Genomic DNA, 115,343 nt, shown 5'->3' on the forward strand with positions numbered 1-115,343 from the left:
CGAGAATCTGATGACGCTTGGCAGGGTCCTCGCCGGCTGCCCAGCGCCCACCGGAGCCCGGCGCAGGCGCGTTCAATACGGCGGCATTTTGGGATTCGTGTTTCATCGGCTCTTTCACTGTCTCCTTTACGCGATACTCGATCACTTTTTCTGAATCTTAAACAGATTCGCGAAATAAATCGAACCGCTCAGTTCGATATCTCTTGATATGGCGTGAGAAAGGCTCTATGTCAATTGAACCGAACCGTTCGGTTCGATTATTTTGCCAGATTTTCGGTGGTAGGGAAATGTCGTCAAGTCATGGAAACAATGTAGCGCGCATCGTGAACGAGCCCGCTGATGCAGAAGTGGAAGCCCGGGAAACCGGTGCGCCTGCCGAGGCTCCAGCGGCCGAAACGCGCAGCAACCCTGCCCCCGCCCAGGCTGCGCCTGCTGCTCCGGCCCCTGCGGCCCCACCGCCATCGGAGAAGAAGCGGCGCAGCCTGGTTTTTCCGATCATCATCGTCGCGGCTCTCGCAGCCGGTGGCTGGTATGGCTACGACTGGTGGACGAACGGCCGCTTCATGGTCTCCACCGATGACGCCTATATCGGCGGCGACATCGCCACGATATCGCCGAAGGTAACGGGCTATGTCGCCAAGGTAAACGTCGTGGCCAACCAGCAGGTCAAGGCCGGCGACGTGCTCGCAACGCTCGACGACGGCGACTACAAGCTTGCGCTCGGCCAGGCTCAGGCCTCGCTCGACACCGAGCAGCTTTCACTCCATACCATCGATGCACAGATCGCTGCCGGCCAGGCAGCCCTTGCCCAGTCGCAGGCGCAGAAGGTTGCCCTGGAAGCCACGGTCCGCGGCGCCCAGATTACCCAGACGCGCGCTGCTGAACTGCAGTCGAAGTCGGTCGGCACCACGGCCGCTTTGGACAGCGCCAATATCGCGCTGGATCAGGCCAAGGCCAATCTGGTCGGCGGCGACGCCGCCATCGCATCCGCACAGGCCAACATCAACCTGCTGCAGGCCCAGCGCCGTCAGGCCGAAAGCACGATCAAGGGTCTCGAAGCCGCCCGTGACAAGGCTGCCCGCGACCTGTCCTTCACCGTGCTGAAGGCGCCTTATGACGGTATCGTCGGCAATCGCTCGGTGCAGGAAGGCGATCTCGTCTCCCCCGGTCAGAAGCTGATGGCGATCGTACCGACCAAGCAGCTCTATATCGATGCGAATTTCAAGGAAACGCAGATCCAGCATCTGGTTCCCGGCTCCAAGGTCAATGTTCACGTCGATGCTTTCAGCGATCATCCGATCGTCGGCACCGTAGAATCGATCTCGCCGGCCTCCGGCTCAGTCTTCTCGCTGCTGCCTCCGGAAAACGCGACAGGTAACTTCACCAAGATCATCCAGCGCGTGCCTGTCCGTATCGCATTGCCACAGGACGCGCTCAATACCGGCCGTCTGCGCGCAGGCCTCAGCGTCGTCGTCGACGTCGATACCCGCACGGCGCCGGACAAGTAAACGATCGAGCTCGGGAGAGACGCGCCATGTCGTCCGCCAGCACTACAGCCGGGTCGCCCCCACGCGCGGCCGGCCCCGCCGCGCCTGCGGCTGATCATATCGAGCCGAGAAAGCTCATCGCCTTTCTGGCGATGGTGCTCGGCATGTTCATGTCGATCCTCGACATTCAGATCGTCTCCGCCTCGCTCAGCGAAATCCAGGCCGGCCTCAGCGCCGGCTCGGATGAAATCGGCTGGGTGCAGACCGCTTATCTGATCGCCGAAGTCATCATGATCCCGCTATCGGGAACGCTGGCGCGCATCATTTCCACGCGCTATCTCTTCGCGATCTCGGCCGCCGGCTTTACAATATCGAGCGCGCTTGCCGCGACCGCCACCAATATCGATCAGATGATCATCTACCGCGCCCTGCAGGGCTTCATCGGCGGCGGCATGATCCCCTCGGTCTTTGCGGCAGCCTTCACCATCTTTCCGCCGTCCAAGCGCAACGTCGTCTCGCCGATCATCGGCCTCATCGCGACGCTTGCGCCGACCATCGGCCCGACCGTCGGCGGCTATCTGTCCAATGCCTTCTCCTGGCACTGGCTGTTCCTGGTCAATATTCCTCCCGGTATCATCGTTGCCATCGTCACCTGGAATTTCATCGACTTCGACAAGCCCGAGCTGTCGCTGATGAAGAAGTTCGACTGGTGGGGGCTGATTTCGATGGGTGTTTTCCTCGGCGCGCTGGAATATGTGCTTGAGGAAGGCAATACGAACGACTGGTTCAACGACAATTACATCGTTGCGGGTGCCATCGCGTCCGCTATCGGTGCCGTGATTTTCTTCTATCGCGCCTTCACGGTCGAATTCCCCGTGGTCGATCTCAGAGCCTTCACGAACAAGAACTTCTCCTTCGGGTCGATGTTCTCCTTCGTCATGGGCATCGGCCTCTATGGCCTGACCTACATCTACCCGCTCTATCTCGCGCGCATTCGCGGCTATGATTCGCTGCAGATCGGCGAGACGATGTTCGTCTCCGGCCTCACCATGTTCTTCACGGCGCCGCTGGCCGGCTTCCTGTCGAGCAAGGTCGACCTGCGCATCCTGATGATCATCGGCTTCACCAGCTTTTCGGCCGGTACTTACATCATGATGCACCTGACGGTGGACTGGGATTTCTGGGAGTTGCTCATCCCGCAGATCCTGCGCGGTTTCGGTCTCATGCTCTGCATGGTGCCGATCAACAATATCGCGCTCGGAACCATGCCGCCCGCCCGTATGCGCGGTGCGTCAGGCCTGTTCAATCTCACGCGTAACCTTGGCGGTGCCGTCGGTCTTGCGATCATCAACACGCTTTTGACGAACAGGCAGGACCAGCATTATTTCAACCTTCGCGACCATGTTCATTGGGGCAGCCATGCCGCCGTTACCCAATTGAACAACATGGCCGCCAGCTTCAATGCAGCGGGCTTGGACGGTGATCAGGCCGCGCTGAAGCAAATGGTCAATATGGCGACGCGGCAGGCGGTCGTGATGTCCTTCGGGGATATTTTCCTGATGCTGACCGTGCTTTTTCTCGCGATGATCCTCGGCGTTCTGATGCTCAGCAAGCCGAATGCGGCGGGCGGCGGCGGTGGTGGCGGAGGCCACTAATCCGGCTCTTGATAATGCTCCCAAGGCATGGCCCCTCCTCGCGAGGGGCCTTTTTTGTTTGGGGGGTCGTTTGGAAAAATTCACCGGCCCGAAATTTTTGATTTACGTACATCAAAAATCGCAGTAAGGGTTTCCGCAGGAGGAACCCATGAGACCGACCGTGCATGACATCGCCGCCGCTGCGGGCGTCAGCCTCGCCACGGTGGACCGAGTCCTGAACCAGCGTCCGGGCGTACGGCTGGTGACACGGGAGAAGGTGGAAGCCGCTATCCGGCAAATCGGCTATATCCGCGATGTCGCTGCTGCCAACCTGGCCAAGGGCCGTGTCTATCCTCTTGTTTTCATTGTGCCGACCGGCGATAATTCCTTCATGCATGGGCTGCGATTTGAGGTGCATCAGGCAACCCTGCGGGCCAGCATAGAGCGCACCGATATCCGCATCGTCGAAGTGCCGCCGTTCGATGTTCCTGCCCTGGTTGCGGCACTGGATGCCTTGCAGGGGCAGGATATCGCCGGCGTCGCTCTCGTGGCGACCGATGCGCCGGAAGTGCGGGCCGCCGTCGACCGTCTCGTCTCGGAGCGTATTCCCGTCATTACGCTGGTCTCTGATCTCACCGATTCCGCCCGCCATCACTATGCGGGCATCGACAATATCTCCGCCGGACGGACCGCCGCGCGGCTGCTCGGGCGCTTTCTGGGCGTTCGTGAAGGCGATCTTACCGTTCTCGCCGGCTCGATGCTGGTGCGCGACCATCGCGAGCGCCTGCAGGGCTTTTCTGCCGTGATGGCAGAAGAGTTTCCCAAGCTGCGGCTGCTGCCTGTGCTGGAAGGACGTGACGATCCCGAACAGGCCCGATCGCTCGTTTCAAAGGCGCTCTCCGCAAATAAGAGTATCATCGGCATCTACAGCCTCGGTGCCGGCAACCGTGGTCTGATTGCGGCCCTGAAAGCCGTGCGGCCCGAGCGTGAGCTGACGGTGGTCGTGCATGAGCTGACGCAGCATACCCGGGCGGCGCTGTTGGACGGCACGATCGATGCCGTCCTCAATCAGGATGCCGGCCATGAAGTCCGCAGCGCCATCCGCGTCATGAAGGCAACAGCCGACGGTCAGGCCGTCATTGCCGATCAGGAGCGCATACGGCTCGACATTTTCTTGAAGGATAATCTGCCCTGAGCATTCGAACGCGGCAGAGCATAGGGAGTAATATCTGATGTATTTGGGTCTCGATCTCGGAACCTCCGGCGTCAAAGCGATGCTGATCGACGGCAATCAGAAGATCATCGGCTCCGCCAATGGCGGGCTTGACGTGTCGCGCCCGCATCCCGGCTGGTCCGAGCAGGAGCCGGCCCATTGGATTCGCGCGACGGAAGAAGCAGTTGCGGGGCTGAAGGCTGCGCATCCGAAGGAGCTGGCGGCCGTGCGCGGCATCGGCCTTTCCGGCCAGATGCATGGCGCGACGCTGCTCGATGCCGATGACAAGGTGCTGCGGCCCTGCATCCTCTGGAACGATACCCGTAGCTACCAGGAAGCCGCCGCCCTCGACGCCGATCCACGTTTCCGCGCGCTGACCGGCAATATCGTCTTCCCCGGCTTTACAGCACCGAAGCTCGCCTGGGTCGCCAAGCATGAGCCGGAGATTTTCGCTAGAGTGCGTTGGGTGCTGTTGCCGAAGGATTATCTGCGCCTTTGGCTGACGGGCGAGCACATGTCGGAAATGTCCGACTCCGCCGGCACGTCATGGCTCGATACTGGCAAACGCAAATGGTCGTCCGAGCTGTTGGCGGCGACCAATCTCGATGAGAAGCAGATGCCGACGCTGGTCGAAGGCACTGAGGTCGCCGGCAAGCTGCGTGGCGAGCTGGCCTCGAAATGGGGCATTGCCGGCGATGTCGTCGTTGCCGGCGGGGCAGGCGACAATGCGGCCTCGGCCTGCGGCATGGGTACGGTGAGCCACGGCGCTGCTTTCGTTTCGCTCGGCACGTCTGGCGTGCTCTTTGCCGCCAACGGTTCCTATCTGCCGAAGCCGGAAAGCGCCGTGCATGCGTTCTGCCACGCACTGCCGAATACCTGGCATCAGATGGGCGTCATCCTCTCGGCAACCGATGCACTGAACTGGCATTCGCATGTGACGGGCAAATCCGCTGCCGAACTCACCACAGAGCTTGGTGAGACGCTGAAGGCGCCGACCAGCGTTACTTTCCTTCCCTATCTCTCGGGCGAGCGCACGCCGCACAACGACGCTACCATCCGCGGCGCCTTCATCGGTCTCGGCCATGAAAGCGGCCGCGCCGTGCTGACGCAAGCCGTGCTCGAAGGCGTGTCCTTCGCCATTCGCGACAATCTGGAAGCGCTGCGTTCGGCCGGCACCGACATCGCGCGCGTGACCGCAATCGGCGGCGGCTCGCGTTCGCGCTACTGGCTGGCTTCGATCGCCACTGCGCTCGGCGTACCCGTCGACCTGCCGGCGGACGGCGATTTCGGTGCCGCTTTCGGTGCCGCACGCCTCGGCCTGATTGCGGCGACCGGCGCCGACCCGGTTGCAGTCTGCACCCCGCCGCAGACGGCCGGCACGATCGATCCGGTTGCGTCCCTGACGGATGCTTATGCGGATGCCTACAAGCGCTATCGGGCGGTTTATCCGGCAATCAAGCCGCTGAGCATGGTTTGAGGTCAACCCCCTCACCCTAGCCCTCTCCCCGAGGGGAGAGGGGACGACGGAGCTTACTGCGGTCACCCATACCTTCTCCCCTCGGGGAGAAGGTGGCCCGAAGGGTCGGATGAGGGGGCATCAAAGTGACAAAACAATACCGAAACACCAAACCCAAGGAGATGAGATATGAGCACCGGATTTTTTGGTGACATCAGCAAGGTAAAATACGAAGGCCCAGACAGCACCAATCCGCTGGCCTTCCGCTATTACAACAAGGACGAAGTCGTTGCCGGCAAGCGCATGGAAGACCATCTGCGCTTCGCCGTCGCCTACTGGCACACCTTCACCTGGCCGGGCGGCGATCCCTTCGGCGGCCAGACCTTCCTGCGCCCCTGGTTCAACGAGACGATGGAAGCCGCCAAGCTGAAGGCCGATGTCGCCTTCGAATTCTTCACGCTGCTCGGCGCTCCCTACTACTGCTTCCACGATGCCGACGTACGTCCGGAAGGCAAGAATTTCGCCGAGAATACCAAGAACCTCAACGAGATCGTCGACTACTTCGCCAAGAAGCAGGCCGATACCGGCGTAAAGCTGCTCTGGGGCACGGCAAACCTCTTCTCCAACCGTCGTTTCATGTCGGGCGCTGCGACCAATCCGGATCCGGATGTCTTCGCCTTCTCGGCTGCGACCGTGAAGACCTGCATGGACGCCACGCACAAGCTCAACGGCGAAAACTATGTTCTCTGGGGCGGCCGCGAAGGTTATGAGACGCTGCTCAACACCGACCTGAAGCGCGAAATGGACCAGATGGGCCGCTTCCTCAACCTCGTCGTCGAGTACAAGCACAAGATCGGCTTCAAGGGCACGATCCTCATCGAGCCGAAGCCGCAGGAGCCGACCAAGCATCAGTATGATTATGACGTCGCCACGGTCTACGGCTTCCTCAAGAAGTACGGCCTGGAAAACGAAGTGAAGGTCAATATCGAGCAGGGTCACGCGATTCTCGCCGGCCATTCCTTCGAGCATGAGCTGGCGCTCGCCAATGCGCTCGGCATCTTCGGCTCCATCGACATGAACCGCAATGACTACCAGTCCGGCTGGGATACCGACCAGTTCCCGAACAACGTTCCGGAAATGACGCTGGCCTATTACCAGGTTCTGGCAGGCGGCGGGTTCAAGACCGGCGGCACGAACTTCGACGCCAAGCTGCGCCGTCAGTCGCTCGACCCGGAAGACCTGCTCATCGGCCACATCGGCGGCATGGATTGCTGCGCCCGCGGCCTGAAGGCTGCTGCCAAGATGATCGAAGACAAGGCGCTCTCCAAGCCGCTCGCCGACCGTTACGCCGGCTGGGATTCGGCCGAAGGCCAGAAGCTGCTGCGCGGCGAATATTCGCTCGACCAGATCGCCCAGTGGGTCGAGACCAAGGACGTCAACCCGCAGCCGAAGTCCGGCAAGCAGGAACTGCTGGAAAACATCGTCAATCGCTACGTTTGATCGGCAGTTTCGGGAGGCGGTATTTCATTGCCTCCCGATTTCAGCCTGAAGGCGCGGCTGGAAATGGCTATGGGATTCCCTGAGGGGTCCTTGGCATTGGCGAAAACATAGCCGTCGGCCTGATGCAAGGGTCCGAACTCCAGCCCCTCTTCAGCACACTTAGCGCGGAAAGCTTCGACATGCTCGACGTCGAAGACCAGCTTGACCAGCACCTGGCCCATTTTCTGCGCCTTACCCGCCGGATGGATCATCAGATTGGCACCGCCATCCTGCGCGAGCAGTTCAACAATCCGATCGCCCTCCAGGCGGAGTGGCTTGAATCCGAAATGCTTCTCGTAAAAGCTGATCGTCGCTTCGACATCGCGGACATAGAGGGTGATTCTGCCAAGCGGCATCGTTGCGACTGCCTAGCGCCGACTGCGCGGCGGAGCTCCGACCGAGTTCCGCACGATCAGATCCGGCCGCAGCAGGATCTCCGTCTCGGCCGGCTCGCCATCCGAAAGCAGTTCCAGCAGAAGCGCCATCGCATGCTTGCCGATGGCGGTGCGGGGTTGCCGGATCGTCGTCAGCGACGGCGTCATGAAGACGGCCTGCGGCACGTCGTCGAAGCCGGTTACCGAAAAATCCTCGGGGATATCGTAGCCGCGTGCCTTCAGGCCGATCATCACGCCGATCGCGGTCTGGTCGTTGACACACATGAAGGCCGTCGGGAGCGTGTCTCGCATGAAGAGCTGCTCGACGGAGAGTCGCCCGCTCTCGATGGTGCCGTCGCCGTCCAAGACGATGCGCAGGTCCTGTCCGATGCCGGCCGCATCCAGTCCGGCCTCGTAACCCATGCGCCGGCGGCTATAGGCGAGGCGGGTGCGGGAATCGCCGATGAAGGCGATCTTGCGATGGCCCTCGGCAATCAGGAGGTCCACGGCCTTGCGCGCGCCGGCAATATCGTCGACGCCGACATAAGGGATGCCGCCGTTGAAGACCGGTTCGAAGACACCGACGCTCGGCGGCAACCGCGCTGTCATCGTCTGATGTCCGAAGGGCAGGATGCCGGTGAAGAGGATCAATCCCGCCGCCTGGTTGGAGTTCAGGAACTTCAGATATTCCAGGCCGCGCTGGGCATCGTTCTGCGTGTGGCCGATCAAGATGCCATAGCCGTGCGAACGCGCCTCGTTTTCCAGACCGATCAAAATATTCGAGAAATTGGGATCGCCGATATCGGGCGCCACGACGAGAATCATGTTCGAGCGGCCGAGTCTCAGGCTGCGCGCCATGGCATTGGTAGTATAACCGGTAACGGCGATAGCCTGATTGACTTTCAGCCGCGTCGAATTGGCGACTTTCTCCGGAGTATGGATGGCCCGCGAAACCGTTGCTATCGAAACATTGGCAATTCGGGCGACGTCTTCGATAGTTGCGGGCGTGGAATTCGACACTGCGCTCTGCCTTGGGGTCTCGTCTCGGGCTGGAGACTACACAGACTTACGTGGAGGTCAAAGGTAACCGCGAAATTTTGTACGATATCCAATGATGTAAACCTTTACACGATGTATGTAAAGGTTTACATACCGTGGAAAGCGGGTGGGACCGCAGGGAGGATTCAATGAGTTCGGAAGCCGTCGACGGTGCGGTCGTGCTGTCTGCGAGAGGGATTTCCAAGTCCTTTAACGGCGTGCAGGTGCTGTTTAGCGTCAACTTCGATCTGCGGGCCGGCGAAATCCATGCGCTGATGGGCGAAAACGGCGCCGGCAAGTCGACGCTGGTAAAAGTTCTCTCCGGTTTCGAGCAGCCGACCTCGGGCGAAATCCTCCTCGATGGCAAGCCGGTGAAATTGCCGCCAAATGGCGCGGCGGAAGCGCTCGGCATCGTCATCATCCATCAGGAATTCAATCTTGCGGAACATCTGACCGTCACCGAGAGCCTGTTTCTCGGCCGCGAAGTCACGCGTTTCGGCGTGCTCGATCGCAAGCTCATGCGCGCGGAAACGCGGCGCGTGCTCGACCTTCTCGGCTCGCATGTCGACGAGAACGCCATCATCAGCACACTCTCCATCGCCGACAAGCAGATGGTGGAAATCGCCAAGGCGATCAGCCGCGATGCACGCATCGTCTTCATGGACGAGCCGACTGCTGTTCTCTCGCGCGAGGAGACCAATTTCCTGTTCAAGCAGGTGCGCAAGCTGCGCGACCAGGGAACGAGCTTCGTCTTCGTCTCCCATAAGCTCGATGAGGTCATGGAACTGACGGATCGCGTCACGGTGCTGCGCGACGGCCAATGGGTGAAGACATCACCGACCTCGCTGCTCGATGGCGAATCGATCGCCCAGCTAATGGTCGGGCGCGAGCTTTCCAGCCTTTATCCGGCCAAGAACGAGCCGGATGTCGACGAGAAGGTGGTGCTCAGCGTTGCCTCGGTCTCGACCGGCTACGTCCATGATGCGAGCTTCGAGCTGCGAAAAGGCGAGATCCTGGGTTTTTCCGGCATGATCGGCTCTGGGCGTACCGAGTTGATGGAGGCGATCGTCGGTCTGCGCTCGCGTATCTCCGGCGAGGTCGTCGCCAATGGCCAAACGGTGCCGCCGCATGATGTGCATGCAGCCATCGATGCCGGGCTTGCCTATATGACGAAGGACCGCAAGTCGAAGGGTCTGCTTCTGAATTCCGGCATGATCGTCAATCTGACCCTGCAGTCGCTCGACCGGCATGGCAAGTTCGGCTATCTGAGCGCCTCAAGCGAAGCCGATGCGCTGGCGAGAGCGCGCCGCCGTTTCGATATACGCGTACGTGACGGCAATATCGTTGCCGGCCGCATGTCCGGCGGCAACCAGCAGAAGCTGCTTCTGGCGAAGATCATGGAGACCGAGCCGCAGATCATCATCATCGACGAGCCGACGCGCGGCATCGATGTGGGTACGAAGCAGCAGATCTATCATTTCATTTCCGCGCTGGCGCGCGACGGTCATTCGATCATCGTCATCTCTTCGGAAATGCCCGAGGTCATCGGGCTTTGCACACGGGTTGCCGTGATGCGCGAGGGCCGGATCGTCGGCGTGCTCGAAGGCGAAGAGATCACCGAGCAGGAAATCATGCGTTATGCGGCGGGCCTGAAGAAAAAGACGGCTGCCTGAAGGGCGGCGGAGCAAGGCGAATTCCCAGCAATCATGGGACGGGAGGTTGGTTTTGGTTATGAGCGTGGGTGAAGACAGCAGCGGCAAGACAGGCCGGCGGGGGCGCTCCTGGCGGGATGTCGATCTTAGGGCCGTGGCGCCGTTTGCAGCCTTGGTGCTGCTTCTGATCGTGGGCGCGCTGGTCAATCCGAACTTCATCGGCATTACCAATCTCACCAATGTTGCGACGAGATGCGCCTTCATCGCCATCATCGCGGTTGGTGCCACCTTTGTCATCTCGGCCGGCGATCTCGATCTGTCTGTCGGCGCGATGGTTGCCTTCGTTGCGAGCCTGATGATCCTCCTGATGAATTCGGGCGCCATCGCCGATCCCGCCCTGATGCTGGCGGCGGCCGTGCTGTTCTCGATCGTTGCCGGTATATTGTGCGGCCTGGCCAATGGCCTGATCACGACCGTGGGCAAGATCGAGCCTTTCATTGCGACGCTCGGCACCATGGGTGTCTATCGCGGCCTGACGACCTGGCTGTCGCAGGGTGGTGCGATCACCTTGCGTCCGGCCAATCTGCAGGCGCTCTACAAGCCCGCCTATTATGGCACTGTGTTTGGTGTGCCGGTGCCGATCGTGGTCATTCTTGTCGTCACCGGCATTGCGGCCTTCATTCTCTACCGCACCCGCTATGGGCGGCATGTCATCGCCGTCGGTTCCAATCGCGACGTTGCGCGCTATTCCGGCGTGGCGGTCAATCGCGTGCGCACCGTCGCCTTCGTCATCCAGGGCTTGTGCGTGTCGATTGCCGTGCTTCTCTATGTGCCGCGGCTTGGTTCGACGTCGGCGACGACGGGCAGCTTGTGGGAGCTGCAGGCGATCACCGCGGTCGTCGTCGGCGGCACGGCGCTGAAGGGCGGAGCGGGCAGGGTATGGGGCACGATCTGTGGCGCCTTCATCCTGGAGCTCGTCGGCAACATCATGCTGCTTTCCAATTTCATCAGCGAGTATCTGCTGAACGCCATCCAGGGCGCGATCATTATCATCGCTATGCTGGTTCAGCGTTCACTCGCCCGCAAATAGTGAATAGCCGGGTCAGGGGGCGCCCGGTTCTTGGTGACAAGGCCCTGTCTCTATCTGGGAGGAAGAAACATGCGAAAGAGACTCATAGGCTTGGCTGTCGTGATGGCGGCTCTGGCCGGCACGGTCCATGCCGAGGATAAGAAGGTGACGATCGGCGTTTCCATTCCGGCCGCCGACCACGGCTGGACCTCGGGCGTGGTCTTCCATGCCGAGCGCGTCGCCAAGCTCTTGATGGCGGAGCATCCGGGGCTGAACGTCATCGTCAAGACCTCGCCTGACGCGGCGAGCCAGGCAAACGCCGTGCAGGACCTTGAGACGCAGGGTATCGATGCGCTCGTCATCCTGCCGTCGGATCCGGATCCGCTCGTCAATGCCATCAAGGAAGTCAAGGACAAGGGCAAGTTCGTGGCGCTCGTCGACCGTGCGCCGAGCAACAACGACAATTCCGTCCGTGACCTCTATGTCGCCGGCAACAATCCGGCGCTCGGCCAGGTCGCGGGCGAATACATCAAGGCCAACACGCCGGATGCCCAGGTCGTCGTCATCCGCGGCCTGCCGATCCCGATCGATCAGCAGCGCCAAGACGGCTTCGACAAGGGCATTGCCGGCTCGAACGTCAAGGTTCTCGACCGCCAGTACGGCAACTGGAACCGCGACGACGCCTTCAAGGTCATGCAGGACTACCTCACCAAGTTCCCGAAGATCGACGTCGTCTGGTGTCAGGATGACGACATGGCCGTCGGCGTTCTGCAGGCAATCGAGCAGGCCAAGCGTACCGATATCAAGTATATCATCGCCGGCGCCGGCTCGAAGGACATGATCAAGAAGGTCATGGATGGCGACAAGCTGATCCCGGTCGACGTGCTCTATCCGCCGGCAATGGTCGGCACGGCCATGGAGCTGACAGCCGCCAATTTCTACGATCAGGTTCCGGTTCGCGGCAACTACATCCTGGATGCGACGCTCGTCACCAAGGACAATGCCAAGGACTTCTACTTCCCCGATTCACCGTTCTGATCGGTTCCTCGGTTCATCTTCAAGGGCGCCCGCCGGTTTCGGCGGGCGTTTTTTAAGTGTTCCATCAGCCCTCGTTTTGTGGCGGATGGAAATTTTGCGGCACGTACCTCTTGCCGTCCGCGGCGTGCCGTGATTAGGTCGCAAGGCATTCGACTTTCAGCCCGACGACCCTATAGTTTTTGGAGGCTGCGGCACCTCAGCCGCCTCGGATATGGGTCCGAAAGGCATCGGAAACGTTTACAGAACGCGATTAGGGAGGAAATACAGATGAAGACGATCAAGGGACCAGGCCTGTTTCTCGGCCAGTTCGCCGGCGATGCCGCCCCTTTCAACTCGTGGGATTCGATCACGAAATGGGCTGCCGACGCCGGCTATATCGGCGTGCAGGTTCCGACCTGGGCAAGCCAGCTCATCGACCTGAAGAAGGCAGCCTCCTCGAAGGATTACTGCGACGAATTCGCCGGCGTCGCCCGCGCCAACGGCGTCGAGGTCACCGAACTTTCCACCCACCTCCAGGGCCAGCTCGTCGCCGTGCACCCTGCCTATGACGAAGCCTTTGATGGTTTTGCCGCTCCGGAAGTGCGGGGCAATCCGAAGGCTCGGCAGGAATGGGCGGTCGAACAGGTGAAGATGGCGCTGACGGCGTCGAAGCATCTCGGCATCAAGGCCCATGCGACCTTCTCCGGCGCGCTCGCCTGGCCCTTCATCTATCCCTGGCCGCAGCGCCCGGCTGGCCTTGTCGAGACCGCTTTCGAGGAGCTTGCCCGCCGCTGGACGCCGATCCTCAACCATGCTGACGAAAACGGCGTTGATGTCTGCTACGAAATTCATCCCGGCGAAGACCTGCATGATGGCATCACCTTCGAGATGTTCCTGGAGCGCGTGAAAAACCATCCGCGCGCCAACATGCTCTACGATCCCTCGCACTACGTCCTGCAGTGCCTCGATTATCTCGAGAACATCGACATCTACAAGGACCGCATCAAGATGTTCCACGTCAAGGATGCGGAGTTCAATCCGACCGGACGCCAGGGCGTCTATGGCGGCTATCAGGGCTGGGTCGAGCGCGCCGGCCGTTTCCGCTCGCTGGGTGACGGCCAGGTCGATTTCGGCGCCGTCTTCTCCAAGATGACCGCCAATAATTTCGACGGCTGGGCCGTGGTCGAATGGGAATGCGCGCTGAAGCATCCCGAAGACGGAGCTCGCGAAGGCTCCGAATTCGTCAAGGCGCACATCATCCGCGTCACGGAAAAGGCCTTCGATGACTTCGCCGGCAGTGGCACGGACCAGGCGGCGAACCGGCGCATGCTGGGGCTGTCGTAATTTCTCTTCTCCCCAACGGGGAGAGAATGCTGCCCAGGCCGCCTCTTCCTTCGAGGCTTCACTCCTTCGCAGAGCTCAGGAGGCTCCGCACCTCAGGATGAGGGCGGAGCGAGCTCTCGCGAAACTCCACTAGAGCCATCTTAGGCATCGCTAGTTGGAAGGATGTGATGCTGGCGCGGTAGACCAGCCTCACCCTGAGGTGGCCTGCAAGGCCCTCGAAGGGCGAGGCGGGTGGCTTGGAACGACAGGCATCCAAAATGCGAATTCTAGTTCATTCAGGAGGACAAAATGGCAATCGAAGGATCATCGGAACAGACGCGGGAGCCGCGCATCCGGCTCGGCATGGTGGGCGGCGGCGCCGGCGCTTTCATCGGCGCAGTGCATCGTATCGCCGCGCGCATTGACGACCAGTTCGACCTCGTCGCCGGCGCGCTCTCGTCTTCGCCGGAAAAGGCTCAGGCATCCGGCCGCGATCTCGGTCTCGATCCCTCGCGCACCTATTCCAGCTACCGTGACATGGCGATCCGCGAAGCGAAGCTGAAGAACGGCATCGAGGCGGTTTCGATCGTCACGCCGAACCATGTCCATTATGACGCCGCCAAGGAATTCCTGCGGCGCGGCATCCATGTCATCTGCGACAAGCCGCTGACATCCAATCTTGCCGACGCCAAGAAGCTGAAGAAGGTGGCCGATGAAAGCGGTGCGCTCTTCATCCTCACGCATAATTACACCGGCTATCCGATGATCCGCCAGGCGCGCGAGATGATCGCCAATGGCGAGCTTGGTGATATCCGCATCGTGCAGGCGGAATATCCGCAGGATTGGCTTACGGAAAATATCGAGCAGTCCGGCCAGAAGCAGGCGGCCTGGCGTACCGACCCGGCCCAGTCGGGCGTCGGCGGCTCCACCGGCGATATCGGCACGCATGCCTATAATCTTGCTTCCTTCGTGACCGGCCTCGAGCTGGACAGCCTCGCCGCCGATCTCGACAGCTTCGTTGAAGGTCGCCGTCTGGATGATAACGGCCATGTGCTGCTGCGCTTCAAGGCGAAGGGCAAGGAAAAGCCGGCAAAGGGCATGCTGTGGTGCAGCCAGGTGGCGCCCGGCCATGAGAATGGGTTGAAGCTCCGAGTTTACGGCACCAAGGGCGGCATCGAGTGGACGCAGGCCGATCCGAACTATCTTTGGTACACGCCGTTTGGCGAGCCGAAGCGGCTGATCACCCGCAACGGTGCCGGCTCCGGCGCTGCAGCCGCGCGCGTCTCGCGCATACCCTCGGGCCATCCGGAAGGCTATCTGGAAGCTTTCGCGACGATCTATACCGAGGCTGCGCGTGCAATCAATGCCCGCAAGAAGGGCGTGCCCATCGATCCTGCCGTGATCTATCCGACCGTCGATGACGGCGTGAAGGGCGTGGCTTTCGTCGAGGCTTGCGTCGCGTCCTCGAAGCGCAATGGCGCCTGGGTCAAGCTCTAGGTTTGGGGAGGTTCGAGGCGGTTTTGCCGCCTCGAACCTGCTTATTCAGACGGCGATGTCCTGCCTGCGCTTGGTCAGCGCGTCGACACTCAGCGGGCCATCGCCGGCGCTGGCGAGAAACAGGAAGATGAAGCAGAAGAGGATAGCAGATGTGCCGCCGTTCTGGGCGGGATAGAAGCTCTGCGGCGCGTGGCGCAGGAAATAGGCAAAGGCCATCAGGCCTGACAGAATGAACGCTGCAATCCGCGTCTTGAAGCCGATCAGGGCGAGGAAGCCGAGAGTGAGTTCGAGTAGGCCGGCGATCCAGGACAGCGATCCGACAGCGGGCACATTTTCGGCCGCCGGGAAATGCAGCACCTTCTGCGTTCCATAGCTGAAGAGCACGAGCGAGGCGACAATGCGCAGGAGACTCAGCAGATGAGGGTGGAGGGCGTGGATCGCAGGGAGCATTTGTGTCCTTTCACTGTCAAGTTTGGCTGCTACCCTCAATTGATCCCAAGCCGAAAGACAAGTCACGACTGTTGACATTGCTGTTATCAAGCCGTGCGAAGAGTGTTGCTGCTGCCGGTGAAGTTTTTTCGGGCGCCTTTCGCCGGCCTGGTTTGTCGGCGCCTGCAACGTTGCAGTTTTCCCGTGCCGGCACTGTACTTTGTCATGCCGCTTGGTTAAACCGCAGCCAACGAAGCCATAACAGACGGGATTTTCACCATGATCGATCCGAAGCTTCTTGCCGATCGCTTCCCCGGCGATTTCACATTCGGTGTTGCCACCGCCGCCTTCCAGATCGAGGGTGCCACCAAGGCCGACGGCCGCAAGCCATCCATCTGGGATGCTTTCGCCAACATGCCGGGCCGCGTCTATCAGCGCAATAATGGCGACATCGCCTGCGACCACTATAACCGTCTGGAGCAGGATCTCGATCTGATCAAGGACATGGGGGTCGAGGCTTATCGCTTCTCGATCGCCTGGCCGCGTATCATCCCCGAAGGCACCGGCCCGGTGAACGAAGCCGGCCTCGATTTCTATGATCGCCTGGTGGATGGCTGCAAGGCGCGCGGCATCAAGACTTTCGCGACCCTCTACCATTGGGATCTGCCGCTGGCGCTTGCCGGCGATGGCGGCTGGACGGCGCGCTCGACGGCGCATGCCTTCCAGCGCTACACCAAGACCGTCATGGCCCGCCTCGGCGACCGCCTGGATTCTGTTGCCACCTTCAACGAGCCCTGGTGCATCGTCTGGCTGAGCCACCTCTATGGCGTCCATGCGCCCGGCGAGCGCAATATGCAGGCGGCGCTCTATGCGATGCACTATATGAACCTTGCCCACGGCCTTGGCGTCGAGGCGATCCGCTCCGTCGCGCCGAAGGTGTCTGTCGGCATCGTGCTGAACGCCGCTTCGATCCTGCCGGGCTCCGACACCCCCGAGGATTTGGCCGCGGTAGAACGCGCGCATCAGTTCCACAATGGCGCTTTCTTCGATCCAATCTTCAAGGGCGAATATCCAAGGGAATTCGTCGAGGCGCTCGGTGATCGCATGCCTGTCATCGAGGATGGCGATCTCAAGACCATCAACCAGAAGCTCGATTGGTGGGGGCTGAACTATTATATGCCGATGCGCGTCTCCGGCGACGCCTCCAAGAGCGGCGATTTCCCCTGGACGAAGGAAGCGCCGCCGGTCAGCGACGTAAAGACGGATATCGGTTGGGAGGTCTATTCGCCGGGTCTGAAGCATGTCGTCGAAGACTTCAACAGGCGCTACGACCTGCCGGAGTGCTACATCACCGAAAACGGCGCTTGCTACAATATGGGCGTCGTCAACGGCGAGGTCGATGACCAGCCTCGTCTCGATTATTATATCGAGCATCTCGGTGTCGTCGCCGAACTCATCAAGGACGGCTATCCGATGCGCGGCTACTTCGCCTGGAGCCTGATGGATAATTTCGAATGGGCGGAAGGCTACCGCATGCGCTTCGGCCTCGTGCATGTCGATTACGAGACCCAGGTGCGCACCATCAAGAAGAGCGGCAAGTGGTACAGGGAGCTTGCCTCGCAGTTTCCGAAGGGCAACCACAAGGCGGACTGATGCGGCTCTACCTCTTCCTTGAGGGGCGGAGGCTGGGTGAAGCGATGGGAAGGGGTGATCTCCGGTGCCACAATGGATCACTTCACCCCTGCGGTTCGACCCTCCCTCTGAAGGGCAGGGGTATCGCATATGAGCGGAGATCGCCGCCGTCCTCCTTCTCCCCAGCGGGGAGAAGATGCCGCCAGGCGGATGAGGGGGTGCCCGCCAAGACCACCAAAATCCATGAATTCAAATCGATAACCCCCTCATCCGACCCTTCGGGCCACCTTCTCCCCAAGGGGAGAAGGTGCTTATGGTGCTCATCCGCCTCCATATGCGATAGCCCTGCCCCTCAAGGGGAGGGTGGCTATCGCTCGAATCGGCGAGGCCTGATAGACATCGCGCATGATCCAGCGGCCGATTTTTCTTTATGCGCTTTGCGGCAGCCTGCGGCAGGCTTCGGCCAGCCGCAGGCTGCTGGAGGCGCTGCGGTTTGCGTGCCCCGAAGGCATCACCATTGCGATTTGTGATCTGATCGGTGAATTGCCGATCTTCAATCCGGATAATGAGGGTGAGCGAACACCTGTTATCGTCGAGAGATTTGCGGCGGAGATCGGTAAGGCAGATGGTTTGATCGTGTCGTGCCCGGAATATGCCCATGGCATACCCGGCGGATTCAAGAATGCGCTGGACTGGCTGGTGTCGCGCGACGAGGTGCCGTTCAAGCCGCTGATGTTTGCTCACGCATCGCATCGCGGCGATCTCGTCTTGGCACAGCTCACCGATGTCTTGAAGACCATGTCGCTGCATATCGTTGAAGACGCTTTCTTGCGCCTGCCGGTTGCAGGCAAGAGCGATGAGATGCAGGTCGCGATGCTGCTGGAGGCACGAGAAAGCGGCCTTTTCTCCGCAAGTCTCGGCCGTTTCGCGCGAGCGATTGCCACTAAGGCATGAATTCTTCCGGTTTCGGCAGATATACAACTCTTTCCTGTAGGAATCTCCAATTCGCCTTAACCGTTTATTGAAGACCTGACGGCAGACTTCTCCGCCAAGGAGAAAAGGTGTTGGGAGCAATTTCCAAGTCCCTGCGGAAAAATGCACAGATCGGTCGTCATTCCATTGTGACGGCCGTTTTGATTTGCTTCGCCCTGATCGTTGCCGTCGTGACCTTGATGGTTCTTACCGCGATCGGACGCGTTGCCGATTATTCCAACAAGCTGGACGACGAGCGCTCCTGGGAAACGACCGTCGGGGCATTGAAAACCTTTCAGGGACAGCTGGAAGCGACACTGCATGACCATTCCGCCCGCAACGATGCGGCGCGAAGTGTCTATGGGACCGATAATCAAAATTGGATCGTCGGCAATTATGGCGACATTTCCTCCAACGGCGCGTTGTTCGATACTGCCATCATCGTGGACGACAACAACAAGCCGATTGTTGCTTACCACGATGGCCAGCCATTGACCGAGAATATCGAGGATGTCCTCGGTGCGGCCGTCTGGGCGCTCGTCGATCAGGCGCGAACAACGCGTGTGACTGGGGTGCCGGAAGCTGCGGGCTACATCATGACCAGAGATGGTATCGCCGCCGCCGGGGCCGCGACGATCCGCGAAAGATCCGGTCGCATTCCGGTGGCAGAAGGTCATCGGCGCTATCTGATCCTCGTCCGTTACCTTGACGCCGACCGGATCAAGATGCTCGCCAACACCTATGTCATCAGCGGTTTGACGCTGGTGCCGCCGGATACCGTCGCCCGATATGCCGTCTCCATCGTCGACCCCCTTGGCAAGTCGCTGGGACGGTTGGTGTGGAGCTCGCGCCAGCCGGGGGACATGAGCTATCAGCAGGTCCGCCCATTGGTGCTCGGCGCGCTTGGTCTGGTGGGTCTGTTCTTCGTCGTGCTGCTAATCCTGGGATCGATGGCGGGGCGCCGGCTGCGGGCGGAGGAAGTTCAGGCACGGCAGGTCTCGCTTTGCGACCGGTTGAGCGGGCTCCTCAATCGTGAGGGATTGCGGCTCGATGTGGATCGTCTGGTCGATCGGGCGCGCTCCGACGGCACCAACGTCCTGCTTCTCTATCTCGATCTCGATGGTTTCAAGGAAATCAACGACGCCTACGGGCATGGCACCGGCGATCAGCTCATCCGCGCGGTAGCCGCTGGGCTCAAGGTTCTCGTGCCACCGCAGGCGGCCTTGGCGCGCCTTGGAGGCGATGAATTCGCCATCGTCTTCCCGACGAAGGAGCTTAATGACGCCCCAGCTTTGCGGTTGGCTGAGCAAATCCTGGATTTCCTTGCCGAGCCTCTGGAGATCGGCCGCCGGGTGGTCGTGGTCGGCGCCAGCATCGGCATCGCAAGCTCGCCCGAAGGCCGCATCGACCGTGAGGAACTGGTGCGCCGCGCCGATCTTGCCATGTACAAGGCCAAAGAAGCCGGCCGCGCCCGCATGACCTGCTACGAGACGGCCATGGATGCGCATCGCGAGGAACGCAATGCGCTGGAGCTCGATCTGCGTCACGCGATCGAGATGGAGGAACTGACGCTCGCCTATCAGCCGCTGGTCGATGCATCGAGCTGCGAGATGATCGGCGTCGAGGCACTCGTGCGGTGGAATCGTCCTGGCCATGGACCTATTTCGCCGGAGGCCTTCATTCCGATTGCCGAAACCAGCGGCCTGATCGAGGCATTGGGCCTGCTGGTTCTCCGCAAGGCCTGCCAGGCGGCACGGCACTGGCCGGATCTGCGTGTTGCCGTCAACGTTTCGCCGGGCCAGTTCCGCAATCCCGCCTTCGCCGATTACGTCCGCAGCGTGCTCAACAGTACCGAGATCGAAGCCGAGCGGGTGACGCTGGAAATCACCGAAGGCTACATCATTCAAAATCCCGAGCGCACCCGCCAGTCGATCGAGCGATTGAAGACGCTCGGCGTCAAGGTGGCGCTCGACGATTTCGGCTCCGGTTTCTCCTCCATCGGCTATCTGCGTCAGTTCGGTTTCGACCGCATCAAGATCGATCGCTCGCTGACGATGAATGTGCTGGAGGACAACCGCGCCCGCGAGATGGTGAAGGCGACCGTGGCACTGGCCCGGTCACTCGACATTCCCGTCACGGCCGAAGGTATAGAAACCGAGGAGCAGGGAAGGGCGCTGGAGGGCTTCGGCTGCGACGAGCTGCAGGGCTATTTCTATGGCAAGCCGATGCCGGAAGCCGAGATCAGCAAGCGGCTTGCGGTACAGATGGCAACCGCACTGGATGAAGAACACGCCGCTGCCTGATACGCCCGGAGCATTCGCGCATTCCTGAGGGAATGCTGCAGCGCGGTTCTTCCGAAAGTGCTTTAGCCAATGTGCTCGCGACCACGCTTGCGGGCGAGCGCGATCTGCCGCTGCCTTTCGCGATAGCGCTCGCGGTCTTCTTCAGTGCGTTCGTGATAGCAGTGGCTGCAGGAAACGCCAGCCTCGTAAAAGGGTGAGGTCACTTCCTCTGATGTAATGGGATTGCGGCAGGCGTGGCAGAGCTTGTGATTGCCTTCCTTCAGGCCGTGTTCGACTGAGACACGCTCGTCGAAGACGAAGCAGGCGCCTTCCCACAGGCTCTCCTCCGGCGGCACTTCCTCGAGATATTTTAGAATGCCGCCCTTGAGATGATAGACCTCATCGAAGCCTTGCTGCTTCATGAAGGCGGTCGCCTTCTCGCAGCGGATGCCGCCGGTGCAGTACATGGCGATCTTCGGCTTGTTGTGCAGGCCGGTATTGTCGCGCACCCAGTCGGGAAATTCGCGGAAGGTCTTCGTCTTCGGGTCGACCGCGCCCTTGAAGACGCCGATGGCGGTTTCATAGTCGTTGCGGGTGTCGATGACGATGGTGTCGGGATCGGAGATTAGTGCATTCCAATCCTTCGGCGCGACATAAGTGCCGACGACCTTGGTCGGGTCGATGTCCTCGACGCCCATGGTGACGATCTCTTTCTTGAGCTTCACCTTCATGCGCACGAACGGCATTTTTGACGCGCGGCTTTCCTTGTGTTCGAGCCCGGCAAATTCCGGCTGGGCGCGCAGGAAGGCGAGCACGGCGCCGATAGCGGCATCCGTGCCGGCGATCGTGCCGTTGATCCCTTCATGGGCCAGCAGCAGCGTGCCCTTCACGCCATTTTCCTCGCAGAGCGCAAGCAGTGGCTCGCGCAGGCTTTCGAAGCGCGGAAAGGAAACAAAATGATAGAGCGCGGCAACGAGGAATGCGCCGATCGCGTCGCGCCGTGGATCTGAAAGCATGTCGGTCATGCCGGTGAAATACAATTTTGCGGGCTTTCAGGCAATCGGGATTTGCGTCGCAGCCCGCGCCTTCGCGATCCTGCCTCTGTTGGTGCGGCGAAAGATGTGGGGTGTGCTAGCCGACGAGCTGAGATGTCCAGCGCCATACGACTTGAAAGGAAGGCATTTCGAAATGCGGCTTATCGTGCAGCTGGCGCATCATCCTTGATGTCGTCGGCAAACCTGCGCATGAGCCGCACAAGGTCCTCGATATCCTGGTCATCCCATTTGGCGAAAATGGATCGGGCGATCCTCTCGCGCGCCTCATCGATGCGATCGGTCATCGCCTTGCCCTGTTCGGTGATGACGGCCTCGCGCAGGCGTCGGTCGATCGCGTTCTCGCGCCGGCTGATCAGTCCGAGCCCCTCCATCTTCGCAACCTGACGGCTGACGGTGGTGTAGTCGCGCCCGACGCGATCGGCCAGTTCGACGACGCCGATGGGGCCGAGCCGCTCCACCAAAACCAAGAGGGAAAACAGTGCGCGGTCGAGGGAGATGCCCGCCTCCTTAATCATCGCCTCATCACGCTGGGGCCGGTTCATGACGCCGACAATTTCGACTAGCGCGCTATGGAGTTCGCGTAGCTGAGCGCTGATATGTGTATTTTGCAAGCTTTTCGTTGACACCGGGCCGCCCTTCTTTTAATATGTGCATATTACACATATGGAGATGCAAATGACAGAGCAATTTACAGCCGATGTGCTGATTTGTGGTGCGGGCGCGGCCGGCCTCGCGCTGGCCATCGATTTGGCAAGGAGAGGAATTTCCTTCCGACTGATCGAAAAGATGGACGGGCCTTTCCGTGGTTCGCGCGGCAAGGGCATCCAGCCGCGAACCCAGGAAATCTTCGAGGATCTCGGCATTCTCGACCGGGTCGTTGCGGCCGGCGGCATGTATCCGCCCGTACGGCGATATCGCGACGACGGCAGTTTTACCGAGTCCGACATCGCCGAACATCAGGACCCGACACCGGCAGAACCGTACCATCTGCCGCTGATGATACCGCAATTCCTGACCGAAAAGGTGATGCGCGAGAGGTTGCTTGAGCGTGGCCATAAGCCGCAATTCGGCTGCGAGCTGGTTGGCTTCGAGCAAGACCCGAGCGGTGTGACGGCGCGCCTCGCGGGCAAGGCTGGAGAGGAAATTCTTCGGGTGCGCTGGCTCGTAGGCGCCGATGGCGGCCGCAGTTTCGTTCGCCACGCCCTTGGTATCGACTTTCCCGGCAAGACCCTCGGCGTTCGCGCCATCGTGGCCGATGTCATTTTGACCGGTCTCACGCGCGATGCCTGGCATCGCTTCAACGACGGCGACATGTCGCGGCAGATCATGTTCTGCCCGCTTGCCGGGACCGAGATGTTCCAGATACAGGGGCCGATCCCTCTCGACGATATCGACCTCTCTGCCAAAGGGCTGGAAGCCATGGTGGCGGAGCGGACCAGGCGCGACGATATCCATATCCAATCCGTGTCGTGGTCGTCGGCCTACACCATGAATGCGCGACTTGCCGATCGATACCGTGTTGGCCGCGTGTTTCTCATCGGTGATGCCGCCCACATTCATCCGCCGACTGGCGGTCAGGGCCTCAATACCAGCGTGCAGGATGCCTATAATCTCGGATGGAAGCTGGCAGCGGCCGCCAATGGAGCCGACGACAAGCTGCTCGACAGCTATGAAGAGGAGCGTCAGCCCATCGCGGCTGCGATGCTCGGTCTGGCAACAAGGCTTCTCGATGCTCAGAAACAGGGCGACATGCGGCGCGGTCGCGAGGTGCGCCAACTCGATATAGGTTATCCTTCGTCTTCGCTTGCGCTCGAAACGCTTGGACGCAGCGCCCGCCTGTCTGCTGGCGATAGAGCCCCGGATGCGCCGATCCTTGGCGCAGCCGGCCAGCCGAAACGGCTGTTCGATCTGTTCCGAGGTGCACACTGGACATTGCTCGGCTACGAGGTGCAGCCGGGATCGGTGCCGCCGCGCGCAGGGCTGCATATTCATACTTTCGGCCAGTCAGGCGACATGGTCGACGCCGGGGGGCATCTGTGCGACATCTATGCCCTATCCCCTGGAGAATGGGTGCTCGTGCGGCCGGACGGATATATTGGCGCGATCGCTGCCGCCGACGACATTGCGATGCTGGAAGGCTATTTCGCGCAAGTGGGGCTTGGTTCGGCGGATGCGTAGAGCGCCTAAAGCAACGGCCAGGTTATGCCGATTGAACTGCCTGAGGCGGGCGCGTGACCCCGTCAGTCGGCCGCCTCCAGCCAAAGGTGCTTGATAGTCCGTGCTTCGTTCTCCGGTTTGTCGGCGAAGACCCAGCGGCCTCGCTCCAGCGCTTCCTCGCGCGCGGTCTGCTGCCGGGCAATGATCGCTTCCAGCAGGCGGGCGTGATCGTCGCTCCTGTCGAAGAGATGCGGCTCGCGGTCTGCGACATCGGCCAATATCGACATGTCGAGATAGCGGCCGAGTACGTCGACCAATGCCTTGGCCTCCAGCTGCTTGGCATGCATGGCGGCCGGCCAGACATCGCGCAATAGCATGTGATGCATCCAGTAATCCTGGCTGCGTTTGCGCAGATCATGAAAGCTCTCGATGTGGGCCGCTTCCGCATGGCATTCGGACAGCGCCTGCATCGCCTTGCGGACATTCTTGCGCCAGCTTTTCTGAAAGAGACGGGCGGTGCCGCGTCGGCCGCAGTCGAAGGACATCTCCTTCAACACCTCGCGCGCCTCGGCACATATCGCGACTGCTGCCTGTGCCTTGTCTTCGAGATCGGTTTGCGCCGCCGCCAGGCGGTCGCGCCGGGTGGTCAGCAGATCGCTGACGCGGGTCAGCGCGTGCAGTTCTTCTGCGGATCTGGCGGTTGCCTGCAGGTAATGACCGATCTCGATCAGTGCGGTCGCATCGCGCACGCCGGAAAGCGTGCGTGCCATATTCCGAAGGCGGTCGTTTTCTCGCTGCTGAAATTCGCGCGCGACCGGAGCGATCAGCCGGTAGAGCGCGCGCACGCGCTTGATGTTCTTGCGGGCGTCGTGAACCGCTTCGTGCAGGCCCTGCGGTCTGTCCGTCAGTACGGCCATTGCCTTGCCGAGTTGATGCGCGGCTGCTTTGTGCACCTCGTCATCAAGGGCTCGGTCAGGCCGTATGCGATAGCTCATCGTACTCCTGCTCGAACTGCGTCGCGAGGGCCTGATTGGAATAGCGGTATTCGCCGGTTACCTCACGTCCGATCCAGTCCGGCAGTTCCGGATTGTCGCTTTCGTCGTCCATTTCCACTTCAGCGATCACGAGGCCGCGATGGGCGCCGCGGAAGACATCGACTTCCCAGGTAAAGCCCTTGAACTGCACTTTGTGGCGGGTCTTCTCGATGATGAGGCCGATCGCCGTTTCCAGCAATTCCTCCGCCTCGTTGACGGGGATCTCATATTCGAATTCGTCCCTCGTCATCGACTTGCCGATCTTGATCGTCAAGGTTGCCTTGGTGTCGTTCGTCAGCCGTATGCGCACGGAACGGTCTGCCATGGAGGCAATATATCCTTGTCGCAGGATCAGCCGCTCCGAAACGGAATCACGCCAGTGATCGCCGCGCACCAGAAACTTTCGCTCGATCTCTTTTGCCATGCGTTTGACATGCTCCACCGGCACAGATTGGAACAGACTATAGCAAGTTGCCGCAATTTCCTACCCGTCGTATTTAAAGCGAGCTTTTGTCTCGACAAGCACCTTCGGGAAGGCTATTCGAAAGCCGGATTTCAATCGTTTTAAAGGGAGTGCACCGACCATGGGCGAGAAAACCGAGAAGCTTCTTTCCATCCTGAAATTGCAGCCCGTCGTTCCTGTGCTGATCGTCGACGATGCGAAATCGGCCGTGCCGCTCGCCCGTGCGCTCGTTGCGGGCGGTCTCAAGGCCATCGAGATCACGCTTCGCACCGCCGGTGCGCTGGATGCGATCCGTGCTGTCGCCGAAGAAGTCGAGGGTGCCGAAGTCGGCGCCGGCACGATCCTCAATGTCAAACAATGGGACGCGGCCGTCGAAGCCGGTTCGAAGTTCATCGTCAGCCCCGGCACGACGCAGGAACTGCTTGATGCTGCGCGCGGCTCGCATGTGCCGCTGCTGCCGGGCGCCGCAACGGCCAGCGAAGTGATGGCGCTGCGGGAAGAGGGCTATACGGTACTGAAGTTCTTCCCGGCCGAGCAGGCCGGCGGTGCTTCCTATCTGAAGGCCCTGTCATCGCCGCTCGCCGGCACGGTCTTTTGCCCGACTGGCGGCATCTCGCTGAAGAACGCGCATGACTATCTGTCGCTGCCGAACGTCATCTGTGTCGGCGGCTCCTGGGTTGCGCCGAAGGAGCTCGTTGCGTCAGGCGATTGGGCCGGGATCACCAAGCTTGCCGCCGAGGCCGCCGCGCTCAAGGGCTGAGCGGCTGCCTCCCGTCGGTTTCGAAGGCGCGCAGGCTTCTGCGCGCCTTTTTGCATTCTGCGGATTGGTATTTGCGGTTGCGCTTCCTATCTCCCTCTCACCATCAAAGGACGGAGGACCATCCATATGATCGACGCCCGCAAGCTTCTTGACCAGTTCCTGGGATCGCAGGTTCCGGGAGTGCAGGGGACCGTGAGAGACAGGGCAACCCAGGCCATCAATCTTGCCAGGGACAATCCGATGGCGACGAGCGCCATCGCTGGCGTGCTGCTGGGGACGAAGACCGGACGCCAGGTCGCCGGAAATGCGCTGGCGCTCGGCGGTCTCGCAGCCATCGCAGGCCTCGGCTATCAGGCCTACAAGAACTACCGCGACGGCAATCAGCCGCAGCCAGCCCCGCAGGCCGAACCGCAGTTCCTGCCGCCGCCGTCGGATTCCGGCTTCAGCACGGCGCCGGCCGTCGCCAGCAATGATTTTACGCTTTCCCTGGTGCGGGCCATGATTGCGGCCGCCCGCGCCGATGGCCATATCGACGATGCGGAGCGGCAGCGCATTCTCGGCAAGGTACAGGAGGCTGGTGTCGGATCGGAGGCGGAAGCCTTTTTCCAGCGAGAGCTTGCCAATCCCGTCGATCTCGATGCCATCGTCGCTTCTGCAAAGACCGAGGAACAGCGGGTGCAGGTCTATACCGCTTCGCGGCTGGCGATCGAGCCGGATTCGCGGGCTGAGCGCGGCTATCTCGATCTGCTTGCCGGCCGCCTCGGTCTGGCCGATGCTCTGGTCGATCATATCGAAGCGACCGTTGCCGGCGCTAAAGTCTGACGCGTGCGACGATAGGGCCGTTGCCTTTCCTCGGCAGCTGGCCTAAGCCTTCGCCGGAATTCATGTCAGGGCGTCAGGGATGGCTACATTGACGGATAAGAAAAGCGAAACACGCTCGGCGGCAATCGCGGCCGGCGTTATCCTGCTGGTTGCGACAGCCGTGCTTTACCTGATGCCGAACGTCATCGTCTGGCTCGGAGGCATTTCGCCATGGCTCGGCACCGGTTTCGGCGTGCTCGTCATCCTGGCCTTCTTCTTCGTGTTCTGGATGCGGGCACGCTACCAACGGCGCAACGGGCCGTAAGCTCCAACGTAAAGCTCTCCCAAACCCTCGGAAATCGCTCAGTTCTGCAGCGAGGCGCCGAGCAGGATGATGCCCGTGCAGATGACGAGCAGCGCGCCGAGGATCTCGATGCCGTTGCCAACCCAAACCGAAAGTCTCGAGCCCTTGCCGGTGAAACGCACGGCGGTGCCTTTCGCGAAGACCGCGATGATCGCGAGCAGCGAGACGGTCAGCGCCGTGCCGATCGACATGGCGAGGACCGATAGCAGGCCGCCGAGATAGAGCCCGTTCAGCATCGAAAAGGTCATGACAAGGAGCGCGCCGGAGCAGGGACGCAGCCCGACGGCGACAATGGCAGACCAGGCCTCGCGGGCACTGAACTTTTCGTTCGACAGCATCTTCGGATCGGGAAGATGGGCGTGGCCGCATGTTTCGCAGTACGCGCCATTGCCCGTCGTATGGGCTGGATCATAGCATTGATAGCCGCCGGCGGCGGGCATAGCGGCGCTGCTGCGCGCAAAACCTCTTGCCGAATCCGTGCCCGTAGCGGCTCCCTCGAACAGCGAGAGGCTGATTGGCCCGGCCGACGTCGCAAGCTGCATTTCCTGACGCTGCGCCCGGCTTTGCATCATCGCCCGCAGCTTACGGAACAAGAGCCAGCTGCCGAACAGGATGACCATGACGAAGCTTGTGATCTCCATGGCATTAGTCGCCATCGTCATGGTGATGCCAGACCCGCGCAGGACGAAATAGGCGGCGCCGACAACAAGGACGGCGACGAGGCCCTGGATGAGCGCGGAGACGAAGGAGATGCCGATGCCGCGTTTCAGCTCGATCTCATTAGCGACCATGTAGGAGGAAATAACGGCCTTGCCGTGGCCCGGCCCGGCGGCATGGAAGATGCCATAGGCGAAGGAGAGGCCGATCAGCGTCCAGAGCTGCCAGGGGTCCTGGCGCATGGCCTCGATCGACTTGGTGAGCGCACGATAGAAGGCCTGCTGCTCGTAATTCACATAGAGAAAGATTGGCGCCAGCGGGCCGCCCATCGGCTGGAAGCTCGGCTCGGCGGTGCCGATGCCGAGCGGTGAGCCAGCGGCATGGGCAAAACCGGCTGCCGCCAAAAGGGCGATAGCTACGGCTGGCACAAGCGTCCTTAGCCTCGAAATCAGCATTGCACATCTATCCGCGTTGCAAAGAGTTTCGACATGGTCGTTCCCGTCGGATCGTTGAAGAAGGCATCCGTCAATGTCGACCTGTTTTCGGCGATGACTTCATCCGGATTGGGCCGGACGACCTTATGCGTGCAGCTTTTGAAGGCATCGCCCTCCGTCACCAATTCATTGTCGCTCGGGAAATCGATCGAGGTATAGAGTGTCGGGTCGTAGATGCCGAAGCTCAGCTTGTTGCCCTTGGCGAGCGGCATCGGCTCGGCCGGTTTGACGGCGAAGAACATCAGGAGCTGGCCATCGCGGAAGTCGACATTGATGATATCGGGCTTGTCCACCTTGATCGTTTTGCCATTGAGCGTCAGATTCGCATAATAGTCGTAATCGGCCAATGACTCGCGCACCGTCTTGCCGACTTCTTTCAGCTCGTCAGGGTCGAGCTTCAGATTGGTGTTCTTGTCGAAATCCATAAGGACGGAGGAAGAGAACACCTCGTCGAAGCGCCAGACGTTGCGCAGCTCCTGCACATTGCCATCCGCGCCGGCGAGCACTTCCAGACGGGCTTCCACGAAAATATGCGGATGCGCCGATGCTATGGCCGGCGCAAGCAACAGGCCGCCGGTCATGGCAACGGCGTGGATGATCGTGGATTTTCTCATGCGTCCGATGTGTTTCGTGAGCATTGATTCACTTCGTTTTCTGGTCAGGAAATGAGACGGAATTGGGACCGGCGGCCAACCTTGCCCGTTCAGCCGTTCTTGCGGAACCAGTTGTGCAGGTAGTCCACAAAGATGCGCACCTTGGCCGGGAGGTAGCGGCGGTGCGGGTAGACGGCATAGATGCCGCGGTCCGTCGGCAGGTAGTCATTGAACAGCGTCAGCAACTGTCCGCTTTCGATCGCCTTACGGCCGATGAAATCCGGGACGATGGCAACGCCGAGATCGGCGAGCGCTGCGCGCAGCGTCGCATGCGGGCTATTGACCTCGAGCGTGCCGTTGATGGCGACGTTGAAGGTCGTGCTGTCGGCATCAACGAACCGAATAGTGCCTTGCGATCGGGTGTTGGTGTCGATGATGAAGGGAATGCGCGCAAGGTCAGTCGGATGTTCCAGCGTCGGATAACGATCGAGGAACGCTTGCGTCGCGCAGAGATGGACGCGGAAATCGGAAATCTTGCGGGCAATCATGCCGGAGTCTTCGAGTTTGGTGATGCGCACGGCGACATCGAAGCCTTCCTCGATCAGGTCCACGAAGCGGTCGTCGGCAGCGATTTCCAGCGCAAGATCGGGATTCTCCTTGGCGAAGTCGATTAGCGATTGCCCGACATCGGCATCGACGAAGGTGCGCGGCACGGAAACCCGCAGCCGACCTTTAAGTTGCTGGTTGTTCTCACGCACGAGATCGGCGAGATTGTCGATCTCCTTCAGGATGTCGGAGGCGGTACGATAATAGGTATGGCCGGCCTCCGTCATGGAGAATTGACGCGTGGTGCGGTTCAACAGCAGCGCGCCGAGCTCGTCTTCCAATTCCCGGACATATTTCGACAAGAGCGCCTTGGAGCGGCCGGTCTTGCGCGCGGCTGCCGAAAATCCCTCGGCCTCGACCACGTCGATGAAGGCGCGAATCCGGGTCAAAGTGTCCATGGTGAAGCCTCCCGCTAACTGTTTCCGGATGTTGAACAAAATGCTTCGATTTGTTCAATTATTTTTTTCAGGCATGGGAGAAAAATTTTCTTGATTATGTCGGCGAATATCCCTATTTCGAGGTCAGCCCAAAGTCGCACGTGCCCGTGGGTGTCCGCCGATCCTCGATGTGGTGAGAAAATCGGTAAGGTACCTGGAATTAACCCCTCCAGTCGCTATTCCGGCCAACCGGAAAATGCGAGGACATCTGAAGCAACGACGGTGCGGGCCTTTTTGTTCTCTCCCGGCTTTCCATCAGCCGGGGTTACTGAAGAGGCACACCTTCATTGCCGGAAGTGCGGTTGGGATATTCCCTCCAATCCATGGCAGACAAAGCGAATTAGCGCCGCTTGCGGCACTGGTTCATCATCCGCGCTTCGCGCATTTGCACGGTACCGGGGTCTCCACCGGCTGGTTCCTGAGCGAGTGAGCGTCGCCCTTTGTCCTCTGGGTTTTCCCCGGAGCCTTTGGAATTTGAAAGGGAATTGACATGACCACGCAACGTATTCGCGATTTCCTCGCTGCCCGACGTCCGGACGGTCCTTGCCTGGTGGTCGATCTCGATGTCGTCCGGGACAATTTTCACGCCTTCCGTCATGCCATGCCGGACAGCGCCATCTATTATGCCGTCAAGGCCAATCCGGCTCCGGAAGTGCTGCGCCTGCTCGCAAGCCTCGGCTCCAACTTCGATTGCGCGTCCGTCGCCGAAATCGAAATGGCGCTCGATGCCGGCGCGACCGCTCAGCGTATCTCCTACGGCAACACCATCAAAAAGGAGCGCGATATCGCCCGTGCGCATGCACTCGGTATCAACCTCTTCGCCGTTGACAGCCATGAGGAAGTCGAGAAGATCTCGCGTGCCGCACCCGGCGCCCGCGTGTTCTGCCGTGTCCTGACGGATGGCGAAGGCGCGGAATGGCCGCTGTCGCGCAAGTTCGGCTGCGTCCCGCAGATGGCCGTCGACGTTCTTGTCTACGCACATCAGCTGGGCCTGGAATCCTATGGCGTGTCTTTCCATGTCGGCTCGCAGATGACCAAGGTCGATGCCTGGGACGACGCTCTTGCCGATGCCAAGCGTGTTTTCGTTTCGCTCGCCAAGCAGGGCATTCACCTGCAGATGGTCAACATGGGCGGCGGGTTCCCGACCAAGTATCTGCGCGACGTTCCCTCGGCCGAAGCTTATGGCAAGGCGATCTTTGCGTCTCTGCGCGCCCATTTCGGCAATCAGATTCCGCACACGATCATCGAGCCGGGCCGCGGCATGGTCGGCAATGCCGGCGTGATCAAGGCTGAAGTCGTCCTGATTTCCAAGAAGTCGGACAACGATGCCGCTCGCTGGGTTTTCCTTGACATCGGCAAGTTCGGCGGTCTCGCCGAAACCATGGACGAGGCGATCCGCTATCCGATCCGCACGACGCGCGACGGCGACGAGATGGAACCGTGCGTTATTGCCGGTCCGACCTGCGATTCGGCTGACGTGCTTTATGAGAAGAACCTCTATCCGCTGCCGGTGTCGCTCACCATCGGTGACGAGGTTCTGATCGAAGGCACCGGCGCCTATACCACGACCTACTCGGCTGTGGCGTTCAACGGCTTCGATCCGTTGAAGGCCTACATTATCTGAGGTCCGGCAGGGATCTGAAGTTCGACAAAGCTGCCCCCGTAGCCAGCCGGGGCGGCACCCTCACAATAGTTCGTCACCACCGCTGATAACGGTATTGGGCACGGGAGGCCGAGATGGCCGCTGTTCTTGATTCTGTCCGCGCATTCTTTGCGCCATCCACATTCACTCTCGACCTGGAAAACGCAGGCGATGTCGTTGCGCGCGAAAACCTGCTGGATCGCGCCATGGGTCCCGACCGCCGCAAGAAGTCGTCGGAAAGGCTGCGCCAGGGCCGTGTACCGGCCGAAGGTCTGGCACTCGTCGCGCGCGATCGCGCCGGCCATGTCATCGGCACGGTCCGCCTCTGGAACGTCGAAGCCGGCGTCGATCGCGAGACGCGCCCGGTCGATGCGCTGCTGCTCGGCCCGCTGGCAATCGATCCCGCCTATGAAGGCAAGGGCATCGGCTCGGCGCTGATGCGCGCCGCCATCCTGGAAGCCAAGAAGCGCGGCCATGGCGCGATCCTGCTCGTCGGCGATGCGCCTTACTACGAGCGTTTCGGCTTCTTTGCCGCAAAGACGCGCCATCTCGTCATGCCGGGTCCGTTCCAGCGCGAGCGCTTCCTGGCCCTCGAGCTCAAGGAAGGCTGGCTCGACAGCGCCGCCGGCATGATCGTCGCCAGCGGCCGCAAACTGGCCCAGCCGCCGATAGCAAAGGCTGCATAAAGAGAACGAGCAGTTCTGAAGCATAAAAGGCCTTCGCCTCTTCGAGCGGTAGGGGAATCGCATAGAGCTGAAAACGCAGCTGCCCCTTCTCCCCAGCGGGGAGAAGGTGCCGCCAGGCGGATGAGGGGGTGTCCGCCAAGGCTACGAAAATCCAAGAATTCAAATCGATAGCCCCTCATCCGACCCTTCGGGCCACCTTCTCCCCGCCGGGGAGAAGGAGTTTTTCGGTGCTCATCCGCCCATATGCGATACCCCTTGCTTCGATCGGAGGCCTTATTATTTCGCAGCCTTCACGCTGTCCTTCGCCGGATCGTATCCATCCGTCAGCGTTTTCAGGAAGGCGACGATATCGGCGATCTCGGTGTCGTTGAGCGCTGGGGCATCGCCGGGCTTGCGGTTCATCGGGGCGTCGATGACATCGATATTCGCCCGATACTGCGCTGGCAAATCATCATATTTCAGCACCTTGCCGCTCGCATCCTTCGGATAGATCTCATCCGGGTTGGTATCGCGCTTGACATAGAAACGGGTCACATCCTCAAGGCTCCGATAGACGCCATTGTGGAAGAAGACATGGCGGGCCGCGACATTGCGCAGCGTCGGCGTCTTGAACAGCCCGCAATTCTGCGGCTGGGCGGAATAGGTGTCGTTGCGCAGCGGGCCGCAAATGCCGGTGTCGTAGTAATGCGCATCGGCATTGGCCGGAATGGCCGGATTGCGCGGTGCGGCGAGTGCCTCGAACTCGAAATCGGTAAAGTTGGGCATCTGCCCGTCGCCGGTCATCTTATCGAGATGGCAGGAGGCGCAATTGCCCTTGTTCGCATCGTCGAAGAGCTTCAGACCCCGCGCTTCTGCATCCGTCAGCACTGCCTTGCCGCGCAGATAGTAGTCGTACTTGCTGGTATAGGGATGAAAGGAGTTTTCCTCGATCTGATAGCGGGCGAGCGCGAAGCCGATCTCGGAGATCGTCATGTCCCGATCGCTGAGGATATTGTCGCCGAACAGCGCTGAAATCTCCTTGCCGTAACCCTTCTTGAGCTTGGCATAGACGGTGGCCGCATCGGCATTCGCCATTTCGAAGGGCGAGATCATTGGCTGCAGGGCTTGTTCTTCCAGCGAATCGACACGCCCATCCCAGAACATGCCGCCCTGCGGCACGAGATTGGCGGTCGCCGCATCTGCCTTGACGACGGCCTGTGCCGTCATCGGGCCGGCGACGGCGGCCGGAGCATTGGCCAGAGCCACGCCCGACGCTTCGGTCATCGGCGATGCTTCCGCCGCTTCGTCGGCAGCGCTCTCTTCTCCGATCGAAAAGGATGGCGTCGACATCTTGTAGGCGAGGCTCGGCACTGCGCGGATACCCGGCTGATCGAGATGCGGGCCACCGAGCTGGACGGCACGGTCGTTGGCCGGCGCGTAGTGGTTGGCCGGATCGTGACAGCTGGCGCAGGACATCTGGCCGCCGCCCGAGAGTGACGGATCGAAGAACAGCTTCTTGCCGAGTTGCGCCACCGCGCTCAGCGGCGCCTGGTCATCATAGCCATCGGTTGCCGAAGCACCGGCGGCCGGTTCGTTTGCCATGCCTGCAGCCGCACCCGCAAGCGACAGGCCCGCGAGTGCGATGAGCGGCAGGAGACGGCGGTAGGTCAGGGGCATTTCCGTCTCCCTTCTGGATTTACGATGCCTGGTTGCCGGTCTTTGGATCGAGGATCAGCTTCGGCGCGTCACCTTTGGACCAGTCGAACATGGTGTTCAGCGAGCCCGAGAGCACATCGAAGGAGCCGCCGCCGAGGCGGGCGCCGCCCATCCAGTTATCCTCGATGAAGCGCATGACGGAGGTCTGGTCCGTCAGCGTATGGTCGACGAAGTTGACCTTGGCGTAAGGCGAGATGACGAGCAACGGCTGACGGGTGCCATAGCCGCAGCGTCCCTGCGCCGGCTGGCCGTTGACGCCGGGCAGCGGCGTGCCGGTGGAACAGCTGTCGCCGCTCAGCACGTCATAGCCTTTGACGGGGATTTTCGATGGATTGACAACCGCATGGGCATGGTCATACCAGCCGTCGGAATCGTCGTAGAGAATGATGATGGCGGTGTCTTTCCAATCCGGCGAATTCTGCACGGTGTTGACCACCTGTGTGACGAATTCCTGCTCGTCGAGCGGATCGGAATAGCCGGCATGGCCGTCCTGATAGGCCGGTGCCTTCAGGAAGCTGACGGCGGGCATATTGCCGTTCTTCAGGGCCGCGTAGAAATCCGTCATGTCGTACTGGTGATTTGCCGCATCGGTCGTGCCGATCGTTGCCACCGAAGACGGACGCGCATGTGTCGGGTTGGCCGTTGAGGCGTAATACTGGAACGGCTGGTGATGCGGGATGTAGTCGGTGTAGTTGACCTTGGTGATGGTCGACGTGGTCGCGCGCTTGCAGCCGGTCGTGCCGTCCAGGTTGGTCTGCGAGAGGTCGAAGCCGCCCTCGAAGAAGCCCCAGGTGATCTTGTGCTCGTTCAACATGTCGCCGATGTTCTTGCCGTACATCAGCGCCGTCTGGCCGACCGAACAGACGTCGCCCGTCGGATCGAAATCGCTGATCGCGGTCCAGCCGCCATTGCCGTCGGGCACGATGCGGCCCTTGGAATAGGTGCCGTCGCTTTCCAGCGTATAGCCGGGCGGCAGGATGGCGCCATTGGTCTGGCCGGAGATCAGGTTCAGCGCGCCGGGGGTCGAGGGGCCGAAATTGGTGGAGAAGGAATTGTCGTTCAGCGCATAATGCTGAGCATAATTCCAAAGGGCCGTGACGGTGTTACCGTCGTAATAGCCCATGACCTGACCCTTGGTGCCGAAGGCGCCGGCAGCACCCTTGGTGCCCTTGCCGGTATTGGCGGGGAAGAGGTCCATGGCGAAGTTGTTGTAGGCGGCCTGTTCGGCGGTATAGCCATGGTTCTGCGACTGGGTTGCCGCCTGCGTGCGGTCGAGCCGGAAGGGGGCTGCCGCATCGGCGCCGTTTGCCGTGTTGGTCTTGTTCGGATTGTTGTCCAGAAGGCCGGCATTGGCGAGCGTATTGATATCGGTCGGCGTGTTGTCGGCGGCCTTGAACGCCGGTTCGCCATCGACGTTCGCTGCCTTGGGGTAGGTCGCGAAATAATGGTCGAAGGAGACATTTTCCTGGAAGATCACGACGAGATGCTTGATGGGGGTCGCGGTATTCGGCGCCGGCGCCATATCGGCGGCACCGGCGGCGGAACAGAGCAATACAAGGGTAAGCGCGCTGCCGGCTGCAAGGGCGGCGCGACGTGAGAGACTGGTCATCGTCATATCCTCTTCGAGTGGGGGCATTGCTCCGGCGCATTTGCGCCACGCCGGGCATAGAGAACCCTTTCGAGCTATCAATGGAGCATGACAGTTCCATGAAGGGTAAGGGAGCGTTTCCGGTGCTACCTTATGTCACGGACTGGTGGCGGGGTGTTTCCTCACCCGCCCTCGTGCTTCGAGACAGCCCTTCGGGCCTCCTCAGCATGAGGGCTGATCTGCGTGCCTCGCCACGGAACTTGCTCCGCCTCATGGTTAGGTGCAGCGGAAGAGCACCGAAAACGACGATGCCTCGAACCACGAGGTGGCCACAGTCCCAGGCGAAATCAGATATTCTGATCCATCGTCTCGGCCGGGATCTCGTCGGCGCGATGGATACGGACAACTACAGCCGGTACGCCTGCGACCGTGCAATGCGGCGGTACGGGTTTGACGACGACGCTGCCAGCGGCAACCTTGCTGAAGGCGCCGACCTCGATATTGCCGAGGATTTTGGCGCCGGCGCCGATCATCACGCCGTGGCGGATCTTCGGATGACGGTCGCCGCTCTCCTTGCCGGTGCCGCCGAGCGTCACATTCTGAAGGATGGACACTTCATCCTCGATAACGGCGGTTTCGCCGATGACGATGCCGGAGCCGTGGTCGAGCATGATCGACGTGCCGATCTTCGCAGCCGGATGGATATCCGGGCCGAAGACGAGAGAAACGAGATTGGAGAGCCAGCTGGCGATTTCCTTGCGGCCTTCCGCCCAGAGCGCATGAGCGATGCGGTGCGTCTGCAGGGCATGGAAGCCCTTCAGATTGAGAAGCGCATGCAGATAGGTGGTGCAGGCGGGGTCGCGGGTTCGCACCGCGACAAGATCCGCTTCCGTTGCCTGCAGGATGACGGGATATCGCTTGAGTACATCGGACAGCAGCGAAAGCATGTCACCATGCTCGATCCTGACGACGCAGAGCCGGGCGGCGAGAATGTTGGCAAGGCTTTCGGCATTGGAGTTTCCGTCAAGCAACTGCGCTCGCAGCAGCGACGCAAGAGTCGGTTCGCGCGCCGCCAGTTCCGCGGCTTCGCAACGGATCACGTCCCAGACATTTTCGGCTGGGGCAGGCGCATTTCCGGCGATTGCCGTTCCTGACTGAGGCATGATCCCGTCTCTCTGTATCTCATTGTTTTCACGCAATTCCGGACGGAAAACCGCTGCGCACTTTTCCTGGAATTGCTTTAACCGGAAATGTCCACAACGCCGCAGTCGCCGGCTTCGGAGGCGAAGGCGAGCAGCTTGCCGGACTTGCTCCAGCTCATCGATGTGATCGCACCCTTGCCGGGCCGGCGCAAGAGCGCTTCCTTGGCGTCGCCGATGCGGACCGCAAGGATCATGCCGTCGATGAAGCCGATGGCGAGAATATCCTCGACGGGATGAAATTTCACGGAAGTCGCCATGATGTTCGCGCGCGTGCCGAGCTCGAGCGGCGCCTTGCCCATCGGGCCGTCCTTGCCCTGGAAGGGCCAGACGATCGCCGCGGGCGCGCCCGAAGAGGCCAGCCACTTGCCCTTGTTGGACCAGGAGAGCGACTTCACCTTGGCGGGATAGCCTGTCATGCGCATATGACGGGCCTCGGCGCCGGGCTTCGTGTCCATCTTCCAGCCGTGCAGGGCGTTTTCCTGCATTGTGGTGACGATGAACTGGCCATCCGGCGAGAAGGTGACGCTTGTATGAGCACCCTTCCATTCCAGGTTGATCGGCTGTGCGCTCATGCCGACCCAGTGCAGGGATACGCCATTATAGCGGGCAACGGCGATGCGCAGGCCCTTGGGTGCAAAGGCAATGCCTTCGACGGTGCGTTCCTCCGGAAACTCTTTCGTCGTCCCATCGGAGAGCCGTACGAAGGTACTCTTGCCATAGGAATAGGCGACGGAGCCCTGCGGGCCGGCTGCAAGCTGACTGATCCATTTGCGCGGCGCTTCTGCGAGCACCGTCGTGCTGCCGTCGGCTGCGATCCTCTGAACCTTGCCGTCCTCGCCGCCGGAAATCAGGCTTTCGCTATAGGGATCGCGGATGCAGGTCAGCATCCCCTGATGGGCTTCGGTAACCTTCTCGCCACCTTCGAGGCGGTGGATCGCGCCGGCGGCGCTGGCGAAGAAGGGGGTGTCACCTAAAAATTCGACGGCCAGAACGTGGCCGTCGATATCAAGCGGAGCAACAGTCGGCATCAGGCAGACGCCTCACACGCCTTGAAGCTGGCTTCCAGCTTTTCGCGGTCGAGCTCGCGGCCGATGAAGACGAGGCGGCTTTCATGCTTCTCGCCGTCCTTCCAGGGGCGCTGATGATCGCCTTCGATGATCATGTGCACGCCCTGAACGACGTAGCGCTCCGGATCGTCCTTGAAAGCGATGATCCCCTTGAGGCGCAGGATATTCGGGCCTTGCGTCTGCGTGACCTTCTGGATCCAGGGGAAGAAGCGCTCCGGGTTCATCTCGCCGCCACGCAGCGAAACCGACTGCACGGTGACGTCGTGGATCGGCGACAGGCCGTGGTGATGATGGTCGTGATCGTGGTGGTGATGATCATGATCGTGGTCATGGTGGTGGTGATCGTGATCATGGTCGTGATGGTGATGATCGCAATCCGGGCCGCAGACGTGATCCTCGTGGCCATGCTCGAGGAAATGCGGATCGTTTTCCAGCGCGCGTTCCAGATTGAAGGCGCCCTGGTTCAGCACCCGGGCGAGCTCCACGCCGGAGCGGGTCGTCTTGTAGACGCGGGCAGCCGGGTTGATGGCGCGGACGATGTCCTCGATCTGTGCGAGCTCTTCCGGAGAGACGAGATCGGACTTGTTGATGACGACGACGTCGGCAAAGGCGATCTGATCTTCAGCCTCGCGGCTGTCCTTCAGGCGCAGCGGCAGATGCTTGGCGTCGACGAGCGCTACGACGGCGTCGAGTTCCGTCTTAGTGCGGACGTCGTCGTCCATGAAAAAGGTCTGGGCGACCGGAACCGGATCGGCAAGGCCTGTCGTTTCGACGATGATGCCGTCGAAGCGGCCGGGGCGGCGCATCAGGCCTTCGACGACGCGGATGAGGTCGCCGCGCACTGTGCAGCAAACGCAGCCATTGTTCATTTCGTAGATTTCTTCGTCCGACTCGACGATGAGATCATTGTCGATGCCGATCTCGCCGAATTCGTTGACGATGACGGCGTATTTCTTGCCGTGGTTTTCCGAAAGGATGCGGTTGAGCAGCGTCGTCTTGCCGGCACCGAGATAGCCGGTGAGAACGGTGACGGGAACGGGCTTTTGCGTGGCTGTTTCGGTCATGGGAGCCTCGAAATATGAAAGGTTGCCCCGGGGAGCAGACATTGGTCGGGTTCCATATAAGGAGTTGGCGACGCCAGTTCAAAGGCTTTTATATGTTATAAGATCACATTGGGTTGCGGGCAGGCGGATTGACCCTGCGCTTAAGTCAGGGTCGTCGCATCGAATTTATTGATATCCTCAAGCAGTTCGACGAGACCTTTGACGGCATGCGCAATCAATCGCTCCCCTTTTTCCGCCGTGGCCACGGCCGCGTTGCCGACCACACCCTGGCTGCTCAGATCGGACATTTTCCAGCCGAAGGCGTGAGGTCCATAGGCGCGCAGATGCTTGAAGCCCTTGATGAACTCCGATTGTCGTGACGGGAAGTTTGCCGCCTTCGACATGTCAACCTTCTCCGGATGGAGAGCGAGCATCACCGATGTCTCGATATCGCCGCCGTGAATGTCGATGGCTTTGTCATCCGGCGCAATCAGCCCATCCGGCATGCCGAAACGCGTCCAGCTGGTGGCGACCGCCAGCATGTCGAAGCGCACGCGCGCTTCCGTTGCGACGATGGTCATCAGCGGCGAGTTGCCGCCATGAGCATTCAGCATGACGAATTTGCGGATGCCGAGATTGTTCATCTGCTCAGCAATGCCGAGCCAGCGCCGAACAGCTTCGTCGAAGGTCAATGTCTTTGTGCCGGCGACATCCATATGTTCGATGGAATAGCCAACCGGCTCGACGGGCAGGAAGGTGACGGGCAGATTTGCCGGCAAGGCAACCTTGAGGCGTGAGACGATTCCGTCGGCGATGAGTGCGTCGGTTTCGAATGGCAAATGCGGGCCGTGTTGCTCATAGGCGCCAAGTGGCAGCACCGCGATCCATTTTGTTCGCTCTTCGGGTGTCAATGTTTCATCATTGTCATCGAAACATGGCAAAGGATGCACCATCTGAGGGTGTGCCTCTTGTTTATGTCAGTAACCTGCGCAATGTCATAGCGTGATGACTTCGCGGCGAAAAGGTCAACGGAATCACGATGGGCAAAAAGAACAAGGTCGGGAAGAAAAGTAAGTCAGGTAAGAAGAAGGATCACCGGGACTACACGCTTGCCGATCTGTCGCCGGCATTGACGCAGGCGGCGCGGTCCATGCGCACGGTGATGACGCGCAGCCTGACGGCGAGCGGCCTCTATGCCGGACAGGACGGTGTCATTCTTGCTCTGGCGGCAAGCGATGGTCTTCCGGCCGGTACGTTGGCCCAAAAGCTCGGCGTCAAGGCGCCGACGATGACGCGCACGATCGGCCGCATGGAGGCGCAAGGCTTCGTCGAACGGCGGCCAGATGCGGACGATGCCCGTCTGACCAAGGTCTATCTGACCGAAGCAGGGCGAAACAGCGTCAGCGAAATCGAAAGTTCGGCTGCCAGCTGCGATGAGCTTGCTACCCGTGGCTTCTCGGAAAAAGATATTCGTTCACTCGTGCGCCTGCTCAAAACGATCGAGCATAATCTTCAGGCGGCCGATGGCGACGAGGATGATGACGAATTCTGAGAATCCTCAAGAATTCGTGTTGCGCGGCGTGATTAAAGCTTTTAATTAAAGATTTTAAATTCCGGAATCGTAAAACGAACGGGATATGTTACGGCTGCGTTTCACGGGGAGGGCGCGCGTGGCGCAAAAGATAAAGCTTTCTACGATTGCGGAAACGCTGGGCATTTCAACGGCAACGGTATCTCTGGCCTTACGCGACAGCCCATTGGTTGCGGTCAACACGCGCGAGAAGATCAAGGATCAGGCCCGCGCGTTGGGCTATATCTACAATCGCCGCGCGGCGAGCCTCAGGACATCGCGATCTGGCATCATCGGTGTCGTTGTTCATGACATCATGAACCCTTTCTACGGGGAAATCCTGAAGGCAATCGAAAGCGAGCTCGACCGAAGCCGTCACACCTTCATCCTTTCCAATCACTATGATTCGGTCGAAAAGCAGCGGACCTTCATCGAGACGCTGCTGCAGCTCGGCGGTGACGGTGTCATCATGTCGCCGGCGATAGGAACGCCGCCGGAGGATTTCGAGCTGGCGGAAGAAAACGGCATGCCGGCCATTCTGGTGGCACGACAGATCGAAGCGCTGGATCTGCCGACCTTTCGTGGTGACGACAGTTACGGCATCTCGCTTGCAACCAACCATCTGATCAGCCTTGGCCACCGCTCCATTGCCATGATCGGGGGCACCGATCAGACCTCGACGGGGCGCGACCGTTACCAGGGCTATGTGAATGCGCTGCGCAAGGCGGGCATCGAGGTCGACCCCAATCTGCGCATTCCCGGCGCACGCTCCAAGCAGGGCGGCTTTGAGGCGGCGGTGCACTTCCTGTCGTTGCCGCAGAAGCCGACGGCGGCCGTCTGCTGGAACGATCTGGTTGCCATCGGTCTCATGAACGGCATTTCGCGCGCCGGCCTCGTCCCGGGGCGGGACATTTCCGTCACCGGCTATGACGATCTGGAGGAGGCGGCGATCGCAACGCCGGCGCTGACCACCGTCTGGAACGGTCAGGCCGAGGTCGGAAGGCTTGCAGCGCGCGCGCTTTTGGATAGGCTGGCGGGAAGCCATGAGCCGGACGGTATTCATCTGATCAAGCCGGAAATGCGCATCCGCCAATCGACGGCGCCTTATAAAGCTCGCTAGCAGCGGTTCGGCGCCGAACTGTCTCTCAAGAGGAAAGATCCATGTCCGATAATCGCATCGCCGTCCTCGTTCCGGGGAAGATACACCCGCGTGTCCTCGAAAGGCTCGGGAAGCAGTTCGATATCGTTTCCGTCGAACGCGATGGCGGTCCGAAGATCGATGCGGAAACCGCAGCCCGCATCCGCGGCGTTGCCGTTGCAGGCAGCTTCGATGCGAGCTGGATCGATGCCTTTCCGAATGTCGAAGTCATTGCCAATTTCGGCGTCGGCTATGATGGCGTCGACGTCAAGCACGCAGCCTCCAAGGGCATCGTCGTCACCAACACGCCTGATGTCCTGAATGATGAGGTCGCCGATACTGCGATCGCCCTGCTGTTGAACACGCTGCGGCAATTTCCGAAGGCGGAGACTTGGCTGCGCGAGGGGCGCTGGGTCAAGGAAGGGGCTTTTCCGCTCTCGCCCTTTTCGATGAAGGGACGCCGCATCGGCATCAACGGTCTCGGTCGCATCGGCCTGGAAATCGCAAGAAGGCTGGAGCCGTTCAAGGTGAAGATCGGCTATCACACCCGCACGCCGCGTGATTCGCTGCCCTATGACTACTATCCGACGCTGAAGGAGATGGCGCAGTCGGTGGATACGCTGATTTCCATCGTGCCGAAGACGCCTGAGACGCACAAGGTCATCAATGCCGAGATCCTGTCGGCGCTCGGGCCGCAGGGCGTGTTCATCAATGTCGGCCGCGGCTGGTCCGTCGATGATGATGCGCTGATAACAGCCCTCGGCAACGGTACGCTGGGCGCTGCCGGCCTGGATGTCTTCTACGACGAACCGAATGTCCCGGCCGGATATCTCTCGCTGCCGAATGTTTCCCTGCTACCGCATGTGGCCTCGGCCTCGGCGCCGACGCGCGATGCCATGGCCGATCTCGTCGTCGACAATATCATCGAATGGTTCGCCAAAGGTGAGCCTATGACGCCGGTGCCGGAAACGCCGGTCAAGCCGCGCGGCTGATCATATGGCTTTTTGCGGATACGGAGCGACCGCTGGCCGCTCCTTGCCAGCCGCATAATCGCGCACGGCATCGCCGAAGGCGGTGAAGAGCTTCAGCGACGGCGAATCTGTTTCGGCCCAATATTCCGGATGCCATTGTACGCCGACGGCAAAGGCCTTGGCGCCGATGACGGAAACGGCCTCGATCGTACCATCCTCGGCCAGCGCTTCCACCTGCAGTCTCGGCGCGGTATCGGCGATCGCCTGGCGATGCAGCGAATTGACACGCACTTCACCCGGCCCGACGACGCGGGCGATGCAGGAGCCTTCCTTGACGAAGACGCTCTGGCGGATGGAATACATCGTATCGCGATCGACATTCGGCGGCTTGCGATGGTCCCAGATGCCCGGCTGGTCCTGGATTTCGCTGGCCAGCGTGCCGCCAAGCGCGACGTTCAGTTCCTGAATGCCGCGGCAGATGGCGAGCATCGGAATGGCGCGATCGATGGCGCGGCGGATGAGCGGCAGCGAAGTCGCGTCGCGCGCCGGATCGAAAGGACCGTCGCTTTCAAGCGCTTCCTTTCCATAGAGCGATGGATGCACATTGGTTGCGGAGCCGGAAACGAGCAGCCCGTCCACCCGGTCGAGAATGGCGTCCGCATCGTTGCCATCCTCAAGCGCGGGAACGATCAGCGCCATCAACCCAGCCGCTTTGACCGCTGCGCGGACATATTGCAGCTGCACCGCATGCCAGCTGGTGCCGTCGAACTCGCGGATATCGGCGGGAATGGCAATGATCGGTCTGGGCATGCAAGGCTCCGAAGGCTGCAGACATTTTTTCATTGGACCTCTGGACGATCATGATGTCGATCCGAGGGCGGATTTACGCCTTACGAACTTACGCGAATACGGCCCGGCCGGCAACGCGCAGAGGTTTTCGCAAGGCTTTGTTCAGGCTCGTTACGCCGATGTACAGGAATCGCCATAATGCGGTGCAAGAGCAAACTTGAAAGACCGGGTGCGGCATGGTTAGTTCCATCGCTTGCGCCGTGACGGGGGACGCGCCGTTCCCCAGCAATGCCGTCCGTATGGGAGAATTCGATGGATCGCCGTTCCTTCATCAGGCGGGCAGGAGCTGTTGGCGCAGGTGCTGCCGCTTCCGCGCTTGCGAGCCCGGCTCTTGCGCAGGAATATCCGAAGATCACCTGGAGGATGACCTCCTCCTTTCCCAAGAGCCTGGACACGATTTATGGCGGCGCGGAAGATATCGCCGCGCATGTTTCCGACGCGACCAACGGCAATTTCGTCATCCAGACCTATGAGGCCGGTGAGATCGTGCCCGGTGCGCAGGCGGCCGATGCAGTCAGCGCCGGCGCCGTCGATGCCGCGCACACCTGCTCCTATTATTTCTGGCAAAAGGATCCGACCTATGCCATCGGCACGGCGCTGCCGTTCGGCCTCAACGCCCGGCTGACCAATGCCTGGTTCTACCAGGGCGACGGCAACAAGCTGATGAACGAGTTCTACGCGACGCAGGGTATCTTGGGGCTTCCCGCAGGCAATACCGGCGCGCAGATGGGCGGCTGGTTTCGCAAGGAAATCAATACGCTCGACGATCTCAAGGGGCTGAAGATGCGCATCGCCGGCCTGGCCGGCAAGGTGATCGAGAAGATCGGTGTCGTCCCGCAACAGGATATTGCGGTCAACGGTGTCTATGATGCGCTGAGCAAGGGTACGGTCGATGCGGCCGAATGGGTCGGCCCCTATGACGACCTGAAACTCGGGCTGCAGAAGATCGCGAAGTATTATTATTATCCGGGCTGGTGGGAAGGTGGCGCCGTGGTGCATGCCTTCTTCAACCTGGAAAAATGGAATGCCTTGCCGAAGAACTATCAGGCAATCCTTGGCGACGCCTGCGCCTTCGCCAACACCAACATGCTGGCGAAATACGACGTCAAAAATCCCCAGGCGCTGAAGGATATCGTGCAGCAGGGGGTGACGCTCAGACCTTTCAGCCAGGAGATCATGGAGGCCTGCTTCCAGGCAGCCGGCGCGCTTTATGCCGATCTTTCCAAATCAAATGATTATTTCAAGCGCATCTATGAGGATCAAGTCGCCTACAAGAAGGATGCCTATCTTTGGATGCAGCTTTCCGAGTATACTTTTGATACCTTCATGATGATCCAGCAGCGGGCGGGCAAGCTGTAATCGTATTTCATAAGTCTTTTGAGATATATTGTTTTCTTTATTAGTGATTTAAATATTATATCCGCCCTGGGAGGAGCCGGGAATCATTGTGCCAGTGCAGTGCTGATCATGATCCAGCTTCGACTTAAGCTGCCGCTTTGACTGGAAAATCTGTCCGAATGGGCTCTGTTCGGGCAAGTAAATTTTAAAGGGTTTCCACTAGGGTGTCCGCCGCATCAGGGGAAGTCTGAATGAAGCCTCCAAGCCCGGACACCGTGCCGACGGATGTTTATCTGTCGTTCGTCAGTTCGCTTTTCGGAAATCGCAAAACGCTCTTTACGGGCGTGTTCGTTCATATCCTGACATATGTCCTCGTTTTCCTGAGCACGCATGCCGGCATCTATCTGGCCTTTTGCGTGGCGATTGCGGTTGTCTTTGGCTTACGCATCCATTTGTTCCGGCTGTTCGACGCCGCGGATAAGAATGATCTTACGCGCGTCGATATTGCCGGCTGGGAAACGCGCTATGTGATCGGCGCGGCGGCGACGGCGGCCATCCTCGGCATCGGCAGCGGCTATGCCATCCTCATCCTGCAGAATCCGCTGGCGGAATTCATCTGCGTCGCCGTCACGATGGCGTCGATGGTGTCGATCGTCGGCCGCAACTATGGTTCGCCTCGCGCGGTCGATCTTCAGATTCTGTGCTGCTGCGTGCCGATCATCGTTGCCTGCCTGCTGCTGCAGCAGCCTTACAAGGCAACCGCCTCCCTCATGCTCATTCCGTTTGGGCTGACGACACGCGCAATGGCGAATGGCATGCGCGAATTTCTCTACCGGAACATCATCGCTTCGCGCGAGATATCGCTGATGGCCGACAGGTTCGACACCGCGCTGAACAGCATGACGCACGGGCTGTTCATGCTTGATGCCCAGAACCGCATTCTGGTCGTCAATCGCAAGGCATGCGAGCTCCTTAATTTTGCCGATCCGCAGCGGCTCAAGGACTGCGAATTCGATGTCGTTCTGCGCTACGGCGCGCGCCATGCCTTCATCGACGGATCGCTGCCCGGACTTATCCAGCGGCAGCTGGCACAGCTCGTCAGCGGCACGCTGTCGCGAACGCTCATTCAATTCAACGAGGATCAGTTCCTCGAATTTTCGGCCAGCCGCCGCGCCGACGGAATCGTGATCCTGATTTTCGAAGATGTGACGGTGCGCGTTCGGGCAGAGCGCAAGATCCTGCATATGGTGCGCTACGACCCTTTGACGGGGCTGCCGAATCGCGAATATTTCATGGATCTGGTCAAAGAGAGGCTGGCTGCGCGCAAGCGGGAAAGCCGCATCGGCATTCTGGTTCTCGATATCGATGACTTCAAGCACGTCAACGATACCAAGGGGCATGTTGCCGGGGACCGCCTGCTGGTCGCCATAGCCGAGCGCCTGAAGCAGCTTGCCGGCACCGCAGCGATTGCCGCTCGTCTTGTCGGCGATCAATTCGTGCTGTTCTTTCCGAATGAAGACGATGCTCCTGATATCGATGCCCGCATCCGCACCCTGCATGCGGCAATGGCCGGCACCTACAGCGTGGCAGACAGCAGTTTCCGGATTTCCGTCAGCGGCGGATACATGACCGTGTCCAGCCGGGAGTTTCGCCCGGAGGAGTGGCAGATCAAGGTCGATCTCGCGCTTTTCGATGCCAAATCGCGGCTGAAGGGCGGCTGCAGCGCCTTCGAGGAGGAGATGGACGCACGCTATGTCGAGCGGCAGAAGCTGAAGGATGATTTGCGCGAGGCGGTGGAAACCGGCAGGCTTCAGGCCGTCTATCAGCCGATGTTCACGCCCGATGGCTCCCGCATCGAATGCTGCGAGGCGCTTGCACGCTGGATTCATCCGGAAAAGGGCTCGGTCCCGCCCGATCTTTTCGTACAGGTTGCCGAGGAAATGGGCATCGTCGCCGGCATCACTCGCTTCATGGTCAACCAGGCCTGCAACGATTGTGCTTCATGGCCTGCGCCGCTCGCGGTTTCCGTCAATCTCTCGGCGCAGGATCTGCGCAATGGCGAGATTGTCAAAATCGTTATGGCGGCACTTGATGCGTCAGGATTGGAGCCATCCCGCCTGCATCTCGAGGTTACTGAAAGCTGCCTGATGGATGAGGTGGCGACCGTTCGCTCCATCCTCGCCGATCTGCGCACCAAAGGCATCACGATTGCAATCGACGATTTCGGAACGGGATTCTCCAGCCTCAGCTATCTCGATACGCTGCCTGTGGATGTCGTGAAGATCGACCGGTCTTTCGTTCGTGACATCACGACGGATAGCCGCCGTTTCAAGCTGCTATGCGGTATCGTCGATCTTTCCCGCGCGCTCAGCCTTCATATCGTGATCGAAGGCGTCGAGACGCTGGAGCAGCTGGCATTGGTGGTCGAGCGGAACCTGGCGGATATCATCCAAGGCTATGTATTTTCGCCGCCGGTGCCGCAGGAGCAGGTCATCGAGAGAGTGGCCAGTCTCAACCGGCAGCAGCCGGGCGCCGGCAGAATCCTGCCGTCCGATGTCACGACCTAGCCGGCGTCATCGTTTCGATGCGGGCGTCTTCGAAATCCCTGGCGATTCCGTCAGCCAACGCCCGCCTGCGACCTTCTCGTGCATTGCATTTTTCCTCGCTTTGTGTAACCCCTCGGTGGAGGAAATTGGTTGCGGCATCCCGTTGCGGGGTGTCACAACTTTTGAGGACAAGCTCCAGCTGGCAGTTATATCGTCTGTCGGCGGAGAGGATTGAGGGGAGAATTCTGAATGGCCGAACATCATACTGGACCCGCCGAAGTGGGCGCTCCCATGGACTACAAGGAGCATGAGAAGACCTACAATCTTTTCATCTCGGGCGCCAAGGTCGGATCTGCGATCGTTGCCGCATTGTTGATCGCCATGGCGGCCGGTTTCTTTGGCCATGCCGGTTTCCTCGGCGGCGTCCTGATATTCATCGTTCTGACCATCGCCAGCGTCGTCCTGTTGCGCTGATATTGCAGCGCTGACCGATGCCGGGCCGATCGCCCGCGCTTTCCCATGATTCTGCAGGCTACAGCGCCGCCGCATTCGGGCGCGGCGCCGTCTGATGCGAGGTGTCGTCGTTGAGCAATCTGGTTTTCGTGGCCAAGGAAAGCGTGGCGGAGGAGACGCGTGTTGCGGCTTCCGTCGAGACGGTGAAGAAGATGAAGAACCTGGGTTTCGACGTGGTGATCGAAGCCGGTGCGGGGGCTTTATCGCGCATTCCGGATACCGAATATGAAGCCGTCGGCGCCCGGATCGGTTCCATCAAGGATGCGAAGGCGGCGGATGTCATTCTCAAGGTGAGACGCCCGACGAGCAAGGAGATCTCCGGCTACAAGAGTGGCGCGATCGTCATCGCCATCATGGACCCTTATGGCAACGAGGCCGCTCTTGCGGAGATGGCGCGCGCAGGGCTGACAAGCTTCGCCATGGAGCTGATGCCGCGCATCACCCGTGCACAGTCGATGGACGTCTTGTCGTCGCAGGCCAATCTCGCAGGGTATCAGGCCGTGATCGAGGCTGCTGCCGTCTATGACCGGGCACTGCCGATGATGATGACGGCAGCGGGCACGGTGCCGGCGGCAAAGGTCTTCGTCATGGGTGCCGGCGTCGCCGGGTTGCAGGCGATCGCCACCGCACGGCGTTTGGGCGCGCTCGTTTCGGCGACGGACGTACGGCCGGCTGCGAAGGAGCAGGTCGCTTCGCTCGGCGCGAAATTCGTCGCGGTTGAGGACGAAGAGTTCAAAGCGGCAGAGACTGCCGGCGGCTATGCCAAGGAAATGTCGAAGGAGTATCAGGCGAAACAGGCGGCGCTCGTCGCCGATCATATCGCCAAGCAGGATATCGTCATCACCACGGCGCTCATTCCGGGCCGGCCGGCGCCACGCCTTGTCGGGCGCGACATGCTGAAGGCGATGCGCCCCGGCGCCGTGGCCGTCGATCTCGCGGTCGAACGCGGCGGCAATATCGAGGGTGCCGAATACGGCAAGATCGCCGATGTCGAGGGCGTCAAGGTGGTCGGATATCCCAATATGGCCGGCCGGATCGCGGCCAGCGCCTCGGCCCTCTACGCCAAGAACCTCGTTACCTTCCTGGAGACGATGGTCGACAAGGATACGAAGAGCCTTGCCCTCAACCGCACCGATGAGCTGATCAAGGCGACGATGCTGACCGACGGCGGCGAAGTCGTGAACCCGAATTTCGTCGATCCCGACCAGCCGACGATCAAGAAGGGAGATCTCTGAGATGGCCAGCCAAGCAATGGACCAGGCACTCCAGCAACTGAATGATGCCGTTGCCGCCGTTACGGCCGCCGCAGCACAGGCGCCCGAGGTTGCCAGTGCCGCAGCCGGTGGAGCGATCGATCCTTTCGTCTTTCAACTGGCCATCTTCGTGCTGGCGATCTTCGTCGGCTATTATGTCGTCTGGTCGGTGACGCCGGCCCTGCATACGCCGCTGATGGCGGTCACGAACGCCATTTCCTCGGTCATCGTGGTCGGCGCACTGCTGGCCGTGGGCATTTCGGCGAGCGGCCTTGCCACGGGCTTCGGCTTCGTGGCGCTGGTTCTCGTCTCGGTCAATATCGTCGGCGGCTTCCTTGTCACCCAGCGCATGCTGGCGATGTACAAGAAGAAGGACAAGTGAGGGCGGCATGCTGAGCAATATCGCAGCTTTCCTCTATCTCGTCTCCGGCGTTCTGTTCATCCTGGCGCTGCGCGGCCTGTCGCATCCGGCCACCAGCCGGCGCGGCAATCTCTACGGCATGGTCGGCATGGGCATCGCCATCGCCACGACGCTGGTGCTGGCGACGCCATCCTTCGGCGGTTTCGTGCTGATCGTTCTCGGCCTTGCCATCGGCGGCGGGGCAGGTGCTTACATTGCGCGCGTCATTCCGATGACCTCGATGCCTCAGCTCGTGGCAGGTTTCCACTCGCTAGTCGGTCTTGCGGCCGTCCTCGTCGCCGCTTCTGCGCTCTATACGCCGTCGTCCTTTGGCATCGGTGAAATCGGCCACATCCACACCGAAGCCCGCATCGAGATGGCGATCGGCGCCGCGATCGGCGCGCTGACCTTCACCGGTTCGATTATCGCCTTCCTGAAGCTCGACGGACGCATGTCCGGCAAGCCGATCCTGCTGCCGAACCGCCATATCATCAATGCCGCTTTGCTCGTGCTGATCGTGGTCTCCATCATCAGCCTGGCGGCGAACGAGAGTCATCTCGCCTTCTGGGCCATCGTCGCGCTGTCGTTGCTTCTCGGCGTACTGCTGATCGTGCCGATCGGCGGTGCCGACATGCCCGTCGTCGTGTCGATGCTGAATTCCTATTCCGGCTGGGCCGCCGCCGGCATCGGCTTTACGCTCGGCAATCTCGCGCTCATCATTACCGGCGCGCTCGTTGGGTCCTCGGGTGCGATCCTGTCCTATATCATGTGCAAGGGCATGAACCGCTCCTTCATTTCGGTCATTCTCGGCGGTTTCGGCGGCGAGACGGCCTCGGGCGGGGCCGACAATTCCGACAAGACGGTGAAGCTCGGTTCGGCCGAGGATGCCGCCTATCTGATGGCGAACGCCTCCAAGGTCATCATCGTGCCCGGCTATGGCATGGCGGTGGCACAGGCCCAGCATGCGCTACGCGAAATGGCCGACAGGCTGAAGGCGCATGGTGTCGAGGTGAAATATGCCATTCATCCCGTCGCCGGCCGTATGCCGGGTCACATGAACGTGCTGCTCGCCGAGGCCAATGTGCCCTATGACGAGGTGTTCGAACTCGAGGACATCAATTCGGAATTCGCCCAGGCCGATGTCGCCTATGTCATCGGCGCCAACGACGTCACCAATCCAGCGGCGCGCGATGACAAGACATCGCCGATCTACGGCATGCCGATCCTCGACGTCGATAAGGCCAAGACCTGCCTCTTCGTCAAGCGCTCGCTCGGCTCCGGCTATGCCGGCATCGACAACACGCTGTTCTACAAGGATGGCACGATGATGCTGCTTGGCGATGCGAAGAAAGTAACCGAGGAAATCGTCAAGGCGATGAACGAGTAGGCTGCCGCTGCGCCCGCAAGAGCGATGTTTCCGCTCTCAGTTCCTTTGACGTTCCATCATGCTGCGCGGTGCGGTCAGTATCCAGACGAGCCCAGCCGGGCGGAAATCGACCTCGACATGGCCGCTGAAGGATGCCGCAGCATGGGTTTTCGTGACGGTGGTGCCGAAGCCGGTGTCGCTCGGCGGCTTGACCGGCGGACCGCCGCTTTCGGTCCAGACGAAGCGAATCTTGGTGCCGGTTTCAGCGGCTTCGTTCGTCCATTCGATGGTGATCTTGCCTTCCGGCGCGGAAAGCGCGCCATATTTGACCGAATTGGTGGCAAGCTCGTGCAGGACCAGGCCGAGATTCTGCACCGCTTCCGGCTTCAGCAGGAAGTCATTGCCGAGAACGTCGAGTTGCTGAGGTCCCTGCAGGAAAGTCGCGAGGTGGATGTCGATCACGCGGCGAAGCGACACGCCGGACCATTGTTCGCTGGTCAGCACCTCGATCGAGCGCGCCAAGCCTTCGAGCCGGTCGGCGACAGCTCGCTGGAAAGTATCGACGCTATCAGTCTGCCGCGCGAGCTGACGCGTCATTGCCTGTGCGAGCGCCAGCAGATTCTTGGTGCGGTGGACGAGCTCGTGCATGACGAAATGCAGCCGGTCCTCGGTGACGCTGCGGTCGAAGGAGGCGTTGGAAAGCGCGACAGCCACCTGGTTTGCCTCAATGACGCTGGTGTCGATCGGTGCCACGATCTCGCCGCGGCCCATACGGTCCGCCATGTCGGCAATATCCTGTATGGTGGTGCGCACCTGACGTGCCAGGGCATAGACGGCAATCAGCGCAACCAAAAGCAGCGTCACACCGCCATAGATCAGAAAGCGCCAGGTGCTCATCAGCGAAGCCTGCGCGGAAGCGATCGGACCCCAGACGACGGCCTTCCAGGACCAGCCTGAGATTTGCGCATAACCGAGCACCGCGTTCGGCAGGACCTTGTCATCCTGATAGACGCCGCTGGATGCGATCAGCTTCGGCAGGATGTTCTTATTGAATGCGTCGCCCGGGGCGAGGGTCGTCGGGCCACCGGCGGCAACGACATGTCCAGATTTGTCCAGAACGGCGGCAGACCAGCCGGGCGGCAAGGCTTCCGTCGTCACGAGCTTGGCGAGCTCGTCGGCATCCTGTGTTACCGCCAAAGCGGCGCCGGCCGGCGAATGTTCGAGGGGCAGGGTGACGTTATAGACCCAGCGGCGGGCGGTTGAGCCTATGAAAACATCGGATGCCTCGATGCGGCCGGAGTTCAGTGCCGATTGAAGCGCGGCGATGTTGCCGGTCTTGCCGAGTGGCTTGCCGAGCGGCCAGCGGGTATTCAGTCGGAGCTGGCCGTCCTTTTCCATAAGCAGCACGAAAAGCGAATCCGTGCGCAATACCGTTTCCGTGCGGGCGAAGAAAGTGGCGATGTCGTTGCGCTCAAGTTCCGGCGAGGAAGACAGAAGGCGCAGCGTCGTGGCCATGTCCTGCAATTGGCGATCGATGACGCGCGAAAGCGCCTGCGCATCCTGAACCGTGTCGCCCTTCAAAGCATCGCGTTCATTATCCTCGAGTTGGACCAGAAGCAGCGCGACGAAGGCGAGAATAGGCAAGGCGATCGCCAGGGCTATGGCGATCAGATAGGCACCAATCGACGCTTTCGGAAAATGCGGCTTCCTCATGGAGCGATCAACCGATCGTGCCTCCATGAGGGTCCGACGCGCTGGCAAACGCGAAGAGAATGATATTGGTCATCATGCCAAGCGCCCCCGTGCCCAGATCATCGAGCTACATGCTCCTGAAGCGCCATGTTAGGGCTCGGTAATTTTCCTTGCAACATCTGAAAAGTCATTATTGCGAAATCCTAAGCGATCTCGGGTATTTACGACTGTGGCAATGCATCCCTGAAGTTGCGCTGGCAGGTCTTGTGTCCGAGCTAGGTAAAGCGTGAGAGACGGAAGGATGCAAGCTCGGGAGCTTCGCCACCATCGACGATTTCCTGCGCGGCGAGCAGGCCGACGAGCGGCGCCAGCGTGACGCCGGAGTGGAGAACTGCGAGGTAGAGGCCAGGTGCCGCGCCGACACCACCCAGAACCGGAAGGCCGTCTTTCGGTGTCGGGCGATAGCCGATGGTGTAGAAATCAAACTCCAGCGCCTCGCCGCCTTTCAATGTCGTTTTGACCCTGGCGAAAAGATCGTCGGCTGCCGCTTGTGGATCGCTGCCGGGATCGGTGCCGCCGAAGTCGCCGCCGGCGATGATTCGCCCCTCTGCCGTCTGGCGCAAATGCAGTTCCGGCGCCATCACCAGACCATTCAGCATTTTCTGCACGGGGCGGGAATGGACGATAAGCCCTGGAGGCGTTTCCAGCGGCACGAGAACATCCGCCGAGGCCGCAAGTGCTGGCGTGCCCGCACCGACAGCCAGAACGACATAATCGGCCTGCATCGGCCCTTCACTCGTTTCGATGCCGACAACCTGCTCTCCCTCTCTGAGCAAGCCCGCGACCTCGACGCCGGATAATAGGCCCGCGCCTTGACGGCGAGCGTCCTCCAGCAGCAGCTTGGTGGCGGCAACAGGTTCGACTGCGCCTTCCTCGGCAACATGCAGGGCATAGTCTGGCGGATTGGCGAGGTTCGGTTCGATCATTGCGCTCGTCGCTCGGTTGACCGGCTGTATGCCATAGCCCCAGCCATGATGCTGTGCCGCATAGGCATCGAGCTCTGCTTCCGGCAGATCCCAGGAGAGGCCGCCGCACCAGGACAGGGGAAGATCCGGCAGGTTGTCTTGTAGCCGCGACCATTCGGCCATCGATCGGCGACGGACCTGGAAATAGAATTCCGGATTGCCCCAGCTCGCATTGATCCAGGCAAAGGAGTTCGGAGTTGCGACGCCGCCGGTCTTCTGAGCGACCACCGTCACGGATGCGCCCTTGCGACTCAGATGCCAGGCGATGGAGGCACCGATGATTCCGGCGCCGACGACGATGACTTTTTGTGGGGAGGGCATGTCTTTGTCTCGCTTGAACGGGTGAGCCGAGACTAAGCGTTCGACAAGGCAAAGAAAAGCCGCCGAGCGGATGGTCGCTGGCGGCTGAATGTCTTTACTGCAATATGCTCCGTATCAGGAGCCGGCGCCGACGCGAGCCAGGCCATCTCTAGCAGGCTGGTAGTTCGGATCGAGATTGACCGCGTGCTGATAGGAGCGGCGGGCTTTCGCCTTGTCGCCCTTGCGCTCATAGACGAAGGCCTGGTTTGCCCAGGATTCGGCGAGCTTGTTGTTCAGCTCGATCGCATGGTTGAAATCGGCAAAAGCGTTGTCGTCGTCGTTCTGCGCGAGATAGGAGATGCCGCGGCTGTTGTAAGGCTCCGGCGAGTTCGGCGACAGCGAGATCGCCTTGGAGAAATCGTCGATCGCCTTATCCTGCTGATTGCGCTTCTGGTAGATCACGCCGCGGCCATTATAGGCGCGGCCGTCCGTGGTGCCGAGGCTGATGGCCTTCGAATAGTCATTGAAGGCATCGTTGTCGCGGCCGGCCTGGCGATAGAGATTGCCGCGGCCGATATAGGCGACATCGTAATTGCCGTTGATCTGCAGCGCCGCGTTATAGTCCGCAACTGCTTCCGGCAGCTTGCCCATGTTGCGATAGATGAGCGCGCGGTTGGCATAGGCCTGATAGAACTTCGGATTGAGCTGGATCGCCTGATTGAAGTCGGCAAGGGCGCGGTTGAAATCACCGCCGCGGCCATAGGCCGTGCCACGCACATTGTAGCCTTCCGGATCCTGCGGATTGGCATTGATGACCGACGTCAGCGAGGCGATATTTTCCGACGAGCCTTGCGCCTTGTCGATCTGGATCACGTTATCTGTGGTGGCAGTCTGGCAGCCGGAAAGGCTGATTGCGGCAAGTATCGCCAAGGCAGGCAGAGCCGCGGCGCGCTTCGAAACGAATAAGGAGAGGTTCGAAGTGCGGAACTTTACGGAAGTCGTCATTGCCATTATCGGGTTCGCTTTCCCCATGCGTCATATCAGGCTGTTCTGATTTAATCCGATTTGCGTAGAGAATAAATCAAAAAGGCGGCGGCGAACGACTCGCCCCCGCCACACATGCATCTGAAAACGTCGAAAAAACGGCGATTACTTGGCAACAAGGCCTTCGCGCTGAGCGCGCTTGCGAGCAAGCTTGCGAACGCGACGAACAGCTTCAGCCTTCTCGCGAGCACGCTTCTGCGACGGCTTTTCATAGTAGTCGCGCATCTTCATTTCGCGGAAAATACCTTCGCGCTGCATCTTCTTCTTGAGAGCGCGGAGAGCCTGGTCGACATTGTTATCGCGGACAAGTACCTGCACGAGAATCACGTTCCTTTGGTTTGGTTGATGCCAGCGGCGACGGCAGCGCCAGGAGGCAAAAATATAACGTTCGCGCAGCCGCAGCCTTGCGATTGGTTAGGCGAGATAGCAGATCGGTTTGTCAAAGTCTAGCCAGATCGTGAGTTTGCAGAGGAAAAAGCTAGTTGTCGAGTACCGAATTCAGCCGGCCGCGTTTGTGACGCTTCATCGAAGCTGTTGATTAAGCCATCGGCCGACCCCGATCTTTGCGACATTGACATGCTTATGTGAGTATGTCGGATCACAGTCATTCGTGTGCTGCGGCGATTGCATCATCGGAAGCAACCGTTCGGAGCAAGGGGGAATCACCTTATGAAATCGCTCGGCTTTGCTGTCGTCGGAAGGCTGTTTGTGCCAACCATACTGGCGCTCATTGTTCTTGCTGGGGCGCTCGCGCCTGTCGCCGCCGGCGAAGTCCGCTTTGGCAAGAATGTGCGGGTCGGCGGCCACGACTTTTCCAATCAGACCTTTGACAACAAGCACCGGGCGAGAATTTACCTTTACAAGGGAAAGCCGCGGAATGAGGGATGTATCTGGCGCAAGGATAGCCACGGCGCGCGGGTGAAGATCTGCCATCTGCAGCGCAAATAGATCTGCCAAGCAGTCATGGGCAGGCCACTCGGCTGATTGGCAATTTTAACCGTGTCGAAAGACGGTCCTGAATGCGTCGCAAAAGAGCCGTTGTGTCGGTTTTCGATTTGCGATTTGTATGACCCACAAAAAGGGCGTCTTGCCTGAAGGAGTTGAGGGCGAATGCGTAAATACTCGGTTTTTGCCGTGGCACGGGAAGCGATGCGGGCTCACAAGGGTTGGGAGGCGCAATGGACCTCGCCAGAGCCGCGCAAGGAGTATGACGTCATCATCGTCGGCGCTGGCGGTCATGGCCTGGGTGCGGCCTACTATCTCGCCAAGGAGCACGGCATCACCAATGTCGCCGTCATCGAGAAGGGCTGGCTCGGCGGCGGCAATACCGGCCGCAACACGACCATCATCCGCTCGAACTATCTCTATGAAGAGAGCATGCACATCTACGAGCATTCGATGAAGCTCTGGGAGGGGCTGTCTCAGGATCTCAATTATAATGTCATGTATTCGCCGCGCGGCGTGATGATGCTGTCGCATAATGTGCATGACCAGCAGTCCTTCAAGCGGCATATCCACGCCAACCGTCTCTATGGCATCGACAATGAGTGGCTGACGCCGGAACAGGCCAAGGCTTATTGTCCGCCGCTCGATATTTCGAAGACGGCGCGCTATCCGATCAACGGCGCCGCCCTGCAGCGCCGCGGCGGCACGGCCCGCCACGATGCGGTGGCGTGGGGATATGCCCGCGCTGCTTCCGATCGCGGCGTGCACATCATCCAGAATTGCGAAGTGACCGGCATTCGCCGCGGGCCGGATGGCCGCGTGACGGGTGTCGATACCACCAAGGGCTTCATCGGCGCCAAGAAGATCGGCGTTTCCGCAGCCGGCCACACCACCGTCGTCATGCAGATGGCCGGCGTGCGCGTGCCGCTGCAATCGAGCCCGCTGCAGGCGCTTGTTTCCGAGCCGCTGAAGCCGATCTTCCCCTGTGTCGTCATGTCGAACACGGTGCACGCCTATATCTCGCAGTCCGACAAGGGCGAGCTCGTCATCGGTGCCGGCACGGATCAGTATAATTCCTATAGCCAGACCGGCGGCCTGCAGATCATCACCCATACGCTGGATGCGATCTGCGAGCTCTTCCCGATGTTTCGCCGCGTTAAGATGATGCGTTCCTGGGGCGGCATCGTCGACAATACGCCGGACCGTTCGGCGATCCAGTCGAAGACGCCAGTTCCCGGGCTCTATGTCAATTGCGGCTGGGGCACCGGCGGCTTCAAGGCGACGCCGGGTTCGGCCAATCTGTTTGCGCATCTCATCGCCCGCGACGAGCCGCATAAGTTCAATGCCGGCCTGACGCTGGATCGCTTCCGCACCGGCCGCCTGATCGATGAGGCGGCAGCCGCCGCCGTGGCGCACTGATGCCGGCGGCGGTCGGGATCGTTCTTGCGGCGGGGCTTTCCTTGCCGGTCGGAGCGATCGCGACCGAAGTCAGCGACCTTATTCCGGGAGCCAAGGATTTTCGCATGCAGGTGATCCACAAGGCAAAGGACGAGGCTGACTGGCCCTTCGTGGCCGAAAGCGGAATGTTGCTCTGCGCCAAGGTGCTGAGCGAGCCAACGGTCTATTTCGTGCCGGACCCGACGTCCGAGGCGGCCAGGGCGTTTGTAATCGATACCGACCTGCTGGGCATGAGCCTGGTCAATCTTGGGATGACCAATGTGCTGAGACCCTATGGATCGCTGGAGGCGCTGCTGAAGCGCATAACACCTTTCGTCATCATGGGACGGCAGCTTTGCGCGCAGCCTCCCGGCACAAGCCTTACAGGCTCCGAGCTTTAACACAGGTAGAAAACGATGCTGCTGATTTACTGCCCCTATTGCGAGGAAGAGCGTTCGGAACTCGAATTCCGCAACGCCGGCGACGCGCATATCGCGCGGCCAGCCAATATTGCCGGGATTTCGGATGAGGAGTTCGAGGAATATTTCTTCCTGCGCGACAATCCGAAGGGCCTGCTCTTCGAGCGCTGGCGGCACATTCATGGTTGCGGCCGCTTCTTCAATGCGGCGCGCGATACCGTGAGCGATCACTTCTACCGAACCTACAAGGCCGGCGAGCCGAAGCCCGACCTCGCGACGCTCAAGCCTGGCGCTTCCGAGCCGGCAGCGCAGCAACAGAACGAACAAGAACAGACGGCACAAACAGAGGGATTCGTTGAATGAGCGGCGCCAATCGTATCGCGGGCAAGGGGCGTCTGACGCCGGCCAGAACCGCTCGCTTCACTTTTGACGGCAAGACCTATACTGCGCTCGAAGGCGATACCGTCGCCTCTGCGCTGCTTGCCAATGGCGTCCATCTTGTCGGCCGGTCCTTCAAGTACCACCGTCCGCGCGGCATCCTGTCGGCCGGAGCCGAAGAGCCGAACGCGCTGCTCGATATCTCCCGCGATGCGGCGCGGCGTCAGCCGAACGTACGCGCCAGCGTTCAGGAAGTCTTCGACGGCATGAAGGCGCAGTCGCAGAACCGCTGGCCGTCGCTCGCCTTCGATATCGGCGGCGTCAACAATCTGATGTCGCCCTTCTTTGCCGCCGGCTTCTACTACAAGACCTTCATGTGGCCGAAGACGGCCTGGAAGCATGTTTACGAGCCCTTCATCCGCCGTGCCGCTGGTCTCGGCGTCGCGCCGACGGAAGAAGATCCGGATCACTATGCCAGCCGTTATGCGCATTGCGACGTTCTCGTCGTCGGTGCCGGCGTTGCCGGCCTTTCCGCGGCACTCGCCGCGGCTGAAACCGGCGCCAAAGTCATCCTCTGTGACGAGCAGCCGGAGGTTGGCGGCGCGCTCCGCTTCGACACCGGCATCAAGATCGACGGTGTGGAAGGCTACGAGTGGGCGCAGATGACCTTCGCCAAGCTCAAGGCGATGCCGAATGTTCAGGTGCTGACCCGGACGACCGCCTTCGGCTATTACAACCACAATTTCTTCGGCCTCGCTGAACGGGTGACCGACCATCTGGCGAAGCCGGGCCGTAACCTGCCGCGCGAGCGCCTGTGGCAGGTCCGCGCCAAGCGCGCCATTCTGGCAACGGGCGCCATCGAACGCCACATGGTATTCCCGAACAACGACCGTCCGGGCATCATGCTCGCTTCGGCCGCGCGCGCCTATCTCAATCACTACGGCGTCGCCGTCGGTGCGAAGATCGGCGTCTATACGGCGCATGACTCGGCCTATGAGGCCGCTTTCGATCTCAAGCGCGCCGGCGTGTCCGTCGTTGCCATCGTCGATAGCCGCGCGCGGCCGGGCGAGGCTGTGTTGGCCGAGGCAAAACGGTTGGGCATCGAGGTGATGACCGACTATGCCGTCGTCGATACCTCAGGCAAGCTGCGCGTCTCTTCCATGACCGTCTCGCGCAACGGCAGCTCGGCGACCCGCAAGATCCCGGTGGATGCCCTGCTGGTTTCGGCCGGGTGGACGCCTTCAGTTCATCTCTTTTCGCAGTCGCGCGGCAAGCTGAAATTTGATGCCGAGAAGCAGCGCTTCCTGCCGGGTACCTATGTTCAGGATTGCCTTTCAGTCGGTGCCTGCAACGGCACGGATGGGCTGCAGGCGGCGATCGAGGAATCGCTGGCCGCCGGTGAGCTGATGGCACGCGCCACGGGCAGCACCAATGGAGCCGAGAAGATCCAGCTTCACGCCGAGCAGGCTTTCGAGTGGACCGGCGGCATGATCGGTGCGGCCGAAGGCGCCGGGCCGGACACGAATGCGAAGGCTTTCGTCGATTTCCAGCACGATGTCTGCGCCAAGGATATTCGTCTCGCCGTGCGCGAAGGCATGCATTCCATCGAGCACATCAAGCGTTTCACCACCAACGGCATGGCCTCCGATCAGGGCAAGCTTTCCAACATGCACGGGCTGGCGATCGCCGCCGAAATGCTCGGCAAGGATATTCCGCAGGTCGGCCTTACCACCTTCCGCGCGCCCTATACGCCGGTGACTTACGGCACGCTCATCAGTCATTCGCGCGGGGCTCTCTTCGATCCCGCTCGCAAGACGCCGATGCATGCCTGGGAAGAGGCGCACGGCGCGATCTTCGAAGATGTCGGCAACTGGAAGCGTGCCTGGTTCTATCCGCGCGCCGGCGAGACCATGCACCAGGCCGTCAATCGCGAATGCCGCACGGCGCGCGAAGTGGCTGGCGTGTTCGATGCGTCGACGCTCGGCAAGATCGAGGTGGTCGGGCCGGACGCGGCTGAGTTCCTGAACCTGATCTACACCAATGCCTGGGATACGTTGAAGCCCGGCCGCTGCCGCTACGGCATCATGACCCGCGAGGACGGCTTCGTCTATGACGACGGCGTCGTCGGGCGTCTGGCCGAGGATCGCTTCCACGTGACCACCACAACCGGCGGTGCGCCGCGCGTGCTGCATCATATGGAAGACTATCTGCAGACCGAGTTCCCGCATCTGAAGGTGTGGCTGACCTCCACCACCGAGCAATGGGCCGTCATCGCCGTGCAAGGTCCGAAGGCACGCGAGATCATCGAGCCGCTCGTCGAAGGACAGGATCTCTCCAACGAGGCCTTCCCGCATATGAGTGTCGCCGAGTGCAAGATTTGTGGCGTGCCGGCGCGGCTGTTCCGCGTCTCCTTCACCGGCGAAATCGGCTACGAAATCAACGTGCCGGCCGATTACGGCCAGTCGGTATGGGAAGCTGTCTGGGCGCGCGCCGAACCGCTGGGCGCCTGCGCCTACGGTACGGAGACCATGCACGTGCTGCGCGCCGAGAAGGGCTACATCATCGTCGGCCAGGATACCGATGGCACCGTCACGCCCGACGATGCCGGCCTTGCCTGGGCCGTGTCCAAGAAGAAGACCGATTTCGTCGGCATTCGCGGCCTGAAGCGGCCGGATCTCGTCAAGGAAGGTCGCAAGCAGCTCGTTGGCCTCATTACGCGCGATCCGAAGGTTGTGTTGGAGGAGGGCGCACAGATCGTCGCCGATCCGAATGAGCCGAAGCCGATGACCATGCTCGGCCATGTTACTTCGGCCTATTGGTCGGAAAATCTCGGCCGCTCCATCGCCTTCGCGCTGGTTGCCGGCGGGCGTGAGCGCATGGGCAAGACGCTCTATGTGCCGATGCCCGATAAGACGATATCAGTCGAGGTGACGGATCTGGTGTTCTTTGACAAGGAAGGAGGCCGGATCAATGGCTGATCTCGCTACCCGCAAACTGCCGCTCGTTGGTCGCCACGGCGGTTCCTCGACCGTTCGGCTGACGCCTGCTGCTCCCGCAAGCCGCATTTCTCTGCGCGCTCCGGCCGATTCTGTCGGCGGTCTTTCGCAGGCGCTTGGCCTGCAACTGCCGACCCGGCCGAAGACTTCGGTCAGCGCCAATGGGCGTCACGCCCTGTGGCTCGGCCCGGACGAATGGCTCGTCATCGACGAAAACGGTGTCGAGCTGGTCGGCGTGGCTGGATCGTCTGGCGTGTTGCACTCGGCGACCGATGTCTCGCATCGCAATACAGCCATCATCGTGTCCGGCCCCGGCGCGGAAGCGACGCTCGCCGCCGGCTGCCCGCAGGACGTTTCGCTGAGCGCATTCCCGGTCGGCGCCTGCTCGCGCACGCTGCTCGGCAAGGCGGAAGTCGTGATCCTGCGGCTCGATGATGAGACATTCCGTGTCGAAGTCTGGCGCTCCTTCTCCGACTTCGCTTTCGGTCTCCTGGCCGAGGGCGCGGAGGATGCGGGGCTTTAAGCTCGACAGCCTTCGAAGGCGAAGTCGATGTAAAAATTGGCTTGGTGCATGATGCCGAGAGTTGATGGCAATCTATCTTGCTTGCCGTCAATTTCGGCCGCATACTGGTTGTATCGGCAAGCTCGCAGCACTCGCCGTCAATCAGCGCAACGTGATGCGCGATACAAAGGTCATGCCCATGGGATCTGACAGGGAAAGTCTTGAAGTCGATTCCAAGTCATGGACCGGGATAGGCTGCGGAAGCATCCCGCCAACGATACCAAGTAAATTTAACGCTTTAGACCGTATTCGAAGTTACTTGATGGCTTTCATACCTACAATAATAATTCTTCATACGATCGAGCAGGTTGTAGACGGCAAAGTTTTCTTCGATGCGCTTTCCATATTTCGCGCTTTAACTTCCCAAATTCCGGAAGCTTTGTGCGGAATTGCGCTTCTTCTTCTGGTTATATTTATGCAGAAAATCCGCTCCCTCCTGAAAAAGTCTTAAGACTCCTCGGGCCTATCCTTCGGGTCGAACTGCGATATGGTCGTCCATGTCGCTGTCAGTGCCGGCTTGCGTTCGTTTTCGATCTCGACCGTCACGTCATAAGTCAGCATCAGCATATTGGCGCCGCGCAGCCGCGTTTCGGCGAGCGTGAAGCGACCGCGCACCTGCACGCCGCATTTGACCGGCGACATGAAGCGGATCTTCTCGAAGCCGTAATTGATGCCCATGGTTTGTTCGCGGATTTTCGGCAGGGCGCTATAATTCATCGCCGAGAGCAACGAGAGCGTCAGGAAGCCGTGGGCGATGGTGCCGCCATAGGGCGTTTCCGCCTTGGCGCGTTCGGGATCGACATGGATGAACTGGTGATCGAGCGTCGCATCGGCAAAAGTGTCGATCATCGTCTGGTCGACGGTGATCCAGTCGGAAACGCCGATCTCCGTTCCCGCAAGCTTCATGATCTCAACAAGCGAAATTTCGCCGGGCATGCCATCCTCGTCAGTCTGTGTCGTCAAAGCCCTTTCTGGCGAATCGAGACTGAAAGTGCAACCGTGATCAGTTTTCCAGAAGGAAGGCGACAGCGCGGGCGGTAATAGCGATCTGCTCTCCGGCTGGCGTTTCGCCTGCTGTCGTCAGCAGGGACCAGCCGCCGCTCTCGGAAGCCGGCAATGTAACGGCGCGCTCGTCTGCGGCACGATTGAAGATTATGGCGAGTCGCGTCGATCGATGCGTCGCGCGATCCGCTGTTTCCAGCGCCATGCCAAGCACGGCCGCTCCTGGCGCCTCCCAATCCGGCACCGTCATTGGCGTCCCTGCGCCTGAAAACCAAAGCACGTCACCATCACCCCGGAAGAAATTCATGTCGCCAAAGGCGGTGAAGCGGCGGCGCAGGCCGGCGAGCCAGGCAGTATGGCCGATCAGTTCCTCGTCCAGCGTCTTCCAGTCCATCCAGGTGATGGCGTTGTCCTGGCAATAAGCATTGTTGTTGCCCTGCTGGCTGCGCCCGCCTTCATCGCCTGCCGTCAGCATGATAGCGCCGCGCGTGGCAAAGAGCGTTGACAGCATAGCTTCAATATCGGCGCGGCGCTTGCGCTGGACCGAGGGATCATCCGTTTTTCCCTCGATGCCGTTGTTCCAGGAGAAGTTCTCGTTGTGACCATCGCGATTGTTCTCGCCATTGGCCTCATTGTGCTTGTTCTCGTAGGACACGAGATCCATCAGGGTGAAGCCGTCATGGGCGGCGAGGAAGTTGATGCTGCGCGTCTGCGTCCGCCCGTCACGACCGAAAATGGACGAAGAGCCGGCAAGGATCGTTGCCAGATCGCCGATGCCGGCATCGCCGCGCCAGAAGCGGCGCAGGTCGTCGCGAGCGCGGTCGTTCCATTCGAGGAAAGGTGCCGGGAAATTTCCGAGCTGATAGCCGCCTGGACCGATGTCCCAGGGTTCGGCGATCATGATTCGATCCTGCAGCACCTCGTCCGCCAGCATGGTGCGCAGCGTCATGCTTTCCGGATCGAAGCCCTTGCCGTTGCGGCCGAGCACGGTGGCGAGATCGAAGCGGAAACCGTCGATCCCGGCATTGCGGACGAAATGCCGTAGGCTGTCGATGATGAGCTTGCGTGTCGCCGGCTGATCGCATGCAACGGTGTTTCCCGTGCCGGTATCGTTGACAAGCGTCCCGGGCTGATCCGGCAGGCTGCGGAAATAAGTGGGGCTATCGAGGCCGCGCAGGGATAGCGTCGGGCCTTGACGGTCGCTCTCGCCCGTATGGTTGAAGACGAGATCGAGGATGACGGCGATGCCTTCGGCGTGAAGGGCGGCAACTGTCTCGCGCAACTCCTTCATGCCGCCGGGTACGAGACGCGAGTCGAGCGCCATGAAGGCAACGGGATTGTAGCCCCAGCCATTGGTGAGGCCGAGCGGCGGCAGATGACGTTCGTCGATCCATGCGGAGATCGGCATCAACTCGACGGCGTCGACCTGCAGGCGCTTGAGATGCGCAATGATTGAGGGATGGGCGAGGGCGCCAAGCGTGCCGCGCTGTTTCGCCGGCACATCGGGATGCAGCATGGTGAACGGCTTTACCGCGATTTCGTAGATCAGGCCGCCCGGCTGAAACAAGGGCTTGGCTGGCTTCACCGCGATATCGCGCGAGACGATCGCCTTCGGCATGAGATCCTGCGTATCGGCGCCGTAGACCCCAAGGCGCGGATCGTAGCGAAACGGCCGATCGATCTCCTTGGCATAGGGATCGACAAGCAGCTTGGATGGGTCGAACCATAGGCCGCGATCAGGATCGTAGGTGCCATGGGCGCGCAGGCCGTAGCGCGTGCCTTCCCCCACATCTTTCACAAAGAGGCGGTGTTCATCGCCGTCGCGGGCGAGCGGCAGACGGGCGATTTCCTTGTGGCCCTCGGCGTCGAACAGGCAAAGCTCTATCCGCTCAGCATGCCTAGAATAGACAGCAAATTCGACACCCGAGTCAGTGAGGGTGGCGCCAAGGCAGCGGGTTGTCGGTTCGGACATGTCTCGCGGGCTTTCCATTTTAGGACGTTGGAACGAACGTGATGCAATTTGCCGTCGTTCCCGGATAACCCCCTCATCCGTCTTTCGGCGATTTCGCTCCGCTCAATCACCGAAATCCACCTTCTCCCCGAGGGGAGAAGGTCCTTATGGCACAATCCCCCTCTCCCCTCGGGGAGAGGGCAGGGTGAGGGGGGTCTGCAAAAATTGCCGTCAGGTAATCACCGTCGGTGCATCGCGGCCGGTGCGGCCCTTGATGTCTGCGATATCCTGAGCGGCCGTGATGAGATCGGCCAGTGCTTCCTGGGTCTCGATATTGTGGCGGGTCGAATCGGGCTCGTAACGCTCGATATAGACGCGCAGTGTCGCGCCCGTCGTGCCGGTGCCGGAGAGGCGGAAGACGACGCGCGAGCCGCCCTCGAACATGATGCGGATGCCCTGATGCTGGCTGACCGACTTGTCGACCGGATCGTGATAGGCAAAATCGTCGGCGGCGGAAACCGTGAGGTCGCCGAACTTCGTGCCCGGCAGGGTCGGCAGCTTTTCGCGCAGCGCTGCAATCAGGCCGTTGGCAGCATCAGTATCGACGCCTTCATAGTCGTGGCGAGAATAATAGTTGCGGCCATAGGCGGCCCAATGCTGCGTCACGATATCGATGACGCTCTCGCCGCGTACGGCCAGGATGTTCAGCCAGAGCAGCACGGCCCAAAGGCCATCCTTTTCGCGAACATGGTTCGAGCCGGTGCCGGAGCTTTCCTCGCCGCAGATCGTCGCCATGCCGGCGTCGAGCAGGTTGCCGAAGAATTTCCAGCCGGTCGGCGTTTCGTAGATGCCGACACCACGCTTTTCGGCAACACGGTCGGCGGCGCCGCTTGTCGGCATCGAACGGGCGATGCCGGCGATGCCATGCGAATAGCCGGGAGCGAGGTTGGCGTTGGCTGCCAGGATCGCCAGGCTGTCGGACGGGGTGACGTAGATGCCCTTGCCGATGATGAGATTGCGGTCGCCGTCGCCGTCCGATGCTGCGCCGAAATCGGGCGCATCGTCGCTCATCATGTCGTCGTAGAGCTCCTTGCAGTACACGAGGTTCGGGTCCGGATGATGGCCGCCGAAATCCGGCAGCGGCAGGAAGTTGCGCACCGATCCATCCGGGGCGCCAAGACGGATTTCAAAGATTTCCTTGGCATAAGGGCCGGTGACGGCGCTCATCGCATCGAAGCAGATGCGGAAGCCTAGGCTGATCAGGTTGCGGATGGCGCCAAAATCGAACAGCTCTTCCATCAGGGCTGCATAATCTTCGACCGGATCGATGACCGAAACGATCATGCCGTCGATATCTTCGCGGCCGATGCGGTCGAGGTTGATATCCGGGAAATCGGCAATCTTGTAGCTTTCGATCACCTTGGAGCGCTCGTAGATAGCGTCGGTAATCTTTTCAGGCGCGGGGCCGCCATTGCCGATGTTGTACTTGATGCCGAAGTCTTCCGTCGGGCCGCCGGGATTGTGGCTGGCCGACAGGATGATACCGCCGAAGGCCTTGTACTTGCGGATGATGTTGGAGGCTGCGGGCGTCGAGAGGATGCCGCCCTTGCCGACCATCACCTTGCCGAAGCCGTTCGCGGCGGCCATCTTGATGGCCTTCTGAATGACTTCGCGATTGTAGTAGCGGCCATCGCCGCCGATGACCAGGCACTTGCCCTGATAGCCTTCGAGCGAATCAAAAATCGACTGGATGAAGTTTTCCGCGTAGTTCGGCTGCTGGAATACCGGAACCTTCTTTCGCAGGCCCGAAGTACCTGGTTTCTGGTCCGCGAAGGGGGTGGTGGGTACTGTTTTAATCATCGGGTTAAGCGCCTCTCGAGACTAGACTGGAGTAGAGAGCGGCGTAGCGTTCTGCGCTCCTGCCCCAGGATACGTCGGATTTCATGCCCTGCTTTTGCATCTGCGTCCAGACCTTTCGATCCGGGAAAAGATGCATGGCACGGCGCACGGCCTGCAAAAGCCCCTCCGCGGTGATGGGCGAAAATTGAATGCCGGTCGCGACTTTTGCCTGCAGCGCGGCATGGTTGGCGTCGATAATCGTATCGTTCAGCCCGCCCGTTCGCGCAACGATGGGTAAGCAGCCATAGCGTAAGCCATAAAGCTGCGTGAGGCCACAGGGTTCGAAGCGCGAGGGAATGATAATCGCATCACAGCCGGCCTGCATCAGATGCGACATGGGTTCGTTGTAGCCGGCCGAAACACCGACGCGACCGCGATGACGGCCGGCTGCGGCAAAAAGCGCGCCCTCCAGCGCCGCATCACCTGCGCCGAGAATTGCGAGCTTGCCGCCCAAGTGGACGATCTCGCTGGCAACTTCAGCCAGAATATCCATGCCCTTCTGCCAGGTGAGGCGGCTGACGACGCAGAAGATCGGACCGTCATCGTCGTCGAGGCCGAAATGCTCGACGACCCGATGGCGGTTGACGGCGCGATCCTTCAGCGTCGCCGCGCTATAGGTCTGCGCGATCATCGGATCGGTCGCAGGGTTCCAGATGTCATCGTCGATGCCATTGACGATGCCGTAGAGATTGTAGGCCCTGCTGGCGATGACGCCTTCGAGGCCCATGCCGAATTCCGGCGTCAGGATTTCTTCCGCATAGGATGGGCTGACGGTGGTCAGGGCATGTGCCGTCTGCAGCCCGCCTTTCAGGAAGCCGACATCGCCATAATATTCGATGCCTTCCATGGAGAAAGCGTGGGCCGGCAGGCGCAGGCCGGGGAAGATGTCGGCGCCGAACTGGCCCTGGAATGCGATGTTGTGGATGGTCAGCACACTCGGCAGCTCCGGCGTCGGATAGTAGCGCATGTAGACCGGCACCAAGGCCGACTGCCAGTCATGCGCATGCACGAGATCCGGCCGCCAGCCGGGCAGGAGGCCGGCGGCAATTTCCGCACCGGCGAGCGACAGCGCGGCGAAACGACGCCAGTTGTCGGGGTAATCCTTGCCCGTCGCATCCACATAGGGGCCGCCGGTGCGGCTGTAATAGGCCGGCGCATCGAGCACGAGGAAGGAAATTCCCGCGTGCTCGACCTCGAGAATGGTGGCAGCCTCGCCAAGGAGGTCCGGAAGCTCCAGACGGGCAACCGGATCGCGGATGGCTTTCATGACCGCAGGGTAGCCCGGGATGAGGGTCTTGGTTTCAACGCCATAGGGCTTCAGTGCAATAGGCAGGGCGCCGGCCACATCGGCAAGGCCCCCTGTCTTGATCAGGGGGAAGACTTCGGACGAAACCGAGAGAACCTTCATAGGTTACAAATCCAGCTTGTCGATCATCGATTGGGTGATGAGGCAGATGCCGCTTTCCGTGCGGCGGAAACGCTTGGCATCGAGTTCCGGATCCTCACCGACTATCAGACCTTCGGGAATGGTGACGCCATGGTCGATGACGACATTCTTCAGCTGCGCGCGGCGGCCGATCTTGACGCTCGGCAGCACGACGGCACCTTCCAGCTTGGAGTAGGAATTGGCGCGGACACCGGTGAAGAGCAGGCTGTTGTAGAGGCTCGCGCCGGAAATGATGCAATCGCCGGCAATGACCGAGGAGATGGCGGAGCCGCGGCGATCTTCGTCGTCATGAACGAATTTGGCCGGCGGCGTGATTTCGGCATAGGTCCAGATCGGCCAAGATTTGTCGTAGATGTCGAGCTCCGGCACCACGGCGGTCAGGTCGATATTGGCCTGCCAATAGGCGTCCACCGTTCCGACGTCCCGCCAATAGGCCTCGCGCTCGAAATCGGAGCGAACGCAGGATTGCGTGAAGCGGTGAGCGATGGCTTTGCCGTTCTTGACGATATGGGGAATGATGTCCTTGCCGAAGTCGCGGCTGGAATTCGGGTCGGCCGCATCGCGCTTCAGGCATTCGATCAGGAATTTCGTGTGGAAGACGTAGATGCCCATCGAGGCGAGCGCGAAATCCGGATTGCCGGGGATACCTGGCGGATCGGCCGGCTTCTCGACGAAGTCGATGATCTGATCCTTGTCGTCGACATGCATGACGCCGAACCCGACAGCTTCCATACGCGGCACTTCCAGGCAGCCGATGGTGACGTCAGCGCCGGAATCGACATGTTGCTGCAGCATCCATTCATAGTCCATCTTGTAGATGTGGTCGCCGGCGAGGATGACCATGTATTCCGGACCATAGGGCTCGATGATGTCGATGTTCTGATAGACGGCGTCCGCGGTGCCCTCGTACCATTGCGTTTCAGAAACGCGCTGCGAGGCCGGCAGGATATCGAAGCTTTCGTTTCGTTCGGGACGAAAGAAGTTCCAGCCGCGCTGCATGTGGCGGATCAGCGAATGGGCCTTGTATTGCGTCGCGACGCCGATGCGGCGGATGCCGGAATTGAGCGCGTTTGACAGCGCGAAATCGATGATCCGGGTCTTGCCGCCGAAATAGACGGCTGGCTTGGCACGGCGGTCGGTCAGTTCTTTCAGGCGGCTGCCGCGGCCCCCGGCAAGAACGTAGGCCATGGCATCGCGCGCCAGCGGCTGGAAACGTTTTTCTACCATTTTATTCCTCCCTGTCCGTAGTGATCTCAGAATTCCGGTTCGAGCATGATGGTCGCCAGCGGAGGCAGCGTTATGATCGCATGTACGCCTCCGCCTGCATTGACGGCCTGGACACGCCCGCCATTCCCCTTGCCGCTGCCGCCGTAGATGTCGGCATCGGTATTCAATATCTCGCGCCACCGCCCCTCAGCTGGCAGACGCAAAGTGTAATTCTCTCGATAGACTGGCGTGAAATTGGTGATGACGGCAACCGGCTTTTCGCCCGGCGCCTTGCGGAGCCATGCAAAGACCGAGTTTTCGAAATCGTCGACGACAAGCCATTCGAAACCCTCGCCCTCGCAGTCGCGGGCGTGGAGTGCCGGCTTGCTGCGATAGGTGAAATTGAGGTCGCGAACGAGGCGGCGCATGCCTTCGTGCATGCGGTACTGCAGCAGATTCCAGTCCAGGGCACGCTCCTCGCTCCATTCGCTCCATTGTGCGAATTCCTGGCCCATGAACAGCAGCTTCTTGCCGGGATAGCCCCACATGAAGGCATAATAGGCACGCAGATTGGCGAATTTCTGCCAGTCGTCGCCGGACATCTTGGCGATCAGTGATCCCTTGCCGTGGACGACTTCATCATGCGAGAGCGGCAGGACGAAGTTTTCCGAGAAGGCGTAGATCAGGCCGAAGGTCAGCTCGTTGTGGTGATATTTGCGGTGCACGGGCTCGCGGGCGAGATAGCTCAGCGTGTCGTGCATGAAGCCCATGTTCCACTTGAAGCCGAAGCCGAGGCCGCCTTCATGAACCGGCTGGGATACTTTCGGCCAGGAGGTCGATTCCTCCGCGATGGTCATGACGCCGGGATGTGCACCATAGATCCGGGTATTCACCGACTGCAGGAAGCGGACGGCTTCGAGATTTTCGTTACCGCCATATTCGTTCGGGATCCATTCGCCGTGCTTGCGGGAATAGTCGAGGTAGAGCATGGAGGCGACGGCATCCACGCGCAAACCGTCCAGGTGGTATTTTTCCGCCCAGTAGAGCGCGTTGTTCAGCAGATAGGCGAGAACCTCGGTGCGGCCGAAATTGTAGATCGCCGTGTTCCAGTCGGGGTGAAAACCCTTGCGCGGGTCCTCGTGCTCGTAGAGGGCGGTTCCATCGAACCAGCGCAGGCCATGCTCGTCGGTCGGAAAATGCGCCGGCACCCAATCGAGAATAACGCCGATGCCGACCTTGTGGCAGCCATTGACGAAACGGGCAAAGCCTTCCGGTTCGCCGAAGCGGGCCGTCGGGGCGTAAAGACCCGTGGTCTGATAACCCCAGGACGGATCGTAGGGGTGTTCGGTGATCGGCAGGAATTCGATATGGGTGAAGCCCATGTCGACGCAATAGGGGATGAGGCGCGAGGCGAGCTCGTCCCACGACAGCATCGAACCGTCGTCGCGGCGCTGCCAGGAGCCGGCATGTACCTCGTAGATGGAGATCGGCTGGCGGCGCTGGTCGACGCTTGCCCAATGTTCGCGATGCGCCGAATCGTCCCAGACCTGAAGCAGTTCGCTGGCGGTGACCGAAGCCGTCTTCGGGCGCAGCTCGCTGCGTCGGGCAAAGGGATCGGCCTTCAGCGGCAGCAAGACGCCATCATGGCCACGGATCTCGAACTTGTAGGCGACCCCGGCTGGCACATCCGGGGCGAATATCTCCCAGATGCCGCTGTCGGCACGGAAACGCATGACATGCCGGCGGCCATCCCAATTGTTGAAATCGCCGACGACGGAAACGCGCTGCGCATTTGGCGCCCACACGGCGAAATGAAAGCCCTGCACGCCCTCGTGCTTCAGGGGATGGGCGCCCATCTTGTCGAACAGGCGCAGATGCGTGCCCTGGCGGGCAAAATAATCGTCCATCGGCCCGAGAACCGGACCGAAGCTATAGGGATCGGTTACCGCCCATTCTGCATCGCCGCGCCGTGCGCGATAGCGGACCGGCTGCTGCTTGGCGAGCTTGACGTCGCCGGAAAAGAAGCCTGCCGGATCGAGGCATGCGAGCTCGCCGATGACGGAACCGTCGAGTGCCGTGGCGGTGACGGCTTCCGCGCCAAGGATGAAACAGCGGGCCACATAGCCGTCGTCCGTCTTGTGAACGCCGAGAACGGCGAACGGATCGGAATGGGTGCCTGCGAGAATTGCAGCAATATCCTCTGCCGAAATATCGCTCGAGCTCGTGGCGTCAGCGGTTTTTTTCGGCTTTTTCATCCGGCTCTCCAGATTTCCTTGGCGTATTGACGGATCGTTCGGTCGGAGGAGAACCAGCCCATGCGAGCAGTATTGTTGATTGTCTTTGCGTACCACTCCGACGGGTTGGCCCAGAGAATATCGACTTCGCGCTGTGCCGAGGCATAGGCGTCGAAATCGGCAGCGACCATGAACCAGTCGTGGCTATAGATGCCGTCGATCAGGCTGGCGTAGCGGTTGCGATCGTCGGGGGAGAAGACGCCGGAGGCGATGGCCGAAAGGGCTTGAGCCAATTCGCGCGAACGCTCGATGATGGCGCGAGGGTTATGACCGTCGCTGCGCAGGTTCGCGACCTCGTCGGCCCGCAGTCCGAAGATGACGATATTGTCCTCGCCGACATTGTCGCGCATTTCGACATTGGCGCCATCCAGCGTGCCGATGGTCAACGCGCCGTTGAGAGCGAATTTCATGTTGCCGGTGCCGGAGGCTTCCATGCCGGCGGTCGAAATCTGCTCTGAAAGGTCGGCGGCCGGAACCATGACTTCTGCCAGCGACACGTTGTAGTTCGGCACGAAGACGACCTTCAAGAGGCCGCGTACGGACGGATCGTTGTTGATGACGCGGGCGACGTCGTTGATCAGTTTGATGATGAGCTTCGCGTTGTGATAGCTCGGCGCCGCCTTGCCGGCAAAGAGCTTGACGCGCGGCTGCCAATCGAGTTCCGGATGCGAGCGGATCTGGTCGTAAAGTGCCACTGCCTCAATGACGTTCAGAAGCTGGCGCTTGTATTCATGGATGCGCTTGATCTGGATATCGAACATCGCGTTCGGATCGAGCTTGATGCCCATGCGGCTGGCGACGAGGTTGGAGAGCTGCACCTTGTTGGCACGCTTGACGGCGGCGAACTTCTCCTGGAAGGCGCTGTCGTGGGCGAACTGATCCAGCGGCTTCAGCTGCTCGGCATCGTCGAGGAAGGCGTCGCCGATAGTTTCGCGTACGAGATTGGTCAGCCCGGGATTGCATTGCATCAGCCAGCGCCGCGGTGTGATGCCGTTCGTCTTGTTGTTGATGCGATCGGGATAGAGCTTGTGCAGGTCGGCGAAGACCGTGACCTTCATCAAGTCGGTATGAAGCGCGGAAACGCCGTTGATCGAATGCGAGCCGACGAAGGCGAGATTACCCATGCGCACGCGGCGATCACCATTCTCGTCGATCAGCGAGATCGAGCGGATTTCGGTGTCGCTGAAATTGCGCAGCTTGCGCGCCTCCACCAGAACCTTGGCGTTGATGGCGTAGACGATCTGCATGTGCCGCGGCAAAAGCCGCTCGAACAGCGGTACGGGCCAGCTTTCGAGCGCTTCCGGCAGCAGGGTGTGGTTGGTGTAGCCGAAGGTATTTCTGGTGATATCCCAGGCCTTGTCGAAATCGAGGCCGTGGACATCGATCAGCAGGCGCATCATTTCCGTGACGGAGACGGCCGGATGCGTGTCGTTCAGCTGGATCGCAACCTTGTCGGCGAGATTGGTCAGGTCGTCATATTGCTGCAGGTGGCGGCGCAGGATGTCCTGCAGCGAGGCCGACGAGAAGAAGAATTCCTGGCGCAGGCGCAGCTCCTGACCGGCGGGCGTCGCATCGGCCGGATAGAGAACGCGAGTCAGGCTTTCGGCCTTGTTGCTTTCGCGCAGCGCGCCGATATGGTCGCCGGCATTGAAGGCATCGAGCAGGATAGGGTCGATCGGCTGCGCCGACCAGAGGCGCAGCGTGTTGACGCGCTTGCCGCGCCAGCCGACGACGGGCGTGTCGAATGCCGTGGCGATGACGCGCTCGGCCGGCTTCCAGACGTAACGCGGCTGATCGTCGTGACCGCTGATGGTCTCGACAGCACCGCCGAAGCCGATTTCATAGGAGCTTTCCTGGCGTTCGAATTCCCATGGGTTGCCGTGCGCCAGCCAGGTTTCGGGCAATTCCACTTGCCAGCCATCGGCCATCTGCTGACGGAAGAGACCATGCACGTAACGAATGCCATAGCCATAGGCCGGCACATCGACGGTTGCCATGGATTCCATGAAGCAAGCGGCAAGGCGGCCAAGACCGCCATTGCCGAGCGCTGCGTCGGGCTCAAGGCCGGCGATGACACGAATATCGACGCCCAGCGAAGCGAGAGCGTTGGTTATCTCCTCCATCAGGCCCAGATTGGAGATGGCGTCCCGCATCAGGCGGCCGATGAGGAATTCGAGAGACAGGTAGTAAACGCGCTTGGCACCCGTCTGATAGGCTTTTCGGGTGGATTCGATCCATTTGTCGATGACGCGGTCGCGGATGACAAGGATCGTTGCCGTCAGCCAGTCGTGCGGCTTGGCGACCTTCGCATCCTTGCCGATGCGGTACGTCAAGCGCTCGATGATTTCTTCGGCAAGGATTTCGGGGCGGGAACTGCGCGGGGCTGGAACGGGGAGATCGGCCTTCGTCAAGTTATTCATACTATCAACTCTCGCCATTTATGATTTATATTCAGCGTGTTACGCTCAATTAAATCGATTTGCCTTTCCGTGTCACTATCAGTTTACGCACCGATGTAAAGCAGTTGCAACAAGCGAGTTGGGCGGATGCGAAAAATGCCGCCAAAGGTTTGTCGTGAGTCGGAAAAGACTTGATTCCGATGATGTTTCGGGCTTTTATTCGCGCATCGATCAAACGAAAAGCCGCGCGATACTCGCATCGCGCGGCTTTTTCTTTGCTGTCTATCTATGGTTGCTTGGCGCTATTGCCAGCGAGATCACTTCGTCAGCAGCGTCATCTGCTTCGATGTTTCCGTGGCGATTGTCGTAAATGCCTTGAAGAGATCCGCAGCGCTTTGGGGCGTAAAGTAGTCGGAGGCTGAAGTAGCGCAATACTTCAGCAAGGCCTGGCCATTATCCGGTGCCATGAAGGCAATCGTGTACACGTGGATGCCGTTGCTGCGCGCCTTGTCGCATTGTGCTTTGGTATCCGTGTCCGCATTTGTCACGTTGTTTTCTCCGTCGGTCATGAATACGATGTACATGGTCGGGTTCAGGACGCCGCTCTTGTCCTTATGTTGGAGCTGCTCATATGTCAGTCCTGACGTCGGGGACGATTTCGTCAATGCGTCGACAGCGGCCGTAAACGCGGGGGCCGAATTCGTGGAGCCGCTCGAAGTCAGATTGTTGACATACGTCGTGATGCCGCTCGTACCCCAAGCCAGGGCCGTAGGTGTCTGAGCGACATTGTTATAGGAGTCCGCGCCTGTTCGAACGTACATCATGTTCGGGTCGGCACTGTTTAGCTGTGCAGCCAGATTGGACGTGGCAATCTTCAGCGATTCCATTTTGGTGTAGTAATTCGTCTTGGTGCCGGTGCACGTACTCCACACCTGTCGGCCGTTCGCATTCGTCTTCAAGCAGCTATAGGTATATGTCGTGGTCGGCTGCTGGGTATTGACCGTGTCCGTGGCTTCATCCATGGATCCGGAGCGGTCCAGAACAAAATACATCGACAGCGCATTCTGCTGGGTTTCGGTAGTCTTTCCGCTGGTTGACGTGCTGGACGCAGAAATGTTCAGGGAACTCTGCCCCGTCAGGCGGGTCATGCTGTTCACGGACATCGAATAGGATGCATTTACAACGACCGTGTAACCCGAATTCCCGGAGGAATCGGTCGTTTTTGTTACCGTCGTGCTGGTGCCCGCTTTCAGTGAATTCGTAGCATCCGTATCACCGGCGAGATAGTTCGACATTTGGCCGAGGACAAAATTGTTGGCGAGATCCTTGGCGGTCGTGGTGGTCGCGCTACCGTTTGCAAGCGCGGTTGCCGTAGCGAGTGCGGCGGCGTCCGTTGATTCCTGAAGCTGGCTGCGTGTCAGCGACATGTTCGTGACATCGACCGCTACACCTCCCGCCACAGCCAGCACGGGCACGGCAATCGCCGTCAGGATGCCAAAATTTCCGGCTCGATCAAGTAGAAGTTGTTTAAATGCCCAAAGTATATCGGAGCCGGCAATCATCATGTCCGCCTATTGGAAAGAGTTAGATTCTCAAGAACGGCGGGACTATCAATTACAAATATGAGTTGAAGGTTTAAGCGGTCAGTTGATTTTTAACAAACTACATAATCTGGCGCGATTTGCTTCAGATTTTTACTACTTTAAGTATATTCTATTTTAGTGGAACGACATCTACTGCCTGAACGGCTTTCTGATTGCCGTAGCTCTTCAGTACGCCGATAACGGGGGCAACGTCCGAATAATCGCGACCATAGGCGACGACGATGTGATCCGTGCCGGCAGGAATATTGTTGGTCGGATCGAGCTCGATCCAGCCTGCCGTCTCACCGCACCAGACGCGCACCCAGGCGTGCATGGCGTCGGCGCCTTCCAGTCTTTCCTTGCCGGGCGGCGGAATGGTGCGCAAGAAGCCGCTGACATAGCCGGCAGGGATACCGAGGCTGCGGAGCGCGATGATCATCACATGCGAAAAATCCTGGCAGACCCCGCGCTTGAGGCGAAATGCCTCCTTGGGGGTGGTATCGACCGTCGTCGCCTTGGGATCGTAGGTGAAGTCCTTGTGGATCTGCGCGCAGACCGCATGCGCAATCTGCAGGGTCGTCAGTTTGGTCGATTTCCATTGCCTGGCGTAATCGGTGATTTCGCCCGTCTCCGGCAGACGCGGGCTGCTGCCCAGGAAATGGTGGGGTGAAGACGGGTCGATCGACCAGCAGTCTTCGATCTCTTCCGGCAACTTGGCCAGCAGCGGCGAGAAGTCGGCCCCGACGGGCTGGCTTTCCACCTGAACGCGCGCCTGCATGCGGATGTCGAGCCTTTCATGCGGATCGCGAACCAGGATCGAGGTCGCCGGATGCTGGAAGAAATCCGTGAAGTTGGATTGCTCGTCCGGACCCGGGGTTATCTTTACCGAGCCGGCGATCAGCCTCTGCCGATTGGGCAGTGAGAGCGGCATGACGCGCAGGATATGCCGCGCGCCGCTTGCCGGCACGTCGTAGATGTAGCCCATGTGAAGCGAGAGATCGTAGAGCATTACGTCATCCGAGATAGGTGCGTGCCAGCAGGTCGGACAGCCGCTCCAGTTCGCGCGCCAGCTGCTGGTAGACTTCGACCGTCATCGCTTCGGGCGTCATGACAGCCAACCCTGAATGCAGGCGCATGGCCTCGCGGAAAAAAGGCGACATCTGGCCGTTGACGTAAGCGTTCGGGAGCTGTTCGACCTCGCGGTGGATCTCGTTCATCTGGAAGAGAATCGAGCGCGGGTTGAGCGGATCGAGTGCGAGCAGGTCCGTCACTGTCAGCCGAGCGGTATTGACGTTGTAGCGGCGACGATGAGTCATGACGCTGTCGCCGATTTCAAGCAGCATGTCGAGCGCGCCGTCGGGCGCATCGGGGCCGGACATATGGCCGAGCAGCCGTGTCATGTGCAGGCCGCGCTCGATATAGCGGCCGAGCGACAGGAAGCGCCAGCCGGTGAAGCGATACATGTTTTCATGCACGAGACCGGCAAAGCCCGCGAGCTTGCGCAGCAGGATCGTCATGGCATGGCTGGCATCGTCGCCAGGTTTCACCCCTTCCTTGAAGCGGCGTGCCGTCTTGGCGAGATCGTTCAGCGCCAGCCAGCCGTCGGGAGAGAAGCGGTCGCGAATATTGCTTGCCGAATAGACGGCGCTATCGATGTTGCGCAGCAGGGTTTCCGGCACCGCCTGCTTAGTATCGATGTCGATGGCGGCAAGATAGGCGCTGACATCGGCAAGCAGCGGTTGGTTGGGATCGGCCGCCTCGGCAAAACGGCCATGCCAGGCGCGCAGGATGCGCAACGCCCCTTCAGCGCGCTCGATATAGCGGCCGAGCCAGAAAAGGTTGTCGGCCGCCCGGCTCGGCAGGCTGCCCGGCATGTTGCGGGTGAAAGTTTCTTCGGCCGGCAGAAGCGTGTGCGCCTCGACGGGCTTGTCGGAGACGATCCAGACATCGGCGGCCGAACCGCCCGCCTGCATGGCGATCGCCGCGACATCGTCGCCGCTGCCGATGCGGGCAAAGCCGCCCGGCATGATCTGCCAGCCGTTTTCCGTGCGGGCGGCGAAGACACGCAGGCTCATCGGCCGCGGCGTGAGCTTGCCATTGACCCAGGCCGGCGTCGTCGAAAGTGTCACGACCTCCTGGCCAACCAATTTTTGACCTTCGGTTGCCAGCCAATCCGCAATCGAATCGCGGGCAGTGCTGCGCAGGGTCGAGCCCAGCACCGACTGGCCGTTGTCATCGAAGAAGGGCATGCAGGAATAGGCGGGGCCGATGACCATCTTCTCGATGTTGGCGGCGACATGCTCGCGCTCGGCCTTTTGGCCGCACCACCAAGTGGCGATCGACGGCAGCTTCAATTCCTCACCACGCAGATGCCGACAGATGGTCGGCATGAAGGCGAGAAGGGCGCGCGTCTCGAGAATGCCGGAGCCGAGCGCATTGACGATGGTCACCGTCTGCGCCCGCAGAGCCTCGACCATGCCCGGCGTGCCGATATGGGAATGCTGGTTGAGTTCCAATGGATCGGCATAGGAGGCATCGAGGCGGCGCCAGAGGACACTGATCGGTCGCAGCCCCGCGACGGTGCGCACCATCAGCTGATCGTTGACGACCGTGATATCCTCGCCCTCCAGCAGCATGAAGCCGAGATAGCGGGCGATATAGGCGTGCTCGTAATAGGTCTCGTTGGCGGGCCCCGGCGTCAGGACGGCGACACGTCCTTCGGCTCCGCGCTTGCCGCCAAGAAGCGCATCGCGAAAGGCACCGAAGAAGGAGGCAAGACGATGGACCTTGGTTTCGGCATAGATATCGGAAAAGGCACGGGTGGTAGCGACACGAGTTTCGAGAGCGAAGCCGGCGCCGGATGGCGCCTGTGCGCGGTCGGCCAGTACCCACCAGTTGCCATCAGGACCGCGGCCGACCTCGAAAGCCAGGAAATGCAGATAATGACCGCTTGCGGGCTTCACGCCGACAAGCGGACGCAGGAATTCCGGATTGGCGGCAATCAAGGCTGGCGGCAGCAGTCCTTCGCTCACCAGCCGGCTGTCACCATAGATATCGGCGATGATCGATTCCAAGAGATCGGCGCGCTGTTGCAAGCCTTCGGAGAGCGCCTGCCATTCGCGCTCGTCGATGAGCACTGGGATATGGGAGATCGGCCAGTTGCGTTCGCTGACGCCCGCCGTTCCGTAGGCGCGATAGAAGACGCCGGCGTCGCGCAAATAGCGGTCGGCGCGGGCGAAGCGCTCGGTCAATCCCTCTTCCGTCATACGCGTCAGCGCCGAGAGGAAGTTTTGCCAGACTGGGCGGACCGCGCCGGTATTGTCGACCATTTCGTCGGCCACACCGGGCAGGGGACGATAGGCAAAGGCCGGCGCCTTGGCAGTGCCGGTCTTTGCCTCATCCCGCCGTTCTGTCGCCGGTTTTCTACCCATGCTCAGTTCCGTCTCAAATTCCTGCCGGACGCCTGAGGTCGAGCGTCAGCGGGAATTCCACCGATGCAGTCTCCGGTCTTACGGCATAGCCACCTGCTGTATGCCCCCAAGGCTCGAAACGCGCAAGACGTCGCGCTTCCGCCTCATTGCCATTGACGGGGAAGGTGTCGTAGTTGCGGCCGCCCGGATGGGCAACATGGTAGATGCAGCCGCCGATCGAGCGGCGCGACCATGTATCGTAGATATCGAAGGTCAGCGGCGTATCGATGGGCAAAACCGGGTGCAAGCCTGAGGCTGGATGCCATGCCTTGTAACGCACGCCGGCGACCGAGACGCCTGCCATTCCCGTCGGCGCCAGCGGTACAGGACGGCCATTGCAGGTTACCGTATAGCGGGAGGGATTGGCGGTTTCGAACCGCACCTGCAGACGTTCGACCGATGAATCGACATAGCGCACGGTGCCGCCGATCGCGCCTTCTTCGCCCATGACATGCCAGGGTTCCAGCGCCTGGCGCAGTTCCAGCTTGCTGCCCTCGTATTCGACTTCGCCGCAGAAGGGGAAGCGGAATTCGAGCTGCGCCTGGAACCATTCCGGTCTGAGGTCGAAACCGTTTTCACGCAGGTCGGCGAGGACGTCGAGGAAATCCTGCCAGATATAATGCGGCAGCATGAAGCGATCATGCAGCGTCGTGCCCCAGCGCACGAACCTTCCGTCGATGGGATTGCGCCAGAAGCGGGCGATCAGCGCGCGCACCAGCAATTGCTGGGCAAGGCTCATGCGCGCATTCGGCGGCATCTCGAAGCCGCGGAATTCGACGAGGCCGAGGCGTCCCGTCGGTCCATCAGGCGAAAACAGTTTGTCGATGCAGATTTCCGAGCGGTGCGTGTTGCCGGTGACGTCGGTGAGAAGATTGCGGAAAAGGCGATCGACCAGCCAGGGAAGCGGCTGGATGCCGCGACCGGGCGCCGGCACCTGCGCCAGCGCGATTTCCAATTCGTAGAGACTGTCGTGACGGGCCTCGTCGATGCGCGGGGCTTGGCTGGTCGGGCCGATGAACATGCCGGAAAAGAGATAGGAGAGCGAGGGATGGCGCTGCCAGTGCAGCACCAGGCTCTTCAACAGGTCGGGACGGCGCAGGAAGGGGCTATCCATGGTATTGCGGCCGCCCACAACGACATGGTTGCCGCCGCCGGTGCCGGTGTGGCGGCCGTCGATCATGAACTTGTCGGTGCCGAGCCGGCTGGCGCGTGCCTCCTCGTAAACCGCCGTAGTGATATCGACGGCTTCCTTCCAGCTCGATGCCGGATGGATATTGACTTCGATCACGCCGGGATCGGGGGCGACGCGGATGACGTTGATGCGCTCATCCTGCGGCGGCGGATAGCCTTCGATGTGGACTGGCAGGTTGAGGGCTGCGGCCGCACGTTCCGCTGAGGCAACGAGATCGAGGTAATCCTCGACGCTGACCGTCGGCGGCATGAAGATGCAGAGGCGCCCGTCGCGAGGCTCGACGCTGATGGCCGTGCGCACATAGCCGCCGATCTCATCCAGGGATTGCGGCATGATCGGCTGCTGGCCGGTGAAGGGCTGGAAATGGGCAGCCTGCAGCGGTCGGCCCTTGTCTTCATTGTAATCCGGCAGCGCTTCACGCGGGATCGTCGGGTCCATCGGGTTGATGTAGGGATATTGCGATGCCGGTATCCAGCCAAGCGAGTTCAGCGGCAGGCGATAGCCGACCGGGCTGTCGCCCGGCGTCAGGAAGATGCGGCCGCGGCGCGTACGCCATTTCTCGCTCGTCCAGCGGCGGCCGCTGGCGCGCGCATTCCATGCCTGTATGGGAAGGACATAGCCCGTGGGCCGCGTCAGTCCACGTTCGAAGACGCGGGCCATGCGTGAACGCTCTTCCGGATCCTTCAGCTTCGAATTGGATGGATCGACATTTTCGGGCAGGTTCGCTTCCTTGACCAGCCATTCGGCCGGGTCCTCGAAGGCGGGCGCCACATAGTCCGGTTCGATATCGAGTTCGCCGGCAATGGCCGTCAGCAGTCGGCCGGCATCGTCTTCGGTGACGCTGTAGTTGCGGCCCTCATTGGCAATTAGATCCGGGTTCGACCAGATCGGCAGGCCGTCGCGTCGCCAGTAGAGCGAGAAAGTCCAGCGCGGCAGGCTTTCGCCGGGATACCATTTGCCCTGGCCGTAATGCAGGAAGCCGTTCGGTGCGAAGCGCTCCCGCAGGCGGCGGATCAGCGTGTCGGCTTTTTCACGCTTGGTCGGTCCTACAGCTGCCGTGTTCCATTCGTCGGACTGGAAATCGTCGATCGACACGAAGGTCGGCTCGCCGCCCATGGTCAGGCGTACGTCGTCTTCCTTCAGGATCGCGTCGACCTTTTCGCCAAGCGCATTCAATGCGTCCCAGCTTTCGTCCGAGAAGGGTTTGGTGATGCGCGGATGCTCGGCGACACGGGCGACCTTCATATCGAAGTCGAATTCGGTCTTGGCCTCGCCGAAATAGCCGCCCGAGATCGGTGCGGCATTGCGGTAATGCGGCGTGGCGGCCAGCGGAATATGGCTCTCGCCCGTCAGAAGGCCCGAGGTCGGATCGAGGCCCACCCAGCCGGCGCCGGGAAGATAGACTTCCGCCCAGGCATGCAGGTCGGTGAAGTCGACCTCTGTGCCGGAGGGGCCGTCGAGCGCCTTCAGGTCCGGCGTGAGCTGGATGAGGTAGCCAGAGACGAAGCGGGCGGCGAGGCCGAGGTGGCGCAGCACCTGCACCAGTAGCCAGCTCGTGTCGCGGCAGGAGCCTTTCGCCTTTTCCAATGTCTCCTCAGGCGTCTGGACGCCAGCTTCCATGCGGATGACATAGCCGATTTCCTGCTGCAGGCGCGTATTAAGGCCGACGACCATGTCGACGGTCTTTTGCTCTGAGCGGTCGAGCGTGGCGAGGAAGGCTTTCAGCCGGGGACCGGGTTCTTCCGGCTTCATGTAGATCGACAGATCCTCGCGGATGGTCTCGGGATAGTCGAAGGGCCATTTGGTGGCTTCCTCTTCGACGAAGAAGTCGAAGGGATTGTAGACTGTCATGTCAGCAATGAGATCGACCTCGATCTTCAGCTCGGTGACCGGATCGGGAAAGACGAAGCGGGCGAGATAGTTGCCGTAGGGGTCTTGCTGCAGATTGACGAAATGGTTTGACGGCGTGACCTTCAGCGAATGGCTGAGTACGCGCGTCTTGGAATGCGAGGCGGGTTTCAGGCGGATGATCTGGGGGCCGAGGCGGACCGGGTTGTCGTATTTGTAATGGGTGAGATGATAGATGCTCGCCTTGATCGCCATATGTCTCTTCGCCTAGCCCGCATCGTTGTGCGGTGATTGCTGTTCCCTTGGAGCAGTGTGTGCAATGCAGCGAAAGAAAGCAAGGTGTCTCCCGGCGCTTCGGAAAGTCCTGCCATGTAACCCCAAAACAAAAACGGCGAGCTTTTGCCCGCCGTTCTGAAATCTTGATCTGTTTGCCTGCGCTCAGCTTCTGCCGAACTCGTCGACAAGGCGGATGATGTCGTCTTCGCCGAGATAGGATCCGGTCTGCACTTCGATGAGCTCCAGCAGGATTTTGCCCGGGTTGGCCAGGCGATGCACTTCGCCGAGCGGGATATAGATCGATTCGTTTTCGCGCAGCATCTGCACATTCTCGCCGACCGTCACTTCGGCCGTGCCCTTGACGACGATCCAATGCTCGGAGCGATGGTGATGCTTCTGCAGCGACAGCTTCTTGCCCGGCAGCACGAAGATGCGCTTCACCTGGAAGCGCTCACCGTTCAGCACGGAGGTATAGCCGCCCCACGGGCGGTAAGAGGTGGGGTGCGTTTCGGTGAGCTTCGCGGTCTTCTTCTCGCTCGCCAGCAGCTTGACGAGCTTGCCGACTTCCTGGCTGTCCTTGAGGTGGCCGACATAGACGGCGTCTTCACTGGCGATGACGGCGACGTCCTCAAGGCCCTGCACGGCAACGTGCAGGCTGTGCGACATGACGAGCGAATTCTTGGTGTTGACCAGCGTCGTGGCGCCCGCCGACACGTTGCCGCTTTCGTCGCGGCTGCCGACTTTCCACACCGCATCCCAGCTGCCGAGATCGGACCAAGTGAAGGGCGAGGGAACGACGGCGGCGTTAGCCGTCTTTTCCATCAGCGCGTAGTCGATGGAGATGTCCGGGCTCTTGGAGAAATTGTCGGCGTCGAGGCGGGTAAAATCGAGATCGCGCGTCGATTTCGAGACGGCCTTGCTGGCAGCCTTTTCGACGTCGGGCGCAAATTCCTTGATCTCGGCGAGAAGCTGGGAGGCCGAGAACATGAACATGCCGGAGTTCCAGTAGAATTGGCCACTGGCAACCATCTCCTGAGCCTTGTCCAAGGCAGGCTTCTCGACAAAACGCTTGACGGCATGGGCGCCGGTCGAGAGCGCCTTGCCGGTTTCGATATAGCCATAGCCGGTGGCCGGTTCCGTCGGCTTGATGCCGAAGGTGACGAGCTTGCCCTGCAGTGCCGTGTCGCGGGCCAGGCGCACGCAATCATAATAGGTGGTGTTGGCATCGATCTCATAGTCGGAGCCGAGGACATGCATGATCGCGTCCTTGCCGAAGAGCTCGGTGACGAGCGCAGCGGCGGCGGCAACGGCAGCGGCAGTATTGCGGGCGATGGGCTCCAGCAGCACGGCGGCCAGTTTCAGGTCGAGTTCGCGGGCCTGCTCTGCGACGAGGAAACGGAATTCCTCATTGGTCAGGACGATCGGCGCTTCGTAGAGCTCGGGATCCGCCACCCGCTCCAAAGTGTTCTGGAACAGCGTCTTGTCGCCGATGAATTGAATGAATTGCTTCGGGGCGGAAGCGCGCGACAGCGGCCACAGCCGCGTACCCTTGCCACCTGCCATGATCACCGGAACGATCTTTGCTGCCATACTCTGCCTCTCCTGGACACTTCAAGCGAGAGCCGGCATCGAGAGCGCAATCGTTGCGCTTTCCGCCGTGCTCCTTCGACAACGTCAATCGCCATTGCGATATTTTTTGGCAAAACGCTAGCGCTAATATGCCAGTAGCGTAAACATTCGGCGATCTTAGCGCGGAAATCCCGATGAAAGTCCGCTGCACGCGCCTTTCCGAAAGGGGGAGCGAGGCAGAATCGATAAGTACGATCCTGCCCTCAGGATCCGCCATAGGCCAGCGAGGCTATGGCGATGATCGTCATTATGTCGGAGATCAAGCTTCCGCCCTGTCGTGCTCTTCATCGTGCGCTGGCGCATGGTCGAGACCATTGCGCCTGTTGTACCGGATCGAGGACCAGAGCGAGATGCCGATCAGGGCCGCGCCGCCAAGGCCGGTGATGACTTCCGGGATATGCGTCAGCGTCTGCACGTACATGATCACCGAAAGGATCAGTATGGCGTAGAAGGCGCCATGTTCGAGGTAGCGATAGTGGGCGAGCGTGCCTTTTTCCACCAGCATGATCGTCATGGAGCGGACGTACATGGCGCCGATGCCGAGGCCGATCGCGATGATGAAGAGGTTCTGGGTAAGAGCGAAGGCGCCGATGACGCCGTCGAAGGAGAAGCTGGCGTCGAGGATTTCGAGATAGAGGAAAGCGCCGAATCCACCCTTTGCCGCCGCGCTCATCGTTCTTTGCGAGGCATCCAGAAAGCCGGCCAGAACCTCCACGAGCAGGAAGGTGAGGAGGCCGTAGATCGAGGCGTGCAGGAAGGTCGTGGCGTCGTCACCGTCAAGCACGGAGGTGAAGATGAGGACCATGATCAGCACGAAGGCGATCTCCACGCCCTTGACGGTGGCGAAATGCGCCATCCGCTTCTCGATGAAGCTGATCCAGTGCACGTCCTTTTCGTGATTGAAGAAATAGGTCAGGCCCACCATCATCAGGAAGGTGCCGCCGAAGGCGGCGATCGGCAGATGTGCCGCCTGCATGATCTCTGCATATTGCTCAGGCCTGGTGGCGGCGAGTTGCAACGCTTCCCATGGATTGATCCAGGCGGCGATGGCGACGATCGCCAGCGGAAAGATGATCCGCATGCCGAAGACGGCGATGATGATGCCCCAGGTCAGGAAGCGATGCTGCCAGACCGGCGTCATCTCCTTCAGCTTGTTGGCGTTGACGATGGCATTGTCAAAGGAAAGCGAGATTTCGAGCACGGCGAGGACGGCACAGATGAAGAAGGCCGTGGCAAGACCGCTGAAAGTGCCGGTGGTGTTCCAGCCCAGCAGGGCACCGAGGGCAAGGCCGCCGACTGTAGCGGCAAAAGCCCAGCCGAAATAGCCGAGTACGGATTTTGAAGCGGTGCGCGAGTTCATGTGCGCGCCTCGCCGCAAAGGGAGTGAATCTGTCCGGATTGCGCGCATAGCCGCATACCGAAGACGGCATGCGGGTGAGGCATGGTCAAGCTGATCATGGAAACGAAGTCCGCCGGCTCATCTGCAGGCGGTACCGACATCGCGAGAGCGCCGTGAAAACTCTCGCCAGAGGGGCCCGGCACCAAAGTTCAATCCGTCGCCGATGTCAGGGAGGCGCGGAGATGCTTCATAGTTAGTGAAGTTGCGATGCAGGTCAAGAGTTGAAATCGTGGCGACAGCAACTGCCCTTGATAATTGCGAATTCGAGGAACCAAACAGGGAGGGCCGCGTTTGCCCTTCAAGCGGCCTTGTGCCGCCCCGCCGCTTCAAAACCTCAGGCGGATCGTTATCCCGATAACAGCGACAGACAGGAGAAGCTCCGATGAGCCCGACACCCATCCACCCCAAGTCGCAAACGCAAAAACCGGAACTGACGGAACGACAGAAAAAGGCACGGCCGAATACGCTACGCCAAGCTCAGGTCCTGCCGCCGCATCAGGTGGATCTTACCCTGCATCCCGTCACCCACGAGGATGTGCACGTTCCTGCACACGTCAACGGCGCAGACCTGTCGCGCGAGGCGCCGGCGGATGCCAATCATGGTCGGAAGCAAAAGACCACGCCGCGGCATTAATTCGAGTGTTGGAGCTCGGACGGTGGCAGCGCGGCGAATGACCGCTACTTGTGTCGAGGCGTCTTGCCGTCGGAAGTAAAGCTGCCGTTGAAGCTCATCTCGGTCGATTTTGCCGAGCATTCGATGGCGATCGGCTTGCCGGCATAGGGATTGGCGAAGGTGCAAGTGCCCTTGGCTTCGACCTGGCCCGATATCTTGCCGCCGGCACCGGTCGAGATGACGTCGATCGGCAATTGCGCCGTCCCCTTCTGGCTGCCTGCCTTGATGCCCTTGCCGTTGCCTTGGAAGCCGAGCATCTTGCCGCCGGACGTGAAGATGAAGGTCACGGATCCATCGGGGCCGGTGACGCTGGCGATTTCGGCCTTGCATCCCTTGGAGGCATCGAGCTTGCCGACCACGAGCTTGGAGCATTTTCCACTAACGACGGTGACGCCTTTCGATGGGAAATCATCCACTGCGCCGGCCGAGGTTGCGGCCAAGATGGTCAATCCAAAAGCAATGCCTGCGAATCTCATAAGTGGGGCTCCTTTCAAGCCCCAGCAAATTCGCCGATCCAAATGTGGCAGTCAACCCGAAGCGGGGCGCAAACCCGAAACCCGCTGAAATCGCTCGGATTCATACTGGGCGCTTCAGCGTTTGACGTCACACATCTCGCTATTGCAAGGCCATCCACGGTCCCTGCGCGAAGTGCGTTAATGTTGCTGCGCCGATTCCGGAACGAGCGAGCCGATCAACTGCAGCAGGGCATTCTGGCGATTGCCGCCACCGGCCAGGAATTCATAAAGGGTCATGCTCTTCTCGCTGCCGCCGTCGACGACATAATCCGCTTGGCGAATGACGTAGACCTCGCCGCTTTCCGTGTCGCGGGCGAGGTGAAACATATATTCATCGCCGTTGGGCTTGTGGTTCTTGTAGAACTGCCGCTTCACCACCGTCATCTCGTCCTCCCGTATGATCGATGCGCTGATATGACAGTAGGATGACGGCGCGGCCGGAAGTCAAGCGGCTTGTGGCGGGAACTTGTGTCGCAGGCTCCGTTCAACTCGCAATCGCAGCGAACAGCAGCATGTGATTGGCTATCTTTCAAAAGACTACTATTCTCGACCTGCGCTCGAATTTTTCGGGACGCAGCTAGTTGGAGATCGAAGCACATGAGAATGATGTTAGCGCTGGGAGCGATTTTGAGCCTGGCATGCGTCTCTGCCGGTGAGGCGCCTTCGAATTACCAGACCTACTATGGCGGCATTCGCGCCGACAGCGATCCAGTGGTGCTGGCAAGATATGACAGGGCTCTCAATCATTGCGAGCCCGAAGCCTATTCCTGGCGGCGTGGATCGCCGGATGCGAACAGCACACTCTACTGGCTGGCTCTCAGGGATTGCCTCTACCGCCAGGGCTTCGTCGATCGTGGCGTCTATGCCTACCCGACGACGGCGGTGCTGCGGCATATTCTGGATCGCTGACGGTCGACAAACGGCCGCGGCCTGGCGAAACACTTTGCCCATGCAAAACTTCCGCGACATGCGCAGATGTAGCCAAACGACAGGAAATGAAAAAGGCCTTTCGATTTCTCGAAAGGCCTTGCTTTTCAGCGAATTAGGATGGTGGGCGTGACAAGGATCGAACTTGTGACCCCTACGATGTCAACGTAGTGCTCTCCCGCTGAGCTACACGCCCATCCGATGGCGGCGCATAGATCACAAAACCTTGGTCGCCGTCAATAGGCTTTTTTTCGGTTTTGTGACTGGGCCGCCGAAAGCCTTATGCAGCAAGGAGTTTGTTGACCTCGTCGACCAGCTCGCGGAGGTGGAAAGGCTTGGAAAGGACCTTGGCATCCTTCGGCGCCTTCGAATCGGGGTTCAAAGCGACGGCGGCAAAGCCGGTGATGAACATCACCTTCAGGTCGGGATCGAGCTCGGTGGCGCGCCGCGCCAGCTCGATGCCGTCCATCTCGGGCATAACGATGTCAGTCAAAAGCAGCGAGAACGGCTCTTCGCGCAGCCGGTCGTAAGCGCTGGCTCCATTGTCAAAGGACAAGACCTTGTAGCCGGCTTTTTCGAGTGCCTTCACGAGAAAGCGACGCATGTCGTTGTCGTCTTCGGCAAGAAGTATCTTCTGGGTCATCATCTCTATCGCTAATCAACTTTGTCTTGTTGGACTCGTCCAGCGTTTAGGGTACCGCGACGCCGTAAACAAGCCGTGAATGGTCAGCCAAAACGCGCCATTCCAGCATTTGTTCGAAGCATAGGTGGATTCCACGAAAACGTCCTGCGTTTTCGCTAATCGGGCTTCCGAGATTCCGAATACGGTGTTTTGGATTAAGGCCATTTCGCTCAAGTTACTATGGACTTGCGGTCATGCAACTGGCAACATGATTACTGCGACAAGTTGTTGACATGGTAAAGACGTTGATGTCCGCAGAAATGCGCAGTTTCGAGATTTTCGAGGTATTGGAGCCGGCCTCCCAGACGATACCGTTTGTCTACAGCTCGCCTCATAGTGGTCGCATCTATCCCCCCGATTTCGTCGCCCAGTCCCGCCTGCAGGGCATCGCCATCCGCCGCTCCGAGGATCATTATGTCGACGAGCTTTTTTCGGCGGCAAGCTCTCTCGGTGCGCCGCTACTGTTTGCCAATTTTCCGCGCGCCTATATCGACGTGAATCGCGAGCCCTACGAGCTTGATCCGCGCATGTTCGACGGTGCACTACCATCCTATGCGAACATCAATTCGCTGCGGGTCGCCGGCGGTCTTGGCACGATCCCGCGAATCGTCGCCGAGAACATGGAGATCTATGCGCGCCGCGTCCCGGTAGAAGATGCGCTGAAGCGCATCGACACGATCTACAAGCCTTATCACGCCACGCTGCGGCGACTGATCGCGCGCACCCATGTCAAATTCGGCTTCGGCGTGCTGGTCGATTGTCATTCCATGCCGGGCAATATCCGTATCGCCGGCAGCAACATGCGGCCGGATTTCATCCTCGGCGACCGCTACGGCACCAGCGCCTCCGCCGAGCTTTCGCGCGCGGCCATGCAGATTCTCGAGGAGCTCGGCTTCAACGCGGTGCGCAACAAGCCCTATGCAGGCGGCTTCATCACCGAACATTACGGCCGCCCATCCCGCGGGCTGCATGCCCTGCAAATCGAGGTCAATCGCTCTCTCTATGTCGACGAGACAACGCTCGAGAAGCGTCCGGATTTCGACAAGGTCGCCGCCGCCATCACGCTCTTCATGAAGCGCATGGCTGAGCATGTGGAATCCTATACAGGCGATCCGGCGCTGGCCGCCGAATGATCGTTTTGTCGTCGTTGAGTTTGCCGAATTGACGCGCGGCCAGGCAAAATCTCTTTATGGGCGACGTCGGAATTCGAAGCTGCCGATAGGCTGTGCGTAGTGGGTGGGCGATGCATCGGACTATCACTGTCACCTACACGGAAGAAATGGTACGCGATGCCGTGACGGCCTTTGTCTGGCGGCGGCTGATTGTCAATCAGCGCCTCTGGGTCGCTGAAATTGCAATAATCCTGCTTTTTCTTTGGCAGCTTTGGAGTGATGGCACCGGATGGCTGACCGGCGTCTTCGGCAGTCTCGTTCTTCTCTGCCCGGCTATGATTATCGTCTTATGGATCGCGCATTACCGCAATACGGCTGGAAAGTTCCGCAAAATGTCGACGCGACAGGCGGTGTTTGCTTTTCATGATGATGGATTTGACGTGGCGTCCGAGTTGGGGGCGGCCAACGTTCCCTGGTCCACCGTTACCGAAATCTGGCAGCGGCCGACCTATTGGATGATATTTACAGCCATCAACCAGTTCATGACGCTGCCCACTCAGGCGGCAGACAGCAATGATCTCGATTTTGTGAAATCGAAGGTGCCTTCCACAGTACCGCAGTGAATGCGGATTCCTTTGCAAAATAGGGTAGGTCAGGCAAAAAAAGAACCGCGCTCGTGGCGCGGCTAAGTCTAGGGAGGAAACACCCAAGGAGGGTATTTACAGTCAGAAGACTGCATGAGGATATTGCTGCTGCGCTGCACAAATGTCAAGCACTTTATTGCAGTGCAAAATATTTAGGCAAACTTAAAAATCCTGCCTGATCCGCAGGCATTGCGCCCAGTGCGTCATCATCCGGTTTGCTTCACGACTTATATGCGTTATGACATCGCCATCCCGTCACTTATCCGGATTCACCATGCTTCCCGATCGCTCGTTCTTCTATCGTCTGGCCGAAGCGGCCAAGGCCGAAACCCTGCCGCGCTTTCGTGCCGGCATCGATGTGGTCAACAAGGAAGCCAAGGGCTTTGATCCCGTGACGGAAGGGGACCGTGCGGCCGAACAGGCGATTCGCGCATTGATCGAGGCCGAATTCCCGGAACATGGCATTCTCGGTGAGGAGCATGGCAATGTCGGGCTCGACCGCGAGCATGTCTGGGTCATCGATCCGATCGACGGCACGCGCGCGTTCATCTCGGGTGTCCCGGTCTGGGGAACGCTGATCGGCCTGCAGAAGAACGGCCGCGCCGTCATGGGCCTGATCGACCAGCCCTTTACCGGCGAGCGCTATTTTGCCGATAGCAATGGCGCTACCTATTCGGGCCTTGATGGCGAGAGACGGTTGCAGGTCCGCGATTGCGGCAGCCTCTCGAACGCCATCCTCTTCACCACCTCGCCGCATCTCTTCGTCGGCGACGAGCTTGCCAAATATCGCGAGATCGAAAGCCAGGTCCGGCTCTTCCGCTATGGCTGCGATTGCTATGCCTATGCGCTGCTTGCGGCCGGCCATATCGATCTCGTCATCGAAAATTCGCTGAAACCCTACGATGTCGGCGGCATCATTCCGGTCATCGAGCAGGCCGGCGGCATTATGACCACCTGGGATGGCGGCCGACCGGAAATGGGCGGAACGATCATTGCAGCCGGCAGCCGAGCCGTTTACGAGCAGGCTTTGGCCGTCCTGTCGCGCTGAGAATCAAGCTTGCGCTTTGATCTCATAGGCATTGCTCTCGGCGTCGCTGCCAGGGATGAAGGCGTGGATCGCGGCAAGTGCCTGGTTGCGATAGATGTCCCGTTCCTGCAGGATTTCATGCTTGGCGCCGTGAATTGGAACGAGCTGTGCGGCGCGGAAATAGCGCGACAGCCGCTCCTGATCGGCATAGGGCACCACGCCGTCGCGCGTCGGCGCGATCAAGACAGTGGGGACCTGAATTGAAAACAGGTGTTCGGGCCTGTTGACCCGTTCGATCGCCCGCAAGGCTTGCGACAGCCAGCGTGCCGTCGGCGGCCCCAGGCAAAGCTGTGGATAGGTGATGCCGATGCCGGTGTTGCGCCGGTAGCGCTGCTCGTCCGTCGTTAACGGGTTTTCAGCAAATGGCCTTTCCTTGAACTTCTTGCTGAACTGCATCCGGCCTAGGCCGACACCGCTGACCGCGCCAGACAGAAAGCGGATAAAACCAGGGGAGGCGCCATGGCCGGTCAAGCCGATGAAGGGAGCCGACAGCACCATGCGCTCGATGCGGCTTGCAAGCCTCGGCGCCGCTGAGAGCGCAATCAGCGCGCCCGTCGAATGAGCGAGGAGAAAGAAGGGCAGGCGCGTATCCGGCAGGACGATCTTGTCGAGGAAGGCGGTCAAATCCCGCTCGTAATCGGAAAAATGGCGGATATGGCCGCGCAAAGGGTCCTTCAGCAGCCGCTCGGATCCACCCTGGCCGCGCAGGTCGAAGGTTGCGACCCACAGACCCTTGGCTGTGAGGTCGCGGATCGTCTCGAAATATTTTTCGATGAACTCGTTGCGGCCCTGCAGCAGAACAACGGTTCCCTTGGCAACCGGCTGCTCGCAGCGGAAGACGGCATAGCGCAGCTTGCGGCCGTCAAAACTTTCGAAGAAGCCTTCGGTGCGGTTTTCCGGCACCTGATTATCTGCTGTGGAATAGAGGACCGAATCCATGACGGTGTCGCGCCTCGCTGACCAATGGCTCATCCCAAGGGGATAGCGCAGCCTCGTGGAATTGCAACAGGTTTGTTAGCGGTTCCGGCAATCGAATTCCGCGCTTCTCAAGACGATACTCTTCCATCGGCGATTCCGATGACGCTATCGTTTTTCTCCGTTTCATCTTCTTGCGCAGCTTTGCGAATGTTCGGCCATGGTCATCACCTGCTGGAATGGAAGACATGGCAATCACTGAAATTGCGAATTCGAGAATTCTTATTGTCGGCGGCAGCTCCGGAATGGGATTGGCGCTGGCGAAACGCGCGCTCGCAGCTGGAGCCGAGGTCATTATCGCTGGACGGAACACGGACAAGCTCCAGCGCGCTTACGCGGAACTCCAAAGCCCATTGGTTTCCATTGAGACGGTCGATGTCGCGCAAGAAAGCCAAGTGGCCGATCTGTTTGAGCGCATCGGCCGGCTCGACCATATCGTAAGCACTGCCGCCGATATCGAAGGCGCTTATGAGTTGCTGCCTTCATTGGACCTCAGGGCTGCGCAAAGGGTCGTGGACAGTAAATTCTACGGTCCGCTGCTGCTTGCGAAATATGGGTCGCCTTTACTCTCCGCCGCTGGCTCCATCACGTTCACGTCAGGCATTGCCGCTTATCGTCCGGCCGCACGAGGGTCGGTGGTCGCTGCCGCCAATGCTGGTCTGGAAGGGCTGGTTCGCGCACTCGCCGTTGAGTTGGCGCCCATTCGTGTGAACGCCGTTTCACCTGGCTGGGTCGATACGCCCATCTGGACGTTCGTTGCCGGTGATCGCAAAGAGGAAGCATTGGGCGCGATGGCAAAACGGCTGTTAGTCGGACGAGTGGGACAACCGGAAGACATCGCCGATGCTATCAGCTTCCTGATGGGTAACGCCTTCACAACAGGGACGATACTGCATGTCGAGGGCGGACATCGGCTGATCTAGTGGACGCAAAGCCGGCGCTTGCGAAAGCCAGGAACAGCTTCAAAACCGGCGGCTGAACACGCCTGCGCCGCCAGATCATCACAAGCGAGGCTGTCCGCATTGGCCCCGGCCAGGGCATTTCGTCGATTTCGCCACGATGGAGTGCGTCGGCGACGGCAAACCGAGGAACAAGGCTCGAGCCCGTACCGGCTGCCACGAGCCGCGCAATGGTGCCGATGCTACCGACTTCGGCGGCGAGCTTCGGTGCTGCCGTCCCTGCTGCCTCGAATGCCTTGTCGAACAGGTGCCGGTAGATGCAGCCGTCTTCGGTTGCTACGAAGTTCATCGAAGCGAGTGCCGCCAGATCGCTCGTCTTTGATGACGCCTCCGGTGCGGGAGGGGTGATGAGGATCAGCGGCTCCGTCGATATCACTCGCTTTGCGAGGCGTTCATCGACCTCGCCCCTGTCAAAGCAGAAGGCGACGTCGATCTCACCGGCTTCGAGCTTGCGCAATAGATCGCCGCTGCCCGCGATCGTAACACGCAGATCGATATCGTGATGATCGCGCCGAAGGGTCGGCAGCCATTGCGGAAGCTTCATGGAAGCAATGGTCTCTAGCGCGCCGATCGTCACCTTGCCAGCCGCAGCTGCGGAGACTGCTTCAACGGCAGCGCGCGCCTCGTAGGCGATTGCCAGTAATTCCTCGGCATAGGGTTTCAGTGCCTCGCCAGCTGCCGTCAGCTCCAGGCCCGATCTCGACCGGATAAAAAGCGCAGTGCCCAATTCAGCCTCGAGCGACTGGATCTGATCGCTTACGCTCGATTGCGCGAGATGGACCTCTTCGGCTGCACGGGTGAAGTTCCGGTTCCGCGCGACCGCCAGGAATGTCTTGAGTAATCGGGGGTGCATCGAGCCGTGCCGAACCAATGTGAAGGCGCCCTCGAATAAGGAGACGGCGCTCAATACTCGTTAGGCTGCCATATCCGTTATATCGACGTCAATGCACCACGGGATGGCAGCTAGTATCCGCAATTTATTGTGCTCTCGGAGGTGCCTGCGGCATGAAGCCAATCGCGTCAAGCCTTCGGTGCCGCCGCTCTCCGTTCGAGCGCGGTCTGGCGAATGATCTCGGCGATCTCCGGGCTGCTGCTCGATAGCATCTGGAAATCCGATGCATAGAGCGACAGCAGCGAGACTTCGGTCGCGGCGCTGACAGTTGCCGAGCGGGGCTCGCCAGTAATCAGCGCCATCTCGCCGAAGAAGCTGCCGGAACCAAGTTCCACTGGATTCGGCGTCGCGACGCTGACGCGGCCCTCGACGATGAAATACATCTGGTCGCCGGCTTCGCCCTTGCGGCAGATGATGCCACCGGCCGGCACCACACGGGGTCTGAGCGCCCGTACAATCTCGATGAGTGCGCCCGAACCGAGCTTCTGAAACAGCGGAACTCCCGCAACCAGCTGCCAGTTGCGCACGAAGTCCTGGCGGCGAACCTCTTCGTAGAAGCCGGTGGCGAGAATGCCGGCCCATAAGGCAAAGATGCCGATTCCGCACATCATGACCAACCCGGCAAGGGTGCGACCGGCGAAACTTTGCGGGATTTCGTCACCATAGCCAGTGGTCGATAACGTCGTTACGGCCCACCACATTGCGAGGGGAATACTGCCGAACTTGTCAGGCTGGACGTCACGTTCGATGATGTAAGCCGCAAGCGCTGCGGCGAACAGAACGATGACAAAAATCGAGGTAACGCCGATCAGGTTGCGCGCTTCCTTGGTCAAAACCCTGCCCAGCAGCCGGAAGAAGATCGAACCCCGCAGCGGCTTCAAAAGCCAGATGGCGCAATAGAGGCTTTGATCGCGCCCTCGGATGAGAAAAAAGGCAACTAGAGGGACCAGAACGGCCAGCATGTCGACGGCGATTTCCGGGATCCTGCCGCGAACGTCCCTTGTGCGATGTATGACCAGCGTCTCGATCAATTGCAGAACATAGATGGCCCAGACGCTAGCAAGCACGACTTCCAGGATGAGCCTCGTCTGTCCGACGATATCAGGCGTCGTAAGCACCGCCACCGTCAGCAGACCGATTGCAGCCAGAAGCGTATTCAGCGATGAGGAAATCTTCGAGAAAGAAAGCGCCGACATTATATCCCCCGGGCAATACCCTGGGGGCAGCCACTCGCCCGAGAATAGGATGGCTTAGATCCAAACGTAAAGAGCGCAGGGACGTGCTGTCTCCTCCATGCCCAACCCGGCAATCTGTGCCTTGCGCTGCTACTTTAGGCTGACCTCAAGAGGGAAGCCCTTGAAGGGCTTGATTTCCTTCAGCACGAATGTGGTCTGCATCTCCTTGATGCGCGGCAGGCGGCGCACCACCGCCATGGCGAAATCGGCGTAGCTGTCGAGATCGGCGGCTACGACTTGCAGCAGGAAATCCGCATCCCCGGCGATGCTGTAGCAGGCCACGACCTCATTGAGTTTCAGCACATCGCGCGAGAATTCCTCGGCTTCCGCCTCGCTATGGCTGTCGATCTTCACCCGAATGAAGGCAAGGACGCCGAGGCCGATCTGGCGCCTGTCGAGGGTGGCTGTATAACCCTGGATCACGCCCGTTTCTTCCAGCTGGCGCACGCGCCGCCAGCATGGCGACGTCGAGAGCCCGACTTCGGAGGAAAGCGCCTGATTCGTCAGGCGTCCGTCCTTCTGAAGGGCGCCGAGAATCTTCAAATCAATGGGCTCAAGAGAATTAGGCATATCCAACCGTATATCCGCAGAAACGGGGTAGATACTACCATATTATCCAATTATGCAGCAATAAAAGGCAAGATTGTCCCCGATGCGCGAGATATCCTGCGATCACTTTTATCAATTGCAGCAGGTCTCCATGCTTCCCGATATTCGTCTAGCCATCGTCATCAATCCGGCATTGCCGCTCGGTCTGATCGCCAACACCGCCGGTGCCATCTCGATCGGCTTGGGCGCAAAGTTTCCTGCGCTCGCGGCCAGGCAATTGACTGACAGGGAGGAGCGCACCATCGACATCAGCTCGAACATGCCCGTTCCGATACTGCAGGCGGATGCGGAAACCATACGATCTCTGTTGCTGAAGACCCTGCCGGTCGAAAACGACCGCGCAATCGTTCCGTTTCCTGCCTTTGCCCGCTCGCTGCACGATTACAGGGAATATGAGGCGATATTTCCGGATCGCGATCTTGCGGGCGAGGCGATCGACGGTCTTGGGCTGGCCGGCCCTTCGAAGTGGGTGAAATCGCTGACTGGTTCTCTGAAGTTGCTGCGATAGTGTCCGCTAAGAAAAAAGGCCGGCTTGCGGAGATAGAGAGATCCGCTTCGCCGGCCGAGCAAGGACTGAAGAAGAAGGGACGATACACTTCAGTCATCGGACGATGGTGTTCCGATGGTTTGGACGATAGACCAGCCAGCCTGAACCGGTTCCGAACCATCCGTTCATCTGCGGTTCACGCAGCGATTTTCCGCAAAATGGGAGGCGGGCACAGGGGCTTGAACTCCGCAAAAGCGATCCCCATCTCTTTTTCGCGGGTGCCAAACGGGCCTGCGAAACCGTCCCCAGGGCCGCCGAGAGTGGGGTCATGGGACAGAATTGAAATCGCAATTGTCGCTCACAGGAGGACTTCCATGCGTCACGTAGACTTCTCTCCCCTTTACCGTTCCACCGTCGGTTTCGACCGTCTCTTCACCATGCTCGACAGCCTTGGCCAGCCGGATCAGGCCCAGACCTATCCGCCCTACAATATCGAGCGCACGGGTGAGAACACCTATCGCATCACCATGGCCGTTGCCGGTTTCGATGAAAAGGAACTGAGCATCGAGGCCCACGCCCATGTCCTTCAGGTCAAGGGCGAAAAGAGCGAAGAGCCGGCTGAAACCAGCGAATATCTCTATCGCGGTATCGCCAAGCGTGCCTTCGAGCGTCGTTTCCAGCTTGCCGACCATGTCGAGGTTCAGGCTGCTTCACTGAAGAATGGTTTGCTGCACATCGACCTGCTGCGCAACATTCCTGAAGCCATGAAGCCACGCCGTATCTCCATCGCGGCCGAGCCCGTGGAAAGCCCGAAGGCCATCGAGGCTCATATCAACTAAGTACGGCTGACGGTCTGAGACCGTCATGCCGGGCTGGCGGTCTCTGGCCGCTAAGCTCCTGATCCTCCCAAGATCAAAAGAAGCGGCGCTCCATCAGGGTGCCGCTTTTGTGTACGCTTGGCAGTTGATTTTATTCTACTGCGCGCTCAGCTCTCATATCGGGAGCGCGCGAAGTTTTGCGCTCTTATTGATTGGTACTTCATGCATGGATGGCGCCTGAAGCAGATTGGTAATTTGTAATATTTCAGGCCAGCGCCAAATCAAGATGGATGCGACCTGATTTAGTGGCGCCTTCTGGTAAGCCGGCGCCAGAATAAAGCCGTGAAGTCCCGCTGACCGAAGCGCCGCTCTTTCAGCGGAATTTCTTAAGACGCGTCCATCTCCGGAGATGAAAATCCATTGGTCATTAGATTTTCGAAGAAGATCGATCCACTCCAAGTCCGTGGAATGTCTCCCGTTCGGCAGGGCTGGTACATCACGTATATGTACTGCGGTGTGACCTTGATGTTGAACAAAACCGTGTAACGTGGTGGCAAAGACAGGAGATGTGCAATTGTCAAAAAAGACGTTCACGCCGCTAGCCGTTGTTCCATCATCGTTTCAAATTCGATGGCGTTTTTGATCGCTGTCTCGGATACGTCGTATGCCAGTGCGGCATTTCGAATTCCGCCATCGTGCTTAGCCGCGGCTGCTAGAACTGCCGTTGGTACACTCGATGACGCATCTATGGGTTGGCCGAACGAGCGAGCGGGATCGATAACGACATTAAGTCGCCGGCCTGCTGGCCACCAAGCCAATGGATTTCCATCGCTGCCAAAATCAACAGTCTTCAGAATGGGATCTAGAATAGTATTAAATTCAAATTGCTTGCGAAATAGGTTGAGTAAAAGTTCCCGCCTTTCACCGTCGTCGTCTTCTTCAACAATGTGGAGGAAAATTTCGCGCCCATCTGTTCGGAAGCGATTAGTCGACAAAGGTCTGTCCCGGCCGATGATGTCTCTGGCGACCTCGATCGCGGCACGCACTCTAATTGCTGACACTCCGACTTGGATAAATGCGTCCGCTACACGCACTTCCATAAGATCGCGAAACCCAAGGAATATTCTATCATCACCAAGCGAAATCTCAGGTGTCCAAAGAGGCGGATAATACTTCCCCTTAATATTGTGGCCTCTTAGCCAGCGTGAAATTTTGGTTGGTGCGATGCGCAAGAGCTTTCCTGCTTCCGCAGGAGTATATAGGCCGACACCAATCAATTGATCATTGCTCATGCAGCCATAATCCATCAGGTTGATTCGCTGTCAACAGTTCAACATCACCGCATGCTGTTAAACCTATAGTCGGATTGGTTTAAGCCGTCAGGCCGCGTTTGTCGCTTCGCCGGACTTTGCGCCCGACTTTGCTTTCGCAGCCTCGCGCCGCTTGGCGGCATCGGCATATTTCTGGGCAAGCACGGCGCAGGTCATCAGCTGGATCTGATGGAACAGCATGAGCGGCAGCACGATGGCGCCGATACTCTGGCCGGCGAAGATGACGTTGGCCATCGGTACACCGCTTGCCAGCGACTTCTTCGAACCGCAGAAGGTGATGGTGATCTCGTCAGCCTTTTCAAAACCGAGGGCACGGCTGCCGAACATGGTGATGCAGATCACCATTGCCAGAAGCACCATGTTCGCGATGATGACCGTGACGATGTCGAGGACGGAGAAGGTATGCCACAGCCCTTCCACCACAGCCTCGCTGAAGGCGGAATAGACGACCATGAGGATCGAGCCGCGATCGACCGGCATCAGGATCTTTTTCTTCGAACGGATCCAGTCGCCGATCCATGGCTGCAGCAGCTGGCCGGCGATGAATGGGGCGAGCAGCTGCAGCATGATCTGCCACAGAACATCCCAGGAAAAGCCACCGCCCTGGCCGCCGACCGAAAACAGGATGCCGACGAGCAGCGGCGTCAGGAACATGCCGAAGATATTGGAGGCGGACGCGGAGCAGATCGCAGCCGGCACATTGCCGCCGGCGATGGAGGTGAAGGCGATCGAAGACTGCACGGTCGAAGGCAGCACGCTCAAAAACAGCATGCCGGTATAGAGCGATACGGGAAGGATGCTGTTCGGAACGATATGGCCCATGGCCAGCACCAGCAGCGGGAAGATTCCGAAGGTCGTCAGCAGGATGACGAGGTGCAGCCGCCAGTGCAGCAGACCGGCGATGACGACATCGCGCGAGAGGCGCGCGCCATGGAGGAAGAACAGCAGGCCGATGGCGAAGTTGGTGGCAATGCCGAAATAGTGAGCGCTGGCCCCCTGCACCGGAAAGAACGATGCCGTCAGGACGGTGAGCACCAGCAGCATGGTGAAGGTGTCTGGAAGAAAGCGGCGCATCGTGCCTACCCCAATCGCATTGCAAGTCTTGATGATGACTCCTTGCAGATAGACCTATTGTGATCCACGATGCAAGGAATAACAGTTATCGCGATATAGGATAAGCCCATGCTTGACCTCACACAGCTGCGCAGCTTCGTCGCCGTCGAGCAGATGGGCAGTTTCACGCTCGCGGCCGAGCGGCTGGGACTCGGGCAGTCAACGGTCAGCCAACATATACAGCGGCTGGAAGCCGAATTGGGGCGAAAACTTTTGGCGCGTGACACGCACCGTGTCGTCCTGACTGGCGATGGCGAGGCGCTGCTCGGCCATGCGCGCCAGATGCTGTCGATCGAAGGGGAGGTGCGTCAGCTTTTTGCCGGCAACAGCCTGCGCGGCAATCTCCGGCTTGGAGTTTCCGAGGATTTCGTCACCAGCCAGCTCCCGGACGTATTGGAGGAATTCGTGCGTTCGCATCCTTCCGTTGATCTCGAGCTGACGGTCGCGCTTAGCGGCGTGCTTTATGAAATGCAGGACAATGGCGATCTCGATCTGGTGCTTGCCAAGCGCAGGCTCGGCGACGCGAGAGGCAAGCTCGTCTACCGCGAGCCGCTGGTCTGGCTGGCCCGCGACCCGGATCGCATCCGCAAGCTTGCGGGGCCATTGCCGCTGATCGCCTTTCCCACCCCAAGTGTCACGCGTGCGGTCGCGCTAGAGGCGCTGCGTCGACAGCAGATGCCGTGGCGCATCGTCTGCACATGCGGCAGCCTGAGTGGCCTGACCGCAGCAGCGCGCGCCGGCATGGGTGTTCTCGTGCAGCCGAAAAGCATGGCTCCCGCTGGATTGATCGAGATAGCCCCGGGCTGGCTACCCGTCCTTGAGGACGTGGAGTTCGTGCTCGTGCCGCGCAAGGGCGCGGACCAACTTCTGGTTAGTGCGCTCTCTGGCGACATACTCTCCAAGGTGCGGGGGCCCCGATCAAGCTGACAACGAAATCGTCTATCAGCTATCGTTAAAAGCCGTTTCCCATCATGCAGATGAGATCCGGATTTATTTTGCCGGCTGATTTATTGTTGCGCCCGTTTTCAGGCGGAAGTCAGCTTATTCTGCTATCTCCGGTGGCGATGGGGGAGTTGCGGGGGGATAGCCGTTCCGATGACATATGGTGCCATCTTCATTTCCGGACTTGTCGCCTGCGTCGTGGCAATGACGATGATCGTACATCATGCACCGGCGTCCGACCGCGACGATCTATCGAACTTCGCAATGATCGCCCATCGGAATCAAAACTGACTTTTTGCCGCTATTGCGAGCGCCGTCCGGTCCGGAAGCCGGCTCCGGCGCTCTTTTTCTTGCGGGTCAGTTCAGGCAGGCGAGGAAATTCGCCACATCGGCTTCGGTGGTGGCGAAGCTTGTCACGAGTCGGATCAGCGTTTCATCCCTGCCGACCAGATCCGGCTGCGACTCTGGAATTGGCCATTCGTAGAACTTCGCTCCCTTGTCTTCTGCAGTCTTGGCGGAGGATTTTGGGATGATCGCAAAAACCTCGTTCGAGGCAGTCGGCCAGGCGAGACGAGCGCCGCTGGTCTCTTCGAGGCCGGCGCGCAGCCGATCGGCCATCCCGTTGGAATGGCGGGCAAGGTCGAGCCAGAGGTCGTCCTGGAAATAGCCGTCGAACTGGGCGGCAATGAAGCGCGACTTGGAGAAGAGCTGGGCGGCGCGCTTGCGGATGAAATGCATTTCCTTCGCCTTCTCCTGATCGAAGAAGACGATCGCCTCGGCGCACCAGCAGCCGTTCTTGGTGGCGCCGAAGGAAAGAATGTCGACGCCGCGCTTCCATGTCATTTCGGTAGGCGTAGTGCCGAGCGCGACCAGGGCGTTGGCGAAACGCGCGCCATCCATGTGCAGCGGTAGCCCGTTTGCCTTGGCGATGGCGGCGATGGCGTCGATCTCATCCAGCGAATAGACCGTGCCGATTTCCGTTGCCTGGGTGATCGTCACGGCGGCGGCGCGGCCATGATGGACGGCATCCTGCGGGAAGCGGGCGATCTTGGTGGAAAGCGCCTTAGGATCGATCTTACCGAGAGCGCCTTCGACGGTGGCAAGACGTGCGCCGCTGAAGAAGTCAGGAGCACCGCATTCGTCTTCGGCGACATGCGCCTCGGTATGGCAGAAGCTGATGCCGCCCGGTTTCTGGACGCTGGCAAGCGACAGCGAATTGGCGGCTGTACCGGTTGCGACAAAGAAGACCGCGACCTCGCGCTCGAAGATCTCGGAGAATCTGGCTTCGACACGCTGGTCGAGCTCGCTTGTGCCGTAGGCGGAGGCAAAACCACTCGATGCGGCGAGCAGACGTTCGGCGACTTTGGGATGGGCGCCGGCCCAGTTATCGGAAGCAAAGAACATGAAAATGCACCAGATGAAGATTGAATTGCGGCTGGATTAGATAGGGTTGGCCGGACATTACGCCAATGCAAAAACCTATCAAGAGTATGAGTTTGAAGAATGCATCACAGAAATTGATTGACGCAATCAACAAATAAAATGATGCGCCGCAGCGAAACTTTATTGCTCTATTCCTGCAACAAAGGCAATCTTCCGTCTTTCGTTGACGAAATTTTGCCGTTTTGCTCTTGCGAAGGCGTAAGCTTTCTGGCATAGAGCTGATGAATTAGGACAGGGTTGCTGTCCTATTTTGGCCGCCGAGGCCGAAGATGTGCCCCCAGGGTCCTGACGATGTCGGGATTTCGAGCTATAGTTACCAAGAGCATGCCCTTTCAAGCCTTTTGAGGCGCGGGCAATGCGGCGGTGGAATAGCAGGGCGCGGAACGCTGACGACGGGCTCCACTTAAAGGAGCTGCGGTTCGCGGCCGGATCTTCACAATGCAACAGCGCTGTCGCGCGTCGGCCCCGGAAACGGACCGCGCGGGACGAAGGAGCGCCCGCGACGCGGGCCTTACCGGAGGGAAGACCATGACGAACAGGACGACGTTGACGAGTTTTGACCAGACTGCTGCAGTGAATGCTGCCGCTACGGCCAAGACGTCGAAACGCGCTGTCGGCATCCCGCCGAAACAGGGCCTTTACGATCCGCGCAACGAGCATGACGCCTGCGGCGTCGGCTTCGTCGCGCATATGAAGGGCCAGAAGTCGCACCAGATCGTGCGCGACGGCCTGTTCATTCTCGAAAACCTGACGCATCGTGGTGCTGTCGGCGCAGATCCGCTGATGGGCGATGGCGCGGGCATTCTCGTTCAGATTCCCGATCGCTTCTTCCGTGAGGAGATGGCGAAGCAGGGTGTCATCCTCCCGAAGGCGGGCGAATATGGCGTCGGCCATTTCTTCCTGCCGCGTGACGAAGCGCTGATCGAGCATTTCAAGACTGCGATCACGCAGGTCGTTGCCGAAGAGGGCCAGGTGCTGCTCGGCTTCCGCGACGTGCCGGTCGACAACTCCTCCCTGTCGAAGGCGCCCGATATTGCCGCCACCGAGCCGCATCATGTGCAGGTCTTCATCGGCGCCGGCCGCGATGCCGGCACGAACGAGGAATTCGAGCGCCGCCTCTTCACCCTGCGCAAGGTGATCTCCAATCGCATCTATGCGGAATACGAGGGCGAGGAGAGCAGCTTCTATCCCGTGTCGCTGTCAAGCTCGACCATCGTCTACAAGGGCATGTTCCTCGCCTATCAGGTGGGCGCCTATTATAAGGACCTCTCCGATCCGCGTTTCGAAACGGCGGTTGCGCTCGTGCACCAGCGTTTCTCGACCAACACTTTCCCGTCATGGAAGCTTGCCCATCCCTACCGCATGGTCGCGCATAACGGCGAAATCAACACGCTGCGCGGCAACGTCAACTGGATGGCGGCACGCCAGGCTTCGGTCTCTTCGCCGCTCTTCGGCGAGGATATCTCCAAGCTCTGGCCGATCTCTTATGAAGGTCAGTCGGACACCGCCTGTTTCGACAACGCGCTCGAGTTCCTCGTGCGCGGCGGATACTCACTGGCGCATGCCATGATGATGCTCATCCCCGAAGCTTGGGCCGGCAACCAGCTGATGGCGCCGGAACGCAAGGCGTTCTACGAGTATCATGCCGCCCTGATGGAGCCATGGGATGGCCCGGCCGCCGTCGCCTTCACCGATGGCAAGCAGATCGGCGCGACGCTCGACCGTAACGGCCTGCGTCCAGCCCGCTATCTCGTCACCAGCGACGACCGCATCATCATGGCGTCCGAGGCCGGCGTTCTGCCTGTCGAGGAAGAGAAGATCATCCAGAAGTGGCGCCTGCAGCCGGGCAAGATGCTGCTGATCGACATGGAAAAGGGCCGTATCATCTCCGACGACGAGGTGAAGTCGGAACTATCAGGCAAGCATCCTTATCGCAGCTGGCTGAACCGCACGCAGCTGATCCTGGAAGACCTGAAGCCTGTGGAGCCGCGGGCGCTGCGCCGCGACGTGTCGCTGCTCGACCGCCAGCAGGCCTTCGGCTACACGGCTGAAGACACCAAGCTCCTGATGTCGCCGATGGCGACGACGGGGCAGGAAGCCGTCGGTTCCATGGGCACGGATACGCCGATCTCGGCGATGTCGGACAAGCCGAAGCTACTCTATACCTACTTCAAGCAGAACTTCGCGCAGGTGACGAACCCGCCAATCGACCCGATCCGCGAAGAGCTGGTCATGAGCCTGGTGTCGTTCATCGGCCCCCGTCCGAACCTGCTCGATCATACCGGCATGGCCAACGCCAAGCGTCTGGAAGTGCGCCAGCCGATCCTGACCAACGGCGATCTCGAAAAGATCCGCTCGATCGGTCACACTGAGGATCGCTTCGACACCAAGACGCTCGACTTCACCTATGATGTCGAACGCGGCGCCGAAGGCATGCCCGAGATGCTCGACCGTCTCTGCGAGCGGGCGGAAGCGGCCGTTCGCGGTGGCTACAACATTATCGTGCTGTCAGACCGCCAGATCGGACCGGACCGCATCGCGATCCCGGCGCTGCTGGCGACCGCTGCCGTGCATCATCACCTGATCCGCAAGGGTCTGCGCACCTCGGTCGGTATCGTCGTCGAAACCGGCGAGCCGCGTGAAGTGCATCATTTCTGCCTGCTGGCCGGCTACGGCGCGGAAGCGATCAACCCCTATCTCGCCTTCGACACGCTGCTTGATATGCATCAGCGTGGCGAATTCCCGAAGGAAGTGGACGCGACCGAAGTCGTCTACCGCTACATCAAGGCTGTCGGCAAAGGCATCCTCAAGGTCATGTCGAAGATGGGCATTTCGACCTATCAATCCTATTGCGGCGCGCAGATCTTCGATGCTGTGGGCCTGCAGCAGGAGCTGGTCGACAAGTATTTCTTCGGCACCGCGACGATGATCGAAGGCATTGGTCTCGAGACGATCGCCGAGGAAACCGTCTCCCGCCACAAGGCTGCTTTCGGCCGCGATCCGTTGCTGGCAAGCACGCTCGACATCGGCGGCGAATATGCCTACCGCATGCGCGGCGAAAGCCACGCCTGGACGCCGGACGCTGTTGCGGCCCTTCAGCACGCCGTGCGTGGGAATGCCGAGGACCGCTATCGCGAATTCTCCGAGATGGTGAACGAGTCGGCGCTCCGGATGAACACGATCCGCGGCCTCTTCAAGATTAGGGGTGCGGAAGCGCTCGGCCGCAAGCCGATCTCGATCGACGAGGTTGAGCCGGCCGCCGATATCGTCAAGCGCTTCTCGACGGGCGCCATGTCCTTCGGCTCCATCAGTCGCGAGGCGCATACGACGCTGGCCATCGCCATGAACCGCATCGGCGGCAAGTCGAATACCGGTGAAGGTGGCGAGGAAGCCGACCGCTACATGCCGCTCTTCGACGGCTCGCCGAACCCGGAACGTTCCGCTATCAAGCAGATCGCCTCCGGCCGTTTCGGCGTGACGACCGAATATCTGGTCAATGCCGATGTGCTGCAGATCAAGGTCGCGCAGGGTGCCAAGCCCGGCGAAGGCGGCCAGCTGCCCGGCCACAAGGTCGATGCGACGGTTGCCAAGACCAGGCATTCCACACCGGGCGTCGGCCTGATTTCGCCGCCGCCGCACCATGACATCTATTCGATCGAAGATCTGGCACAGCTGATCTACGATCTGAAGAACGTCAACCCGACTTCGGATGTATCGGTCAAGCTCGTCTCTGAAGTCGGCGTCGGCACGGTTGCTGCCGGCGTTGCCAAGGCGCGCGCCGACCACATTACCATCTCGGGCTATGATGGCGGCACCGGCGCTTCGCCGCTGACCTCCCTCAAGCATGCCGGTTCTCCCTGGGAGATCGGCCTTGCCGAGACCCAGCAGACGCTGGTCCTGAACGGGCTGCGCTCGCGCATCGCCCTGCAGGTGGATGGCGGCCTGAAGACCGGCCGCGATGTCATTATCGGCGCGCTGCTCGGTGCTGACGAATTCGGCTTCGCCACCGCGCCGCTAATCGCGGCCGGCTGCATCATGATGCGCAAGTGCCACCTCAACACCTGTCCGGTTGGTGTTGCCACCCAGGACCCAGTCCTGCGCAAGCGCTTTAAGGGCACGCCGGAGCATGTCATCAACTACTTCTTCTTCGTGGCGGAAGAAGTGCGTGAGATCCTGGCCTCGCTCGGCGTTGCCAAGCTGGATGATATCATCGGCGCTTCCGAGCTTCTGGAGAAGGACGACATGCTCGCCCACTGGAAGGCCAAGGGCCTCGATTTCAGCCGTATCTTCCACAAGGTCGATGCGCCGAAGGAAGAGACCTACTGGACGACAGTGCAGAAGCACCCGATCGACGACATTCTCGACCGCAAGCTGATCGAGAAGGCCGAGCCGGCGCTCTCTTCGAAGACACCGGTTGCCTTTGAAGTCGACATCAAGAACGTCGACCGTTCGGCCGGCGCCATGCTGTCGGGTGCTGTTGCCAAGCGTTACGGCCACCGCGGCCTGAAGGACGACACGATCAACGTTACCCTGAGGGGCACCGCCGGTCAGTCCTTCGGCGCGTTCCTCGCACGCGGCGTCACCTTCAACCTCATCGGCGACGGCAATGACTATGTCGGCAAGGGCCTTTCGGGCGGCCGCATCATCATCCGTCCGCCCGAAAATTCGAAGATCGTTGCTGAGAATTCGATCATCGTCGGCAATACCGTGCTTTACGGCGCGACCGAGGGCGAGTGCTACTTCCGCGGTGTCGCGGGCGAGCGCTTCGCAGTCAGAAACTCCGGCGCGATCGCCGTCGTCGAAGGCGTGGGCGACCACGGCTGCGAATATATGACCGGCGGCGTCGTCGTCGTGCTCGGCGAAACCGGCCGCAACTTCGCGGCCGGCATGTCGGGCGGCGTGGCCTATGTTCTCGACGAAAAGGGCGATTTCGCCCGTCGCTGCAACATGGCGATGGTCGAGCTGGAGCCGGTTCCGGAGGAAGACGAGCTGCTGGAGAAGCTGCATCATCACGGTGGCGACATCATGCACAAGGGACGCGTCGACGTCTCCGATGACATGACACGCCATGATGAAGAGCGCCTCTTCCAGCTGATTTCGAACCACGTCCACTATACCGGCTCGACGCGAGCAAAGGAGATCCTCGATCACTGGGCCGACTACCGCCCGAAATTCCGCAAGGTCATGCCGGTCGAGTACCGCCGTGCCCTTGAGGAAATGGAACGTAGCCGGATGAGCGTGGCGGCGGAATAATCCGTCCCGGTTCTGAAACCAGCCGAGGGTTTCGCCTCGCATTGCGATCGCCATCATGGCGATCGCGACTGTCGAATAGCGGAATCGGATTTGAATTAAAGTGCCGGACAGGGAAACCGAAATGACCCTCAGGCACGGGAGCCATGAGCTCCTCTTTTAGAGTGAGGAAACGAAAGCATGGGCAAGGTAACAGGCTTCTTGGAAATCGACCGGCAGGTGGCGAAGTATCAGCCGGCGTCGGATCGCATCCGGCATTTCCGTGAATTCACGATCCCCATGTCGGACCAGGAAGTGCAGAAACAGGCAGCTCGCTGCATGGACTGTGGCATTCCCTATTGCCACGGCCCGACCGGCTGCCCCGTGCACAACCAGATCCCCGATTGGAACGACCTCGTCTACAACAACAATTGGGAACAGGCGATCCATAACCTGCATTCGACCAACAACTTCCCGGAATTCACCGGCCGCGTCTGCCCCGCACCCTGCGAGGAAGCATGCACGCTGAACCTGGAAGATGCGCCGGTCGCCATCAAGACTGTTGAGCAGGCGATTGCCGACAAGGCCTATGAGCTGGGCTTCATCCGCCCGCAGCCGGCAACCGTGCATACGGGCAAGAAGGTCGCGATCATCGGCTCTGGCCCTGCCGGCATGGCAGCCGCCCAGCAGCTCGGCCGCGCCGGTCACGACGTCCATGTCTATGAGCGCGAAAGCAAGCCCGGCGGCCTGCTGCGCTATGGTATCCCGGACTTCAAGATGGAGAAGAACTTCATCGATCGCCGCGTCGAGCAGATGAAGGGCGAGGGCGTCACCTTCCATTGCGGCGTCAATGTCGGCGTCGATGTCAAGGTCGAGCAGCTTCTGGCGGAGCACGATGCCGTGCTCTATTGCGGCGGCTCGGAAACCCCGCGCGAAGCCGGCATTCCCGGCACGACGCTGGCAGGCGTCCATGACGCCATGCCCTATCTCGTGCAGCAGAACCGCCGCGTCGGCCGCGAAAACATCGACAGCGTTGGCTGGCCCGCCGATCCGATCCTGGCTGGCGGAAAGCACATCGTCGTCGTCGGCGGCGGCGATACGGCATCCGACTGCGTCGGCACGGCATTCCGCCAGGGCGCGGTGAAGGTGACCCAGCTCGACATTCGGCCGCAACCGCCGGAGAAGGAAGACAAGCTCGCCGTTTGGCCGTTCTGGGCAACGAAGATGCGCACCTCGTCCTCGCAGGCCGAAGGCGCGGTTCGCGAATTCCAGGTCGCAACGTTGGAATTCATCGGCGAAGATGGCGTGCTGACGGGCGTGAAGTGCTGCGAAGTGGATGAGCGCCGCAAGCCGATCGCCGGCACGGAATTCGTCATCCGCGCCGACCTCGCCTTCATCGCCATCGGCTTCCGCGGTCCGTTCACCGACAGCGTGCTCAAGGAACTTGACGGCAAGCTGACGTTGAATACCGACCGCCGCGGCTCGACGAACGTCGTTGCCAATGACAAGGACTACAAGACTTCGATCGACAAGTTCTGGACAGCCGGTGACGTCCGCCGCGGCCAGTCGCTGGTGGTCTGGGCGATCCGCGAGGGCCGTCAGGCCGCCCGCGCGATCGACGAGGCTCTGATGGGTTCGACGGTTCTGCCGAACTAAGTTTCGCTGTCCGTTCGCGCAAAGTTATTGAAGGCCGGGTTCTCGATGAATCCGGCCTTTGTCGTTAACGGCTTGCGGCAATATTCCAGTTGTAGATGCAGCGATCGAGGCCGATGGCGATTTCGAGCACCGTGACGTCATGGTCTATCGCGGCCCCCTTCTTCGGCTGGCTGCGGTAGCGCTGAGGGAAATCCGTGCGTTTCGAGATCGAGCAGACCTCCATCCATTTATCGCCGTTATCGACCTCGATATCCATCGTCACCTCGGAATAGGCCGGAAGCCGATCGGATGGGGCGATCCGTGTCGGCAGATGGACGACCGAGGCGATCATCCGGCGGACCGGTTCAAGGGAGGCAGAGTGATAATCGTTGCCGCTATCGGTGGTGAAGGCGCATTGGAATTCGAGCTGCCAGAACTCCTTGAGCCGCACATGCTTGCTCGGTTGGTCCTGTTCCCGGCGATAGGATTTTCCCGCCTGCCAGACGCATAGTGGCAGCCTTGTTCTGGAATGGTTTCCGAGAAGATGCTGCATGTAGGCATAGGTTGAAGATGTCGTTTCCGGCCGCAGCACAAGTTCGGTCTCGGTGTTCGACATTCGCTCCTGCACCCATATGTCCGAATTGGAATAGGCATTCGAGACGAGGCTTCGCGGCATCAGGGTCGGTGCTTCGACCCTTCGCATACTCCAGGCGGGATTTGCCGATCGCAGGAAGTTCGCGACTTCATCGGAAAAGAAGCGGATGAAATCGTCGCGCAGTTTAATGTCCCGCTCTTCCCAGTGAACGAGCGAATTGACGTTATAGATATTGAGCACGTGCCATTCTCCATGGGCAACGTTGAAGTCTTGAGGTTGAGGGCTTTACGTCCAGCAGCCGCCGGACGCATCAACGCCTCCGGCTGTCACGACTGGACGCGGAGACCTCGGCCGGAGAAAGCGCGCAAAACCGCAACCTGCGGGCAGGTGCGGTAACGATCGATCTGATCTGCGCTTTTGGTGCTCATGCAGTTCTTCTATTGGCGGGGCGCCGCGTTGTCAAACCGCCTCCAGGTCGCCTATCGTGCAACCGATCCCGGCAATCGGTAGTCGTCTACGCGGCCGACAGGCGCCGGGTCCATCAGCCCCTTCTCGACCAGAAGATCGCGTGGCGATGAAGTCGTTGCGGCAGGAGCAGGGCTGCTGCCGAGAAGCTGCGAGCCGCCGTCGAGATCGGGATCGGAGAGGCTCATCGGCTGCGTGCGGGTAATCTTTTCCGGTTCTGCGCCGGGAAGATTGGCCTGTTGCGCCGGCAACGGATTGCCCGTGTCCAGGCGCGTGATGTCCGGGCTTGCCTGATCGCCCAGGATCCGGCGTGCGGATTTCTCCAGATAGAAGGCGACCTTGCGCTTGCCGGCTGCCGTCAGATTGACGCCGTCGGCCGTTCTCAACCGGACCTGCTGGCCGTTGATATCGGAGCCGGTCACGATGAATTCGCCGTTCTGGTCGGTAAATCCGTCCCATATGTCGATGAACTCACCGCCGACGCTGGTGGTCTGGCTTTGATAGATCTGGTTGAGCTTAACAGCGCTGGCGGTCAGCTGATCGGAGCCGAAGGAGGGCAGGCCAACCCAGAGCAGCGGAATATGACGGCTCGTCACCAGTTTGGCGAATTGCTGCACGCGCTCTTCATAGGCAAGGAACCACGGGTCGGTGCCGTATTTCTCGTTGAGCCCGTCGCCGATCATCTGCTGGCGGTCGTTGGCGCCGATCATGACGACGACCATGGCCGGTTTCAGCTGATCGATCATGCCAGGCAATTGCTGCGGCCAATTGTAATAATCCTGCCGCACGAGACCGGAGGCGACGTTGCCGCGGGACTGGATGACGACGCCGGGGGAGGTGGAGAAGGCATCCTCCAGCCCGGTTGCCAAGCCGCTTGCCAGAAAATCGCCGACGACAAGGATGGTCTTGGCATCGGGGAGCTTTTCTGCGGGCGGTGGCGTTTCCGGCTGCGCGACTGGCTGGCGCGGCGGCGGGGTCGGCCGCTTTTTCGGCTGCACCTTGCGCCGTGGCGGCGGCTGCTCGATGGGCTGATCCGGGTAATCGGGCTCGCGGGTGCCGAACAGCATATCGAACAGGTTCCGCCGCGGCCGCTCCTGCGCCTGCGCCATATTCTGCAGGCAGCCAAACGCGATGACGACGCTGAGAAATGCCGTCAGAACAATCCTTAGAGTTGCGGTGGTCGCGCGGGCAGAGTGTTTCATCATCGCTTCTTTTCCGCTCACGAGTCCGGGCCGCGAAATGACGAGTTCATCGTCCTGGCCATCCCGGATTCGCTGGAGGCGGCCTACTTGCGCAATGCTTTCAGCAGGCTCATCGATGGCTCGCCGTCCGCATCCATACCCATGCGCTGCTGGACAGCCGATATTGCGGCCTTCGAGCCCGAGCCGAAGTTCCCGTCGACCACGCCGTCATAATAGCCGAGCTCCTTCAGACGCGTCTGCAGTTCGAATTTCTGCTTGACGTCGAGCGCGCCGCTCGGACGCGGCCAGGATTGCTGCATGCCGCCATATCCGGCGATCTGATCCGCGAGCAGACCGACGGCCAATGCATAGCTGTCGGAGGCGTTGTAGCGCTTGATGGTGAAGAAGTTGCCGGTCATCAGGAAGCCGGGACCGTTCGGCCCGCCGGGCATCTTCAGCTGTGCACGGTCGGAGGTCGTGCGGAAACCCTTGCCGTTGGGACGTACGAAACCGAGGGCCGCCCATTGCGCGATGGTGTGCGTCTTGCCGGCCTGGGCGCTGCCACCGGGCGGCACGACCACCTCGTAACCCCACGTCCGGCCGGTATCCCAACCATTCTTGGCGAGAAGATTGGCTGTTGTCGCCAGGGCGTCCGGAACGGAATTCCAGATATCGGCATGGCCGCTGCCATCGGCATCAACGGCATAGAGCAGATAACTCGTTGGAATGAACTGCGTATGGCCCATGGCGCCAGCCCAGGAGCCGTTCAGGTCCTTGCGCGAGATATCGCCCTTCTGCAGGATTTTCAGGGCAGCGATGAGCTGCTTCTTGGCGTAGTTCGCCCGCTTCGGATCGGCATAGGCAAGGGTCGCCAGCGCGCGGGGGACATAATGCAGCCGATCATTCTTGGCGAGAACCTCGCCGTAATTCGACTCCATCGACCAGATGGCCAGCATGATATTGCGATCGACGCCGAAATGCTGTTCGAGCGTGCGCAGTGTGGACCCGTACTTGACCGCCATCTTGCGGCCAATATCGACCGTATAGGGATTGACACGGGAGTCGAGGTAATCCCAGATCTGGGACTTGAATTCCGGCTGGTATTGCGCCTTTTCAAGCACCGTGGGGTCCGGGTCGGTTACGCCGGCAAATGCATTGCGATAGGTGGATTGCGTAATGCCGCTCTTTGCGGCGGTGGCGTAGAAGCTCGCGATCCATTTCTGGAACCCAGGGTCAGCATTGGCGTTAACGGGAAGGAATCCCGCCAAGGCGCCGAGCGCGAGCGCCAGAGCGAGACCACGAAGGGAGTGTTTGCGGTTTACGGTCATCTACAGCCTTGTCCATCAATCGTTGGATTTCGGTGCGGCGATGCGCGTTGCATCGGCCCATGCGTGACGCTAAACGAACGAAGTCAACAAATTCTTTACCATGGAAGTTTGCGTCAGTCATTATTTGCAAAACAGTAGCAAATCTAATCTACTGACCTTTAGAATGGCTTTGTGCCAACTGATTTAATGCCCAGGAGGTATGCGTGGGACAGCATAAGAAGGTTCGTAAGGCAGTATTTCCGGTCGCCGGACTAGGGACGCGGTTCTTGCCGGCGACCAAGGCGGTGCCGAAGGAAATGCTGACCGTCGTGGATAAGCCGGTGATCCAGTATGTCGTCGACGAGGCGATGGAAGCGGGCATCGAGCATTTCGTGTTCGTCACCGGCCGCAGCAAACATGTTATCGAAGATTATTTCGATATTCAGTTCGAGCTTGAGCAGACGCTGCGCCAGCGTAACAAGAATGCCGAATTGTCGCTGCTGAGCGGCCTGTTGCCGAAGGCCGGCACGGCAAGCTTCACACGCCAGCAGGAGCCGCTCGGTCTCGGCCACGCCGTCTGGTGCGCCCGCGAGATCGTCGGCGACGAGCCGTTTGCGCTGCTGCTACCCGACATGGTCATGCGCGCCGAAAAGGGCTGCATGAAGGGCATGATCGAGCTTTATGAGCATAGTGGCGGCAATGTCATCGCCGTCGAGGAATGTGCGCCGGATCAGACCCATAAGTATGGTATCGTTGGCGTCGGCGAGACGATCGGCAGCGGCTTCCGCATCACGGAAATGGTCGAAAAGCCGGCCAAAGGCACGGCTCCGTCCAACTTCTTCATCAACGGTCGCTACATCCTGCAGCCGGAAATCTTCCGTATCCTCGAAAGCCAGGAGCGCGGCGCCGGCAACGAGATCCAGCTGACGGATGGTATGCTGAAGCTTGCTAAGACGCAGGATTTCGCCGGCTATCACTTCCAGGGCCAGACGTTCGACTGTGGCGCAAAGGACGGATTCATCCTTGCCAACGTCGCCTTCGCCTTGGCGCGTGACGACATCCGCCCGACCATCGAGGACGAGTTCAAGGCGCTGATCGCAGCCCTGAAATAGGGATCCGACCTTTTGAGAAAATCTTGAGGCCTGGCATATGCCGGGCCTCGATTCATTTGAGCTGGTAGTTTGGATCTAAGCGAAGGCGGTGCCTAGCGTTTTACCGTCAAACCGAGGCCGGCCTGGAACTGCCGAGTGCTGTCGCCCACATCCCGCGTTGTCAGCTGATAACCGACATTGCTGGTAAGATCGAGGTAACGGTTGATCCCCCAGGTTAGCCCGAACGCGGCGTCGTATTCGATTTCGTCGGCGGCGCTGCCATTGGAGGGGTAATTGCGCCACGTCGGGCCTCCCGTCAGCTTGGCGGTGAGATCGTCGCGCAGCTGATGGCTTATGGTGCTCGTGAGCTGATAAGCGGTGTAGCCGCTGAGGCCGGCCGTGGTCGAAGGTTGTACGGTCGTCGAAAGGCCGACGCTGATATCGGTGCCGCGCTGCGGCGACCAGGCAAGGCTGCCGTCGATCGTCGGCGAGTCGACCGAGCCCAGGCGCGAATCGTCGAATTGTGTGTGCTGGTAGCCGAAGCCAAGCTCGCCCTTGAATTTTTCGCCGAGGTCGAATTCGACGCCACCTTTGCCGCCATAGCTCTGGTTCGAGCGGGCATAACCGTTGCTGTCGCGCGTCTGATCGTAGACGGCGCGACCGAGAGTGACTTCGACGAAGGGAATGATGGCGGGCGAAAGCTCGTAGCCGATGCGGCCGCGCCAGGTTCCGGCCGTCTGATTGCGATCGCTGAGGGTGACCGTCGTCCCATCCGAAAGCACGGCGTCGGAATAGACGCTGCGTGTCAGCGCCACGGCCGTCGTGCCGCGCAGCAGGCCGAAATCGCGTTCCAGCGAGAGCCCGGCCGTGTACTGGTTGACGGCGGATTGCTTCGATGCGCCGGCAATCGCATTCGGATCGCTCGTGTCCTCACGGTAGAATTGATAGCCGGCGGTGACATGCGCAGTCGTGTCGGCAGGAAGATCCAGACGCAGGTCGGCATTGAGGTTGACGGTTGGCTTTTCCTCGCCAGTGCCGCTGATGTTCTTCTGCCAGACGCCCTCACCGGTGACGGTCAGGGCATGTCTGTCCCAGTCCGAAGTCAGGGTACTGCGTAAGTCGGTCTGCAAAAAGCCGCGGTTATCCTTGGTGTCGCCGGTGCGATCCCGCTCGATGTTGATCGACTGGTTGATCGAAGGCTTCAGAGTGAAGGTGCCGAGCGGGATGCCCTGTGCATCTGCCCGATCCGGATACCGGCGGGCTCTCAGGTCATCAACGCTTGGTTCGCGCAGGTTCACGCGGCGCAGATCGTTATCCAGCGTCGAGCCGGTGGTTGTAGGGTCGATGCCGGTGAGGCGTAGCGGCGCGTTCAAGGGTGCGTCGCTGGAGGTCGACGCCTGGTTTGTTGGCGTGGCCGCCTGGTTCTCGGTGTTGGGTGCGGCATTCGGATCGGTCGGAGATGCCGTCGTCGACGCTGGCAAGGTATCGTCGACGTTCTGGTCGGATGGCAAGGATTGCGCGTTGACCGGCAGCGGTGCGGCAAATGCGATACCCCAGCCGAGCACGGCGGAGGTCGCCCATGCCGCCAGCCGGAAGGCACCATGACCCGCCTTGTCCTTGCCGATGCCCATGTTGTTTATATCTGACCCTGCTGGAAATGACCTAAATTCTTACCCAAGTGTAAAGCCGCGTGGTTAACGCTTGGTTGCCAAGTGATGGCGACAAGAAAGGGTTCGATAATATTTGTCGGGAAGGCGCTGCAGGCTGTCGCATCGCCATAAGTCGATCTTTGGTGGACAGATTTGCAGAAAAGCGTTAGGCCTCGCTCATGAATAAGAGAGCTGTAAGACTCATCGAGAACGGTGCGATCGAATCCGCAATGCGAACGATCGAGACCGAGAGACGGGGCATGGAAGCGCTGGAACGCGCACTGACCAATGGTCTGGCCGAGCCCTTCAGCCGCGCCGTCGAGCTCATCGGCGATATTAGAGGTCGTGTCGTGATCACCGGCGTCGGCAAGAGTGGCCATATCGGCAACAAGCTTGCCGCAAGTCTGGCATCCACCGGAACGCCGGCCTTCTTTGTGCATCCTGTCGAAGCC

General features: G+C 60.2%; 98 protein-coding genes and 1 tRNA gene (2 of these 99 running past the window's edge). 48 read left to right on the forward strand and 51 right to left on the reverse strand.

Annotation, left to right across the window (positions count from 1 at the left end):
* Window positions 1-106, reverse strand: the start of a protein-coding gene (locus FBZ97_RS00565) for a TetR/AcrR family transcriptional regulator (protein ID WP_113354877.1). The gene continues 575 nt to the left of window position 1, outside the view; only the first 106 of its 681 coding nucleotides appear in the window; it begins with the start codon at window positions 104-106; the stop codon falls past the left edge of the window.
* A gap of 181 nt (window positions 107-287) precedes the next feature.
* Here FBZ97_RS00565 and FBZ97_RS00570 point away from each other — a divergent pair, with 181 nt between their 5' ends.
* The 5 genes from FBZ97_RS00570 to xylA all read left to right on the forward strand — a co-directional run bounded on the left by FBZ97_RS00570 (window position 288) and on the right by xylA (window position 7,290).
* Window positions 288-1,508 carry an HlyD family secretion protein gene (locus FBZ97_RS00570; RefSeq protein WP_113330562.1) on the forward strand — a complete coding sequence of 407 codons (1,221 nt, stop codon included), beginning with the start codon at window positions 288-290 and terminating at the stop codon, window positions 1,506-1,508.
* Window positions 1,509-1,534: 26 nt separating this feature from the next.
* Window positions 1,535-3,142 (forward strand): DHA2 family efflux MFS transporter permease subunit, encoded by a 1,608-nt coding sequence (locus FBZ97_RS00575; RefSeq protein WP_145315969.1) that lies wholly within the window; start codon window positions 1,535-1,537, stop codon window positions 3,140-3,142.
* Window positions 3,143-3,290: 148 nt separating this feature from the next.
* A complete protein-coding gene (locus FBZ97_RS00580) occupies window positions 3,291-4,316 on the forward strand; it encodes a LacI family DNA-binding transcriptional regulator (RefSeq protein ID WP_145315971.1) in 1,026 nt (341 codons plus the stop codon).
* A 37-nt stretch (window positions 4,317-4,353) separates the two neighbouring features.
* Window positions 4,354-5,811, forward strand: coding sequence for a xylulokinase (xylB, locus tag FBZ97_RS00585; RefSeq protein WP_113330559.1), 1,458 nt, complete (start codon window positions 4,354-4,356; stop codon window positions 5,809-5,811).
* Window positions 5,812-5,979: 168 nt separating this feature from the next.
* A complete protein-coding gene (gene xylA / locus FBZ97_RS00590; RefSeq protein WP_113330558.1) occupies window positions 5,980-7,290 on the forward strand; it encodes a xylose isomerase in 1,311 nt (436 codons plus the stop codon).
* Here the strand turns inward: xylA and FBZ97_RS00595 are convergent.
* Window positions 7,281-7,685, reverse strand: a complete 405-nt coding sequence (locus tag FBZ97_RS00595; RefSeq protein ID WP_145315973.1) for a VOC family protein — start codon at window positions 7,683-7,685, stop codon at window positions 7,281-7,283. The two genes, xylA and FBZ97_RS00595, sit on opposite strands and share 10 nt — an antisense overlap.
* Before the next feature lie 12 nt (window positions 7,686-7,697).
* Window positions 7,698-8,723, reverse strand: a complete 1,026-nt coding sequence (locus FBZ97_RS00600) for a LacI family DNA-binding transcriptional regulator (RefSeq protein WP_113354899.1) — start codon at window positions 8,721-8,723, stop codon at window positions 7,698-7,700.
* Window positions 8,724-8,890: 167 nt separating this feature from the next.
* On the opposite strand from FBZ97_RS00600, the gene FBZ97_RS00605 reads away from it, so the two are divergent.
* The 5 genes from FBZ97_RS00605 to FBZ97_RS00625 all read left to right on the forward strand — a co-directional run bounded on the left by FBZ97_RS00605 (window position 8,891) and on the right by FBZ97_RS00625 (window position 15,299).
* Complete coding sequence (locus FBZ97_RS00605) at window positions 8,891-10,414, forward strand: sugar ABC transporter ATP-binding protein (protein ID WP_145315975.1); 1,524 nt, start codon at window positions 8,891-8,893, stop codon at window positions 10,412-10,414.
* 58 nt (window positions 10,415-10,472) lie between these two features.
* Entirely contained in the window at window positions 10,473-11,483 is a 1,011-nt protein-coding gene (locus tag FBZ97_RS00610; protein WP_145315977.1) for an ABC transporter permease, read from the forward strand.
* Between the two features lie 69 nt (window positions 11,484-11,552).
* Complete coding sequence (locus FBZ97_RS00615) at window positions 11,553-12,500, forward strand: substrate-binding domain-containing protein (protein ID WP_069616012.1); 948 nt, start codon at window positions 11,553-11,555, stop codon at window positions 12,498-12,500.
* 267 nt (window positions 12,501-12,767) lie between these two features.
* Window positions 12,768-13,823: a sugar phosphate isomerase/epimerase gene (locus FBZ97_RS00620; protein WP_069616013.1), complete on the forward strand. Its 1,056-nt coding sequence runs from the start codon at window positions 12,768-12,770 to the stop codon at window positions 13,821-13,823.
* Window positions 13,824-14,111: 288 nt separating this feature from the next.
* Window positions 14,112-15,299: a Gfo/Idh/MocA family oxidoreductase gene (locus tag FBZ97_RS00625; RefSeq protein WP_145315979.1), complete on the forward strand. Its 1,188-nt coding sequence runs from the start codon at window positions 14,112-14,114 to the stop codon at window positions 15,297-15,299.
* 45 nt (window positions 15,300-15,344) lie between these two features.
* Here the strand turns inward: FBZ97_RS00625 and FBZ97_RS00630 are convergent, their stop codons facing one another.
* Window positions 15,345-15,749, reverse strand: a complete 405-nt coding sequence (locus tag FBZ97_RS00630; protein ID WP_145315982.1) for a DoxX family protein — start codon at window positions 15,747-15,749, stop codon at window positions 15,345-15,347.
* A 258-nt stretch (window positions 15,750-16,007) separates the two neighbouring features.
* Here FBZ97_RS00630 and FBZ97_RS00635 point away from each other — a divergent pair, with 258 nt between their 5' ends.
* The 3 genes from FBZ97_RS00635 (at window position 16,008) to FBZ97_RS00645 (ending at window position 20,635) form a co-directional block, all read left to right on the forward strand.
* The gene (locus FBZ97_RS00635; RefSeq protein ID WP_145315984.1) at window positions 16,008-17,381 is read left to right on the forward strand and encodes a GH1 family beta-glucosidase; all 1,374 of its coding nucleotides are present in this window, start codon (window positions 16,008-16,010) and stop codon (window positions 17,379-17,381) included.
* Window positions 17,382-17,765: 384 nt separating this feature from the next.
* A complete protein-coding gene (locus FBZ97_RS00640; protein ID WP_186449431.1) occupies window positions 17,766-18,314 on the forward strand; it encodes an NADPH-dependent FMN reductase in 549 nt (182 codons plus the stop codon).
* Between the two features lie 110 nt (window positions 18,315-18,424).
* Window positions 18,425-20,635 carry an EAL domain-containing protein gene (locus FBZ97_RS00645; protein ID WP_145315986.1) on the forward strand — a complete coding sequence of 737 codons (2,211 nt, stop codon included), beginning with the start codon at window positions 18,425-18,427 and terminating at the stop codon, window positions 20,633-20,635.
* Window positions 20,636-20,697: 62 nt separating this feature from the next.
* Here FBZ97_RS00645 and FBZ97_RS00650 read toward each other — a convergent pair whose 3' ends face one another.
* Together FBZ97_RS00650 and FBZ97_RS00655 are read right to left on the reverse strand one after the other, a co-directional pair.
* Window positions 20,698-21,639 carry a rhodanese-related sulfurtransferase gene (locus FBZ97_RS00650; protein WP_113330586.1) on the reverse strand — a complete coding sequence of 314 codons (942 nt, stop codon included), beginning with the start codon at window positions 21,637-21,639 and terminating at the stop codon, window positions 20,698-20,700.
* A 170-nt stretch (window positions 21,640-21,809) separates the two neighbouring features.
* On the reverse strand, window positions 21,810-22,295 hold the full coding sequence (locus FBZ97_RS00655; protein WP_113330549.1) for a MarR family winged helix-turn-helix transcriptional regulator: 486 nt from the start codon (window positions 22,293-22,295) through the stop codon (window positions 21,810-21,812).
* A 49-nt stretch (window positions 22,296-22,344) separates the two neighbouring features.
* Between FBZ97_RS00655 and FBZ97_RS00660 the strand changes: the two genes are divergently transcribed.
* Window positions 22,345-23,847 carry an FAD-dependent oxidoreductase gene (locus FBZ97_RS00660; protein WP_145315988.1) on the forward strand — a complete coding sequence of 501 codons (1,503 nt, stop codon included), beginning with the start codon at window positions 22,345-22,347 and terminating at the stop codon, window positions 23,845-23,847.
* Window positions 23,848-23,909: 62 nt separating this feature from the next.
* Here the strand turns inward: FBZ97_RS00660 and FBZ97_RS00665 are convergent, their stop codons facing one another.
* Complete coding sequence (locus FBZ97_RS00665) at window positions 23,910-24,821, reverse strand: CHAD domain-containing protein (protein ID WP_145315990.1); 912 nt, start codon at window positions 24,819-24,821, stop codon at window positions 23,910-23,912.
* Complete coding sequence (locus FBZ97_RS00670; protein WP_145315992.1) at window positions 24,799-25,284, reverse strand: CYTH domain-containing protein; 486 nt, start codon at window positions 25,282-25,284, stop codon at window positions 24,799-24,801. The genes FBZ97_RS00665 and FBZ97_RS00670 overlap by 23 nt, the downstream gene beginning before the upstream one ends.
* Window positions 25,285-25,444: 160 nt before the next feature.
* Between FBZ97_RS00670 and FBZ97_RS00675 the strand changes: the two genes are divergently transcribed.
* The 3 genes from FBZ97_RS00675 (at window position 25,445) to FBZ97_RS00685 (ending at window position 27,209) form a co-directional block, all read left to right on the forward strand.
* Complete coding sequence (locus tag FBZ97_RS00675) at window positions 25,445-26,083, forward strand: 2-dehydro-3-deoxy-phosphogluconate aldolase (RefSeq protein ID WP_069613321.1); 639 nt, start codon at window positions 25,445-25,447, stop codon at window positions 26,081-26,083.
* Between the two features lie 126 nt (window positions 26,084-26,209).
* Complete coding sequence (locus FBZ97_RS00680) at window positions 26,210-26,905, forward strand: tellurite resistance TerB family protein (RefSeq protein WP_113330545.1); 696 nt, start codon at window positions 26,210-26,212, stop codon at window positions 26,903-26,905.
* Window positions 26,906-26,993: 88 nt separating this feature from the next.
* Window positions 26,994-27,209 (forward strand): hypothetical protein, encoded by a 216-nt coding sequence (locus FBZ97_RS00685; protein ID WP_186449432.1) that lies wholly within the window; start codon window positions 26,994-26,996, stop codon window positions 27,207-27,209.
* Window positions 27,210-27,247: 38 nt separating this feature from the next.
* On the opposite strand, the gene FBZ97_RS00690 is transcribed toward FBZ97_RS00685, so the two are convergent.
* The 3 genes from FBZ97_RS00690 to FBZ97_RS00700 form a co-directional block, all read right to left on the reverse strand.
* Window positions 27,248-28,360: a nickel/cobalt transporter gene (locus tag FBZ97_RS00690; protein ID WP_145315996.1), complete on the reverse strand. Its 1,113-nt coding sequence runs from the start codon at window positions 28,358-28,360 to the stop codon at window positions 27,248-27,250.
* Window positions 28,354-29,013: a DUF1007 family protein gene (locus FBZ97_RS00695; RefSeq protein ID WP_173002426.1), complete on the reverse strand. Its 660-nt coding sequence runs from the start codon at window positions 29,011-29,013 to the stop codon at window positions 28,354-28,356. Before FBZ97_RS00695 ends, FBZ97_RS00690 begins: the two co-directional genes overlap by 7 nt.
* A gap of 89 nt (window positions 29,014-29,102) precedes the next feature.
* Window positions 29,103-29,996, reverse strand: coding sequence for a LysR family transcriptional regulator (locus FBZ97_RS00700; RefSeq protein WP_113330541.1), 894 nt, complete (start codon window positions 29,994-29,996; stop codon window positions 29,103-29,105).
* Window positions 29,997-30,525: 529 nt separating this feature from the next.
* Here FBZ97_RS00700 and odc2 point away from each other — a divergent pair.
* Both odc2 and FBZ97_RS00710 read left to right on the forward strand, forming a co-directional pair.
* Complete coding sequence (gene odc2 / locus FBZ97_RS00705) at window positions 30,526-31,659, forward strand: ornithine/lysine decarboxylase (protein ID WP_112421581.1); 1,134 nt, start codon at window positions 30,526-30,528, stop codon at window positions 31,657-31,659.
* Between the two features lie 113 nt (window positions 31,660-31,772).
* A complete protein-coding gene (locus tag FBZ97_RS00710; RefSeq protein WP_145315998.1) occupies window positions 31,773-32,363 on the forward strand; it encodes an N-acetyltransferase in 591 nt (196 codons plus the stop codon).
* Between the two features lie 276 nt (window positions 32,364-32,639).
* On the opposite strand, the gene FBZ97_RS00715 is transcribed toward FBZ97_RS00710, so the two are convergent.
* From FBZ97_RS00715 to FBZ97_RS00740, 6 genes are all read right to left on the reverse strand, one after another.
* Complete coding sequence (locus FBZ97_RS00715; RefSeq protein WP_145316000.1) at window positions 32,640-34,019, reverse strand: cytochrome c peroxidase; 1,380 nt, start codon at window positions 34,017-34,019, stop codon at window positions 32,640-32,642.
* Window positions 34,020-34,038: 19 nt separating this feature from the next.
* The gene (locus tag FBZ97_RS00720; protein WP_145316002.1) at window positions 34,039-35,667 is read right to left on the reverse strand and encodes an alkaline phosphatase family protein; all 1,629 of its coding nucleotides are present in this window, start codon (window positions 35,665-35,667) and stop codon (window positions 34,039-34,041) included.
* 326 nt (window positions 35,668-35,993) lie between these two features.
* Window positions 35,994-36,809, reverse strand: a complete 816-nt coding sequence (gene cysE, locus FBZ97_RS00725; protein WP_145316004.1) for a serine O-acetyltransferase — start codon at window positions 36,807-36,809, stop codon at window positions 35,994-35,996.
* Window positions 36,810-36,886: 77 nt separating this feature from the next.
* Entirely contained in the window at window positions 36,887-37,876 is a 990-nt protein-coding gene (locus FBZ97_RS00730) for a WD40 repeat domain-containing protein (RefSeq protein WP_113330537.1), read from the reverse strand.
* Window positions 37,876-38,979 (reverse strand): GTP-binding protein, encoded by a 1,104-nt coding sequence (locus FBZ97_RS00735; protein ID WP_145316006.1) that lies wholly within the window; start codon window positions 38,977-38,979, stop codon window positions 37,876-37,878. The genes FBZ97_RS00730 and FBZ97_RS00735 overlap by 1 nt, the downstream gene beginning before the upstream one ends.
* Window positions 38,980-39,119: 140 nt before the next feature.
* Window positions 39,120-39,911 carry a creatininase family protein gene (locus FBZ97_RS00740; RefSeq protein ID WP_145316008.1) on the reverse strand — a complete coding sequence of 264 codons (792 nt, stop codon included), beginning with the start codon at window positions 39,909-39,911 and terminating at the stop codon, window positions 39,120-39,122.
* 86 nt (window positions 39,912-39,997) lie between these two features.
* Here FBZ97_RS00740 and FBZ97_RS00745 point away from each other — a divergent pair, with 86 nt between their 5' ends.
* The 3 genes from FBZ97_RS00745 (at window position 39,998) to FBZ97_RS00755 (ending at window position 42,658) form a co-directional block, all read left to right on the forward strand.
* Window positions 39,998-40,510, forward strand: a complete 513-nt coding sequence (locus FBZ97_RS00745; RefSeq protein WP_113354942.1) for a MarR family winged helix-turn-helix transcriptional regulator — start codon at window positions 39,998-40,000, stop codon at window positions 40,508-40,510.
* A gap of 118 nt (window positions 40,511-40,628) precedes the next feature.
* The gene (locus tag FBZ97_RS00750; protein WP_069613309.1) at window positions 40,629-41,648 is read left to right on the forward strand and encodes a LacI family DNA-binding transcriptional regulator; all 1,020 of its coding nucleotides are present in this window, start codon (window positions 40,629-40,631) and stop codon (window positions 41,646-41,648) included.
* A gap of 41 nt (window positions 41,649-41,689) precedes the next feature.
* Complete coding sequence (locus FBZ97_RS00755) at window positions 41,690-42,658, forward strand: 2-hydroxyacid dehydrogenase (RefSeq protein ID WP_113330533.1); 969 nt, start codon at window positions 41,690-41,692, stop codon at window positions 42,656-42,658.
* Here FBZ97_RS00755 and FBZ97_RS00760 read toward each other — a convergent pair whose 3' ends face one another.
* Complete coding sequence (locus tag FBZ97_RS00760; RefSeq protein WP_113395297.1) at window positions 42,659-43,447, reverse strand: gamma-glutamyl-gamma-aminobutyrate hydrolase family protein; 789 nt, start codon at window positions 43,445-43,447, stop codon at window positions 42,659-42,661.
* Between the two features lie 291 nt (window positions 43,448-43,738).
* On the opposite strand from FBZ97_RS00760, the gene FBZ97_RS00765 reads away from it, so the two are divergent.
* From FBZ97_RS00765 to FBZ97_RS00790, 6 genes are all read left to right on the forward strand, one after another.
* Window positions 43,739-44,845 (forward strand): TRAP transporter substrate-binding protein, encoded by a 1,107-nt coding sequence (locus FBZ97_RS00765; RefSeq protein WP_145316010.1) that lies wholly within the window; start codon window positions 43,739-43,741, stop codon window positions 44,843-44,845.
* A 230-nt stretch (window positions 44,846-45,075) separates the two neighbouring features.
* Window positions 45,076-47,391: an EAL domain-containing protein gene (locus tag FBZ97_RS00770; RefSeq protein WP_145316012.1), complete on the forward strand. Its 2,316-nt coding sequence runs from the start codon at window positions 45,076-45,078 to the stop codon at window positions 47,389-47,391.
* A gap of 228 nt (window positions 47,392-47,619) precedes the next feature.
* A complete protein-coding gene (locus FBZ97_RS00775) occupies window positions 47,620-47,844 on the forward strand; it encodes an aa3-type cytochrome c oxidase subunit IV (RefSeq protein WP_041677669.1) in 225 nt (74 codons plus the stop codon).
* A 110-nt stretch (window positions 47,845-47,954) separates the two neighbouring features.
* Window positions 47,955-49,118 carry a Re/Si-specific NAD(P)(+) transhydrogenase subunit alpha gene (locus tag FBZ97_RS00780; protein ID WP_113354955.1) on the forward strand — a complete coding sequence of 388 codons (1,164 nt, stop codon included), beginning with the start codon at window positions 47,955-47,957 and terminating at the stop codon, window positions 49,116-49,118.
* Between the two features lies 1 nt (window position 49,119).
* Window positions 49,120-49,518, forward strand: coding sequence for an NAD(P) transhydrogenase subunit alpha (locus FBZ97_RS00785; RefSeq protein ID WP_113330529.1), 399 nt, complete (start codon window positions 49,120-49,122; stop codon window positions 49,516-49,518).
* 10 nt (window positions 49,519-49,528) lie between these two features.
* Window positions 49,529-50,923, forward strand: a complete 1,395-nt coding sequence (locus FBZ97_RS00790; protein ID WP_145317501.1) for an NAD(P)(+) transhydrogenase (Re/Si-specific) subunit beta — start codon at window positions 49,529-49,531, stop codon at window positions 50,921-50,923.
* Between the two features lie 36 nt (window positions 50,924-50,959).
* On the opposite strand, the gene FBZ97_RS00795 is transcribed toward FBZ97_RS00790, so the two are convergent.
* The 4 genes from FBZ97_RS00795 to rpsU form a co-directional block, all read right to left on the reverse strand.
* Window positions 50,960-52,615 (reverse strand): sensor histidine kinase, encoded by a 1,656-nt coding sequence (locus FBZ97_RS00795; protein WP_113354958.1) that lies wholly within the window; start codon window positions 52,613-52,615, stop codon window positions 50,960-50,962.
* A gap of 254 nt (window positions 52,616-52,869) precedes the next feature.
* Complete coding sequence (locus tag FBZ97_RS00800) at window positions 52,870-53,940, reverse strand: FAD-binding oxidoreductase (RefSeq protein ID WP_145316014.1); 1,071 nt, start codon at window positions 53,938-53,940, stop codon at window positions 52,870-52,872.
* A 114-nt stretch (window positions 53,941-54,054) separates the two neighbouring features.
* Window positions 54,055-54,930 (reverse strand): tetratricopeptide repeat protein, encoded by an 876-nt coding sequence (locus FBZ97_RS00805; protein WP_095435827.1) that lies wholly within the window; start codon window positions 54,928-54,930, stop codon window positions 54,055-54,057.
* 138 nt (window positions 54,931-55,068) lie between these two features.
* The gene (gene rpsU, locus FBZ97_RS00810; protein ID WP_004117638.1) at window positions 55,069-55,281 is read right to left on the reverse strand and encodes a 30S ribosomal protein S21; all 213 of its coding nucleotides are present in this window, start codon (window positions 55,279-55,281) and stop codon (window positions 55,069-55,071) included.
* Window positions 55,282-55,632: 351 nt separating this feature from the next.
* On the opposite strand from rpsU, the gene FBZ97_RS00815 reads away from it, so the two are divergent.
* From FBZ97_RS00815 to FBZ97_RS00845, 7 genes are all read left to right on the forward strand, one after another.
* Window positions 55,633-55,911, forward strand: a complete 279-nt coding sequence (locus FBZ97_RS00815) for a hypothetical protein (protein ID WP_113330523.1) — start codon at window positions 55,633-55,635, stop codon at window positions 55,909-55,911.
* A gap of 162 nt (window positions 55,912-56,073) precedes the next feature.
* Window positions 56,074-57,327 carry a sarcosine oxidase subunit beta family protein gene (locus FBZ97_RS00820; RefSeq protein ID WP_113330522.1) on the forward strand — a complete coding sequence of 418 codons (1,254 nt, stop codon included), beginning with the start codon at window positions 56,074-56,076 and terminating at the stop codon, window positions 57,325-57,327.
* The gene (locus FBZ97_RS00825; RefSeq protein ID WP_145316016.1) at window positions 57,327-57,746 is read left to right on the forward strand and encodes a hypothetical protein; all 420 of its coding nucleotides are present in this window, start codon (window positions 57,327-57,329) and stop codon (window positions 57,744-57,746) included. The genes FBZ97_RS00820 and FBZ97_RS00825 overlap by 1 nt, the downstream gene beginning before the upstream one ends.
* A 15-nt stretch (window positions 57,747-57,761) precedes the next feature.
* Window positions 57,762-58,127, forward strand: coding sequence for a sarcosine oxidase subunit delta (locus FBZ97_RS00830; protein WP_145316018.1), 366 nt, complete (start codon window positions 57,762-57,764; stop codon window positions 58,125-58,127).
* Window positions 58,124-61,120 (forward strand): sarcosine oxidase subunit alpha, encoded by a 2,997-nt coding sequence (locus tag FBZ97_RS00835; RefSeq protein WP_145316020.1) that lies wholly within the window; start codon window positions 58,124-58,126, stop codon window positions 61,118-61,120. The genes FBZ97_RS00830 and FBZ97_RS00835 overlap by 4 nt, the downstream gene beginning before the upstream one ends.
* On the forward strand, window positions 61,113-61,661 hold the full coding sequence (locus tag FBZ97_RS00840) for a sarcosine oxidase subunit gamma (RefSeq protein ID WP_145316022.1): 549 nt from the start codon (window positions 61,113-61,115) through the stop codon (window positions 61,659-61,661). Before FBZ97_RS00835 ends, FBZ97_RS00840 begins: the two co-directional genes overlap by 8 nt.
* Before the next feature lie 64 nt (window positions 61,662-61,725).
* Complete coding sequence (locus FBZ97_RS00845) at window positions 61,726-62,151, forward strand: hypothetical protein (protein WP_145316024.1); 426 nt, start codon at window positions 61,726-61,728, stop codon at window positions 62,149-62,151.
* Here the strand turns inward: FBZ97_RS00845 and FBZ97_RS00850 are convergent.
* The 13 genes from FBZ97_RS00850 to FBZ97_RS00910 form a co-directional block, all read right to left on the reverse strand.
* A complete protein-coding gene (locus FBZ97_RS00850) occupies window positions 62,148-62,636 on the reverse strand; it encodes a MaoC family dehydratase (RefSeq protein WP_145317504.1) in 489 nt (162 codons plus the stop codon). The genes FBZ97_RS00845 and FBZ97_RS00850 overlap by 4 nt on opposite strands.
* Before the next feature lie 67 nt (window positions 62,637-62,703).
* Window positions 62,704-64,674 carry a glycogen debranching protein GlgX gene (glgX, locus tag FBZ97_RS00855; protein WP_145316026.1) on the reverse strand — a complete coding sequence of 657 codons (1,971 nt, stop codon included), beginning with the start codon at window positions 64,672-64,674 and terminating at the stop codon, window positions 62,704-62,706.
* 210 nt (window positions 64,675-64,884) lie between these two features.
* Entirely contained in the window at window positions 64,885-66,513 is a 1,629-nt protein-coding gene (locus tag FBZ97_RS00860; protein ID WP_069613291.1) for an alpha-D-glucose phosphate-specific phosphoglucomutase, read from the reverse strand.
* Between the two features lie 4 nt (window positions 66,514-66,517).
* Window positions 66,518-67,960, reverse strand: a complete 1,443-nt coding sequence (gene glgA, locus FBZ97_RS00865; RefSeq protein WP_145316028.1) for a glycogen synthase GlgA — start codon at window positions 67,958-67,960, stop codon at window positions 66,518-66,520.
* A 3-nt stretch (window positions 67,961-67,963) separates the two neighbouring features.
* Window positions 67,964-69,226, reverse strand: coding sequence for a glucose-1-phosphate adenylyltransferase (glgC, locus tag FBZ97_RS00870; RefSeq protein ID WP_113330514.1), 1,263 nt, complete (start codon window positions 69,224-69,226; stop codon window positions 67,964-67,966).
* A gap of 26 nt (window positions 69,227-69,252) precedes the next feature.
* The gene (gene glgB, locus FBZ97_RS00875; RefSeq protein ID WP_145316030.1) at window positions 69,253-71,460 is read right to left on the reverse strand and encodes a 1,4-alpha-glucan branching protein GlgB; all 2,208 of its coding nucleotides are present in this window, start codon (window positions 71,458-71,460) and stop codon (window positions 69,253-69,255) included.
* A complete protein-coding gene (locus FBZ97_RS00880; RefSeq protein ID WP_145316032.1) occupies window positions 71,457-73,919 on the reverse strand; it encodes a glycogen/starch/alpha-glucan phosphorylase in 2,463 nt (820 codons plus the stop codon). Before FBZ97_RS00880 ends, glgB begins: the two co-directional genes overlap by 4 nt.
* Before the next feature lie 296 nt (window positions 73,920-74,215).
* A complete protein-coding gene (locus FBZ97_RS00885; RefSeq protein WP_246661677.1) occupies window positions 74,216-75,463 on the reverse strand; it encodes a pilus assembly protein in 1,248 nt (415 codons plus the stop codon).
* A gap of 148 nt (window positions 75,464-75,611) precedes the next feature.
* A complete protein-coding gene (locus tag FBZ97_RS00890) occupies window positions 75,612-76,490 on the reverse strand; it encodes a transglutaminase family protein (protein WP_113330511.1) in 879 nt (292 codons plus the stop codon).
* Between the two features lie 4 nt (window positions 76,491-76,494).
* Entirely contained in the window at window positions 76,495-78,912 is a 2,418-nt protein-coding gene (locus FBZ97_RS00895) for a circularly permuted type 2 ATP-grasp protein (protein WP_145316033.1), read from the reverse strand.
* 13 nt (window positions 78,913-78,925) lie between these two features.
* Window positions 78,926-82,246, reverse strand: coding sequence for a transglutaminase family protein (locus tag FBZ97_RS00900; protein WP_145316035.1), 3,321 nt, complete (start codon window positions 82,244-82,246; stop codon window positions 78,926-78,928).
* A 183-nt stretch (window positions 82,247-82,429) separates the two neighbouring features.
* A complete protein-coding gene (locus FBZ97_RS00905; protein ID WP_145316037.1) occupies window positions 82,430-83,857 on the reverse strand; it encodes a mannose-1-phosphate guanylyltransferase/mannose-6-phosphate isomerase in 1,428 nt (475 codons plus the stop codon).
* 298 nt (window positions 83,858-84,155) lie between these two features.
* Entirely contained in the window at window positions 84,156-85,256 is a 1,101-nt protein-coding gene (locus FBZ97_RS00910; protein ID WP_145316038.1) for a DUF475 domain-containing protein, read from the reverse strand.
* Window positions 85,257-85,677: 421 nt separating this feature from the next.
* On the opposite strand from FBZ97_RS00910, the gene FBZ97_RS00915 reads away from it, so the two are divergent.
* Window positions 85,678-85,929, forward strand: a complete 252-nt coding sequence (locus FBZ97_RS00915; RefSeq protein WP_113330506.1) for a hypothetical protein — start codon at window positions 85,678-85,680, stop codon at window positions 85,927-85,929.
* A 44-nt stretch (window positions 85,930-85,973) separates the two neighbouring features.
* Here FBZ97_RS00915 and FBZ97_RS00920 read toward each other — a convergent pair whose 3' ends face one another.
* Window positions 85,974-86,444, reverse strand: coding sequence for a hypothetical protein (locus FBZ97_RS00920; protein WP_145316040.1), 471 nt, complete (start codon window positions 86,442-86,444; stop codon window positions 85,974-85,976).
* Between the two features lie 177 nt (window positions 86,445-86,621).
* Window positions 86,622-86,867: a hypothetical protein gene (locus FBZ97_RS00925; protein ID WP_069613279.1), complete on the reverse strand. Its 246-nt coding sequence runs from the start codon at window positions 86,865-86,867 to the stop codon at window positions 86,622-86,624.
* Between the two features lie 213 nt (window positions 86,868-87,080).
* Between FBZ97_RS00925 and FBZ97_RS00930 the strand changes: the two genes are divergently transcribed.
* Window positions 87,081-87,392: a hypothetical protein gene (locus FBZ97_RS00930; protein WP_113389199.1), complete on the forward strand. Its 312-nt coding sequence runs from the start codon at window positions 87,081-87,083 to the stop codon at window positions 87,390-87,392.
* A gap of 139 nt (window positions 87,393-87,531) precedes the next feature.
* On the opposite strand, the gene FBZ97_RS00935 is transcribed toward FBZ97_RS00930, so the two are convergent.
* Window positions 87,532-87,606 (reverse strand) — tRNA-Val (locus tag FBZ97_RS00935).
* Between the two features lie 84 nt (window positions 87,607-87,690).
* Window positions 87,691-88,053: a response regulator CpdR1 gene (gene cpdR1, locus FBZ97_RS00940; protein ID WP_004117561.1), complete on the reverse strand. Its 363-nt coding sequence runs from the start codon at window positions 88,051-88,053 to the stop codon at window positions 87,691-87,693.
* Between the two features lie 287 nt (window positions 88,054-88,340).
* Between cpdR1 and FBZ97_RS00945 the strand changes: the two genes are divergently transcribed.
* From FBZ97_RS00945 to hisN, 3 genes are all read left to right on the forward strand, one after another.
* The gene (locus FBZ97_RS00945; protein WP_069613332.1) at window positions 88,341-89,225 is read left to right on the forward strand and encodes an N-formylglutamate amidohydrolase; all 885 of its coding nucleotides are present in this window, start codon (window positions 88,341-88,343) and stop codon (window positions 89,223-89,225) included.
* Between the two features lie 146 nt (window positions 89,226-89,371).
* Window positions 89,372-89,827, forward strand: a complete 456-nt coding sequence (locus FBZ97_RS00950; protein WP_145316042.1) for a YcxB family protein — start codon at window positions 89,372-89,374, stop codon at window positions 89,825-89,827.
* A 295-nt stretch (window positions 89,828-90,122) separates the two neighbouring features.
* Window positions 90,123-90,896, forward strand: coding sequence for a histidinol-phosphatase (gene hisN / locus FBZ97_RS00955; RefSeq protein ID WP_113420212.1), 774 nt, complete (start codon window positions 90,123-90,125; stop codon window positions 90,894-90,896).
* Between the two features lie 3 nt (window positions 90,897-90,899).
* Here hisN and FBZ97_RS00960 read toward each other — a convergent pair whose 3' ends face one another.
* Window positions 90,900-91,874, reverse strand: coding sequence for an alpha/beta hydrolase (locus FBZ97_RS00960; RefSeq protein WP_145316044.1), 975 nt, complete (start codon window positions 91,872-91,874; stop codon window positions 90,900-90,902).
* A gap of 224 nt (window positions 91,875-92,098) precedes the next feature.
* On the opposite strand from FBZ97_RS00960, the gene FBZ97_RS00965 reads away from it, so the two are divergent.
* Window positions 92,099-92,833 (forward strand): SDR family oxidoreductase, encoded by a 735-nt coding sequence (locus FBZ97_RS00965; protein WP_145316046.1) that lies wholly within the window; start codon window positions 92,099-92,101, stop codon window positions 92,831-92,833.
* Here the strand turns inward: FBZ97_RS00965 and FBZ97_RS00970 are convergent.
* The 3 genes from FBZ97_RS00970 to FBZ97_RS00980 all read right to left on the reverse strand — a co-directional run bounded on the left by FBZ97_RS00970 (window position 92,784) and on the right by FBZ97_RS00980 (window position 95,566).
* Window positions 92,784-93,722 carry a LysR family transcriptional regulator gene (locus tag FBZ97_RS00970; RefSeq protein ID WP_145316047.1) on the reverse strand — a complete coding sequence of 313 codons (939 nt, stop codon included), beginning with the start codon at window positions 93,720-93,722 and terminating at the stop codon, window positions 92,784-92,786. The two genes, FBZ97_RS00965 and FBZ97_RS00970, sit on opposite strands and share 50 nt — an antisense overlap.
* A gap of 167 nt (window positions 93,723-93,889) precedes the next feature.
* Window positions 93,890-94,957 carry a cyclic nucleotide-gated ion channel gene (locus tag FBZ97_RS00975; protein WP_145316049.1) on the reverse strand — a complete coding sequence of 356 codons (1,068 nt, stop codon included), beginning with the start codon at window positions 94,955-94,957 and terminating at the stop codon, window positions 93,890-93,892.
* Window positions 94,958-95,086: 129 nt separating this feature from the next.
* Window positions 95,087-95,566 (reverse strand): Lrp/AsnC family transcriptional regulator, encoded by a 480-nt coding sequence (locus FBZ97_RS00980; protein WP_113330579.1) that lies wholly within the window; start codon window positions 95,564-95,566, stop codon window positions 95,087-95,089.
* Between the two features lie 130 nt (window positions 95,567-95,696).
* Between FBZ97_RS00980 and FBZ97_RS00985 the strand changes: the two genes are divergently transcribed.
* Both FBZ97_RS00985 and FBZ97_RS00990 read left to right on the forward strand, forming a co-directional pair.
* On the forward strand, window positions 95,697-96,113 hold the full coding sequence (locus FBZ97_RS00985) for a DUF2000 domain-containing protein (protein WP_113389196.1): 417 nt from the start codon (window positions 95,697-95,699) through the stop codon (window positions 96,111-96,113).
* Window positions 96,114-96,466: 353 nt separating this feature from the next.
* Entirely contained in the window at window positions 96,467-96,931 is a 465-nt protein-coding gene (locus FBZ97_RS00990; protein WP_113389195.1) for an Hsp20 family protein, read from the forward strand.
* Between the two features lie 153 nt (window positions 96,932-97,084).
* Here FBZ97_RS00990 and FBZ97_RS00995 read toward each other — a convergent pair whose 3' ends face one another.
* From FBZ97_RS00995 to FBZ97_RS01005, 3 genes are all read right to left on the reverse strand, one after another.
* Window positions 97,085-97,504 (reverse strand): hypothetical protein, encoded by a 420-nt coding sequence (locus FBZ97_RS00995; RefSeq protein ID WP_145316051.1) that lies wholly within the window; start codon window positions 97,502-97,504, stop codon window positions 97,085-97,087.
* On the reverse strand, window positions 97,501-98,202 hold the full coding sequence (locus tag FBZ97_RS01000; protein WP_145316053.1) for a hypothetical protein: 702 nt from the start codon (window positions 98,200-98,202) through the stop codon (window positions 97,501-97,503). The genes FBZ97_RS00995 and FBZ97_RS01000 overlap by 4 nt, the downstream gene beginning before the upstream one ends.
* An 87-nt stretch (window positions 98,203-98,289) precedes the next feature.
* The gene (locus tag FBZ97_RS01005; protein ID WP_113330496.1) at window positions 98,290-99,315 is read right to left on the reverse strand and encodes a bile acid:sodium symporter family protein; all 1,026 of its coding nucleotides are present in this window, start codon (window positions 99,313-99,315) and stop codon (window positions 98,290-98,292) included.
* 108 nt (window positions 99,316-99,423) lie between these two features.
* On the opposite strand from FBZ97_RS01005, the gene FBZ97_RS01010 reads away from it, so the two are divergent.
* On the forward strand, window positions 99,424-100,281 hold the full coding sequence (locus FBZ97_RS01010) for a LysR family transcriptional regulator (protein WP_145316054.1): 858 nt from the start codon (window positions 99,424-99,426) through the stop codon (window positions 100,279-100,281).
* 372 nt (window positions 100,282-100,653) lie between these two features.
* Here FBZ97_RS01010 and FBZ97_RS01015 read toward each other — a convergent pair whose 3' ends face one another.
* Entirely contained in the window at window positions 100,654-101,700 is a 1,047-nt protein-coding gene (locus FBZ97_RS01015) for a low specificity L-threonine aldolase (RefSeq protein ID WP_145316056.1), read from the reverse strand.
* A gap of 567 nt (window positions 101,701-102,267) precedes the next feature.
* On the opposite strand from FBZ97_RS01015, the gene gltB reads away from it, so the two are divergent.
* On the forward strand, window positions 102,268-106,992 hold the full coding sequence (gltB, locus tag FBZ97_RS01020; protein WP_145316058.1) for a glutamate synthase large subunit: 4,725 nt from the start codon (window positions 102,268-102,270) through the stop codon (window positions 106,990-106,992).
* A gap of 177 nt (window positions 106,993-107,169) precedes the next feature.
* Entirely contained in the window at window positions 107,170-108,624 is a 1,455-nt protein-coding gene (locus FBZ97_RS01025; RefSeq protein WP_145316060.1) for a glutamate synthase subunit beta, read from the forward strand.
* 64 nt (window positions 108,625-108,688) lie between these two features.
* Here FBZ97_RS01025 and FBZ97_RS01030 read toward each other — a convergent pair whose 3' ends face one another.
* The 3 genes from FBZ97_RS01030 to FBZ97_RS01040 all read right to left on the reverse strand — a co-directional run bounded on the left by FBZ97_RS01030 (window position 108,689) and on the right by FBZ97_RS01040 (window position 112,172).
* Window positions 108,689-109,438 (reverse strand): aminoacyl--tRNA ligase-related protein, encoded by a 750-nt coding sequence (locus FBZ97_RS01030; protein WP_145316062.1) that lies wholly within the window; start codon window positions 109,436-109,438, stop codon window positions 108,689-108,691.
* A gap of 239 nt (window positions 109,439-109,677) precedes the next feature.
* Window positions 109,678-110,868: a DUF459 domain-containing protein gene (locus FBZ97_RS01035; protein WP_113395275.1), complete on the reverse strand. Its 1,191-nt coding sequence runs from the start codon at window positions 110,866-110,868 to the stop codon at window positions 109,678-109,680.
* A gap of 80 nt (window positions 110,869-110,948) precedes the next feature.
* On the reverse strand, window positions 110,949-112,172 hold the full coding sequence (locus FBZ97_RS01040) for a lytic murein transglycosylase (RefSeq protein ID WP_145316064.1): 1,224 nt from the start codon (window positions 112,170-112,172) through the stop codon (window positions 110,949-110,951).
* A gap of 203 nt (window positions 112,173-112,375) precedes the next feature.
* Between FBZ97_RS01040 and galU the strand changes: the two genes are divergently transcribed.
* Complete coding sequence (galU, locus tag FBZ97_RS01045; protein WP_095435793.1) at window positions 112,376-113,263, forward strand: UTP--glucose-1-phosphate uridylyltransferase GalU; 888 nt, start codon at window positions 112,376-112,378, stop codon at window positions 113,261-113,263.
* Between the two features lie 92 nt (window positions 113,264-113,355).
* Here galU and FBZ97_RS01050 read toward each other — a convergent pair whose 3' ends face one another.
* The gene (locus FBZ97_RS01050) at window positions 113,356-114,873 is read right to left on the reverse strand and encodes an outer membrane beta-barrel protein (protein WP_145316066.1); all 1,518 of its coding nucleotides are present in this window, start codon (window positions 114,871-114,873) and stop codon (window positions 113,356-113,358) included.
* Window positions 114,874-115,070: 197 nt separating this feature from the next.
* Here FBZ97_RS01050 and FBZ97_RS01055 point away from each other — a divergent pair, with 197 nt between their 5' ends.
* Window positions 115,071-115,343, forward strand: partial view of a KpsF/GutQ family sugar-phosphate isomerase gene (locus tag FBZ97_RS01055; RefSeq protein WP_145316068.1) — the start only. 723 nt of this gene lie beyond the right edge of the window; 273 of the gene's 996 nt are visible here — the first part of the coding sequence; the start codon lies at window positions 115,071-115,073; its stop codon lies beyond the right edge, outside the window.

Source organism: Rhizobium sp. ERR 942, assembly GCF_007828395.1.
Classification (GTDB): domain Bacteria; phylum Pseudomonadota; class Alphaproteobacteria; order Rhizobiales; family Rhizobiaceae; genus Rhizobium; species Rhizobium dioscoreae.

Coding starts and splice junctions, on each gene's coding strand:
- FBZ97_RS00635 (WP_145315984.1), top strand. CDS start 16,008: ATGATCGATCCGAAGCTTCTTGCCGATCGCTTCCCCGGCGATTTCACA.
- FBZ97_RS01005 (WP_113330496.1), bottom strand. CDS start 99,315: ATGCGCCGCTTTCTTCCAGACACCTTCACCATGCTGCTGGTGCTCACC.
- FBZ97_RS00960 (WP_145316044.1), bottom strand. CDS start 91,874: ATGGATTCGGTCCTCTATTCCACAGCAGATAATCAGGTGCCGGAAAAC.
- FBZ97_RS00720 (WP_145316002.1), bottom strand. CDS start 35,667: ATGACCAGTCTCTCACGTCGCGCCGCCCTTGCAGCCGGCAGCGCGCTT.
- FBZ97_RS00710 (WP_145315998.1), top strand. CDS start 31,773: ATGGCCGCTGTTCTTGATTCTGTCCGCGCATTCTTTGCGCCATCCACA.
- FBZ97_RS00825 (WP_145316016.1), top strand. CDS start 57,327: ATGCCGGCGGCGGTCGGGATCGTTCTTGCGGCGGGGCTTTCCTTGCCG.
- FBZ97_RS00650 (WP_113330586.1), bottom strand. CDS start 21,639: ATGACCGACATGCTTTCAGATCCACGGCGCGACGCGATCGGCGCATTC.
- FBZ97_RS00695 (WP_173002426.1), bottom strand. CDS start 29,013: ATGAGAAAATCCACGATCATCCACGCCGTTGCCATGACCGGCGGCCTG.
- FBZ97_RS00660 (WP_145315988.1), top strand. CDS start 22,345: ATGACAGAGCAATTTACAGCCGATGTGCTGATTTGTGGTGCGGGCGCG.
- FBZ97_RS00640 (WP_186449431.1), top strand. CDS start 17,766: ATGATCCAGCGGCCGATTTTTCTTTATGCGCTTTGCGGCAGCCTGCGG.
- FBZ97_RS00835 (WP_145316020.1), top strand. CDS start 58,124: ATGAGCGGCGCCAATCGTATCGCGGGCAAGGGGCGTCTGACGCCGGCC.
- FBZ97_RS00980 (WP_113330579.1), bottom strand. CDS start 95,566: ATGCCTAATTCTCTTGAGCCCATTGATTTGAAGATTCTCGGCGCCCTT.
- FBZ97_RS00975 (WP_145316049.1), bottom strand. CDS start 94,957: ATGTCGGCGCTTTCTTTCTCGAAGATTTCCTCATCGCTGAATACGCTT.
- FBZ97_RS00700 (WP_113330541.1), bottom strand. CDS start 29,996: ATGGACACTTTGACCCGGATTCGCGCCTTCATCGACGTGGTCGAGGCC.
- FBZ97_RS00765 (WP_145316010.1), top strand. CDS start 43,739: ATGGATCGCCGTTCCTTCATCAGGCGGGCAGGAGCTGTTGGCGCAGGT.
- FBZ97_RS00785 (WP_113330529.1), top strand. CDS start 49,120: ATGGCCAGCCAAGCAATGGACCAGGCACTCCAGCAACTGAATGATGCC.
- glgC (WP_113330514.1), bottom strand. CDS start 69,226: ATGGTAGAAAAACGTTTCCAGCCGCTGGCGCGCGATGCCATGGCCTAC.
- FBZ97_RS00885 (WP_246661677.1), bottom strand. CDS start 75,463: ATGATGATTGCCGGCTCCGATATACTTTGGGCATTTAAACAACTTCTA.
- FBZ97_RS00850 (WP_145317504.1), bottom strand. CDS start 62,636: ATGCCCGGCGAAATTTCGCTTGTTGAGATCATGAAGCTTGCGGGAACG.
- FBZ97_RS00905 (WP_145316037.1), bottom strand. CDS start 83,857: ATGGCAGCAAAGATCGTTCCGGTGATCATGGCAGGTGGCAAGGGTACG.
- FBZ97_RS00880 (WP_145316032.1), bottom strand. CDS start 73,919: ATGAATAACTTGACGAAGGCCGATCTCCCCGTTCCAGCCCCGCGCAGT.
- FBZ97_RS00615 (WP_069616012.1), top strand. CDS start 11,553: ATGCGAAAGAGACTCATAGGCTTGGCTGTCGTGATGGCGGCTCTGGCC.
- FBZ97_RS00775 (WP_041677669.1), top strand. CDS start 47,620: ATGGCCGAACATCATACTGGACCCGCCGAAGTGGGCGCTCCCATGGAC.
- FBZ97_RS00950 (WP_145316042.1), top strand. CDS start 89,372: ATGGTACGCGATGCCGTGACGGCCTTTGTCTGGCGGCGGCTGATTGTC.
- FBZ97_RS01010 (WP_145316054.1), top strand. CDS start 99,424: ATGCTTGACCTCACACAGCTGCGCAGCTTCGTCGCCGTCGAGCAGATG.
- hisN (WP_113420212.1), top strand. CDS start 90,123: ATGCTTCCCGATCGCTCGTTCTTCTATCGTCTGGCCGAAGCGGCCAAG.
- FBZ97_RS00730 (WP_113330537.1), bottom strand. CDS start 37,876: ATGCCGACTGTTGCTCCGCTTGATATCGACGGCCACGTTCTGGCCGTC.
- FBZ97_RS00795 (WP_113354958.1), bottom strand. CDS start 52,615: ATGAGGAAGCCGCATTTTCCGAAAGCGTCGATTGGTGCCTATCTGATC.
- FBZ97_RS00690 (WP_145315996.1), bottom strand. CDS start 28,360: ATGCTGATTTCGAGGCTAAGGACGCTTGTGCCAGCCGTAGCTATCGCC.
- FBZ97_RS00965 (WP_145316046.1), top strand. CDS start 92,099: ATGGCAATCACTGAAATTGCGAATTCGAGAATTCTTATTGTCGGCGGC.
- FBZ97_RS01035 (WP_113395275.1), bottom strand. CDS start 110,868: ATGATGAAACACTCTGCCCGCGCGACCACCGCAACTCTAAGGATTGTT.
- FBZ97_RS00910 (WP_145316038.1), bottom strand. CDS start 85,256: ATGAACTCGCGCACCGCTTCAAAATCCGTACTCGGCTATTTCGGCTGG.
- glgX (WP_145316026.1), bottom strand. CDS start 64,674: ATGTCCGAACCGACAACCCGCTGCCTTGGCGCCACCCTCACTGACTCG.
- FBZ97_RS00930 (WP_113389199.1), top strand. CDS start 87,081: ATGAGAATGATGTTAGCGCTGGGAGCGATTTTGAGCCTGGCATGCGTC.
- FBZ97_RS00570 (WP_113330562.1), top strand. CDS start 288: ATGTCGTCAAGTCATGGAAACAATGTAGCGCGCATCGTGAACGAGCCC.
- FBZ97_RS00840 (WP_145316022.1), top strand. CDS start 61,113: ATGGCTGATCTCGCTACCCGCAAACTGCCGCTCGTTGGTCGCCACGGC.
- FBZ97_RS00760 (WP_113395297.1), bottom strand. CDS start 43,447: ATGCCCAGACCGATCATTGCCATTCCCGCCGATATCCGCGAGTTCGAC.
- FBZ97_RS00945 (WP_069613332.1), top strand. CDS start 88,341: ATGTCCGCAGAAATGCGCAGTTTCGAGATTTTCGAGGTATTGGAGCCG.
- FBZ97_RS00610 (WP_145315977.1), top strand. CDS start 10,473: ATGAGCGTGGGTGAAGACAGCAGCGGCAAGACAGGCCGGCGGGGGCGC.
- FBZ97_RS00845 (WP_145316024.1), top strand. CDS start 61,726: ATGGCAATCTATCTTGCTTGCCGTCAATTTCGGCCGCATACTGGTTGT.
- glgB (WP_145316030.1), bottom strand. CDS start 71,460: ATGAAAAAGCCGAAAAAAACCGCTGACGCCACGAGCTCGAGCGATATT.
- FBZ97_RS00580 (WP_145315971.1), top strand. CDS start 3,291: ATGAGACCGACCGTGCATGACATCGCCGCCGCTGCGGGCGTCAGCCTC.
- FBZ97_RS00620 (WP_069616013.1), top strand. CDS start 12,768: ATGAAGACGATCAAGGGACCAGGCCTGTTTCTCGGCCAGTTCGCCGGC.
- FBZ97_RS00575 (WP_145315969.1), top strand. CDS start 1,535: ATGTCGTCCGCCAGCACTACAGCCGGGTCGCCCCCACGCGCGGCCGGC.
- FBZ97_RS00895 (WP_145316033.1), bottom strand. CDS start 78,912: ATGGGTAGAAAACCGGCGACAGAACGGCGGGATGAGGCAAAGACCGGC.
- FBZ97_RS00740 (WP_145316008.1), bottom strand. CDS start 39,911: ATGGTGCATCCTTTGCCATGTTTCGATGACAATGATGAAACATTGACA.
- FBZ97_RS00665 (WP_145315990.1), bottom strand. CDS start 24,821: ATGAGCTATCGCATACGGCCTGACCGAGCCCTTGATGACGAGGTGCAC.
- FBZ97_RS00970 (WP_145316047.1), bottom strand. CDS start 93,722: ATGCACCCCCGATTACTCAAGACATTCCTGGCGGTCGCGCGGAACCGG.
- FBZ97_RS00920 (WP_145316040.1), bottom strand. CDS start 86,444: ATGAGATTCGCAGGCATTGCTTTTGGATTGACCATCTTGGCCGCAACC.
- FBZ97_RS00755 (WP_113330533.1), top strand. CDS start 41,690: ATGTCCGATAATCGCATCGCCGTCCTCGTTCCGGGGAAGATACACCCG.
- FBZ97_RS00715 (WP_145316000.1), bottom strand. CDS start 34,019: ATGCCCCTGACCTACCGCCGTCTCCTGCCGCTCATCGCACTCGCGGGC.
- FBZ97_RS00605 (WP_145315975.1), top strand. CDS start 8,891: ATGAGTTCGGAAGCCGTCGACGGTGCGGTCGTGCTGTCTGCGAGAGGG.
- FBZ97_RS00830 (WP_145316018.1), top strand. CDS start 57,762: ATGCTGCTGATTTACTGCCCCTATTGCGAGGAAGAGCGTTCGGAACTC.
- FBZ97_RS00815 (WP_113330523.1), top strand. CDS start 55,633: ATGAAATCGCTCGGCTTTGCTGTCGTCGGAAGGCTGTTTGTGCCAACC.
- glgA (WP_145316028.1), bottom strand. CDS start 67,960: ATGAAGGTTCTCTCGGTTTCGTCCGAAGTCTTCCCCCTGATCAAGACA.
- FBZ97_RS00805 (WP_095435827.1), bottom strand. CDS start 54,930: ATGGCAATGACGACTTCCGTAAAGTTCCGCACTTCGAACCTCTCCTTA.
- FBZ97_RS00630 (WP_145315982.1), bottom strand. CDS start 15,749: ATGCTCCCTGCGATCCACGCCCTCCACCCTCATCTGCTGAGTCTCCTG.
- FBZ97_RS00800 (WP_145316014.1), bottom strand. CDS start 53,940: ATGCCCTCCCCACAAAAAGTCATCGTCGTCGGCGCCGGAATCATCGGT.
- FBZ97_RS00820 (WP_113330522.1), top strand. CDS start 56,074: ATGCGTAAATACTCGGTTTTTGCCGTGGCACGGGAAGCGATGCGGGCT.
- FBZ97_RS00670 (WP_145315992.1), bottom strand. CDS start 25,284: ATGGCAAAAGAGATCGAGCGAAAGTTTCTGGTGCGCGGCGATCACTGG.
- FBZ97_RS00990 (WP_113389195.1), top strand. CDS start 96,467: ATGCGTCACGTAGACTTCTCTCCCCTTTACCGTTCCACCGTCGGTTTC.
- FBZ97_RS01015 (WP_145316056.1), bottom strand. CDS start 101,700: ATGTTCTTTGCTTCCGATAACTGGGCCGGCGCCCATCCCAAAGTCGCC.
- FBZ97_RS00925 (WP_069613279.1), bottom strand. CDS start 86,867: ATGACGGTGGTGAAGCGGCAGTTCTACAAGAACCACAAGCCCAACGGC.
- odc2 (WP_112421581.1), top strand. CDS start 30,526: ATGACCACGCAACGTATTCGCGATTTCCTCGCTGCCCGACGTCCGGAC.
- FBZ97_RS01050 (WP_145316066.1), bottom strand. CDS start 114,873: ATGGGCATCGGCAAGGACAAGGCGGGTCATGGTGCCTTCCGGCTGGCG.
- FBZ97_RS00680 (WP_113330545.1), top strand. CDS start 26,210: ATGATCGACGCCCGCAAGCTTCTTGACCAGTTCCTGGGATCGCAGGTT.
- FBZ97_RS00745 (WP_113354942.1), top strand. CDS start 39,998: ATGGGCAAAAAGAACAAGGTCGGGAAGAAAAGTAAGTCAGGTAAGAAG.
- FBZ97_RS00860 (WP_069613291.1), bottom strand. CDS start 66,513: ATGATTAAAACAGTACCCACCACCCCCTTCGCGGACCAGAAACCAGGT.
- cysE (WP_145316004.1), bottom strand. CDS start 36,809: ATGCCTCAGTCAGGAACGGCAATCGCCGGAAATGCGCCTGCCCCAGCC.
- FBZ97_RS01040 (WP_145316064.1), bottom strand. CDS start 112,172: ATGACCGTAAACCGCAAACACTCCCTTCGTGGTCTCGCTCTGGCGCTC.
- xylA (WP_113330558.1), top strand. CDS start 5,980: ATGAGCACCGGATTTTTTGGTGACATCAGCAAGGTAAAATACGAAGGC.
- xylB (WP_113330559.1), top strand. CDS start 4,354: ATGTATTTGGGTCTCGATCTCGGAACCTCCGGCGTCAAAGCGATGCTG.
- FBZ97_RS01025 (WP_145316060.1), top strand. CDS start 107,170: ATGGGCAAGGTAACAGGCTTCTTGGAAATCGACCGGCAGGTGGCGAAG.
- FBZ97_RS00735 (WP_145316006.1), bottom strand. CDS start 38,979: ATGACCGAAACAGCCACGCAAAAGCCCGTTCCCGTCACCGTTCTCACC.
- FBZ97_RS00900 (WP_145316035.1), bottom strand. CDS start 82,246: ATGGCGATCAAGGCGAGCATCTATCATCTCACCCATTACAAATACGAC.
- FBZ97_RS00890 (WP_113330511.1), bottom strand. CDS start 76,490: ATGCTCTACGATCTCTCGCTTCACATGGGCTACATCTACGACGTGCCG.
- FBZ97_RS00595 (WP_145315973.1), bottom strand. CDS start 7,685: ATGCCGCTTGGCAGAATCACCCTCTATGTCCGCGATGTCGAAGCGACG.
- FBZ97_RS00675 (WP_069613321.1), top strand. CDS start 25,445: ATGGGCGAGAAAACCGAGAAGCTTCTTTCCATCCTGAAATTGCAGCCC.
- FBZ97_RS00985 (WP_113389196.1), top strand. CDS start 95,697: ATGCTTCCCGATATTCGTCTAGCCATCGTCATCAATCCGGCATTGCCG.
- FBZ97_RS01000 (WP_145316053.1), bottom strand. CDS start 98,202: ATGAGCAATGATCAATTGATTGGTGTCGGCCTATATACTCCTGCGGAA.
- gltB (WP_145316058.1), top strand. CDS start 102,268: ATGACGAACAGGACGACGTTGACGAGTTTTGACCAGACTGCTGCAGTG.
- FBZ97_RS00625 (WP_145315979.1), top strand. CDS start 14,112: ATGGCAATCGAAGGATCATCGGAACAGACGCGGGAGCCGCGCATCCGG.
- cpdR1 (WP_004117561.1), bottom strand. CDS start 88,053: ATGACCCAGAAGATACTTCTTGCCGAAGACGACAACGACATGCGTCGC.
- FBZ97_RS00915 (WP_113330506.1), top strand. CDS start 85,678: ATGAGCCCGACACCCATCCACCCCAAGTCGCAAACGCAAAAACCGGAA.
- FBZ97_RS00770 (WP_145316012.1), top strand. CDS start 45,076: ATGAAGCCTCCAAGCCCGGACACCGTGCCGACGGATGTTTATCTGTCG.